The sequence below is a fragment of the Neptunomonas sp. ABH4_499 genome, assembly GCF_056160565.1.
The window spans coordinates 113248-227343 of record NZ_JBSWXK010000006.1 but is presented as its reverse complement, the minus strand read 5'-3'; the positions used below and the strand labels follow the sequence as shown (position 1 = coordinate 227343).

General features: G+C 50.5%; 117 protein-coding genes, 1 other RNA gene and 1 pseudogene (2 of these 119 cut by a window edge). 46 read left to right on the top strand and 73 right to left on the bottom strand.

What is annotated here, in order from left to right:
* Positions 1-269 carry part of the coding region annotated (locus ACXAF9_RS08620; RefSeq protein WP_475072923.1) for a transposase on the top strand (this coding region is incomplete at its 5' end). The annotated region extends 265 nt beyond the left edge of the window, so 269 of the 534 annotated nt are shown.
* Between the two features lie 34 nt (positions 270-303).
* Here the strand turns inward: ACXAF9_RS08620 and ACXAF9_RS08615 are convergent.
* From ACXAF9_RS08615 to ACXAF9_RS08605, 3 genes are all read right to left on the bottom strand, one after another.
* Positions 304-591, bottom strand: a complete 288-nt coding sequence (locus ACXAF9_RS08615; RefSeq protein WP_475072921.1) for a hypothetical protein — start codon at positions 589-591, stop codon at positions 304-306.
* Between the two features lie 502 nt (positions 592-1093).
* Positions 1094-1190, bottom strand: an RNA gene (gene ffs, locus ACXAF9_RS08610) — signal recognition particle sRNA small type.
* 106 nt (positions 1191-1296) lie between these two features.
* Positions 1297-2214: a LysR family transcriptional regulator gene (locus ACXAF9_RS08605; RefSeq protein WP_475072919.1), complete on the bottom strand. Its 918-nt coding sequence runs from the start codon at positions 2212-2214 to the stop codon at positions 1297-1299.
* Positions 2215-2296: 82 nt separating this feature from the next.
* Between ACXAF9_RS08605 and ACXAF9_RS08600 the strand changes: the two genes are divergently transcribed.
* The gene (locus tag ACXAF9_RS08600; protein WP_475072917.1) at positions 2297-2866 is read left to right on the top strand and encodes a cytochrome b; all 570 of its coding nucleotides are present in this window, start codon (positions 2297-2299) and stop codon (positions 2864-2866) included.
* Positions 2863-3435: a YceI family protein gene (locus ACXAF9_RS08595; RefSeq protein ID WP_475072915.1), complete on the top strand. Its 573-nt coding sequence runs from the start codon at positions 2863-2865 to the stop codon at positions 3433-3435. The genes ACXAF9_RS08600 and ACXAF9_RS08595 overlap by 4 nt, the downstream gene beginning before the upstream one ends.
* 65 nt (positions 3436-3500) lie before the next feature.
* Here ACXAF9_RS08595 and ACXAF9_RS08590 read toward each other — a convergent pair whose 3' ends face one another.
* The 4 genes from ACXAF9_RS08590 to ACXAF9_RS08575 form a co-directional block, all read right to left on the bottom strand.
* The gene (locus tag ACXAF9_RS08590) at positions 3501-3971 is read right to left on the bottom strand and encodes a hypothetical protein (protein WP_475072913.1); all 471 of its coding nucleotides are present in this window, start codon (positions 3969-3971) and stop codon (positions 3501-3503) included.
* The gene (locus ACXAF9_RS08585) at positions 3964-4485 is read right to left on the bottom strand and encodes a DUF5675 family protein (RefSeq protein WP_475072911.1); all 522 of its coding nucleotides are present in this window, start codon (positions 4483-4485) and stop codon (positions 3964-3966) included. Before ACXAF9_RS08585 ends, ACXAF9_RS08590 begins: the two co-directional genes overlap by 8 nt.
* Positions 4486-4662: 177 nt before the next feature.
* The gene (locus tag ACXAF9_RS08580; protein WP_475072910.1) at positions 4663-5136 is read right to left on the bottom strand and encodes a redoxin family protein; all 474 of its coding nucleotides are present in this window, start codon (positions 5134-5136) and stop codon (positions 4663-4665) included.
* 96 nt (positions 5137-5232) lie between these two features.
* A complete protein-coding gene (locus ACXAF9_RS08575) occupies positions 5233-5712 on the bottom strand; it encodes a DUF3465 domain-containing protein (RefSeq protein WP_475072908.1) in 480 nt (159 codons plus the stop codon).
* An 83-nt stretch (positions 5713-5795) separates the two neighbouring features.
* Here ACXAF9_RS08575 and ACXAF9_RS08570 point away from each other — a divergent pair, with 83 nt between their 5' ends.
* The 6 genes from ACXAF9_RS08570 to ACXAF9_RS08545 all read left to right on the top strand — a co-directional run bounded on the left by ACXAF9_RS08570 (position 5796) and on the right by ACXAF9_RS08545 (position 10407).
* Entirely contained in the window at positions 5796-6380 is a 585-nt protein-coding gene (locus tag ACXAF9_RS08570; RefSeq protein WP_475072906.1) for a DNA-J related domain-containing protein, read from the top strand.
* A gap of 107 nt (positions 6381-6487) precedes the next feature.
* Positions 6488-7324, top strand: coding sequence for a MurR/RpiR family transcriptional regulator (locus ACXAF9_RS08565; RefSeq protein WP_475072904.1), 837 nt, complete (start codon positions 6488-6490; stop codon positions 7322-7324).
* Between the two features lie 239 nt (positions 7325-7563).
* Positions 7564-8358: a transporter substrate-binding domain-containing protein gene (locus tag ACXAF9_RS08560; RefSeq protein WP_475072902.1), complete on the top strand. Its 795-nt coding sequence runs from the start codon at positions 7564-7566 to the stop codon at positions 8356-8358.
* A gap of 12 nt (positions 8359-8370) precedes the next feature.
* Positions 8371-9045, top strand: a complete 675-nt coding sequence (locus ACXAF9_RS08555) for an amino acid ABC transporter permease (protein ID WP_475072900.1) — start codon at positions 8371-8373, stop codon at positions 9043-9045.
* On the top strand, positions 9042-9692 hold the full coding sequence (locus ACXAF9_RS08550; protein WP_475072898.1) for an amino acid ABC transporter permease: 651 nt from the start codon (positions 9042-9044) through the stop codon (positions 9690-9692). The genes ACXAF9_RS08555 and ACXAF9_RS08550 overlap by 4 nt, the downstream gene beginning before the upstream one ends.
* Complete coding sequence (locus ACXAF9_RS08545; RefSeq protein WP_475072896.1) at positions 9679-10407, top strand: amino acid ABC transporter ATP-binding protein; 729 nt, start codon at positions 9679-9681, stop codon at positions 10405-10407. The genes ACXAF9_RS08550 and ACXAF9_RS08545 overlap by 14 nt, the downstream gene beginning before the upstream one ends.
* A 10-nt stretch (positions 10408-10417) precedes the next feature.
* Here ACXAF9_RS08545 and ACXAF9_RS08540 read toward each other — a convergent pair whose 3' ends face one another.
* From ACXAF9_RS08540 to ACXAF9_RS08530, 3 genes are all read right to left on the bottom strand, one after another.
* Positions 10418-11308: a DNA ligase gene (locus ACXAF9_RS08540; protein ID WP_475072893.1), complete on the bottom strand. Its 891-nt coding sequence runs from the start codon at positions 11306-11308 to the stop codon at positions 10418-10420.
* Between the two features lie 61 nt (positions 11309-11369).
* On the bottom strand, positions 11370-14429 hold the full coding sequence (locus ACXAF9_RS08535; RefSeq protein ID WP_475072891.1) for an efflux RND transporter permease subunit: 3060 nt from the start codon (positions 14427-14429) through the stop codon (positions 11370-11372).
* A gap of 10 nt (positions 14430-14439) precedes the next feature.
* Positions 14440-15519 (bottom strand): efflux RND transporter periplasmic adaptor subunit, encoded by a 1080-nt coding sequence (locus ACXAF9_RS08530; RefSeq protein ID WP_475072889.1) that lies wholly within the window; start codon positions 15517-15519, stop codon positions 14440-14442.
* A gap of 77 nt (positions 15520-15596) precedes the next feature.
* On the opposite strand from ACXAF9_RS08530, the gene ACXAF9_RS08525 reads away from it, so the two are divergent.
* The gene (locus ACXAF9_RS08525) at positions 15597-16217 is read left to right on the top strand and encodes a TetR/AcrR family transcriptional regulator (protein ID WP_475072887.1); all 621 of its coding nucleotides are present in this window, start codon (positions 15597-15599) and stop codon (positions 16215-16217) included.
* A 54-nt stretch (positions 16218-16271) separates the two neighbouring features.
* Positions 16272-16643: a SpoIIAA family protein gene (locus ACXAF9_RS08520; protein ID WP_475072885.1), complete on the top strand. Its 372-nt coding sequence runs from the start codon at positions 16272-16274 to the stop codon at positions 16641-16643.
* Here the strand turns inward: ACXAF9_RS08520 and ACXAF9_RS08515 are convergent.
* Positions 16640-17137, bottom strand: a complete 498-nt coding sequence (locus ACXAF9_RS08515) for a DUF2947 domain-containing protein (protein ID WP_475072883.1) — start codon at positions 17135-17137, stop codon at positions 16640-16642. The two genes, ACXAF9_RS08520 and ACXAF9_RS08515, sit on opposite strands and share 4 nt — an antisense overlap.
* A 71-nt stretch (positions 17138-17208) precedes the next feature.
* On the opposite strand from ACXAF9_RS08515, the gene ACXAF9_RS08510 reads away from it, so the two are divergent.
* From ACXAF9_RS08510 to ACXAF9_RS08500, 3 genes are all read left to right on the top strand, one after another.
* A complete protein-coding gene (locus ACXAF9_RS08510; protein WP_475072882.1) occupies positions 17209-17529 on the top strand; it encodes a hypothetical protein in 321 nt (106 codons plus the stop codon).
* A 241-nt stretch (positions 17530-17770) separates the two neighbouring features.
* Entirely contained in the window at positions 17771-18172 is a 402-nt protein-coding gene (gene hpf, locus ACXAF9_RS08505; protein WP_475072879.1) for a ribosome hibernation-promoting factor, HPF/YfiA family, read from the top strand.
* Positions 18173-18242: 70 nt separating this feature from the next.
* Positions 18243-19199 carry a ChaN family lipoprotein gene (locus ACXAF9_RS08500; protein ID WP_475072875.1) on the top strand — a complete coding sequence of 319 codons (957 nt, stop codon included), beginning with the start codon at positions 18243-18245 and terminating at the stop codon, positions 19197-19199.
* Here the strand turns inward: ACXAF9_RS08500 and ACXAF9_RS08495 are convergent.
* From ACXAF9_RS08495 to ACXAF9_RS08455, 9 genes and pseudogenes are all read right to left on the bottom strand, one after another.
* Entirely contained in the window at positions 19178-20005 is an 828-nt protein-coding gene (locus tag ACXAF9_RS08495; RefSeq protein ID WP_475072873.1) for an amidohydrolase, read from the bottom strand. The two genes, ACXAF9_RS08500 and ACXAF9_RS08495, sit on opposite strands and share 22 nt — an antisense overlap.
* 36 nt (positions 20006-20041) lie before the next feature.
* Positions 20042-21190, bottom strand: a complete 1149-nt coding sequence (locus tag ACXAF9_RS08490; protein ID WP_475072870.1) for a pyridoxal phosphate-dependent aminotransferase — start codon at positions 21188-21190, stop codon at positions 20042-20044.
* Between the two features lie 12 nt (positions 21191-21202).
* Complete coding sequence (gene rimK, locus ACXAF9_RS08485; protein ID WP_475072936.1) at positions 21203-22147, bottom strand: 30S ribosomal protein S6--L-glutamate ligase; 945 nt, start codon at positions 22145-22147, stop codon at positions 21203-21205.
* A gap of 45 nt (positions 22148-22192) precedes the next feature.
* Positions 22193-22594, bottom strand: a pseudogene (locus tag ACXAF9_RS08480) (ATP-dependent zinc protease family protein); the annotation flags it as partial.
* A gap of 166 nt (positions 22595-22760) precedes the next feature.
* The gene (locus tag ACXAF9_RS08475) at positions 22761-23306 is read right to left on the bottom strand and encodes a DUF3299 domain-containing protein (protein WP_475072866.1); all 546 of its coding nucleotides are present in this window, start codon (positions 23304-23306) and stop codon (positions 22761-22763) included.
* A 24-nt stretch (positions 23307-23330) separates the two neighbouring features.
* A complete protein-coding gene (locus ACXAF9_RS08470; RefSeq protein WP_475072864.1) occupies positions 23331-24596 on the bottom strand; it encodes an ABC transporter permease in 1266 nt (421 codons plus the stop codon).
* The gene (locus ACXAF9_RS08465; protein ID WP_475072862.1) at positions 24586-25332 is read right to left on the bottom strand and encodes an ATP-binding cassette domain-containing protein; all 747 of its coding nucleotides are present in this window, start codon (positions 25330-25332) and stop codon (positions 24586-24588) included. Before ACXAF9_RS08465 ends, ACXAF9_RS08470 begins: the two co-directional genes overlap by 11 nt.
* Positions 25333-25406: 74 nt before the next feature.
* On the bottom strand, positions 25407-26093 hold the full coding sequence (locus ACXAF9_RS08460; protein ID WP_475072860.1) for a DUF2796 domain-containing protein: 687 nt from the start codon (positions 26091-26093) through the stop codon (positions 25407-25409).
* A gap of 68 nt (positions 26094-26161) precedes the next feature.
* Entirely contained in the window at positions 26162-26440 is a 279-nt protein-coding gene (locus tag ACXAF9_RS08455) for a GIY-YIG nuclease family protein (RefSeq protein WP_475072858.1), read from the bottom strand.
* A gap of 102 nt (positions 26441-26542) precedes the next feature.
* Here ACXAF9_RS08455 and nhaD point away from each other — a divergent pair, with 102 nt between their 5' ends.
* Complete coding sequence (gene nhaD / locus ACXAF9_RS08450; RefSeq protein ID WP_475072856.1) at positions 26543-27787, top strand: sodium:proton antiporter NhaD; 1245 nt, start codon at positions 26543-26545, stop codon at positions 27785-27787.
* An 84-nt stretch (positions 27788-27871) separates the two neighbouring features.
* Here nhaD and ACXAF9_RS08445 read toward each other — a convergent pair whose 3' ends face one another.
* From ACXAF9_RS08445 to ACXAF9_RS08390, 12 genes are all read right to left on the bottom strand, one after another.
* The gene (locus ACXAF9_RS08445; protein WP_475072854.1) at positions 27872-29194 is read right to left on the bottom strand and encodes a hypothetical protein; all 1323 of its coding nucleotides are present in this window, start codon (positions 29192-29194) and stop codon (positions 27872-27874) included.
* Between the two features lie 160 nt (positions 29195-29354).
* On the bottom strand, positions 29355-31766 hold the full coding sequence (locus tag ACXAF9_RS08440; RefSeq protein WP_475072852.1) for a DNA polymerase II: 2412 nt from the start codon (positions 31764-31766) through the stop codon (positions 29355-29357).
* Positions 31767-31782: 16 nt separating this feature from the next.
* The gene (mvaD, locus tag ACXAF9_RS08435; RefSeq protein WP_475072851.1) at positions 31783-32784 is read right to left on the bottom strand and encodes a diphosphomevalonate decarboxylase; all 1002 of its coding nucleotides are present in this window, start codon (positions 32782-32784) and stop codon (positions 31783-31785) included.
* The gene (gene mvk / locus ACXAF9_RS08430) at positions 32768-33718 is read right to left on the bottom strand and encodes a mevalonate kinase (protein WP_475072849.1); all 951 of its coding nucleotides are present in this window, start codon (positions 33716-33718) and stop codon (positions 32768-32770) included. The genes mvaD and mvk overlap by 17 nt, the downstream gene beginning before the upstream one ends.
* Complete coding sequence (locus ACXAF9_RS08425; RefSeq protein WP_475072847.1) at positions 33696-34754, bottom strand: mevalonate kinase family protein; 1059 nt, start codon at positions 34752-34754, stop codon at positions 33696-33698. The genes mvk and ACXAF9_RS08425 overlap by 23 nt, the downstream gene beginning before the upstream one ends.
* Complete coding sequence (locus ACXAF9_RS08420) at positions 34751-35929, bottom strand: hydroxymethylglutaryl-CoA synthase (protein WP_475072844.1); 1179 nt, start codon at positions 35927-35929, stop codon at positions 34751-34753. The genes ACXAF9_RS08425 and ACXAF9_RS08420 overlap by 4 nt, the downstream gene beginning before the upstream one ends.
* 15 nt (positions 35930-35944) lie before the next feature.
* A complete protein-coding gene (gene fni / locus ACXAF9_RS08415; RefSeq protein ID WP_475072840.1) occupies positions 35945-36976 on the bottom strand; it encodes a type 2 isopentenyl-diphosphate Delta-isomerase in 1032 nt (343 codons plus the stop codon).
* Positions 36976-38010 (bottom strand): hydroxymethylglutaryl-CoA reductase, encoded by a 1035-nt coding sequence (locus tag ACXAF9_RS08410; protein ID WP_475072838.1) that lies wholly within the window; start codon positions 38008-38010, stop codon positions 36976-36978. The genes fni and ACXAF9_RS08410 overlap by 1 nt, the downstream gene beginning before the upstream one ends.
* A gap of 106 nt (positions 38011-38116) precedes the next feature.
* Positions 38117-39442 carry a TolC family outer membrane protein gene (locus tag ACXAF9_RS08405; RefSeq protein WP_475072834.1) on the bottom strand — a complete coding sequence of 442 codons (1326 nt, stop codon included), beginning with the start codon at positions 39440-39442 and terminating at the stop codon, positions 38117-38119.
* A gap of 28 nt (positions 39443-39470) precedes the next feature.
* The gene (locus ACXAF9_RS08400; RefSeq protein WP_475072831.1) at positions 39471-40106 is read right to left on the bottom strand and encodes a response regulator transcription factor; all 636 of its coding nucleotides are present in this window, start codon (positions 40104-40106) and stop codon (positions 39471-39473) included.
* Positions 40107-40284: 178 nt separating this feature from the next.
* Positions 40285-41610, bottom strand: a complete 1326-nt coding sequence (locus ACXAF9_RS08395; protein ID WP_475072827.1) for an HlyD family type I secretion periplasmic adaptor subunit — start codon at positions 41608-41610, stop codon at positions 40285-40287.
* A gap of 18 nt (positions 41611-41628) precedes the next feature.
* Positions 41629-43749 carry a type I secretion system permease/ATPase gene (locus ACXAF9_RS08390; protein ID WP_475072824.1) on the bottom strand — a complete coding sequence of 707 codons (2121 nt, stop codon included), beginning with the start codon at positions 43747-43749 and terminating at the stop codon, positions 41629-41631.
* Between the two features lie 69 nt (positions 43750-43818).
* Between ACXAF9_RS08390 and ACXAF9_RS08385 the strand changes: the two genes are divergently transcribed.
* Positions 43819-44187, top strand: a complete 369-nt coding sequence (locus ACXAF9_RS08385; protein WP_475072820.1) for a hypothetical protein — start codon at positions 43819-43821, stop codon at positions 44185-44187.
* On the opposite strand, the gene ACXAF9_RS08380 is transcribed toward ACXAF9_RS08385, so the two are convergent.
* From ACXAF9_RS08380 to ACXAF9_RS08370, 3 genes are all read right to left on the bottom strand, one after another.
* The gene (locus ACXAF9_RS08380) at positions 44109-45725 is read right to left on the bottom strand and encodes a hypothetical protein (RefSeq protein WP_475072816.1); all 1617 of its coding nucleotides are present in this window, start codon (positions 45723-45725) and stop codon (positions 44109-44111) included. The two genes, ACXAF9_RS08385 and ACXAF9_RS08380, sit on opposite strands and share 79 nt — an antisense overlap.
* 127 nt (positions 45726-45852) lie before the next feature.
* On the bottom strand, positions 45853-47079 hold the full coding sequence (locus ACXAF9_RS08375; RefSeq protein ID WP_475072812.1) for an argininosuccinate synthase: 1227 nt from the start codon (positions 47077-47079) through the stop codon (positions 45853-45855).
* 86 nt (positions 47080-47165) lie between these two features.
* Positions 47166-48062 carry a flagellar protein MotY gene (locus ACXAF9_RS08370; RefSeq protein ID WP_475072810.1) on the bottom strand — a complete coding sequence of 299 codons (897 nt, stop codon included), beginning with the start codon at positions 48060-48062 and terminating at the stop codon, positions 47166-47168.
* A gap of 194 nt (positions 48063-48256) precedes the next feature.
* Here ACXAF9_RS08370 and rnt point away from each other — a divergent pair, with 194 nt between their 5' ends.
* Positions 48257-48883, top strand: a complete 627-nt coding sequence (rnt, locus tag ACXAF9_RS08365) for a ribonuclease T (protein WP_475072808.1) — start codon at positions 48257-48259, stop codon at positions 48881-48883.
* 92 nt (positions 48884-48975) lie between these two features.
* Here the strand turns inward: rnt and ACXAF9_RS08360 are convergent, their stop codons facing one another.
* The 3 genes from ACXAF9_RS08360 to grxD form a co-directional block, all read right to left on the bottom strand.
* Positions 48976-49848 (bottom strand): OmpA family protein, encoded by an 873-nt coding sequence (locus ACXAF9_RS08360; RefSeq protein ID WP_475072804.1) that lies wholly within the window; start codon positions 49846-49848, stop codon positions 48976-48978.
* 120 nt (positions 49849-49968) lie between these two features.
* Positions 49969-50571, bottom strand: a complete 603-nt coding sequence (locus ACXAF9_RS08355) for a peroxiredoxin (RefSeq protein WP_475072802.1) — start codon at positions 50569-50571, stop codon at positions 49969-49971.
* A gap of 157 nt (positions 50572-50728) precedes the next feature.
* Complete coding sequence (gene grxD, locus ACXAF9_RS08350; RefSeq protein ID WP_475072799.1) at positions 50729-51064, bottom strand: Grx4 family monothiol glutaredoxin; 336 nt, start codon at positions 51062-51064, stop codon at positions 50729-50731.
* 387 nt (positions 51065-51451) lie between these two features.
* Between grxD and ACXAF9_RS08345 the strand changes: the two genes are divergently transcribed.
* From ACXAF9_RS08345 to ACXAF9_RS08335, 3 genes are all read left to right on the top strand, one after another.
* Positions 51452-52654 carry an acetylornithine transaminase gene (locus tag ACXAF9_RS08345; RefSeq protein WP_475072796.1) on the top strand — a complete coding sequence of 401 codons (1203 nt, stop codon included), beginning with the start codon at positions 51452-51454 and terminating at the stop codon, positions 52652-52654.
* A gap of 66 nt (positions 52655-52720) precedes the next feature.
* A complete protein-coding gene (gene argF, locus ACXAF9_RS08340) occupies positions 52721-53626 on the top strand; it encodes an ornithine carbamoyltransferase (RefSeq protein WP_475072794.1) in 906 nt (301 codons plus the stop codon).
* Between the two features lie 98 nt (positions 53627-53724).
* Complete coding sequence (locus tag ACXAF9_RS08335) at positions 53725-54639, top strand: LysR family transcriptional regulator (RefSeq protein ID WP_475072792.1); 915 nt, start codon at positions 53725-53727, stop codon at positions 54637-54639.
* A gap of 106 nt (positions 54640-54745) precedes the next feature.
* Here the strand turns inward: ACXAF9_RS08335 and ACXAF9_RS08330 are convergent, their stop codons facing one another.
* Positions 54746-55132: a carboxymuconolactone decarboxylase family protein gene (locus ACXAF9_RS08330; protein ID WP_475072790.1), complete on the bottom strand. Its 387-nt coding sequence runs from the start codon at positions 55130-55132 to the stop codon at positions 54746-54748.
* A gap of 181 nt (positions 55133-55313) precedes the next feature.
* Between ACXAF9_RS08330 and ACXAF9_RS08325 the strand changes: the two genes are divergently transcribed.
* From ACXAF9_RS08325 to ACXAF9_RS08315, 3 genes are all read left to right on the top strand, one after another.
* Complete coding sequence (locus ACXAF9_RS08325) at positions 55314-56663, top strand: class II 3-deoxy-7-phosphoheptulonate synthase (RefSeq protein ID WP_475072788.1); 1350 nt, start codon at positions 55314-55316, stop codon at positions 56661-56663.
* 10 nt (positions 56664-56673) lie between these two features.
* On the top strand, positions 56674-57003 hold the full coding sequence (locus ACXAF9_RS08320) for a YqcC family protein (RefSeq protein WP_475072786.1): 330 nt from the start codon (positions 56674-56676) through the stop codon (positions 57001-57003).
* Between the two features lie 108 nt (positions 57004-57111).
* A complete protein-coding gene (locus ACXAF9_RS08315) occupies positions 57112-58158 on the top strand; it encodes a DUF3549 family protein (RefSeq protein WP_475072784.1) in 1047 nt (348 codons plus the stop codon).
* Positions 58159-58192: 34 nt separating this feature from the next.
* Here ACXAF9_RS08315 and ACXAF9_RS08310 read toward each other — a convergent pair whose 3' ends face one another.
* From ACXAF9_RS08310 to purU, 4 genes are all read right to left on the bottom strand, one after another.
* Positions 58193-59011, bottom strand: a complete 819-nt coding sequence (locus ACXAF9_RS08310; protein ID WP_475072782.1) for a replication protein P — start codon at positions 59009-59011, stop codon at positions 58193-58195.
* A complete protein-coding gene (locus tag ACXAF9_RS08305; RefSeq protein WP_475072779.1) occupies positions 58929-59822 on the bottom strand; it encodes a DnaT-like ssDNA-binding domain-containing protein in 894 nt (297 codons plus the stop codon). The genes ACXAF9_RS08310 and ACXAF9_RS08305 overlap by 83 nt, the downstream gene beginning before the upstream one ends.
* A gap of 34 nt (positions 59823-59856) precedes the next feature.
* Positions 59857-60264 (bottom strand): CBS domain-containing protein, encoded by a 408-nt coding sequence (locus ACXAF9_RS08300; RefSeq protein ID WP_475072778.1) that lies wholly within the window; start codon positions 60262-60264, stop codon positions 59857-59859.
* Positions 60265-60390: 126 nt separating this feature from the next.
* Complete coding sequence (gene purU / locus ACXAF9_RS08295) at positions 60391-61245, bottom strand: formyltetrahydrofolate deformylase (RefSeq protein ID WP_475072776.1); 855 nt, start codon at positions 61243-61245, stop codon at positions 60391-60393.
* A gap of 201 nt (positions 61246-61446) precedes the next feature.
* Here purU and nfsA point away from each other — a divergent pair, with 201 nt between their 5' ends.
* Together nfsA and ACXAF9_RS08285 are read left to right on the top strand one after the other, a co-directional pair.
* Positions 61447-62184, top strand: coding sequence for an oxygen-insensitive NADPH nitroreductase (gene nfsA / locus ACXAF9_RS08290; protein ID WP_475072774.1), 738 nt, complete (start codon positions 61447-61449; stop codon positions 62182-62184).
* 53 nt (positions 62185-62237) lie between these two features.
* The gene (locus tag ACXAF9_RS08285; RefSeq protein WP_475072772.1) at positions 62238-64877 is read left to right on the top strand and encodes a putative bifunctional diguanylate cyclase/phosphodiesterase; all 2640 of its coding nucleotides are present in this window, start codon (positions 62238-62240) and stop codon (positions 64875-64877) included.
* Positions 64878-64892: 15 nt separating this feature from the next.
* Here ACXAF9_RS08285 and ACXAF9_RS08280 read toward each other — a convergent pair whose 3' ends face one another.
* Positions 64893-65339: a flavodoxin domain-containing protein gene (locus ACXAF9_RS08280; protein WP_475072770.1), complete on the bottom strand. Its 447-nt coding sequence runs from the start codon at positions 65337-65339 to the stop codon at positions 64893-64895.
* Positions 65340-65483: 144 nt separating this feature from the next.
* Here ACXAF9_RS08280 and ACXAF9_RS08275 point away from each other — a divergent pair, with 144 nt between their 5' ends.
* From ACXAF9_RS08275 to ACXAF9_RS08260, 4 genes are all read left to right on the top strand, one after another.
* Complete coding sequence (locus ACXAF9_RS08275) at positions 65484-65816, top strand: hypothetical protein (protein ID WP_475072768.1); 333 nt, start codon at positions 65484-65486, stop codon at positions 65814-65816.
* A gap of 77 nt (positions 65817-65893) precedes the next feature.
* Positions 65894-66922, top strand: a complete 1029-nt coding sequence (locus tag ACXAF9_RS08270; RefSeq protein WP_475072766.1) for a CobW family GTP-binding protein — start codon at positions 65894-65896, stop codon at positions 66920-66922.
* A gap of 103 nt (positions 66923-67025) precedes the next feature.
* A complete protein-coding gene (locus ACXAF9_RS08265; RefSeq protein ID WP_475072764.1) occupies positions 67026-68684 on the top strand; it encodes a FecR family protein in 1659 nt (552 codons plus the stop codon).
* Between the two features lie 3 nt (positions 68685-68687).
* Positions 68688-70355, top strand: a complete 1668-nt coding sequence (locus ACXAF9_RS08260; protein WP_475072762.1) for a CHASE2 domain-containing protein — start codon at positions 68688-68690, stop codon at positions 70353-70355.
* Between the two features lie 107 nt (positions 70356-70462).
* Here the strand turns inward: ACXAF9_RS08260 and ACXAF9_RS08255 are convergent, their stop codons facing one another.
* Positions 70463-71971, bottom strand: a complete 1509-nt coding sequence (locus ACXAF9_RS08255) for a fumarate hydratase (protein WP_475072759.1) — start codon at positions 71969-71971, stop codon at positions 70463-70465.
* A 322-nt stretch (positions 71972-72293) separates the two neighbouring features.
* On the opposite strand from ACXAF9_RS08255, the gene ACXAF9_RS08250 reads away from it, so the two are divergent.
* Positions 72294-73469 carry a GAK system CofD-like protein gene (locus ACXAF9_RS08250; RefSeq protein WP_475072757.1) on the top strand — a complete coding sequence of 392 codons (1176 nt, stop codon included), beginning with the start codon at positions 72294-72296 and terminating at the stop codon, positions 73467-73469.
* 91 nt (positions 73470-73560) lie between these two features.
* Here the strand turns inward: ACXAF9_RS08250 and trhP are convergent, their stop codons facing one another.
* The 14 genes from trhP to ACXAF9_RS08180 all read right to left on the bottom strand — a co-directional run bounded on the left by trhP (position 73561) and on the right by ACXAF9_RS08180 (position 88655).
* Complete coding sequence (gene trhP / locus ACXAF9_RS08245; RefSeq protein WP_475072934.1) at positions 73561-74910, bottom strand: prephenate-dependent tRNA uridine(34) hydroxylase TrhP; 1350 nt, start codon at positions 74908-74910, stop codon at positions 73561-73563.
* 26 nt (positions 74911-74936) lie between these two features.
* Positions 74937-75497, bottom strand: coding sequence for an RNA 2',3'-cyclic phosphodiesterase (gene thpR / locus ACXAF9_RS08240; RefSeq protein WP_475072755.1), 561 nt, complete (start codon positions 75495-75497; stop codon positions 74937-74939).
* A 78-nt stretch (positions 75498-75575) separates the two neighbouring features.
* Positions 75576-76622: a hypothetical protein gene (locus ACXAF9_RS08235; protein WP_475072753.1), complete on the bottom strand. Its 1047-nt coding sequence runs from the start codon at positions 76620-76622 to the stop codon at positions 75576-75578.
* Positions 76623-76698: 76 nt separating this feature from the next.
* Complete coding sequence (gene pepQ, locus ACXAF9_RS08230) at positions 76699-78090, bottom strand: Xaa-Pro dipeptidase (RefSeq protein ID WP_475072751.1); 1392 nt, start codon at positions 78088-78090, stop codon at positions 76699-76701.
* Entirely contained in the window at positions 78074-79024 is a 951-nt protein-coding gene (locus tag ACXAF9_RS08225; RefSeq protein WP_475072749.1) for a LysR family transcriptional regulator, read from the bottom strand. Before ACXAF9_RS08225 ends, pepQ begins: the two co-directional genes overlap by 17 nt.
* 2 nt (positions 79025-79026) lie before the next feature.
* On the bottom strand, positions 79027-80163 hold the full coding sequence (locus tag ACXAF9_RS08220) for a M14 family metallopeptidase (protein ID WP_475072747.1): 1137 nt from the start codon (positions 80161-80163) through the stop codon (positions 79027-79029).
* A gap of 18 nt (positions 80164-80181) precedes the next feature.
* Complete coding sequence (locus tag ACXAF9_RS08215) at positions 80182-81249, bottom strand: ABC transporter ATP-binding protein (protein ID WP_475072743.1); 1068 nt, start codon at positions 81247-81249, stop codon at positions 80182-80184.
* A complete protein-coding gene (locus ACXAF9_RS08210; RefSeq protein WP_475072739.1) occupies positions 81249-82241 on the bottom strand; it encodes an ABC transporter ATP-binding protein in 993 nt (330 codons plus the stop codon). The genes ACXAF9_RS08215 and ACXAF9_RS08210 overlap by 1 nt, the downstream gene beginning before the upstream one ends.
* Positions 82242-82246: 5 nt before the next feature.
* Positions 82247-83197, bottom strand: a complete 951-nt coding sequence (locus ACXAF9_RS08205; protein WP_475072735.1) for an ABC transporter permease — start codon at positions 83195-83197, stop codon at positions 82247-82249.
* Positions 83190-84173 (bottom strand): ABC transporter permease, encoded by a 984-nt coding sequence (locus tag ACXAF9_RS08200; protein ID WP_475072732.1) that lies wholly within the window; start codon positions 84171-84173, stop codon positions 83190-83192. Before ACXAF9_RS08200 ends, ACXAF9_RS08205 begins: the two co-directional genes overlap by 8 nt.
* 85 nt (positions 84174-84258) lie before the next feature.
* A complete protein-coding gene (locus tag ACXAF9_RS08195; protein WP_475072730.1) occupies positions 84259-85809 on the bottom strand; it encodes an ABC transporter substrate-binding protein in 1551 nt (516 codons plus the stop codon).
* A 186-nt stretch (positions 85810-85995) separates the two neighbouring features.
* Positions 85996-87642: a chaperonin GroEL gene (groL, locus tag ACXAF9_RS08190; protein WP_475072728.1), complete on the bottom strand. Its 1647-nt coding sequence runs from the start codon at positions 87640-87642 to the stop codon at positions 85996-85998.
* Positions 87643-87708: 66 nt separating this feature from the next.
* On the bottom strand, positions 87709-88002 hold the full coding sequence (locus ACXAF9_RS08185; protein ID WP_475072726.1) for a co-chaperone GroES: 294 nt from the start codon (positions 88000-88002) through the stop codon (positions 87709-87711).
* 143 nt (positions 88003-88145) lie between these two features.
* Complete coding sequence (locus ACXAF9_RS08180) at positions 88146-88655, bottom strand: FxsA family protein (protein WP_475072724.1); 510 nt, start codon at positions 88653-88655, stop codon at positions 88146-88148.
* A 208-nt stretch (positions 88656-88863) separates the two neighbouring features.
* On the opposite strand from ACXAF9_RS08180, the gene ACXAF9_RS08175 reads away from it, so the two are divergent.
* The 5 genes from ACXAF9_RS08175 (at position 88864) to ACXAF9_RS08155 (ending at position 93432) form a co-directional block, all read left to right on the top strand.
* The gene (locus ACXAF9_RS08175) at positions 88864-89763 is read left to right on the top strand and encodes a Fe(3+) dicitrate ABC transporter substrate-binding protein (RefSeq protein WP_475072722.1); all 900 of its coding nucleotides are present in this window, start codon (positions 88864-88866) and stop codon (positions 89761-89763) included.
* The gene (locus ACXAF9_RS08170) at positions 89760-90740 is read left to right on the top strand and encodes an iron chelate uptake ABC transporter family permease subunit (RefSeq protein ID WP_475072720.1); all 981 of its coding nucleotides are present in this window, start codon (positions 89760-89762) and stop codon (positions 90738-90740) included. The genes ACXAF9_RS08175 and ACXAF9_RS08170 overlap by 4 nt, the downstream gene beginning before the upstream one ends.
* Positions 90741-90778: 38 nt before the next feature.
* Entirely contained in the window at positions 90779-91696 is a 918-nt protein-coding gene (locus ACXAF9_RS08165; RefSeq protein WP_475072718.1) for an iron chelate uptake ABC transporter family permease subunit, read from the top strand.
* A 1-nt stretch (position 91697) separates the two neighbouring features.
* Positions 91698-92465, top strand: coding sequence for a Fe(3+) dicitrate ABC transporter ATP-binding protein FecE (gene fecE, locus ACXAF9_RS08160; protein ID WP_475072716.1), 768 nt, complete (start codon positions 91698-91700; stop codon positions 92463-92465).
* Between the two features lie 205 nt (positions 92466-92670).
* The gene (locus ACXAF9_RS08155; protein ID WP_475072715.1) at positions 92671-93432 is read left to right on the top strand and encodes an SDR family oxidoreductase; all 762 of its coding nucleotides are present in this window, start codon (positions 92671-92673) and stop codon (positions 93430-93432) included.
* 71 nt (positions 93433-93503) lie between these two features.
* Here ACXAF9_RS08155 and ACXAF9_RS08150 read toward each other — a convergent pair whose 3' ends face one another.
* Both ACXAF9_RS08150 and ACXAF9_RS08145 read right to left on the bottom strand, forming a co-directional pair.
* Positions 93504-94760 carry an AmpG family muropeptide MFS transporter gene (locus ACXAF9_RS08150; RefSeq protein ID WP_475072713.1) on the bottom strand — a complete coding sequence of 419 codons (1257 nt, stop codon included), beginning with the start codon at positions 94758-94760 and terminating at the stop codon, positions 93504-93506.
* A gap of 427 nt (positions 94761-95187) precedes the next feature.
* The gene (locus tag ACXAF9_RS08145) at positions 95188-95670 is read right to left on the bottom strand and encodes a YajQ family cyclic di-GMP-binding protein (protein ID WP_475072711.1); all 483 of its coding nucleotides are present in this window, start codon (positions 95668-95670) and stop codon (positions 95188-95190) included.
* A gap of 107 nt (positions 95671-95777) precedes the next feature.
* On the opposite strand from ACXAF9_RS08145, the gene ACXAF9_RS08140 reads away from it, so the two are divergent.
* Together ACXAF9_RS08140 and ACXAF9_RS08135 are read left to right on the top strand one after the other, a co-directional pair.
* Positions 95778-96689: a ketopantoate reductase family protein gene (locus ACXAF9_RS08140; protein ID WP_475072708.1), complete on the top strand. Its 912-nt coding sequence runs from the start codon at positions 95778-95780 to the stop codon at positions 96687-96689.
* A gap of 18 nt (positions 96690-96707) precedes the next feature.
* Entirely contained in the window at positions 96708-97280 is a 573-nt protein-coding gene (locus ACXAF9_RS08135; protein WP_475072706.1) for a cob(I)yrinic acid a,c-diamide adenosyltransferase, read from the top strand.
* A gap of 74 nt (positions 97281-97354) precedes the next feature.
* On the opposite strand, the gene ACXAF9_RS08130 is transcribed toward ACXAF9_RS08135, so the two are convergent.
* Both ACXAF9_RS08130 and ACXAF9_RS08125 read right to left on the bottom strand, forming a co-directional pair.
* On the bottom strand, positions 97355-98050 hold the full coding sequence (locus ACXAF9_RS08130) for a choice-of-anchor E domain-containing protein (protein WP_475072704.1): 696 nt from the start codon (positions 98048-98050) through the stop codon (positions 97355-97357).
* 539 nt (positions 98051-98589) lie between these two features.
* Complete coding sequence (locus tag ACXAF9_RS08125) at positions 98590-99576, bottom strand: MDR family oxidoreductase (RefSeq protein ID WP_475072701.1); 987 nt, start codon at positions 99574-99576, stop codon at positions 98590-98592.
* Between the two features lie 133 nt (positions 99577-99709).
* On the opposite strand from ACXAF9_RS08125, the gene ACXAF9_RS08120 reads away from it, so the two are divergent.
* Both ACXAF9_RS08120 and ACXAF9_RS08115 read left to right on the top strand, forming a co-directional pair.
* Positions 99710-100435 (top strand): FadR/GntR family transcriptional regulator, encoded by a 726-nt coding sequence (locus ACXAF9_RS08120; protein WP_475072698.1) that lies wholly within the window; start codon positions 99710-99712, stop codon positions 100433-100435.
* Positions 100436-100556: 121 nt separating this feature from the next.
* A complete protein-coding gene (locus tag ACXAF9_RS08115) occupies positions 100557-101093 on the top strand; it encodes a Z-ring associated ZapG family protein (protein ID WP_475072694.1) in 537 nt (178 codons plus the stop codon).
* A gap of 44 nt (positions 101094-101137) precedes the next feature.
* Here ACXAF9_RS08115 and ACXAF9_RS08110 read toward each other — a convergent pair whose 3' ends face one another.
* Positions 101138-101902, bottom strand: coding sequence for a Nif3-like dinuclear metal center hexameric protein (locus ACXAF9_RS08110; RefSeq protein ID WP_475072690.1), 765 nt, complete (start codon positions 101900-101902; stop codon positions 101138-101140).
* Between the two features lie 88 nt (positions 101903-101990).
* Between ACXAF9_RS08110 and ACXAF9_RS08105 the strand changes: the two genes are divergently transcribed.
* Positions 101991-103151 carry a S1C family serine protease gene (locus tag ACXAF9_RS08105; protein ID WP_475072687.1) on the top strand — a complete coding sequence of 387 codons (1161 nt, stop codon included), beginning with the start codon at positions 101991-101993 and terminating at the stop codon, positions 103149-103151.
* 54 nt (positions 103152-103205) lie between these two features.
* Here the strand turns inward: ACXAF9_RS08105 and hisD are convergent, their stop codons facing one another.
* From hisD to ACXAF9_RS08060, 9 genes are all read right to left on the bottom strand, one after another.
* Positions 103206-104510 (bottom strand): histidinol dehydrogenase, encoded by a 1305-nt coding sequence (gene hisD, locus ACXAF9_RS08100; RefSeq protein ID WP_475072683.1) that lies wholly within the window; start codon positions 104508-104510, stop codon positions 103206-103208.
* Positions 104511-104512: 2 nt separating this feature from the next.
* Positions 104513-105160, bottom strand: coding sequence for an ATP phosphoribosyltransferase (gene hisG / locus ACXAF9_RS08095; protein WP_475072932.1), 648 nt, complete (start codon positions 105158-105160; stop codon positions 104513-104515).
* Positions 105161-105193: 33 nt separating this feature from the next.
* A complete protein-coding gene (gene murA / locus ACXAF9_RS08090) occupies positions 105194-106456 on the bottom strand; it encodes a UDP-N-acetylglucosamine 1-carboxyvinyltransferase (protein WP_475072681.1) in 1263 nt (420 codons plus the stop codon).
* 21 nt (positions 106457-106477) lie between these two features.
* A complete protein-coding gene (locus ACXAF9_RS08085; RefSeq protein ID WP_475072677.1) occupies positions 106478-106720 on the bottom strand; it encodes a BolA family protein in 243 nt (80 codons plus the stop codon).
* A 103-nt stretch (positions 106721-106823) separates the two neighbouring features.
* Complete coding sequence (locus tag ACXAF9_RS08080) at positions 106824-107138, bottom strand: STAS domain-containing protein (protein WP_475072674.1); 315 nt, start codon at positions 107136-107138, stop codon at positions 106824-106826.
* A 9-nt stretch (positions 107139-107147) separates the two neighbouring features.
* Positions 107148-107777: an MlaC/ttg2D family ABC transporter substrate-binding protein gene (locus ACXAF9_RS08075; RefSeq protein WP_475072672.1), complete on the bottom strand. Its 630-nt coding sequence runs from the start codon at positions 107775-107777 to the stop codon at positions 107148-107150.
* A 15-nt stretch (positions 107778-107792) separates the two neighbouring features.
* Positions 107793-108251 carry an outer membrane lipid asymmetry maintenance protein MlaD gene (gene mlaD / locus ACXAF9_RS08070; protein WP_475072670.1) on the bottom strand — a complete coding sequence of 153 codons (459 nt, stop codon included), beginning with the start codon at positions 108249-108251 and terminating at the stop codon, positions 107793-107795.
* Positions 108252-108253: 2 nt separating this feature from the next.
* Positions 108254-109045 (bottom strand): lipid asymmetry maintenance ABC transporter permease subunit MlaE, encoded by a 792-nt coding sequence (gene mlaE, locus ACXAF9_RS08065; RefSeq protein WP_475072930.1) that lies wholly within the window; start codon positions 109043-109045, stop codon positions 108254-108256.
* A 5-nt stretch (positions 109046-109050) separates the two neighbouring features.
* Positions 109051-109881, bottom strand: a complete 831-nt coding sequence (locus ACXAF9_RS08060; RefSeq protein WP_475072667.1) for an ABC transporter ATP-binding protein — start codon at positions 109879-109881, stop codon at positions 109051-109053.
* Between the two features lie 176 nt (positions 109882-110057).
* Here ACXAF9_RS08060 and ACXAF9_RS08055 point away from each other — a divergent pair, with 176 nt between their 5' ends.
* From ACXAF9_RS08055 to lptB, 6 genes are all read left to right on the top strand, one after another.
* On the top strand, positions 110058-111002 hold the full coding sequence (locus tag ACXAF9_RS08055; RefSeq protein WP_475072665.1) for a calcium/sodium antiporter: 945 nt from the start codon (positions 110058-110060) through the stop codon (positions 111000-111002).
* A gap of 113 nt (positions 111003-111115) precedes the next feature.
* Positions 111116-112090 carry a KpsF/GutQ family sugar-phosphate isomerase gene (locus tag ACXAF9_RS08050; RefSeq protein WP_475072662.1) on the top strand — a complete coding sequence of 325 codons (975 nt, stop codon included), beginning with the start codon at positions 111116-111118 and terminating at the stop codon, positions 112088-112090.
* A complete protein-coding gene (locus tag ACXAF9_RS08045) occupies positions 112090-112635 on the top strand; it encodes a KdsC family phosphatase (RefSeq protein ID WP_475072659.1) in 546 nt (181 codons plus the stop codon). The genes ACXAF9_RS08050 and ACXAF9_RS08045 overlap by 1 nt, the downstream gene beginning before the upstream one ends.
* On the top strand, positions 112632-113207 hold the full coding sequence (gene lptC / locus ACXAF9_RS08040) for an LPS export ABC transporter periplasmic protein LptC (protein ID WP_475072656.1): 576 nt from the start codon (positions 112632-112634) through the stop codon (positions 113205-113207). The genes ACXAF9_RS08045 and lptC overlap by 4 nt, the downstream gene beginning before the upstream one ends.
* Complete coding sequence (gene lptA / locus ACXAF9_RS08035; protein WP_475072654.1) at positions 113194-113694, top strand: lipopolysaccharide transport periplasmic protein LptA; 501 nt, start codon at positions 113194-113196, stop codon at positions 113692-113694. The genes lptC and lptA overlap by 14 nt, the downstream gene beginning before the upstream one ends.
* Positions 113695-113699: 5 nt before the next feature.
* Positions 113700-114096 carry the 5' portion of an LPS export ABC transporter ATP-binding protein gene (gene lptB / locus ACXAF9_RS08030; protein ID WP_475072650.1) on the top strand. 332 nt of this gene lie beyond the right edge of the window, so the window shows 397 of its 729 coding nt (coding positions 1-397); it begins with the start codon at positions 113700-113702; its stop codon lies beyond the right edge, outside the window.

Below are 114096 nucleotides of genomic sequence, written 5' to 3'. Positions count from 1 at the left end.
TTGTTGGTGTCGCACCAATGAATCGTGAAAGTGGAAGCTACAGTGGCAAGCGAAGAATACGTGGTGGCCGCCATAGAATTCGTACGGTTATGTTTATGGCCATGCTGTCTTCAATTCAATGCAACTCCGTATTTAAGCAACAATACGAGCACCTTAAAGCGAGCGGAAAACTTCCAAAAGTTGCGCTTATCGCGTGCATGCGAAAGATGATCGTCATCCTAAATACCATGATTAAGAACGAGGAGCTGTGGCGTGAGAAAACAGCTTAAAACTATTGACTAAGCACCACAGTCACTTGTTATATTAATCCCACCTACAGAAAACAACATTTACCTGATCGGTTAAAGGGCTAATTACAAAAAAGTAACCAACATTCGCTTCTAAATAGTGGACTAGCGAAGTGTCATGGTTTTCACTGATATGTTTTTTGAAATAATTTTTAAATTTAATTTCGTCAGCTGAAAAAATTAAGTCTGAACTAGCTTGTTCTACTGCTTGAATCACAGCTCTCTTTGCAAGAGCTTCATCTAACTCGCCCTCTAAATAATCATCGATATCATCGTATAAAGTTATAGCTAAGGTATCTGACATTTTCTCATTCCTTCGTTAGTTTAAATAAACCTGCCAATAGGCTTGTGAATCAAGCTACTGATTAATATAACAGTTTCTTCATGCGCATGCGCGATATCATTCCTTACCCAAAAGTCAGAAAATGACATAACACATTGTTTTTAATAACTAAACAGAGACTCGCGAGAAAGTGCAAAGTAGAAAAACGCGCATGCGCAATATTCTTCCATAGGTGGCACGATATCTTCCCTGTGCAAAACTCTATCATCTTGATTTTACATGCTAACCTAGGGTTGTCCAGTACAGATATCGAGCGCAGCTTAACGACAAATCGCGCCTGTTTCATCGGATAGCAAAAATATACTGTTTAAACAGCATTACGCCAAATTTTGTCCACATGCTTACTGGCTAAACTCGAGCCAGCAAAAACCATAGATGAGCGCTGTATTGGTTAAGACGTAAGGGGTCAAAAGAGCTTAAAAGAGATGAAGCAGATAAGGAGCTTGAAGATAACTGGTGATAGCTCCACCAGCCACATCCCGGCACATGAGTCGACCGCTGTGGCTGCTCCCTTCCGGGCCTGACCAGGTTCACGGTGTATCATTGCGGGAGGACCGGCAGAGCTACCATAAAGGACTCTGGGTGATCACCCGAAAGTTGGCGCGAAGTATACCAAGACTTAGCAAGATTTCAACGTAAACGATCAAATCCTTGTTAAATAACAGGTTAGGCCTGTACCAGCTGGCTGATTTGTTGGCGTATCCAACGGTGCATGGGGTCTTTATGGAAGCGCTCGTGCCAATACAGATAAAAGCCAAAGCGCGGTGCTGCCAACTCCTCAGGTAAGGGACGCATCACAAGGTTTCGGCCTACGGAGATACGCTCTAGCAAACTGGTGGGCAGCATAAAGACCACATCGGAGCTTTCGCAAAAATCCGCGATCCCCATAAAGCTGGTTAAACGCAGCACGGTTTTGCGACGTTTGCGCAGCTCTTTTAAACGCCCATCAATAATAGAAGGGCCTTGGCCCGTTAACGAGACAAACCCGTGCCGGGCCGATAGATAACGCTCAAACGTGATCTCCCCTTCGGCCAGCGGGTTATGTTTACCCATCAATAAGGCCACCGAGGTATAGTCGAGCACCACGCGGTGAAACTGATCCTCCCCGCTGCTGGGTTCAATGCCGGAGATGGCAAAGTGGATCTCCCCTTTGGCGAGCTTCTCGAAGTAATCCGCTGGGCGCGAATCCAAGCTGAACACCATATTGGGGGCCTTGTGCTCCATAAGACCTAAAAGCTTGGGCAGGTATAACGCCAGCTCCAAATCAGGTCCTGCAAAGGACACCGTTTGTCGGGAGCTGTGCGGGTCAAACTCGGGCTCGGCTATCATCTGTTGGATGTGGCCTAGCACCAGCTTTAACTCAAGCTTTAAACTGGCGGCCCGCTCCGACAGATCAAACCCTTCATTAGAGCGCACCAAAAGCGGGTCAGAGAAGGTCTGGCGTAGTCGCTGCAACGCCCGTGATACCGCCGGTTGACTCATGTGCAGTTTCTCGGCAGCGCGTGTCACTTGGCGCTCTTCGAGTAGCGCATCTAGGATGACCAGTAGGTTGAGGTCAACCGACCTTAAATTCACTTCCTGCATACAAACATTCACCATAATGCATTATCTGAATCCATTATGTTCGTTTAGGATACATACATCAATTCAGTATTCAGGACGTTGTATGGCGTTTGTAAAATCGCTTAAAAATACCCCCTCCAACTACGGTTGGGGCGCTATCTCACTGCACTGGATCGTAGCCCTTGGTGTTATCGGCATGTACCCATTAGGTTTGTACATTGTTGAGCTAACCTACTACGACCCAGAGTACCGCACCATTCCGCACATTCACAAAAGCATTGGTTTAATTCTGGTCGCCATTTTGGTGGCTCGTCTTTTGTGGCGTTGGATCAATACCACCCCTTCTGCGATCCCGGGTCACAGCACTTTAGTGCGTGTCGGTGCACATGCGGCTCATATGGCACTTTATCTGCTTTTGGCCGTCGTACTCTTTAGCGGTTATTTGATTTCGACCGCTGACGGACGCGGAATTGAGGTTTTTAACTGGTTTACCGTACCGGCCATCCCGGAGTTGATCGAGCATCAAGAGGATGTCGCAGGTGAGGTTCACTTTTACAGCGCGACCACATTAGTTGTACTGGCGGCCCTTCACGCATTAGCCGCCATCAAACATCACTTTTTTGATAAAGACCAAACCCTCAACCGTATGTTGGGACGAAAGGAGACACCATGAAATTTAACAAGACACATCTGATTGCAGCGGGCGCTATGGCTCTGGCTTCTGGCCCACTGTTTGCCGCTGACTACAAGATCGACGAAACCCACGCGGCGGTAGAGTTTAAAATCAGCCACTTGGGTATCAGCTGGTTGCACGGCCGTTTCAACGATTTCTCGGGTGACTTCTCGTACGATGCAGCGGCCCCTGCTGACTCTAAAATCAATGTAGAGATCAACACAGAAAGCTTGGACTCTAACCACGCTGAGCGTGACAAACACTTGCGCAGCGCTGACTTCCTGAACGTGGGTGAATTCCCGAAAGCAACGTTCGTAAGCACCTCTTTCGAGCCAGGTGAAGGCGACAAAGCAACACTGACCGGCGACCTGACACTGCACGGTGTGACTAAGCCAGTAACTCTGGATGTGACTAAAACCGGCGAAGGCGAAGACCCATGGGGCGGCTACCGCGTAGGTTTTGAAGGTACAACCGAATTCAAACTGAAAGACTTCGGTATCGACTACAACCTAGGCCCAGCGTCCGAAACGGTTTATATGGAACTGTACCTAGAAGGTATCCGTAAGTAATCACGGCGGATACTAGATATGAAAAAGCCCCAATATTGGGGCTTTTTTCGTTTTGAAGGCTCTCTTCAGTTGGTGAGTGAATCTTGTAATTCGAGCGCTTGTTCTGGTGATCCTAAAAAGACTCGAGTGCTACCAGCCGAGGAGAAGACCCATTGGGCCATATAACCACCCGCCCCATCAGAAAACCGTACAGTGAGTTTTTTAAGATCGCCCCAATAAGGCGTAATGCTCGCGCGGCTTACTAATTCATCTTCATTGAGAAACGGATCGTACATCCCGGAAACATCCAAAGAGACTTCTTGTCCATCGACCAAAACCGTTAAGTCTTTCAATTGAGTAGACGGGGTTTTGCCATCTGTACCATGCACCATATGACCATCAATGAAACATAGGTAATCGCCGCAGTAGCTCAGTTGGGCATTTTTTTCAGCGAACGGGATTACCTCCGGCTGTAATTGAAAGCCATCGACTAAGGTTTCCGCTTGTGATGAAAAGGGCAATGTCAGAAAGGCTATGCAAAATAAATACTTAAGCATAAGATGCAAAATCCTTATCAAAGATTTGTGCGGGTAATACAGCGGAAATATTCAGGACCGGATTTCCTTCTTTATCAGGGCTTAATTCATCATATCTAGCTTTGATGTCCTCCATCAGAGCCACTGATTTTGTTTGTATGCCCATATCATATTTTTCCAAAGCATCATCCGATCTGTCATTAAAATGAACAGGTAAAATACAACCTTGAATAAACATACTACGATGCGCACGATGGATCTGAATGTTAGACCTGTGCCCAGTATTCTGGAGCTCTAAACGCCAGCCTTTTGGGCCATCTGATCTTGGAACAAGCTCATATTGTCCAAACTTAACCCGACTGAGGTTATTTTGTGACTTTCCAGCATTTAGACCATGTTGAAACACCTTCCAAGGCAGTTCATATGAATAACAGAGCCACTCCCATTTATCGGAGCTATTTCTGATATACATTTTTCCCCAGCCGCGCTGCCCTTTGTATTCATCTCTAACAACGCAAATGAAATCCCAACTCATTTTTATCACTCCTTGATATATTTGACTTGTCGATAGTACAACAGCTTAGAACTGCTATCAAAAGCCATAAAAAAATCCATTGCCATCAAAATGACAATGGATTTTTCGTAACGCTAAACGTCACTGGTTAGCTAAAACAGCTGCCTTTAGACGTTAGGTTTTATTTATTCAATCAGCTTACAGCGCTGCCAGAATCGTTTCGGCTTTGCTTGCTTCAAACTGCTTAGGTTGTTCTACGTTCAGCAGTTCAACTTTGCCATCATTTACGATCATGGCGTAACGCTGGGAACGGATGCCGCCAAAATCGCCGGTTTCCATCTCGAGACCCATCGCTTTGGTCAGTGCGGCACCGCCATCGGCAACCAGAGTGATGTGTTCGGCGTTTTGTTGCTCGCCCCATGCTTTCATCACGAACGCATCGTTCACGGACAGGCACGCGATAAAATCAACGCCCTTCGCTTTGATGTCGTCGGCTAAAACGACAAAGCCCGGTAAGTGGTGGGCAGAGCACGTTGGGGTAAAGGCACCCGGTACCGCAAACAGAACCGCTTTTTTACCCGCAAACAAGGTTTTTGCAGAAACCGTGTCCTGCCCTTCGGACGTAACAACCGTTACATTTACATCAGGAATTTCGCTACCAACTGTAATCATGGAATTCTCCTCATTTTTGTCCAGTGTATACGCCCAACTGAGTCTTAAACACAGATAAAGTTTACGGATTTACGTGTAAAGCGGTGCAATAGATTGTTACTCGAATCGCTCCCCATGCCATTCTATCCAACCGCCCTCGTGACGGCCTTTCGGGTCGTGGTGCGTCCAATGGATAACGCCGCCTTTATCGTTCCACTCGTATTCGCCTTTAATGCGAATCTCATCGCCGGACGATAAACCGTTTAAACGCTTTGCCAAGTCGATGTTATGCGCCACCAGCACACTCTGCCCCTGGGAGGTTTCAATAATAAAGCGTTGATGGCGTGAGCCTTCGTTATCATCACTGAGCGTGCGAATCACTCGGGCGGTTAGGGTAACAATCAAGTCACTTTGACGATTCTCGAACGCCCTTTGTAGGCGCATCGCATCGTCCATGTAATCTTGCGGGTTACTGAGGTTGGTATTGACTGCTGCAGAACCCGTTTTCTGGTTGTCCTGATATTGCGTCCAAAACCCCGCCGCTAAGATCAATACCACCAGAACCAAACGGATGGGTTTGTTTAAACGCACTTTCATTCTGTTCTCCCGCTTTCAGATAACGATTTAGCTATTGCCCTATGTGGCCGATAGTGTAACCAATGTGTCAAAGAAGATCTGCTATGCAAAACCCTGTTACCCCCGTTGTTTATCAGATGCTAGAGCACGCCCCAACGAGCTTTTCGCTGTTGGAGCTGATCAAAGCGTGCGATGAGCGCTGCTTATTCGATGATCTTAAAATCGACTCCAACGAGATGCTGCTCTTTTACAAAAACTTCTTTGCGATGAACGCACTGTTCACCGTGCAGGATCAACTGTACGAGGATAAGATCGCCCTATTATCCATCGAGTCGATCCGTTGCACCTTAACGCCGATCACCGAATCCGACACAACCGCCCTCGCCCACCCGACTCAGGATGCGAAGCTTAAGGCCTATTATCAAGATTGGTCTTCACTCACGGAGATAACGCTTGATGGGGTACATCAACTGCTGAATCAATTTTGGGAAAAATATCTCGCCGTTGATGAAGTAGAACTGAACTGTCAACGCTTAGAGATGACACCCGACCAGTTGTGCCGTGCTCATGTAAAGCGCCAATTCCGAACCCTTGCCCAGACCCATCACCCCGACCGAGGCGGCGACAGTGGCGAGTTCATCAAACTGCGCAAAGCCTACGAATCCCTCATGCGTGTTTGCGACAACTAGCCGCTTGGATGCGCGCCCCTTTGGGCAGACGGGTTACAATCGCGCTCATTCTGGTTAAGATGCCCATCAAAGGATGTCCATCAAAGACAGTAAGCTGACCCGCACCCATGACCACGATTGAAGACCGTATTCGCGAGCATTACACCCAACTGACGCCTCAGGAGCGCAAGCTTGCGGATTTTATCCTCAATAACCCAACGGATCTGGCCATTTTTAACAGTGCGGAGCTTGCAAGGATCTGTAACACCTCCAAGGCGACGGTCAGCCGTTTGTTTAAACGCTTGGGGTTTGCCTCGTTTAAAGAGGGTAAAGACACCCTTCGCCAACAGCGCCAGCTCGGTGTCCCCATTATTGAAGATGGCAGTAAACCGCAAGAGCGCGATTACACCCCGCACTTTGAGCAAGAGATTCAGAACCTTAGACTGTTGCAGCAATCCCTTAACCGCGACACCTTAAACGCCCTGGTCGAGAAGATCGACTCGGCCCGTTCAGTAAAAGTCATCGGCTTTCGAAACAGCTACCCCATCGCCTTACACATTCGCCAACAGTTGATCCAGATGCGCCCAGGGGTCGAGATCGCCCCTATGCCCGGCCAAACCTTAGGCGAAGAGCTGCAAGGCCTTGATGAGCGTGATGTGGTGATCTTCATCGCGTTTCGCCGCCGGCCTAAAATGTACGAGCGGATACTGAAACTTTTGTTTCAAAACAACGCGTCCGTTCTTTTAATTGCCGACCCCTCTTTGCGCCGTTTTTCGAAAAAAGCCTCATGGTGGGTCGAGTGCCCCATCGACAGCGTGTCGGGGTTCAATACGTACTCGGCCGCAATGAGTTTTGCCACACTCTTATGTAACAGCGTGCTGCATCACCGCGCCTCGGCAGGCCAAGCCCGTATTATGGAGATCAGCGATCTGTACACCGAGCTCGATGAGATCGACTATCTATAATCCCCTCTACAAGAAACTGCACGCACACTCCCCAAATGGGTGCACACTCACACCTAAGACCGCACCATTGTGAAGCAAAAATAGAACTTAAGCCCTTAGCCACGCCCTTGATATCGCCCTGAATTCATCTAGCCCACTGATTTATATCAGCTTTTACTAATTGGCACTTTGGTTGCAAACAATAAAACAAATGAAACAAAAGTTTCAAAGCATCCATAACCGACAAAAAGGGCTCTGACATGAAAGGTTTGATTAAACGCAGTTTACAGTTTGCAGGCATCATGGGTTTAGCGGTCGCGGCGACACAAGCGAACGCAAACCGTTTGGAACAGATTCAGGAAAAAGGCGAACTGGTCGTAGCCGTGCCTCAAGATTTTCCACCATTTGGCTCGGTCGGTACGGACCTTCAACCGGTCGGTTATGACGTAGATGTCGCCGCCTTCTTAGCCGAGGGGATGGATGTCAAACTCAAACTTGTTCCTGTGACCAGCGCTAACCGCATCCCTTACTTGCAAACTAACAAGGTCGATTTGGTGATCTCCAGCATGGGTAAAAACCCGGAGCGCGAAAAGGTGATCGACTTCTCTAACGCTTACGCACCGTTCTTCTTAGGCGTGTTTGGTGAGTCCAGCGCAAGCGTCGCTGCAGCAGCGGATCTGTCCGGTAAAACCTTAGGGGTAACGCGTGGCTCCATCGAAGATTTGGAGATCTCCAAAGTGGCGCCATCCGATGCTGAGATTCAACGCTTTGAAGATAACAACACCACGCTGTCGGCTTACTTGTCTGGTCAAACCGAGCTGATCGCCACCGGTAACTTGGTGGCGGCCAAAATCGCAGAACGTGCCAATGCCCGCGAAGTGGAATCTAAATTTGTGATCAAGAACTCCCCTTGCTACATCGGCATGCGCAAAAACGAGCCAGAACTGATGGCTAAGGTAAATGACCTGATCAAAGAGGGCATGAACTCTGGCAAGCTGGATACCCTGTCGCAAACTTGGTTCAAAGCACCACTGCCTGCTGATCTTAAGCAATAAGAGATTGATCGAATGGATTATACGTTTCAGTTTGAAGCACTGCTGCCATACTGGACGACCATTGCAGAGGGGTTGGCCAACACTGTTGGCCTAACCCTACTCACCACCGCATTGGGGTGTGCATTGGGGGTCGCAGGCGCGGCTGGGCGATCCAACAAAAATCTGTGGACATCACGTTTGGTCGGCCTGTATGTAGAGCTGATCCGCAACACCCCGTTTATCGTCCAACTGTTTTTCATCTTCTTCGGTTTACCCAGCATCGGCATTAAGCTATCAGCGTGGGAAGCCGGGTTAATCGCGATGGTGATCAACTTAGGCGCCTACAGCACCGAGATCATCCGCGCAGGCCTTGAGGCCACCCCAAAAGGGCAATATGAAGCGGCGCGTACTCTTGGGTTAACCAAGTCGCAAACCTTTTTCAAAGTGGTACTGCCACCGGCACTGCAGCGCATTTATCCGGCGTTAACCAGCCAGTGCATCATTGTCATGCTGGGCTCGGCGGTGTTGTCGCAGATCTCGGTTCACGACTTAACGTACGCCGCTAACTTTATTCAGTCCCGTAACTTCCTAAGCTTTGAAATCTACTTTGTGATCACCGCGATCTACCTTGTGCTGGCGATACTGATGCGCCAAGGCTTTAAAGCGATTCATTACTTCGTGTTTCCAAACCTTAGGGGGCAACGATGATCGACTTTTCCAATTGGGATATTTTCCGAAACCTTCTAATGGCCGCCCGTTGGACCGTTGTCCTGTCCTTGATTGCTTTCGCAGGCGGTGCCCTTGTCGGACTGGCACTGACCTTTATGCAGATCAGCAAACGCCGTGTGGTTCGCCAGTTGGCTAACATCTATGTCGAGCTGTTCCAAGGGACGCCTTTGTTGATGCAGCTGTTTTTGGTCTTCTTTGGGATCGCCCTTTTCGGGATCGAGATCTCCCCTTGGACCGCCGCGGCCTTGGCACTCACTTTGTTTAGCAGCGCGTTTTTATCCGAGATCTGGCGCGGGTGCATCGAATCGCTGCCCAAAGGTCAGTGGGAAGCGTCCCGCTGCTTAGGCTTAAGCCACTTTGAAATCATGCGCTATGTGATCTTGCCACAAGCCCTTCGCATCGCGATTCCACCGACCGTCGGCTTCTCGGTTCAAATCGTGAAAGGGACAGCACTGGCCTCCATCATTGGGTTTGTCGAACTGACCAAGGCCGGCACCATGCTCAACAATGCCACCTTCGAGCCGTTCAAAGTCTTTGGCATGGTGGCCCTCATCTACTTTGCCTTGTGCTACCCACTTTCTCTGTTCAGTCGTCGTCTGGAGCACCGTTTACATGTCACTCGTTAATATTCAAGACGTCCATAAATACTATGGCGACAACCATGTCCTTAAAGGCATTGACCTCAACATTAAAGCGGGCGAGGTCGTATCGATCATCGGCCGAAGCGGCTCGGGCAAGAGCACCTTGCTAAGATGCATTAACGGACTGGAGACCTACAGCCAGGGAGGCATCATCGTTGATAAAATGGAAGTGACCGACGATGACTTTCAAATTCGTAAGCTCTCTAAAAGTGTGGGGATGGTTTTCCAAAGCTTTAACCTCTTCCCGCATTTAACCGTGGGGCAAAACATCATGCTTGCACCGAAACTTGTGCGCAATGTATCCCCACTGGATGCCGAGACACTGGCGAAAGATATGCTGGAGAAAGTCGGTTTATCCGATAAGTTTGATAGCTATCCGGCCAATCTTTCTGGCGGTCAGCAGCAACGGGTCGCCATTGCGCGCTCGCTGGCGATGAAGCCCAAAGTGCTGCTGTGTGATGAGATTACCTCTGCCCTTGACCCAGAGCTGGTTGGCGAGGTGTTAAAAGTGCTGGAGCAACTGGCCGCCGAGGGGATGACCTTAATTCTGGTAACGCACGAGATGAATTTCGCGCGCGATGTGGGCGATAGAGTGGTGTTTATGCATCAAGGCAAAGTGTGGGAAAGCGGGGATGCCAAAACCGTGTTCGACGCCCCACAAACCCCAGAACTGCAAAAATTCATCAGTGCGGTTCTGTAAAACAGGTGCATCAGCTTTCTGGCTGGTACACCCGCTCAAACCGAGCAAAACGGGGTAGGCCGTTATCGGTCACCCCGTTGTAGCGATAGGTGATAAAGCTGCCGACTTCTGGCGGTCGATTGCGCATTTGATCCGTTAAGCCAGACCCCACACGAAACGATCGACCATCGCGCGTTTGAACAATTAAAGCACCGACTTTCCCTTCGTACTTACCTTTGCCATCGGTATAGCCAATCACCTTGGCCTCGGCATCTTGATAACCTTTTAGTTTTAAAAGGCCATCACTGCGACCGGCTTGGTACAACGCAAGTGGGTGATTCAACATGATGCCCTCACCACCGGCCTCTTGAACGGCTTTGAGCTTTTCCAGCAAGGTCGCAGGGTCGGCCAAGCGCTCGGCCTCAATCATAGCCACATGCGAGAGGCCCGCTTTGTTCACCCAACGGCTAAGGGTGGATCGGCGCTCTTGATAGGTGCCACCGTAGTTAGGTCGATCAAACAGCATAAACTTAACCGCAGGCCATTCTGGGTCTTCGTGACCGGTGCGTACAATGCCAGAGACACGATCAAACGCGCCCCGCTCAATCCAAAGCTCCCCTTCTATTGGGAAATCCGGTAAGCCCTCTGTAAACCATTCAGGCGCATCAATCACCAAACCCGAACGGGTTAACAGCTGCTTACCATCCCAAATACCGCGAACACCATCGAGCTTTTCACTGAACCAGTAACCCGTTAACCAAGAGGTGATCTGATCGGTTTCCAGCACTTTCGCTAATTGAACATCAGGTGCCTTAGGGGCTTCTTCGGCAAATACAGCGGGCGCTGCGGCCATCAATCCGACCACAGGCGTAACGGTGAAAAGGCCCACAGAGAGTGAGCCCCATTTAAGCGGTGTCTTCATTTTCATCTATCCCTGATCAGCAACACACAGCAATCCGGCTGTGACAACGTTGAAGATTACATCAAGCGGTTTCTTTCACCCGATACAATAAAGCGAACAGTACGGGTACGACAAAGAGCGTTAAAACGGTCGCAAAGCCTAAGCCAAACATAATGGTTACGGCCATCGGCTCAAAGAAAACGTCCTCTAAGAGGGGTATCATACCAAGAATCGTCGTAATTGCAGCCATTGTCACTGGACGCACCCGACTGACGGCGGCTTCTTCGATGGCGTTTAGCCAGTCGTAGCCCTCCTCCTCTTGAAGGCGTTTGATCTCCTCCACCAAGACGATACCGTTTTTAATCTGCATGCCCACCAAGCTTAAGATGGCCAGAAGCGCCGTAAAACTGAACGGTGCGCCCATCACAATCAAACCAAAAGTGACGCCAATCAAGGCCAAGGGCACCGTTAGCCAGACGGCTAAGGTTTGCTTCATGGAATTAAACATAAACACCGTGATCACAAACATCGCCAAAATCCCAAGCGGGAACGGCTTAAACACCGCCTGATTGGCTTTTTGTTGGCTCTCGTACTCACCGCCCCACTCAAGCTCGTAGCCGTGCGGCAGCTCGATCGCTTCGACTTTGTCCCGTACTTTGGCGAACAGATCCGTCGCCGTGATGCCCGTTGTCGGATTAGGGTCGGCCAATACGGCTAAGGTACGTTTACGATCCCGACGTTTGATTAAAGGGTCTTCCCAATCGATCTCAACAAAATGCACCAACTGCCCCACACTCACATAAGAGCCCGTGGCTTGGCTGTACACTTGGAGGTTATTGAGCGCCTCGACACCGTTTTGCTCGCTGCTGGGCGATTTTAAAACGATGGGTAACAACTCAGACCCGTTGCGCAACACGCCAATCCGAAGGCCGTTAACGTGCATTTTGAAAGCGTCGCTGATGTCGGCCTCCGAAATACCCAAACGACGCCCCACGGCCTCATCATAAACCGGCTTTAACACCTTGGTTCGGTTGTGCCAATCCTGATCCACGTTGGCCGCTTCCGGCTCGGCTAAAAACACCGCACTCACCTTCTGCGCTAAATAACGCAGTACATCGGGGTCTGGCCCTTTTAAACGCGCTTCAATTTTGGCCTTGGTACTTGGCCCTACGGTGATGCGGGTAAATTTCGTGAACGCATCGGGGTATTCATCGCTTATGGTGACTGTAAGCTTGGCCAACATCGGTTCGATGTCATCGAAATGATCCGCTTCCACAATCAACTGGGCATAGTTTGAGAAGTGCCGCTCAGGCGCGTAGGTCAGCATAAAACGCTCGGCACCTTGGCCAACACTGCTGGTCACCTTGCTGACGCCCTCCATCGACAGAACGCTTTGCTCCAAACGCTTTACGTCGACCTCGGTAGCCCGGATGTCCGTACCCTCCGGCAGCCAGTAGTCCACCAAGAAGATCGGCAACGAGGTGGTTGGAAAAAAGCCCTGTTTCACGTGTTTAAACCCAAACACAGCCGACGCCAGCACCCCCATCATCAAGAGCATGGTCAACCAGCGAAACCGAAGCGTAATGCGCAAAAGCCCACGAAACGTCTGGTAGATCACCCCTTTGTAAGGGTCGCTTTCAGCCTTATCACTGACCACCTTACCCTCTTTAAAGAGCAAGCAGCAGAAAAACGGCGTTAAGGTAATTGCGACTAACCAACTTAGCAGCAGGGAGATCAGCAACACCCAAAACAGGCTGTTGGTAAACTCGCCACTGGCATCCGGCGATAGCCCAATCGGCGCAAACGCAGTGATCGCAATAAAGGTCGCCCCCAGCAACGGCCATTGCGTGTGCTTCACAATCTTAACCGCCGCCTCAAACTTACTCAGCCCTTTTTGAATACCAATGAGCACCCCTTCGGTGATCACAATGGCGTTATCCACCAGCATACCCAGAGCGATGATCAACGCCCCAAGCGAGATACGGTGCAACTCGATGCCCATCACCCGCATCACGATAAAGGTGCCAAAGATGGTCAACAGCAAAACGCCACTCATCAAAATACCAGGGCGCAGCCCCATCGAGATCAACAGCACCACCACAACGATGGCCACCGCTTGGGCTAAGCTGATCAGAAAATCATTAACCGAATGCTCAACACGCTCGGGCTGGTTGTAGATGTAATCCAGCTCAACCCCAATGGGACGTGCGTATTCAAGCTCACTAAGCCTCTGTTGAATGCGTGCACCCACATCCACCACATTCACGTGGCTGGCAAACGACACGTTCAGTGTTAACGCCGATTGGCCATTAAAGCGGTACAGGTGCGAAGGTGGGTCCACAAAGGTTTTCTTTAAGGTGGCGATGTCGGATAAGTAGACCAACTCACCATTGGCTTGCCCAAGCAGCAAACGCCCAAGCCCGCCAAGCAATGATAGATCGTTTCGGGTGGGTTCAATGCGGATGTATTCCCGATCCACCTTGATGTGGCCGGCATCGTTCACTAAGTTGTGACTACTTAAAATCTGCTGCAAAGTCGCCACCGAAAAACCCGAGGCGGCTAAGCGCGCGCGATCGATCTCGATCTGGATCTGCTCGGTACGGGCACCGCCCACAGTGACTTTGCCAACGCCCTCCACCAACACCAGCTCCCGACGGAGAAAGTCGGCGTAATCCGATAAGGTTTGCTCATCAAACCCTTCTCCGGTTACGGCCATAAACACGCCGTACACATCGCCAAAATCATCATAGACGCTGGGCTCGCCAGCCCCTGGCGGTAACTGACCGCTGACATCGCGGACTTTGCGGCGCATCTCATCCCAAATCTGGGCGAGATCATCTTTGCGATAGACGCTTTTCATATCCACTTCAATTTGCGAGAGGCCCGCACTGGATGTGGATTGAATGTGATCCACATAAGGCAGTTGCTGGATCGCGTTTTCCAGCAATAGCGTGACCTCCTCCTCAACCTCTTGAGAGGAGGCACCGGGGTATTGGGTGTTAATTAACGCTTTTTTAATGGTAAAGGCAGGGTCTTCTAATCGCCCTAACTGCAAAAAAGAGATCACCCCACCTACCAGCAAAAGAGCCACCACCAACCAAGTCACCGAACGATGACGCAGTGTGTAATCCACCATATTCATCGTTAGCCCCTTACAGTCCGCGCTCTTTGATCAGTGGTCGGACTTTTTGTCCGGCTTGAACATGATGCACACCAGCGGCGATCACTTGCTCGTCCGGCTCAATACCGGTAATCAGTAACTGATGCTCGTAAATGCGCAGCACCTTGACCTGCGTTTTAAGCGTGCGCATTTGCTCATCTAAGCGCCATACGTAGGTGCTTCCGGCTTCTTCAAAGACGGAGGCCATCGGCACAGCGACGCCTTGATCCTCGACACCGGAGAGCATAATCGGGGAAAGGTCCACTATGACACTGACCGACATGCCCGGTAACACGGAAAATTGCGCATTTTGCGGCATACCAAAAACCACTTGGTAGGTCCGCGTGAGCGGGTCGGGGACGGTTTCATGTTTTTTGTAGCAGGCGTTAAAGCGCTGATCCGGACGGGCATCAAAACGAACCTCGCCACAAATTGAGCGGGCCGTTTCTGGGTTTAACTTGGTCAACAGGGCTTCTGGTACGCTAAAAACAATGTCCACATCCGATGCATCCTGAAGCTCCAAGATGGGGTTCATCGCCTGTACCGACTGGTAATTTTCAACATCCACTCTGGCCACCACGCCATCAAAGGGGGCGGTTAGCGTGGTGTAACGAAGATTATCTTGTGCCATCGACAGGGCCGAGCGCGCCGCTTTGAGTGACGCACGCACCTCGTCTAACCGAGTTTTGCTGGCGTACTGCTTCTCGATTAAGGCTTTGATCTGGTCGTATTGTACTTTGGCTAAATCGTATTTGGCTTGCCGGTCAGAGAGCGCATTTTTGTAATCCGCCTGATCCAACTGCGCCAATATTTGCCCTTTTTTAACGGCATCACCGGCTTTAACGGGTAGCTCAACCAACTCCCCCGACACACGAAAGGCTAACGCCGAATGCTGAGCGGCCTCCACCGTACCCGGAAACTCTCGGCGTGCAGCCGCAAGCACACTAACGGCTGTCGCCAATTTGGCAGGCCTTACGAAGCTATCACTGTTGGCCGGTTGTGCGTCGTCTTCTGCACCACAGCCCAGCAGTAAAAACGGCAATAATCCCAAGAACAGAAATCTGTGTTTCATTGTTGATATCTTCTTCATACATTCGTGTTTGTATGTATAATAATCGCATCATTCACCAATGGACAGCACCCTTTTTCATGGCTCGTAAAACTAAAGAAGAAGCGCTGAAAACGTATCATGCCATTCTCGATGCATCGGCAGAACTCTTCAGTAATCAAGGAATCAGCCACACGACGCTGAACGACATCGCAAAGCACACGGGCATGACTCGTGGCGCCGTTTATTGGCACTTTGAAAACAAAGAAGATGTTATTAAAGCACTTTGGCAACGCGATGCCGCAGACCGTCTTGATAAAACGCTGGGTGAATTGACCAACCTCAATAAACACCCCCCCGTTGAGCATTTCAAGACCATTGTTAAAAACATGGTACGCAATGTGGCCCAGGACACACCGTACAGCATTGCGGTACGCATCGTCATTAATTCTGGCGAGGCCACAACCATCCCGTCGGATCTTCAAGCCTTCTTAGATGAGAAAGGCCGCCGTATTTTTGATGCGTTTTGCCAAGCCACCCAGACCCTTCAGGAGCTTGGCGTGGCCACCAAAGAGATGCCTTCCAACATTTTGGCAGCCAGCCTTTGGAGTTACATTCACGGCTTGGTTGATCTGAATCTTCGCTCCGGCGATGATCGCATTAATCTCAGTGAATCAGGCGATCAACTGCTCGAGTTTTACTTCCAAAACTGGTTCAAGTAACCAGAGTCCGTTAGACTCCCTCCGGATTTATAGACCAAGCCACAGGGGGCTTTCATGTTAACGGTTCTTCCAGATACCGCAGGCGATTTCATCTGCGTTCAAGCATCCGAAACTTTAACCGCCGACGATTACAAAACGGTGCTCGCACCGATGATCGAAGAGAAGGTGAAACAGTTTGGTCCCATTCGCATGGTGATCTACCTAGATGGTACCTTCGGCGGGTGGGAAATCGGGGCCATTTGGGAAGATGCGAAACTGGGCTTCGAACACGCCAACGACTTTGTACGCATTGCGCTGGTCGGCGATTCTGATTGGTTGGATTGGGCGGCCAAACTTGCCAATCATCTTAGCCAAGGTGAAGCGCAGCACTTTGAACCCAATCAATTCCTGCAAGCGCTTCACTGGGTAAACGACGGCGAGGTTTAACCCAGCGCGTCGGTATTGGATGGTCGTGTACCCAAACGGTAGCGGCCATTTTGCTGAAACTGCACCACCTCCTTGCGCTTTTTCCCAATTAAGATGGGGCCGTCGTCCAAAAACAGAAAGTTTTTCCAATGGGCTTTAAATACGGACCAACGGGTTTCGACGACGTGTTCCGATTGGTAGCAAAAATACACGACGGTTTGATCATCCCAAGGGATGTAAGCTTCAATCCCTTCAGGCAATGATGGATCACTGCTGTCCCACGCCGCTTGCCAAGGTAAATCGCCCTCTTCCCATTGTTTACCGTGGGACGCCCAGTCTTTACCGGTAAAGGATTCAGGGTGATCCGCATGCTGGCTGATAAAGGTATTCCACAAGGTTTGGGAGCGTAGCGCCGTCATCGGTTGGATCAAGTCCAGTGCGTCTTGTGGAACAGGCATTTCCTGATGCTGATAGAACCATGCATATCGGTACTTGTCCAAACTCAGGTAATTCATGGAACCTCACGTTGTTGAGTTAAAGTCGCGCCAAAGGAGACGCTAAACGCTATTTTAGGCATAATACCATTATGAATAAACGACCTACCAAAGCAGAAACACGCGAAGAGCTCGAATCCAAGGTTCAGGAATTTCTGGACAAGGGTGGAGCCATCGTCGAAGTTCAACAAGGTGCCTCCGGTTTGCACAACGCAAACTACCAAGCGGGCAGCTTTGTCTTTGGTTTTCCTAAGCAGGAACGCACCCCAGTCCCTGAAGTGATGGCGGCCATCGACTCTCGACGCCACACCAAATCAGCCAAGGTCACTTACAGCTTTTCGAAAAAGCCACGCAAGAAGATCATTTACGATGATTTTGGTGAGCCCGTGCGTGAGGTCTGGGTTACCGAATAACCCCTAACCAACTCATCGATCATCACTCTTTTCTGTTGTACTCCCCTTCCTTGAGCCACATCACATTTTCGAAAAAAACGCTTTTCTTTTCGTCTTAAATGGGTCTATAGTGAAACGGAACCCTGAGGTTAGAATCATTCTCATTTGCGATGCATTCAGTGAATAAGGGGTAAAAACAAAAGCATCGCGTGCTTCCTTACCGAAGGGTAACTTTCGTCATCGATCGTAAGGAAATAATAAGATGATCATTAACATTACACATCGCCAAGACAAAATTTCCCCAGCCGTACGAGACAAAATCGAGCACTGGCTCACTGTTCAGGAATCTCGTTACCACATCCTGACCAGCGCACAAATTACCCTATCCAAAACCGACCAAGAAGATGAGGTCGAAGCCGTTATTCATGCCGCCGGCAAAGAGCTGGTTGCAAAAGCCAAAGCCAACAATCTTTATGCCGCTTTGGACGCTGCCGGACAAAAAATGGAACGTCAGCTACAACGTATTCATGGCAAAATGAGCGCCAAAAAAGGGGCGGCTAAAAAGCACAATGTGTTTGTAAGCTCTGCCCCACTGGCTGACGAGATGGCCTTCGATGCCACCCATGATGACACCGAGTGGGACGATCTCGATCAAGCGGTTTAACGTCATCCCATAAAGATAAAAGGCCCTGTTGGGCCTTTTTTCGTAGAATAGCCTAAGAGCCCAACCCAAGATGCAACGACGCTTTATCCCTGCCCACCTAACCGGTTTACTTTGCTTACTGCTAACCCCAATCGCTATTACTCATGCAACCCCTGTGACATGGGAGAGTCCCAGATATCAGGCACACCCGTTAGTCGGCACCATTTACGATACCCGCACAGAGCAAACACTGACCGAGACCCAGCTTTTAGAGCGACTTAAAAAGCACCCCATTGTGTTAATGGGCGAGAAGCATGATAACCCCGACCATCATCAGCTCGAGCAGCGGATAGCGGCAGCGTACCTTACGGCCCCAACTGACCATATGGTGATGGAGATGATCGCCTACCCAACCTATCTGGGCACGAAGATATCCAATGACTCGACAACGCTTTTTGATGAGGATCAGGCGTTAAAAAGCCTACTTAATTGGGATGCACAAGGATGGCCTTGGGGTGATTATCAAGCGGTTGTTCAAGCCATTAGCGGCCAGTCGATTATCCGCGGCGGTAATGTAGATAAAACAGAGCTTAAGGCGATGTATCAAGGCGGTGTTCCAAACACACCTCGCTTTGCCAGCCTGTCAGACATACCCGACTCGGTTAAGGCTCGCATCACCGACCAGATTTTTATCAGCCATTGTGAAATGATGCCAAAAGAACACCTTGGCCCGTTTGTCGAGATGCAACTGGCCAAAGACGCCAGTATGGCAAGCACATTGAAGGAAGGCGCAACCTTGGGCGCTGAAAGGCAGCTGTTAATTGCAGGCAGTTTTCACACCGATAAAGAGGTTGGTGTGCCTCTGCATTTGAAAACAAAAGGCCTGGAATCCGTGACCCTAACCTTGATAGAGGTCGAGGACGATAAGCCCAAGATATCGGATTATTTAAAGATAAGCAGCAGCGATTTTCTCTGGTTTACCCCAGCCACCAAAGAGGTCGACTACTGCGCTAAGATGCGATCGCATCAATCCAGCAAGTCGAACTGATCAGCATCCATATAGGCTGGAAACTTCTCTTTAAACGACTCCAATTCGCTTTTGACCAGAGTGACGGTTTCGATGGCGGCTTCGTTCTCTGGCGTATCGACCAAGGCGCTGCCTTTGTAATCAATCACCATCGAGTCACCGCTGTACGATAACGACATACCATCACTACCGACGCGATTTACCCCAACGACATAGCACTGGTTTTCAAGCGCGCGCGCTTCTAGCAGGGTACGCCACACTCGACGGCGTGGCGCTGGCCAGTTTGCAACAAAAAGGGCAAGGTCGTAGTCGTTTCGATTACGAATAAACGCGGGGAAGCGCAGGTCATAACAGACCTGAGGTAGGATACGCCATCCACGGTAGTGGATCACCACACGCTCGCGACCCGCCGTGTAGTGGTCAGGCTCCGACCCCATACGAAACAGATGGCGCTTATCATAATGCGCAGTCAGCCCATCGGGTGTGACGAAATAAAAGCGATTGTAGTAGTGCTCTTGATCCTTCACGGCAACCGAGCCACCTATTGCAGCATCCAGAAACGCCGCCATCTCTTGCATCCACTCAAGCGTTGGCCCATCCGAAGGCTCCGCTTGCGTTTCAGGGTGCATCATAAAGGCTGTTGTGAACATCTCGGGTAGGATGATCAGATCCGTTTTGCCCTTTAGCTGTTTGAGCGTATCCGTAAAATAGTCGATGTTAGTTTTGGCATCTTCCCAAGCAAGCTCGCACTGCACCGTGGTCACACGCAGCGCATCTCTCGCCTCCCCTTTTAGATCGACACAGCGATGGGATAAAGACGTAGGCATGGGACTCTCCTTAGTAAAGATGCAACAGGGGTTAGCTTATAGAGCGATTAAACGCTCGGCCGCGGCTTTCAATGTCTCGTCGCCTTTAGCAAAGCAAAAACGCACCAACCTCATGTCGGGCGGGGTTTTACAAAACACGGATACCGGAATGGCGGCAACGCCGGCCTCTTTGACTAACCACTGGCAAAAGCTGACATCGTCACAATCACGAATGGCGCGGTAATCCAGCAGCTGGAAGTAAGTCCCAGCCGACGGTGTGCCGGTGAATCGACTGGTTTTCACCAGCTCATTAAAGAGATCGCGCTTATGTTGATAAAACGCAGGCAAGGCTTTAGCGTGTTCCGCATCCTGACTCATGTAGTCGGCCAACGCATACTGCATCGGCGTACTGGTCGAGAAGGTCAAATACTGATGTACTTTGCGAAACTCGTTGGTTAACGGTGCAGGCGCCACACAGTAGCCGACTTTCCAGCCGGTGGTATGAAAGGTTTTACCAAACGAGGACACAATAAAGCTTCGCTCGTACAAGGCTTGGCGCGTCAACAAACTGCGATGCGGCTCACCATCAAACACGATGTGCTCGTACACCTCGTCACTGAGCAACAGGATAGAGGTGTCCGCCACCAAGGCCTCAAGCTGATCAAGGTCGGCCTCGCTTAGCACCGAGCCCGTCGGGTTGTGCGGCGTATTGATGATGATCATTCGGGTGCGGCCGGTGATCTTGTCACGCACCTCATCCCAAGGAATCTGAAACGCTGGCGGTTGAAGCTGAATGCGAACAGGTTTAGCGCCGTTAAGCTCGATGGCAGGCTCATAACTGTCATACGCCGGATCAAAAATGATCACTTCATCGCCCGCGCATACGGTTGCCGATACCGCCGCAAAAAGCGCTTCGGTTGCACCCGAGGTGACGGTGATCTCTTGATCAAGGTCGACCTTTTGGGAGTACATATCCCGAATTTTCAGCGCGATTTGCGCGCGCAGCTCCGGCACACCCGCCATTGGGGCATACTGGTTTTTCCCTGCCGCGATGTACCTACCTACCGACGCTAACAAATCGCTTGGCCCTTCAAAATCTGGGAAGCCTTGCGATAAGTTGATCGCGTTATGCTCATTCGCCAATTGCGACATGACCGAGAAAATGGTCATGCCCACGTTAGGCAGCTTGGTCGATGGGTAGTGCATGTTCTTACCTTTTTACTCGTCGATGCTGGCGGCAACGTCTGGCTTCCAACCCAGCTTTTGCTCGATGGAAGCGATGATCATACCGGCGACGTTTTTGCCCGTTGCCGTCTCAATCCCTTCAAGGCCCGGTGAGGAGTTTACCTCAAGCAACAAAGGGCCTTTTTTCGAGCGGATGATATCAACACCCGCAATCTGTAGCCCCAGCGCTTTGGCCGCTTTCACCGCCAACTTACGCTCTTCAGGTGTGATCTTAACGATCGAAGCCGTGCCGCCTTTGTGCAGGTTGGCGCGGAATTCGCTCGGTGCCGCGGTACGCTCAATCGATGCCACCACTTTGCCATCAATGACAAAGCAACGCAGATCTTTACCGTCGGCCTCTTTAATAAACTCTTGTACCAACAAGTTAGCGCTGACCGCTTTAAAGGCGTTGATCACACTCTCGGCGGCTTTCTTGGTTTCCGCCAACACCACGCCACTGCCCTGTGTCCCTTCCAAGAGTTTTACGATCAAGGGTGCACCACCGACCATCTCGATCAGATCGTTCGTGTCCATAGGCGAGTTCGCAAACCCCGTCGTTGGGATGCTGATGCCGCTTTTTAGCATCAATTGCAATGCAAACAGCTTATCACGTGATTGGGCAATCGCCTCGGATGAGTTCACCGTGTAGATGCCCATGCTGTCGAACTGACGCGCCATTGCACAGCCGTAAAAGGTTAAGCTTGGCTTGATGCGGGTAATCACCGCATTCAGGTCGCTTAAGGTAGCGCCACCACGGTAATGCACATCTGGGTTTTGATCATCCACCTTCATGTAACATTGCTGAAGGTTAAGGAACACCATCTCGTGGCCACGCTCCGCACCCGCTTCAAGCAAACGCTGGTTGCTGTAGAGGTTCGGGTTCGATGCCAATACGCCGATTTTTAAGCCGCTTTTGGGACGCTCAACCGGGCCATACAGGTTTTGCGCTTGCTCTTCGGTGTAATCGCCCATCGCGTATCGTAGGGATGGATCGACCAACAAACGCCCTTCCATCGCTTCGCGGCCCAGCAACATACGAAACTCCATAGAGTCACGATTAGAGAGGGACAGCTCGATATCCCATTGCTGATCACCAAGCTGAATCGGCGCCAATACGACGTAGCGCTGCTCGGACTCACCGCTGGAGCTTTTGATGCGACGCTTATCGTGAACCGGCAGCTCACAACGGATAATGGTCGTTCGGTTGTTCTGTAATGGGTGAACTTCAAAGCTGACCCAAAGACGCCCTTCACGGCGAAATTCAGAAACATTGAACGCATGAATCGAAGAGATCTTCGCACCCGAATCGACACGCGCTTTAACCGCGTGTACACCCAATGCAGGAAAGCTGAGCCACTCCTCAGCACCGATGATGGTTTTATCCAAGGCAATAACCTATAAAAGCTGGATTAAAAGAAACCCTTAAAAGGACGAAACCCCAAGTACGAAAGGCAAAGATTACAGAATACGCCTTCATCACTTGGGGTTTATTGTGATGGATTATAGGGCGGGTTTTAACCCTCCACCAGCGAAAAAATCGACGTTTAAACAATTATTCGTCGTATGGCTCTATTCGCATCGCCTCTAATGCGTACCCAGAGGTCGCAAGGTCATTTGCAAAGGTTTTGGTGGTTAATTTACCCGAAACCCACACCGCGTCGTACAAGCTGTCGATTTTGACACCCGGTTCGTAATTAACCATGATGATCTGATTAGACGGAGGCGGTGGCGTGTGGATACAAGCACCAAAGTACGGCACTAAAAAGAACGAGTAGATGGTTTGATTCTCGCCTTCAATCGGCACCACAAAACCTGGGATCTTGACCTCTTTACCGTCCATCTCGGGCACGATGGGCGCCGAATTGAGCGCCTCTTGCAATCTGTCCATCAGCTCGGCGGCTCTAGGGTCGAGGTCATCCAGCGCGTTTAACTCCTCTTCGGTGAAAAAGCCATCCAAGGTGTAGTCAGGTGGCATCAAAGCATCCCAATCCGTTTCTTGATACGTGGCTTGATTCGCCATTACTTGGCTGGACAGCACCAGCATCAAAAAGAACCCCATTAAGACGTTATAGAACGAGCGACCTAACTGCACCTGCATAACCTGAACTACCTATTTGACTATCTAGCTTTTAATGATTAATCCATTGTGAGCTGACTGTCGATACGCTTGAACGCCCGGCACCATGCCTAACACTGTGCCTGCTAACGTGACCGCCACGATGATCAACCCACCTTGAATAAGCGCATCATGACCGAATAAGTTCCCAAGATACAAGCCATAGTTTTCAGATAACCAAGGTGAAAGCCCGGTCAGCACCGCCAAACTGGCCACCCATCCAAGCACGGAGCCGATCAATGCCAGCGCCGTGGATTCGACCATCAAAAGCGCCATGATGTGACGCGGTCTGGCCCCAACCGCTCGAAAAATCGCCATCTCCCGCTTACGTGCAGCCAAGGTAGCCAGCAGCACCGCAATCATCCCGACCATACCGCTTAAAATCACACACACGCTTAAAATGAGTAGTGCGTTTTCAACGCTGCGCATCACTTCCCACAGCTGTTGCAACGCCACACCGGGAAGCACGGCTTGCAGAGGCTCACCAGAATAGCGGTTGATGGTCCGCTGGAAACTGAAGGTGCCTAGGCTGGATTTCATCCCCACCAATAAGGCCGTGACTTCTTTGGGGGTCAGATCCATCGCGGCAAGCTCTTGGGCACTGTGATGCTCGCCCGGCATCCGAGTACCGGATTTCCAACCCACATGAATCGCCTCGATGGCCGCTAAACTCACGTACAAGGAGCGATCCACCGGGGTGCCTGTGGGCTTTAAAATACCACTGACTTTAAACGGCAAATCATCGTGTTCTGAAAAGCTGTTTTTCCCAGTACCGTGCGACAAGGTTAACGAATCACCAATCGAGTAGTTGAGTTTTTTTGCCACTTCGGCCCCAATCACCACATCAAAAAGCCCAGAAAACGCCTGACCGTCGGACCAGCCAAGCGCCTCATCGCGCCCAACTTTAAAGTGACTAAAAAAGCTCACGTCGGTCCCGACCACTCGATACCCTTTGTGGGAATCCCCAAGCGCTAGGGGCACCGCCCAGTCCACCGCTTTGTTATTGCTGATCAAATCCACACTTTTCCAGCTGATGGTTTGTGTGGCCTGACCAATGTGGAAAATCGAATAAAGCACCAGAGCCAGATCCCCACCCCGAGCACCCACCACCAGATCAGTGCCAGAAACAGAGCGATCAAAACTGTTGCGAATGTTCTGCTTTAGCTGCAAAACACCGCTCATTAAAAAGACCGAGAGTGCGATGGTCACGACCACCAGCATCAAGATAGAACGACGACGCCAGCTACTGGCCAATGCAATCTTACTCAGCATGGCGAGCCTCCTGTTGCGTCGCGGCTTGGTTTACATCTAAGAGAGACACAACCCGGTCGAAAAACGGCGCCAAGCCTAAATCGTGACTCACCATCAAAAGGGAAATGGGTAAGCCATCCACGGCCTGACCGCACTGTTGAACCAAAAGCTCCATAAACTGGGACTGAGACTGAGGATCCAAAGCCGACGTCGGCTCATCGGCTAATAACACCGCGGGGCTGCCAATAAGGGCTCTGGCGATGGCCACGCGTTGCTGCTGCCCAACCGATAACTGGGATACCGTAAGGCGACGATCCAATGCAGCTTGTAAGCCAAGCTCCGCTAACAGATGCTCAGCGGCTGCATCCACCGTGCCAAACTGCTGAATGGCCTGCTGTTTACGAAGGCTTGAAAACCGGCAAGAGAGCTTCACATTATCGATGAGCGATAAAAACGGCAGCAAATTAAAGGATTGGAAGATAAACCCCATCGCATCCGCGCGCGCCTTATCACGGGCGGCCGCAGAGCGCCCCGACAACATTTGCCCACCAATCGAGATCTCCCCTTTCTGAGGGTCGAGCATCCCCGCTATTAAATTCAACAAAGTGCTTTTTCCACTGCCAGAAGGGCCAATCAGCAGCACCTTTTCACCCGGTGTCACGACAAACTGATCAATTTTTAGATCCGTTTGCTGCGGCAACCAGCCAAACTCTATGTTCGACAGCGCAATTGCACTGCGATTAGGTTCATTGGACATCGTATGATCCTATTCGTGTAACCCAGTCTATGACGGGGTGTTGATCTAATAGCGAAGCGTATTCGCAACCGTGCTTACGGTGTAACCGGCAGCCCTTTAACGGAAGGCGTTAGGGTTAGTGCTCTTTGGGAAGCATCCACCAACTGTACTCGGACTTCTTCAAAGGATGGAAAGTTCTTGAAGAGTGTCATTTCAAGCCCAGAAAGCGCCTCTGGGTTTTCACATTGCCATGCGTAACTCACGCTCATGTCCATGTGGCCTTCGTGCTCGTGATCATGATCATGATCGTCATGATCGTGCTCATCGCCTTCGTGTGCGTGTGCGTCCTCGGCATGATGCTCGTGGTCATGTTCGTGCTTCTCATGGTGATCGGCGTGTCCCTCATGGTCATGGTCATCATGCCCTTCGTGATCATGATCGTGATCCGATTCCATTAAGCCTTGTGCATCCACATCAAGTGCGCTCAGTGTGCAGTTAGCTGCAACCGGCATCGCAAACACCGACTCCACTTTGTTTAACGCCGCAATTGCCGTTGCTACTGCGCTTTTCTCAGCATCAGTTTTAGGCGCATGTTCAAAGCCAACCACATTGGCCGCCGGTGTCGTAAGTTGGGCCTGCAGGGTATTGCCCTCAAGCACCATATCTAAGTGCCCCACACCGTGCTCGTGAGCCTCACCCGCAAAGACCGGCAGCGACGAAACCGCACAGACAACCCCCACACCCATAACAAAACGCATCTGTTTTTTTGACGAAGACATCATTTCTATCCTTAACTTTGATCGACAATTATTTGTTATGACATAACAAAACAGTCACTTTACGACCACGCTTAATCTGCTAAGTTCATCAGCGCTCGCTTTTTTTGAGCCGACAATTTTTTTATTTGATATTCACGACGACTGGCCGAGGCTCGGTCACTATGGGTTTCTTGCCATAACAAACGTACGGGTCGACGTGCGCGTGTATACCGTGCCCCTTTTTTGTTGCAGGTATTGTGCTCTTGAACACGGCGTTCTGGGTCGGTTGTGATACCGGTGTACAGAGTGCTATCCGCACAAAGCAGTATGTAAACATACCAATCAGTGCAATAGTCTTTTGTAGGTTCCACTGCTAGAGTCCGCTCCCGCAAAGGTAATAATAGCCTTGATAAAACGGACATTATGACACCCCGTGCGACTGAATTCCCAGCCGCTCATAAGGAGCCCTGTTCATGCACACCCTTTTGCTGGCGCTTGCTGGCCTCGCGTTTATTTTTATCGTCCTTGAGGACGTGATCCACCTTAACAAAGCCAAGTCCACCCTCTTCCTTGGCACCTTGGCGTGGTTGTTGTTGTTCTTATTCCCTGAAGAGCAACAAACGCCGCACATGATTCAAGAGATGCTCAACGAAAACCTACTTGAGATCGCAAGCCTTTGGCTGTTCTTGATGGCCGCGATGACCTTTGTGGCGTACCTCAACCACCACGGCTTGATCGAAACCTTGATCTACAGGTTTTTACCCTCGCGCGTGGGGGAGAAAACCCTGATCTTTATGGTGGCGCTCTTCTCGTTTGTGTTCTCCTCTCTTTCCGATAACATCACCGCGACTCTTGTATCGATCGCCTTGGTGCTCTCGTTAAAACTGCCCCCTAAAAAGACGCTTAAATTCGCCGTCCTTGTGGTGTTTGCCGTGAACTCTGGGGGCGTATCCCTGATTACTGGTGATGTCACGACCTTGATGATCTTCCTTGAAGATAAGGTCAATATTCTGGATTTGCTCTGGTTGGCACTGCCTTCGTTCCTAAGCGTTATGCTGCTGGCAGGGATGCTCTCGTTCGGTTTAAGCGGCGAGCTTGTCATCGATGGCGGCGAACGCCGCGATGACCCCGTCGGTTTAAACATCGCGTATATTTTCTTGGCGACCATCATCGGCACCATCGTGCTGAACGTGCTGGCGGGCATCCCGCCGGTGTTGACCTTCCTGTTTGGCTTATCGGTGATGTTTTTGGTGGGGCAATTTGCGCACAAAAACGACAACCGAGAGAACATGCTCGATTACATCCGCGCCATCGAGTTTGACACTCTGCTCTTCTTCCTCGGTATTCTCTTATTGGTGGGCATGCTCAAAGAGATTGGGGTATTGGATTCCCTAGTCACGATTTACGAGCAACTACCACCTGTACAAGCCAACTATGTGATGGGCCTGCTCTCATCGTTAGTGGATAACGTGCCGCTCACCGCCGCTTTATTGAAGGCTGATCCTACCATGACCGAAGCCAGCTGGTTGTCTCTGACCTATGCGGTCGGTGTGGGCGGCTCGCTGTTGGTCATTGGCTCTGCGGCCGGTATCGTGGCGATGAGCAAGGTGGCCGAGGTTACCTTCATCAGTTACTTGAAATACACCCTACTCTTGTTGATCGCCTACTCTGTCGGTTTTACCGGCTCGTTGGCGGTCGGTCAGTGGCTGCTCGGTTAAATGAAGTAAGACGGCTAACCGTTTTGATTCCCCAATGTAAAAGGCCTGCTTAAATGTAGGCCTTTTCGTATCGAGTGCTGTTTGCTAGATGCCATCAAACAGGGTATTGATCGACAATTTCACAAGGCTGTTATCCTGCCCTGAACGCGAATCCAGATAGTTAAAGTGGGCTTTAAAGTTGAACATGCGTGGCATATCCCAACTTAAAAATAACCCCGATAAGGTTTTATCACCTTCCACTAGAGTTCGAACGCCCGTTAACACTTCCGAGAAATGATAAGACGCACTGAGTGCCACGCCCGCCGGACGCGTCTCGGCCGAGCCATACAGCAGCTCATCTTCAATCTGCTCGTAGGAGGTGTATAACTGGAACGCGGAGGTCACATTCCCGCCCAGCATAAAGTGCCAACGCTCGCGTGTGGTTTGCAGCTCGTTATCCCAAGCTAGGTGGTTGTACTCACCCAACAGGTACAAGCTGTCAAAATCCCATCGCCCCCCTAAGCTCAGTAACTCAACCGAATCGGTCGGGTCTACATAGCTCGAGATACCCGGCAACTTGCTTAATGGCGCTATGTTGGCGTAGGTCGAGACACCTTCGTACATCGAGATAACATCCGACATTTTAAAATCGGTCTCGCCCTGATGATACGCCAAGCGCAGTTGGTAAGATGACCAACTTGGCTCATAAGAGAACCCCCACGAAGAGGCATTACTCAATCCAAAGGTGCCATCAACAAAGGTGTAATCATCACACGCGCTGCCCATATACGCTTTTAAATCGTGCTGAATATCTCCCACGCGAAGCTTGTAGCGCACATCAAATCCCTGAACGCTTTGCATCGGCGCAAACGAGGTCAAACGTGGGGTAGAGTTGGAGGGATAGATGTAACCAATATCCCGAAAGTCGGAGTACACCTGAATCGGATAGGGGATACGCCCAACCCGCAGTCGTAGATGATCGTCCGGCGTCAACGTCGTGTAGGCGAACGGCAATTCGGTTTTGTGATCGCGTTTGCTACGGCTTAAAAAATAGAGGTCCGCCGAGAGCTGTTCTGTCACCTCGGCCGCGACATTGACACCGCGCTTGCCATCGACGTTATAGCGAAAACCGCTGGTGACACTGGCCTGATCTACTTTAAACGCATCGTCTGTTAAGCTTTCGGAAAATGCAGAAGCACCCACGGGGTAAAATGAGACCTGCCCCATTGAAAAGAAGCCCGTGTCTTGGCCTGCCAGTGTGCGAGCCTGCACAGGTGTTTGCATAGCCCCAACCAATAAAACGGCCGCACACGCCATCCAAAGAGTGGGCTTAAAGCGGTCTGTGCTTAAGTAATAGGTTGTCTGATTCGCCTTCATAAAAACATAATCACTCGTGCTTGATCGCTCTTCCTTTGGGGCGATCGTCATTAAGCCGTCCTGCTGGTTATGTAGTGGCTGGCCGTAAGATAGACCGGTGATTCGTCAAGACAACTGGGAACACTTCCCCTTCGACATCTTAATCTTAGCCTTCAGAATCCATAAGTAAAGGTATTGACCACATTCCCCTAAGACATTGGTTTAGGAATGCTTATTGTGTCTCAAATAGATCACTTTGCGGCTCAATCCAGTCCGCTAAGGTCTCGCCTTTGAAACAGACGATGCCATCCACAACGGGGCGAATTTGCTTATCGATGTAATGCTGATAGTCGATGGGAGACTGACGGTATTCGTAGGGTTCGGCTCCATGGACCGTGATGACATACTCAACGGCACTGCCCGAAGTATAGAACGGCAGTAATCCGGCTTGCTCGCGGCGCTGCTCAGCTTTTAACGCCGCTTGAACGTGTGGCGGCCTCACCTTATCGTACGAGGCCAGAGGGCGTCTTAGCTTGCGTCGATACACGAGTTGATCATCCAAAAGGCCCGCGTTTAGGTCATCAATCAGAGCGATGATCTCCTCTTGATAATCTTGATCATGAAACACCGCGCTGTAGAGTTTGTTTTGTAGCTCTCTGGCAAGCGCCGTCCAATCGGAGCGGACGTTTTCAAGCCCTTTGAATACGATGCTCTCTTCACCACTTGGCCCTTTCAGTAACCCCGCATACCGCTTTTTACTGCCTTTTTCCGAATGACGCATCCTTGGCATCACAAATCGGGAGTAATGAGTTTCGTATTCAATCTCTAAGAAGCTTGGCACGCCATGCTTGTCGTTGATCTCTTTGGCCCACCAGTCATTTAGGTACAGTGCAAGCTTCTGCCCTTCAGCTTGCGCCGATTCATCCGTGAATTGCTCACCTAAAAGTACAAACACCGAGTCCGTATCTCCATAAATGACCGAATAGCCGAACACCGCTTCAATCTGATCGCGCGTGGTTTGCAAAATCTGATGACCACGCAAGGTGATCGAGCCGGATAAGCGCTGATCAAAAAACCGACACACATCCGAACCCAACACCCCGTAAAAAGAGTTCATGATGATCTTAATCGCTTGGGAGAGGGACGCGTTTTTACGCGCTTTGGCTTGGTCACGCGCCGCCCACAGCTCTTCGATGATGGCGGGCAATATCGCGCTCTCGATGTGGTATCGAGCCCCGTGATAGCCCATCACGCAGGCCTCAACATCGGCCCCTTCTTTGAGTCCTTCGGCAAGCCCACAAGGGTCCACTTTAAAGGTGCGAATAATGCTTGGGTACAGGCTTTTAAAATCCAGAACCAATACGTGTTCATAGAGGCCCGGTTGGGACTCCATCACAAACCCACCTGGGGCATTTAAGCCACTCTGCCCTGAGGCGTACTGCGGGGCAACATAGCCGCTTCGGTGCAGCCGAGGCAGATACTGGAAATCAAACGACGCCGCCGAACCACCCACTTTATCGAGCGGCAACCCCGTTAGGCGAGTGCGCTCTGTCAGGTATTCGAGCAGTTTGGTCTCTTGGAAAATCGCCCACACCAATCGGCAGTCTTCCAAGTTGTATCGGGCTAGGGCTTCTTTATCTTCCCGGTATAAGCGCTGAATCTCGGCGCCTCGATCATCGGGGTTATGAATCAACTTACCTTGGCCAAACAGACTTTGAGATACCGACTCTAGCGAGTAACTTTCAAAGTGGTAGGTGGCGTTTTTAAGCACATCGATACCATCCAGCACCGCCCGCCCTTCGATGCGCGCGTACCACTTCCCTTGGCCAGATTGGATCACCTGCATCGATTGTTGATCGCGCCCAATCGCCAAAGGGACTTTTAAGGCTTCGGCTCGCTGGGCAAGGACTTTGCAGTCAAACCCAACCACATTCCACCCCATTAAGAGATCAGGGTCATGCAGCGTTACCCAAGCCACCCACGCCTTTAACAGGCTGCGCTCATCGGGGAAATAAGCGATTTGATCGGTGTTTCGTCCCTCCCCTCGCATGAACACAAGCCCAATGGGATCAACCTCTTGTTCAAGACCCTCTTCCGGGCTGAAATCCGTTAGGTAGCAACCGATGGAGTGGATCTGATCCGCCCGCATCGTGGTTTCAAGGTCAAACGACAATACCCGAAACGATGGTTTGTAACTGGCCGATTTTAATCGTGGGGCAAGCCCTGGGTAGAGCCATACACTGACGGCACCAAAGATGAAGCGCTCCATCAAGTAGCGATCAACCGGGCGGATATCCTCCTCCATCACCGGGATTTGATGACGAGTGAGTGTATCGATGATGGAGCGTTGCACCTGCAAAGAGTGCGAATAGACCGCTGTCACAGGGCGATATTCTAGATCGGTCAAACTCAGCTCGGCCGAGCGCCAACCGGATACCGATTCAATCAGAGGATGAATACGAGGCCAATCTTCGGTACGAACAAACAGAACCGCTTCTTGGTGATCCAGCGTGATGAGGGAAACACCGTCGTCGTGTTTTACCCAATAGCGCAGTTGCAGGCGGTTGTTCTGATCTTGTTGATGGCGCGCAACAATAAACCCCGTCAACGTCGGTGGCGGGGTCTTATGTTCGGGCACGCTCACAGCAAGGCTCAGCGGCTTAACCGATCACAGGTGGGTTATCAAAAGGCGCGACCACTTCAAGGTCTGGGAACGCGGCTTCAATGTCGGCTTGCTGATCGGCCAAGAAGAGTAGCTTTAAGTTAGGGCCTGCATCCATCGTTAGGTACACCGGCACCCCATCACCTCGCAACGCCCACACGGTTTGCATCGCGGCCAATGATTCTGGCTGCCAATAGACTAAGGGCGGCCAAGAGGCGATCATGGTGGCGTGCATCGACATCGCGTTGTGCTCTGCGGTGGCACCTAAGCCTTCAAAGTCACGCGCGGCGATCGCTTGATGGAGTTTTTGTAAATCGCTGCTCGCTTGAATGGGCCAACTTTGATACAGATGCGCCGTTTCAATCGTGCGCTTCATTCCAGAGCGCGAATCAACCGATTTCTGGCCAGTGGCCACCTTTACAAGGCCGACACGCAAGTCTGGCCACTGTGCCTCAAGCGGAACCGCGCAGCTGTCCATGCCATCGGCTTGGCAGCCCATCTCCCATTCCACAAAACCATGGAACAAAGAACGACACGCACTGCCACTGCCCATTCGGGCAAAAGCCGAGAGCACTTGCGAGGGCAGTTCAAGGCCAAACGCTTTATCAATTGCCAATGTCAGCGCAGCAAACCCGGAAGCCGACGAGGCCAAACCCGCCGCCGTGGGGATGTTGTTCTCGGTCACAACGTGGATCGGGGTAGTATCGCCACCGCGAAAATAATCCACAAACTCAAACACTTTTTTCGCAAACGCAGAGTCTTCGGCCAATACCTGACCGTTTAAGCTCACTTGGTTGGCATCTGCGGCTTTCAGTGTGGTTGTTGTGCCCAAGTGATTCAGTGAAACCGACAAACTCGAATTGATCGGGAGGTTTAGCTCCTTTTCGCGTTTCCCCCAATATTTGCACAAGGCGATGTTACTGGGGGCAAAACTGCTGGCTTCTTTAAACTGAATGTTGGCGGGCAGATACCGTTCGATGACTTCACGCTTCGTCAACATGGGTCGATGTTCCTTCTTCACTGACACAGATGGGGATCGCTTCGTATTGAGAGTGCGGCCAAACAGGTTCCGGGTGACCCAAGGTGATGACGCAGTCCCCTAAGCCTGAGCCGGATATTTTCGCACCATAGGTGCCCTCCGTCTGGCGAAGGGTGTAGATGATCTCCGAGAGGACCGCATCGTTCACACCTAAGGCATCCATCAAACCTTGATACAGGTTCATTAAACGCCCCAGCTTGGAAAGATCCGCTTCGGCAATCGCCGACTTAGCCGCTTCGCTGCTCTCGTGCATTAACTGGTATAACGGACTGAGTAAAGATTCAAACCCCACTGACTCCTGCTCTACTCGCTCCAGCACCACGGGGGTTTTGGTTTTGTAACCTGCATAAAATAAACGTAGCGGTAACTCAGGAGCCAAGCGCTCGACCGTACGTGGGTTTACCTGATACGCAATGACTCCGCCGTAGACGCTCGCCGCTAAATCCGTCCCTGAACCACGCCCATTTTGAACCTGATGCACCACCGCTAAGCTGTCTTCGAATAATGCGCTTGGCGTGTTATCTCGCTTGCAAAACGCATTCAGCGCCGCAACCGTAGCCGCGGTTACCGCAGCCGATGAGCCAAGACCAACCGTATGGGAAAACTCCGACTCGATGGAGAGATCAAACCCCGAAGGCAGTTGTAACTTAACCTGCTGGATGGCGGCCAGAACAAAGCTTAATGAACTGGATTCTGCAATCTGATCGATCGTCGACTCATACGTACCTAAGGCCGAATCGATCTTAATCAGGCGGTCGCCCCTTGCGCGCAATTGAACATGAATCCATTTATCCACTGCACTGGCAATGGCGGTGTGACCAAACAGCACCGCGTGTTCACCCATCAGCATGACGCTTCCGGGGGCTTTGGCATTAATCGTTAACGTAGCGGGCACCGAATGGGTCCTCTATTAAAGCGCCCCACTGTAGCTCTGGGCAGCGCTCAGACAGTTCTGTTAAGACGTTCGTGATTCTTTCTGCATCAGGTTGATACACAACCACCAAACCGCCGTTTGCACCTTTGTGGGCACCGGCACCACTGAGTTTTGCCCCCGCTCCAGTTTGTTGAAGCGCATCAACCACCGCTTGGGTACGTGTCGGAACCACCCCAATGTGTTGTAACAAAGCGTGATTCTCATTGAGGGACTCGATGGGCGAGCTTTGCGCTTCAAGCGCATCGGCAAATGCACAGGTAACGGTACTGAATTGATCCCACAGGGGCTGGTCATGACCGTGATGCTCACGCACATTTTGCACGCATTCGCCGGTTGAGACCTCAGGACTGCCGGTAAACACCCAGTACCAGTGATCGCCCAATGCAAAAGTTTGGCGTATGGCTTCGCCGTTTTCGATTCGATTAAGCCCACCAAACGTCACTGGTGCGGCATCAATCAAACTTCCGCGCCCATGCTGCAAACGCTCGCAAAAACGTACCATCTCCAGACGTTGATGATCACTCAACGGCTTTTCAAGTAGGTGCTCAAACAGAACCAAGGTCGCGGCAATCGCTGAGGCGCTCGAGCCCATACCTGCCCCAACGGGTAACTCGGTTTCGCTGAGTAATCGGCCCGGCATCGGCAGATAACTGGTTTCGGTCGCACGCCCTGGCATGGGCAAGTGATGCATTAAGGCCGTGACGGCGTAAATCAGCAAATCATCCGGTTGCTGCAAAATGCGCTTGATCGGAAGGTCGCCCTGCAAGAATTGATCGAAACGATGATCCAATCGCTGCTTAAGCTGCCCTAAGGCGTTCAGCGGGTACTGAAAACCACTCGAAATACCCGAAAACAGGGTATTGAGTGTTCGGCTTTGAGTGATGGGGCGAAAGGTAACGGTGGTGTGTTTTTGCAACGCCACCGACAGCGCTGGGGCACCGTAAACAACGGAGTGATCCCCAGAGAGGATCACCTTGCCCGGTGCCATGCTTTTCATGCGATAACTTCGTACAGTCGCTTATGTTGGCTAAAGCCTGACAAACGGAAGCGGCCTTGTACCGTGCGCTCAATCTCATGATCACCGCCATCCACTGGGTTTGGCGCGTCATACAGGCGGCGGTACTCGTCGTAGGAAACTTCCTGACGATTATCGAGCATCGCTTTGTGATCAGCGGTGTACAGGTGCTCTTGATAGCCCTCGACCACTTGGCCGGAGAAAAACTCAGCCACACAGCCCGAGCCATAACTGAACAAACCTATGCGCTGACGAGATAAGTCGCCACCGGCGTTTTCTAACAAGGACGCTAAGCCGATGTACATGGAGGCGGTATAGCTATTACCAATGATGCGGTTGTAGCTCAGCGTATCTTCAATCTGTGCTTCTAGTGCTTCAGGCGATAACGCAGTTTTATTCACTTTGGCCAGATGCTGATGCGCTTTTTGCGCCATACGACTGAACGGCAAGTGATAGCAAAAGTGACTGAAATCCCCAAAGGTCAGCGGGCTGACTTCGCGGAAGTGCTCCCACGCTTTTTTCAGGGATTTAAGATAAATCTTGGTCGAGTACTTACCATCCACCAGCGCGGTGCGACGGTAGTTGGGACGCCAAAAATCCATCACATCTTCGGTGTGGTTACCGACTTCTGGGTCGATACTGACAAGACGAGGATTTGCACTGATCAACATCGCAACCGCACCACACCCTTGAGTGGCTTCACCCGGTGTTTCTAGGTCGTAGCGGGCGATGTCGGAGGCAATCACCAATACTCGTTTATTGGGCTGGCGCGCCACAAGAGCGCAGGCCATTTGCACCGCAGCGGTGGCGCTGTAACAGGCTTGCTTCAACTCAACAACGCGACAGTTGTCCGGCAACTCCAGTAAGCGGTGCACATAGATACCAGCCGCTTTGGATTGATCAATCCCGGTTTCGGTCGCGAACAGCAGCGTCGAGATGGATTCGGCAACGCCCTCTTCTTGAACAATCGGATACGCCGCTTCAGCCGCCATGGTCACGATGTCTTCATCGTGTGCAGCCATCCCCATTTTTTCTTGCCCGATCCCTTCGTAAAACTTGTTTGGATCGGTGTGCTGTATCTCAGCTAAGGTTCTTAGATCGAAGAAAAAATTAGAGGTATAGAAACGGATCTTATCGATACCAACTGCTGATGTCATATATACACTTGTTCCTTAACGCTCGCCCAGAATCAGATCACGATTACCGAGCAGCGATGCGACATTAGGCGCACCCAGTAAAAACATGGCTGTAACAAATTCTTTACGTAGCCGCTCAATCTCATGGATCACTGACTCTGCCGACTCCATGGCAGGCTTTAACAGAGGCGCCGCGACGCCACATAACGAAGCGCCGAGTATAACAGATTTCGCCATATCAATCCCATCTCTGATCCCACCGCTGGCGATCAAAGTGGCTCTATCCTGATACGGTGTTGCTAATTCCAATGCTAAAGGAGTGGGTATTCCCCAATCCTGAAATCGCTGCCCGAGCTGATCAGTTGGGTCTTTGCGACGGTGATGCTCAATGCGGCTCCACGATGTCCCACCGGTACCAGCTACATCGAAGTAGTGAACGCCCGCTTTAAGGCCGATTTCGATGTCAGCAGGTGATAATCCACTGCCGACCTCTTTTAGGAAAACCGGCACCGACAGTTGGGCGTTGATATCGGCAATGGCCTCGCCTAAGCCTTTAAACTGGATATCCCCTTCTGGCTGAATCGCCTCTTGAAGAGGGTTAAGGTGCAGATACAAAGCATCGGCTTCAAGAATATCCACCGCCGCTTGGCACTGCTCAACCCCAAATCCGCAATTCAGTTGAACAGCCCCGATGTTGCCAATCAACACCGTACTCGGCGCAAACTGACGCAGCTCAAAACTGTGCTTAGCTTCGTGGTCGGTAAACATCACTCGCTGCGAACCCACCGCCATCGCCACTTGGCAATGCTCTGCTGCAATCGCCAAATTCTGATTAATGGTGCGCACTAATTCGTGGTTGCCGCCCGTCATCGACGAGATCAATAACGGAAAGCTCAGCGACTTTCCTAACAGCTCAACGCGGCTGTCGATCTCATCCAGGTTTAGCTCAGGTAAGGCGCGGTGTAACAGGTTAATACGATCAAAATAGCGACCATTGCGTTCGATATTAGGGTCGATATCAAACGCTTTGATGTGCTCAATCTTCCGATCGTTTGTCGGGTCGTACATTAACGCTCCAGCTTGATATGCGCTTCCATCAGCTCACCAGGGTTGGTTTGCGCCGCCAACAGCGATAACTCACCACACAATACGGTGGCAGCACAGATAGCGGCTAATCGACGCGCATTGGCACCGGGCTCGCGCTCTTCTTTACACCCTAGTTTACTGAGATTCTCTTCTACAAAATCCAGACCTTTACCATTACCGACGCTACCAACAATCAAGTTAGGCAAAGTACAAGAGAAGTACAGATCGCCATCGCGCACTTCGGCATGTACGACCCCTTGAGAGCCTTCGATAATGTTGGCGGCATCTTGCCCTGTGGCCAGATAAAACGCCAATAGCATGTTGGCATAGTGCGCATTCGCACTGCGCAAACCGCCGGCGATCATGGTTCCGATCAAGTTTTTCTTGATGTTCAGATCCACAATTTTTTCTGGCGTGGTCAGTAATCTACGTTCACACAGGTCTCTTGGGATCACAATTTCAGCGATGACATTTTTACCGCGTCCCAAAATACCGTTGACGGCGGTCGCTTTCTTGTCAGAGCAGTAATTACCGGAAATTGAGGAGTAGCGCAGCTGCGGGTATTCACTCAAGACCCAAGGGATGATGCGGTCCGCCGCATTAGTCACCATGTTGTGACCCGACGCATCCCCTGTGGTGAACTCCAAACGCAGGTAGATCAGATTACCGACGATCTGGCTGTGCATATCCAGCAGCTTTGCAAATCGGCTCGACTCAGCAACGACCGTTTGAAGATCATCTTTACGCGCTTTAATCGACTCAAGCGCCTTGTACGCTTCGTAGGCATCGTCCGCTTCTAGCAAAATAGAGCGGGACATACGCTCATCCACCACCGTGGTTTTAATGCCATCGGTCAGCGTTGATACACGAGCACCGCGCCCTACCGAGTGCCATAACGGCGTTTCGTACGTCGCCAGCGGCACACTGATTTTTTCATCCAGGACCGAACCTGAAATCTTGATAGGGCCCACCCAACGCATCGGTATGGGTGCTCGCTGTATTTTATGCTCTTTCATGGTATCCCTTAAAACGAAAAAGGGCTGCTTTCCCAGCAACCCTTTTCTTTGGTTCAAGCTCGCGCGATTTTATCGGCGGGCCAACCTGAATGCAAACGAGCTGAGTTTACTCAGACTTAGGTTGATCGCTGAATTCGGTTGACGCCAAAGGTGCAACATCCACCTCAAGCACATCCAAAATTTCACCAGTACCGTTCAATAAGCGGTACTGGGCAATCAACATATCGTACTTCGCTTCGATGTACGCGTTTTTGGAAGAGAACACTTCGTTCTCGGTATCCAACAAGTCCAGCAAAGAACGTTGACCGATCGAGAACTGCTTAAAATAAGCATCGCGTGTCTCTTCGGTTGAGTTCACGTGCTGTTCCAAATGGCCTAATTGGCGTTTCAGAATCTCGTGCGCGTTCCAAGACAACTCGATGCTTTCCAATGTTTGGCGATGCGCATCGTTTTGGATTTCACGCGCTTCGTTGATTTGGTGATGCGTTTGGCGAATACGCGCTTTATCTGCCCCGCCGTTGTAGAGGTTATAACGCATACGGAACATCGCCGTAAGGTCTTCGTTATCGCCTTCAACGCCATCAATGTTGTGGTTCCAGTTACGGTCCACTTCAAAGTTTAGGGTTGGGTACATCAAGCTGCGTGCTGACTCATATTGAGCGCGCGCCGCTTCCACGTCGGCCGCCGCTAACAACATGGTCGGGTGGTTTTCCAGTGCACGCTGAGCAGCCGCATCCGAGGTTGGCGGTAACACGCCATCGGCCAGTACCGGATACTCCATAATCTCTGGCGCTTTTTCGCCCGTGACACGTTGGAAATTCGCTTCTGCATCCAACACGTTGTTTTCCGCGGTCAGCACGTTCACTTCAGCTAACGCTAATCGACCGGTTGCCTGATCGCTGGAGGCACGAGAGCCCAAACCGGATTCCGTACGGCGTTTAATCTGATCGTAAACACGCACGTGGTTATACAGGGTTTCTTTGGCTTGATTCAGCAGTTCGCGACGTTTTAGAACTTCTAGGTAAGCGCGTGCGGTCTCTAAGGCGACTTCCTCAGACACTTCGCGTAGGCGGTGATTACGTGATTCTAAACGGGCGGATTGGCGATCTACTTCACTGTCGGTCAAAAAACCGTCAAACAGCATTTGATCTAGGCTGATGCTGGCTTCGCGACGTTTTAATTCAACGTCGTCGATGGACACAGTGTCGGTCCACTCGTAACCAATGCCCGCCGCAATATCGATACGAGGATAAAAACCCGCTTTCGCTTGGTTGATTTCCTCGTAGATCGCATTACGAGCATTCATTACAGATTTAATTTCAGGGTTAGACAGCACCGCCTGAGCAACCACTTGACCTAACTCGACAGCGTGAGCACCCGACTGGAGGCCAAAGCCAACCGCCATCGCCAATAACGTCCTTTTTAAAATCACTTCTCTTCCTCCAGATGCTTCCTCGTCGTTATGCGACGTTCGAAAGCTTTAAAAGCAGGGATATTCGATCTTTACTGCCCGTTTTTCGAAGAATGGAAGCAACATGCGCCTTTACAGTACGCTCCGTAATCTCCAATTTTCGGGCAATCTCTTTGTTTGTAAATCCGGATTTTAGACAATCGAGAACATCCGTTTCTCTTTCCGTCAGCTGGAATTGAGTTTCCGGTCTTGTCAGGTTCAGTGTTTCAACGGAGGCGGGTTGCTTTGCTGTTAAATACTGTTGAAGCAACAGCCGTGTGATGGATGGGCCAGCCCAAATATCACCGCCTTGCACAACATTAAGCAACTCTTGCCAGATTGAATCTGTCACGTAAGTATTAATGTACCCTTTGATGCCGGCTTCCAAGCAACGAAGTCCTTCCAGATCGTTAGGTACATCCGAGAATGCGATCCATTTAACATTGGGATACACATCCAGCACGCGACTTACATCTCCCGCCTCAATAGAGGACAGGTGCATAAGCCCAATGCCTTCAACGCTCGTCTCTGTGGACGATTTTTTGACGTTGATCGAGATACGCTCATGATTTAATTGACGACTGGCCGCAAACGCAGACCATCGCTCAACCACTGAACAGTTGTCGCCAATTATATACAGGTTCATTCTAACATTCCATCAAACAGAGACACTCTGGCCTCACAAAAACCGAATTTTTCTGAGAGTGATTCACAAATAAGTTTAGAACAACTTCTTGTTTTTGCTAGCACAACTCAAAAAAAACGGTCGATCATCTCAATAAAGCGCACTATACCGACTACTTTATGAAACCAAGATGAACGCATTAACGCTCTGTCATCGCATTTTGCTTAGCTTTAAGTATCGGTTTTAGCAGGTAATCCATAACGGTTTTCTCGCCAGTGATGATATCAACAGCAACCGTCATACCCGTCATTAACGGTAGTTCTTGTCCATCACGCTCGATAAACGGACTTTGTGTTTTTAAGCGCACGATATAATGCGGTTGTTGTTCCTCATCGAGTATTGTACTAGGGGATACAAATACAACCGTCGCATCCACACCACCGTAAATACTAAAGTCATAGGCCGATACTTTGACGACCGCAGGCTGACCTACACGAACCCGAGCAATGTCGGATGGCAAAATTTTAGCTTCCACCAGCAGCTCATCTTCCCACGGAACAATGGTGATAATGTCATCACCGGGCTGCACAACCCCTTCAACCGTGTTTACTAACAGCTGCTTGATGGTGCCTTTAACCGGCGCACGCACTTCGCTTCGAGTGATGCGATCTTGCATACCTTCAAGCGACTCTTTGATCCGTGCCGCCTCCGAAGAGGCTTCGTTTAGCTCTTGACGCGCAAGACTAACGAACTGCAACTCGGCTTCCGAGAGCTTTCGCTCGGTTTCGGTAATAGAAGATTCAATCCTTGGAATACTGAGGCGAATACCATCCAGCTCACCCGCTAAGTCGTTTACCTGGCGTTGCAGCCGCAGGAACTCAACCTCCGAGATAACCCCCTCACCTACCAGCGGCTGAGTGATACGAAGCTCTTTATTCAGCAGGTTATAACTGCGCTGCAGCTGCGTTCGTTTTGCTTGGGCTTCACGCAGCTCTTGTCTTCGCTGGGTAATTTGCTGTTCTAAAATCGCTTTGTTGTTAGACAACTCCTGCTTACGGGCTAGGAATAAGGTTTTCTCTTGCTCGATTAAGCTTCGGTATTGCTCGGGAAAATTAGACGGCTCAACAAATTCGGTCTGTTCAGCTTCAGAGCGTAAACGCGCCGCTTTTGCAATTAACTCCAACTGGCGCACATAGCTCTCTTTAAAGGTACTGGCATAGCGCGTGTCATCGATGCGCAACAGCAACTGGCCTTTTTCGACAACATCACCCTCATGAACCAGAATCTCAGAGACCACACCGCCCTCTAAGTTTTGCACACGCTGCAGCTGCAGTGACGGGATGATCTCACCCTCCCCTCGACTGATCTCATCCAGCGTTGCCCAGTTTGCCCATACAATCGCGATGATAACGAAGGCAAAGATCGCCCAAAGCAGCACACGTGCACCTTTAGGCGTTTGTTCGAGCATGGCTTCACTCACACTCGACATAAATTTAAGGTCTTGCTTATCCACTTTGTCACTCATTGAGCTGACGCCTTACCTTTAACGCTGAATGTGTAAACGCCCTTGTTTTAGGGCATCCAATACCACGGCTTTTGGACCATCGGCGACTACGAATCCGTTATCGATCACGACGACTCGGTCAACCAGCGACAACAAAGACATTTTGTGTGTGATCAGCACCAAGGTTTTATCTTTGGTGTAGGTTTCCAACTGCTTACGGATGGACTCTTCCGAGGTGTTATCCATCGAATTGGTCGGCTCATCCAAAATCATGATGCTTGGCTCATGAATCAGCGCACGCGCGATGGCCACGGCTTGACGCTGACCACCAGAAAGAGACGAACCGCGTTCCCCCACCTGCATGTCGTAACCGTGAGGATGTCGGTTCACGAAGTGATCCACACCGGCCAGCTCAGATGCTTTGATTAAACGCGCATCCTCGGCCTCCGGCGACCCCATCACGATGTTATCTCGAAGCGTACCGTTAAACAGCATGATGTCTTGCGGCACGTAACCTATGTTTCGGCGAAGATCCACTGGGTCAATCTGATTGATATCGATGTCATCAATGCGCACCGAACCCTCTTCAGGTTTGTACAGCCCCATCAATAACTTTTCGACGGTCGATTTACCCGAGCCAATACGTCCAATTAAAGCGACCTTCTCGCCCGCTTGAATGCGGAAAGAAACACGCTCAAGGGACGCGTGCTCAGCGCCTGGGTATTTGAACTTAACGTCTTTAAATTCAAGCTTACCTTTAAGTTCTGGACGATGAACAAACTGACGCCCGGCGTCGCGCTCATCTGGCAAGCTCATGATATTTTCTAACGCTTCAAGTGCCGCTTTGGACTGGTGGAAGCTGGTCACCAAACCTGCCACTTGCGCCATCGGTTGCAAAACACGTCCCGATAAGATCACACAGGCGATCAGCGCACCCATAGTGATCTCTCGCTCTGCAATCAGATAAACACCGGTAATCACCAGAGCGACCGAACACACCTGTGTGACAAAACCGGCAAAGTTGGTCACCGATGCTGACAGCATCTTAGCCTTCAAGCCCCACTGAGCAATATAGCCTACGGCTTGCTCCCACTGAAGCTGTAAGGCCGAAGACGAGCGTTGGGTCTTGACCGTTTCCATTGCGGTTAAGGTTTCAACCAAGGTGGCGTTTTTCTTCGCGCTGGCGGCAAAGGTTTTCTCAACCGTCGCTTTCAATTTGCGAGCCGTGATCAAGGAGAAGATCACAATTAAGGGGATCCCCACCAGCGGCACAACCACTAACGGGCCGCCAATGATGCCCATCACAATCAAGAAGATGATCGCAAACGGAATATCAATAATGATGGTGTTGGTCGTCGAGCTTAAGAAGGTGCGGATGCTCTCAAACTCTCGTAAGTTACTGCTAAAGCCACCGACCGAATTGGGGATTGACCCGTACTGCAGCGACAATACTTTTTCAAACAGAATGGACGACAACAAAATGTCGGCTTTCTTACCGGCAATTTCGATAAAGTACGCCCGCAGCATCTTTAATCCAAAATCAAAGATGTATACGGTAATAACACCGATGGCTAACACCCACAGGGTGTCTATCGCCGCATTGGGCACCACCCGGTCGTAGACGTTCATGACAAACAACGGGTTTGCCAATACAAAGAGGTTAATCAGAAAAGACGCGATCAACACATCACGATAGATACGGGAGGAGCGCCAAATCGTCCCCCAAAACCAATGCCCCTCTTTTTGATCTAGCACTCGGGATACCTGCTCGGCAAAGCGGTATTCCAAACGGCAAAAAATAGCATAGCCCGTGTAATGGGATTCAAGCTCTTCACGGCTAAGCGTATGCGCACCGCCGCTGTCTGGCTGAATGATGGTGACCTCGTCAGTGTCTGGGTGCCACTCTTGCAAGATGCAAGCGTCGTCATTTTCCAGCAGCAAGACCGCGGGCAACGTCAAAGAAGAGATATCTTGTAACGATCGCTGAACAATACGCGCACTGAAACCAGCGCGCTTCGCCGCGCGAACAAACAATTTAGGCGTCAGGCGATTATTTTCCAGCGGTAACCCATCCCTGAGTGCAGCCGCCGACAGTGGTCGATGATTTTGTTGAGTCAAATGAACCAAACAATTCAATAAAGCGTCGTGCGTTACTTCCATTTTCTTGACCAAAAGAAAGATTGGGCTACATACTAACATGTAAATACTGAACGAAAAGATATCACTTCAATGCTTTACGCCATTCGTAACTCCGAAGGCCGCATCGTCGGACTTTCCGAAACCGCTCAAGCTGGCAGCGAACCGGTGGATCTCTACCACCCGGAAGTTCGTGCGTTTTTATCCGTTGAAGATGAAAACTTTTCCCCAGACAGCTACCTTGATCAATCCGACCAAGCGATCACGCGAATCATTGAGGACTTGATCGAAGTTTTGATCGATAAAAATCTGATCATCTTTACCGACTTACCGAACGGCGCGCAGCGTAAGTTACTGACTCGTAAGCTTGCTCGCCGAATGATTCAGGGCGATTCCATCAGCGAAGTGACCTCATCCCCTGAAGACCCTTCTATTTTATCGGACGAAGACGACTTAATCTGAGCCTCCTGTGCCACTAACGCACTGAACTGCTTGAGTAATAGGCGCACACGAATCTCCTGCCGGGCGGTTAGGCAGCCGTAAGGCACCGAATGCAAGGCACACATCATCGGTGCCAACTCGGATACAGAGAGAGTCTCACCTTGTCGTATGCAGGTTTCACCGTAGGCCAGCAAAACCGATAAGTTATCAGGCACCAATGCATTGGCTTTTTTGAGGTAAGCCAGTGACAGCACATTCTCCTGCTGTGAAGAGGAGTCGACCCCTTTCCGATATAAGGTTAACCAAGCGGGGGGCTCCTCTTTTTTCGAGGGGCCAGGCAAGGCTAATTCAATCCCATTTACCTCGATGGCTTCCTGTAACCAAGACGACCAGATTAAGTGCTCATCTTGATCCATCTTGGATAACAGTGTGGCGGCTTTTTGAAGATGATCCTTAGCCATGGCGCTTTGACGCAATTTATAGCGCATCATGGCCCGATACACCTGGACAGCAAACCGAGCATCCAACCCTTTGAATTCATATTCTACTTGATCAATTGCAGCTAATACCGCGTCTATCTCGGCATCACTGATGTTCTTTGGATCAAGCGCGGCGATGCGAATTTTAATGAGTCCAAGGTAAGCCGACACATCCAACAGCGTTGAATGCTTCCCTAGGCGTATCGCCTCCTCGTAGGCTTTGATCGCGTCTTGAAACTCCCCCAAAAAAGCAGCTTCCTCCGCTAAGCGAAGTTGCACGGTAACCGCTCCAGGCTGCAGTAAGGCGGCACGCTGGAGCAACATAAAAGCCGCAAAGGCGTCCCCGCAAAGGCTATGGCACAGCGCCAACTCCTCAAAGGCATCGGCACTGTAGTGTGTTTTATCCAACACATCGCTCAGGTACGTCTTGGCCTCATCAAAGCGTCCCATCCGATTGAGGACAACACCCTTGCCCAGTGCCGACCAAACAGCCCCTTTTTGTTGATACACCTCATCAAAGCAGGCCAATGCCTCGGCCAACCGATTAAGCGATAAAAGAGCATACCCCCGTAAACGGTTTAAGTAGGTGTACAGCGCAGGATACAGGGTTTGTAATTTAGCGATAAACAAGAGGGCTGACTCCCACTCTTGCTCGTTTAAGGCGTGTTCAACAGGCGCAACGGCTCGCTTAATGCGGCTGAGTTTTTCGATCAGCCTTGAAACATCTGCGGCGTGAAGTGGTTTTTTGATCAACAGGTCGGGGGCGTTAATGAGGGCAGCGTACTTCAACTCAGGTTGATCATTCACAGCCACGACAATGGCCGATTTATGGATAGCCAGTCTTTCGCGGCGCGCCTCTTCGATCAGTTGCAGACCCGTTTTTTGTCGTGCGCCCATATCATAGCTGATCACGATCAGATCATACGGCATAAGACGGAGCATCATCATCGCCATATCGACCGAAATAGCGACATCAACAACCGTCGCCCCCATTGATTGAATTAGGCGGCGTTGTTGCTCGACGGCTTTGGTGTCGTGATCCACGATTAAAATCGATCGTTTCGATAACTGCTGCGACATCGGTTACTACTGATTAAGGGCCTTACTTCAGCCTATGCAAAAAAGTGTCGTTTTACAAAAACAACTCTGTTTTCTGCCATAAAAAAACCCGCCTAAAGCGGGTTTTCTTGATGCGTAGCAGGCAGGATTAATCTTTTAACAGATCACGACCTTTGCTTGCAGCGATACGCATACGCAGAGAGTTCAGCTTGATAAAGCCTTCTGCATCTTTCTGGTTGTAAGAACCCGCATCGTCTTCGAACGTCGCAATGCTCTCATCGAACAAGCTGTCTTCTGAGCGACGGCCGACAACAATCACGTTACCTTTATACAGTTTCAGGCGAACATCACCGTTCACATGACGCTGGCTGTAATCGATCATCTCTTGCAGCATTTTACGCTCTTCAGCCCACCAGAAACCGTTGTAAACCAACTCGGCGTAACGAGGCATCAGCTCATCTTTCAAGTGTGCCGCTTCACGGTCCAGAGTAATGGACTCGATCGCACGGTGCGCACGCATCATGATGGTGCCGCCTGGTGTTTCGTAGCAACCACGAGACTTCATGCCGACAAAGCGGTTTTCTACGATGTCCAAACGGCCAATGCCGTTAGCGCCACCGATTTTGTTCAGAGTTTCAAGCACGGTCGCAGGAGACATGGCTTCGCCATTAATGGCAACGATGTCACCGTTTTTGTAGCTCAACTCAAGGTAAGTCGCTTCATCTGGCGCTTCCTCTGGGGAAACCGACCAGCGCCACATATCATCTTCAGCTTCGGCCCAAGGATCTTCCAAAATGCCGCCTTCGTAAGAGATGTGCAGCAAGTTAGCGTCCATTGAGTAAGGTGACTTTTTCTTCTTGTTCGAGAAATCGACAGGGATGTCATGCTTCTCGCAGTAAGCCATTAACGTTTCACGGGATGTCAGTTCCCACTCACGCCAAGGTGCGATGACTTTAACACCCGGCTTCAGAGCGTAAGCGCCCATTTCGAAACGTACTTGGTCGTTACCTTTACCCGTAGCACCGTGAGAGATAGCATCAGCACCGGTTTCGTTGGCAATTTCAACCAGGCGTTTTGCAATCAATGGGCGAGCAATAGACGTACCCAACAGGTATTCGCCTTCATAGATTGCGTTTGCACGGAACATTGGGAATACGAAGTCGCGAACAAACTCTTCGCGCAGATCTTCGATATAGATCTCTTTCACACCCAAAGCTTGCGCTTTTGCACGAGCAGGCTCAACTTCTTCGCCCTGCCCCAAATCGGCTGTGAACGTTACGACTTCACAGTTGTAGGTTTCTTGCAACCAACGAACAATAACGGATGTATCCAGACCACCGGAGTAGGCCAGAACAACCTTTTTAACATCAGACATTCATCTGCTCCAAAGAATCAACGGCTAACGCCACTCAAACGGAATTAAGCGCCCAATCATATCACTTACAAAGAGAAAATGCCGCATCAGTCTCGCTCAAGGCGAATTGTGGTTCTTCGGTTTCGAGCTCGGTTATCGGCCGTATTGTTTGGAACAACGGGGTAACGCTCACCGTGAAAGCGCGTTGTGATCAGATCTTCCGATATGCCTTGGGCCACTAAATAGCGGGTGACCTCTTCGGCTCGTTGCTTAGACAGATCTCGGTTAAGCAAGCGACGACCGGCATTGTCGGAGTGACCATCGACAAAGACCGAGCGAACTTTATCGTCTTCTTTTAGATATTCGACGATTAAATCCAGACGATCCTTAGTCGCATCGGATAAACGCCACTGCGCAGGAGGATACAGCACCGCCGTCCGCGCCACTTGGCGGTAATTCACCGGCAATAAGTTATCCACGCACTTGGCATAATCAAGATAGGTTTTTTGGAAATTAACCGAGGAGAGCGCCACATTCACGCTTTGACTTGAACCCAACCAGTTTGGGATTCGAAACGTTGGGAACATGCCGCCATAAAGAGAAGCGAGCATTTCACCGGCGTAGCGCTCATCAGCCACGACTTTTCGATCGTTGATCGTCACCGGGATATTACCAATCGCTTTAGGTGCACTGCCCGGCTGCCAAGGTGATGCCGCAGCCACTAAACGAATACTGCCCGAAAAACTCCCTTTTTGGGTGGGCACCAGCTCAAAAACGGCGCGCTCCCCTGCTTCGTGCACAAATGTACCCGCTCCAAAGGACGGTATAGGCTGACTTAACTTACAGTAGAAGCGGGATTCTTCCAGATCCCACTGGGACTCATCGATCGGTGCAACAAAGCTTACGGCATCGGCACTTGAGACGAGACAAACACCCAAAAGCCCCGTAAACACGAGGCTACGGCCATGCATCAAACACTGTTTAGGTAAGAGTCTTGCTCGCATTCAGAGTGCACCAACGATTAACAAATCATATCCACTTAAAGGTATCGGCGGAGTTGGTCTGTGCTTAAGGGGGAGGTTTGGCCTAATCTATGCAGCCTGATAGAATGGGATTACGTGTGTTTGACCACTTTTTAAACATTGTCCGTTATAAGCGGTAAGGATCCCTTTTGAACAATCACTCAGCAGCTCACCTCATGGCTGAGCGCTTTCGCGGATATCTTCCAGTGGTCGTGGATGTAGAAACAGCCGGATTTAACGCGAAAACCGATGCGCTTTTAGAGATTGCCGCCGTTACTCTGACGATGGATGAGCAAGGGTATTTGATCCCTGATCAGTCCTTCTCAGCGCAAGTGGACCCTTTTGAAGGTGCCAACCTAGAACGCGCCGCTCTGGATTTTACGGGGATTGACCCGTTTGACCCAGACCGCGAAGCCGTACCCGAACTTGAAGCACTTGAGATCATCTTTAAACCGATCCGCAAAGCGGTTAAAGCACATGGGTGCAAACGCGCTATCTTAGTGGGCCACAACGCTTCGTTCGATCACGGCTTTGTGTCGCAAGCTGCATTACGTACCGACATTAAGCGCAATCCATTCCACCCCTTCTCAACGTTCGATACCGCAACCTTAGCAGGCTTGGCTTACGGTCAAACCGTGTTAGCGAAAGCCTGTGATGTTGCCGGAATCCCCTTTGATGGGAAGCAAGCCCACTCAGCGCTTTATGACACCGAAAAAACGGCCGAGCTTTTCTGCGGCATTGTTAACCGCTGGAAAGACTTAGGTGGCTGGGACATGGTGTTAGCGCTGCAGGACTCTGACTGATACGCTCGAAAACGCGTTTACGAATCCAAATAAAAATAGCGGCATAGGCCGCTATTTTTGTGTACTTTTTAAAGCGCTCACTTCTTAAAGACTTACTTCAAAACCAATACCACTCGACGATTTTGCGCACGCCCAGTTTCTGTGGCATTGCTCGCAATCGGTTTTGCTTCTCCCAAACCAACGGCGGTCAAACGAGAGGCATCAATACCTTGAGATACCACGTAGCTCTTAACCGATTCTGCACGGGACTTGGATAAACGGCGGTTGTACTCATCGGATGCCACAGAGTCGGTATGACCTTGAACCTCATAGGAGAAGCTATTGGCCTTAAGGGTCTGCACCGTATCGTTAAGACGAAGTTTTGCCTGCGCTGTCAGATCAGAGGATTTATACTCAAACTCAACCCCATTTAAGGTTATCTCTTTTTCTGGCTCACATCCGTTCTGATCAACCGCACGCCCTACAACGGAGTTAGGGCACAAGTCCATCTCATTCGGGACACCGTCTTTATCTTCATCGTTCGCACAACCAAAGGCGTTAACCATAGCACCTTCGACGGTATCTGGACATTGATCTAAGCGATTCACAACACCGTCGTTATCCGAATCTAACTCACACCCTTGAGCATTTACTTTGGCGTATGGGACCGTTGATGGGCATTGATCATCCGCATTGATAATACCGTCACGGTCGGAATCCAGCTCGCACGATTGACCGACACGAACCTCATCAGCTTTACACACCGCCTCTTTATGGCAGAAAAGATACGCAATACCTGCACCGACCAACGCACCTGCTGCCGCTTCACTGTCGGCGGCTGCCGCACCTGCGCCACCTGCAACTGCACCGGCCGCCACGCACAAAGGCGTGCTCTGTTGCCATTTTGCTTTGGGTACTTCAGCACAGCCTGCCAGACCAATAACCCCACTTAACGCCAAAACACCCAAAAGTTTGGTTGATTGCATATCGCTTCTTTTCCTTTACATTAAATCGGATCAATACGTACGAAATGTATTATATCTTAACTCGAATGAACAAAAAAAAACCCACGTCAGAACGTGGGTTTTCTTAAAAAAGCGTATTAATTACAGTTTGTCAGAAGACTCTGACAGGTATTTTGCAACGCCTTCTGGAGATGCATTCATACCTTCGTCGCCTTTGTTCCAACCCGCTGGGCAAACTTCGCCGTGCTCTTCGTGGAATTGCAGAGCGTCAACCAGACGGATCAGCTCGTCCATGTTACGACCCAGTGGCAAGTCGTTAACGATCTGAGAACGTACGTTGCCTTCTTTGTCGATCAGGAACGCGCCACGGAATGCAACACCCGCATCTGCTTCAACGTCGTACGCTTGGCAGATTTCGTGCTTAGTGTCAGCAACCAGAGTGTACTTAACCGGACCGATACCACCTTGGTTAACCGGTGTGTTTCGCCATGCGTTGTGAGTGAATTGAGAGTCGATAGATACGCCGATCACTTCAACGCCACGCTCAGTGAATGCATCCATACGCTTGTCCAGAGCGATCAGCTCAGAAGGACATACGAATGTGAAGTCCAGAGGGTAGAAAAAGACCAGACCGTATTTACCTTTGATCGCTTCTTTCAGGTTGTACGTGTCAACGATTTCGCCAGTGCCCAATACCGCTGCAGCGGTGAAATCTGGAGCCTGTTTTCCTACTAATACACCCATTGTATTCTCCGTTAAGTTCCAAGTGTTAATCAGATATCTGTAGAGTTACAGACATCCATGAACAAATAATGTCAGTGCAGAAAGCTCAAAACAACCCTTTGTGATCACTTACATTGTAACGCGCATTTTAACGGCGTATCACAAAGAGTTTGGTTGTTTATTCAGCAGCCGAATCGTCGTTTTGAGCAGCTTCTTTGATCAGGGTTTGCAACTCACCTGATGTGTGCATCTCGGTGATGATGTCACAACCGCCCACCAACTCACCATTGACCCACAACTGTGGGAACGTTGGCCAGTTTGCATAAACCGGTAACTCTTGACGAATGTCTGGATTCTCCAGAATGTTGACGAACGCAAAGCGCTCACCACAAGACATCAAAGCTTCAACCGCACGAGATGAGAAACCACACTGTGGGAAGCGCGGTGTGCCTTTCATGTACAAAAGAATGGCATTATTTTCGATCTGGTCTTTAATGGTCTCAAGCGTACTCATGAGTCTACCTTCTATAACACGGGTTTTAACGATCCACCGGAGTTGCTCTCTACTTACTCGGAAACGGGTTTGCTCGAGTAATCACGATTCTGTCGATCCGGTCCTTATTGTTAGGCGCCAAGCGAACTCAACGTCTGTTTGAGCGTAATGCTAACACAAAACCCAACCCTTTAACTCGGTTATTATTGGGTTTCAAAGAGAAAGATTACGCTTGCAAAAAAGCAGAAAAAGGCATCGCAAATGCCTGATTTACTGCTAATATGGGGTCAAATGCGTCTTAATTAAAGAGAAACGGACGCGAATTTGCGAAAATTCGACACTGACAATAAAATGTTTTGCTCAAACGGCAGCTCTGGCTGCCTTTTTGCGTTGTAAGGGAGACTTACTATGACGTATCCGTCCTTGATGAACACATACAACCGCTTGTCCGTCAGCTTTGAGTCTGGCGAAGGAGCATGGCTGTTCGATACCGACGGTAACCGTTACCTGGATGCTTTGTCGGGTATTGCTGTGTGTGGCCTTGGCCATTCTCACCCAGCTGTGACTCGTGCGATTACAGAACAGGCCGGTAAACTGATGCACACCTCCAACATCTACCGCATTCCATTGCAGGAAGAACTGGGCGATCGACTGTGTGATATATCGGGTATGGATAAAGTCTTCTTCGCCAACTCAGGCGCAGAAGCGAATGAAGCGGCCATCAAACTGGCGCGTAAATTCGGTCATAGTAAAGGCATCGACACCCCTACCATCATCGTTATGGACGGTGCGTTTCACGGTCGTACATTAGCAACATTAACGGCCACCGGTAATCGCTCTGCACAAGCAGGCTTTGAGCCATTGGTCAGCGGATTCATTCGCGCACCTTACGATGATATCGACGCCATCAAAGCCATTGCCGCCAACAACAAGAACGTGGTTGCAATCTTTGTTGAGCCTATTCAAGGTGAAGCCGGTGTTCGTATCCCAGCAAAAGAATACCTTGGCGAGCTGCGTGACATCTGCGACGAGAATGACTGGCTCCTGATGCTGGATGAAGTCCAAACTGGCAATGGTCGAACCGGTCGCTACTTTGCGTATCAACATACCCACATCGTGCCTGACGTTGTTACTACCGCAAAAGGTCTAGGTAACGGCTTCCCGATTGGTGCCTGCATTGCCCGCGGTCGCGCCGCAGAAGTTTTTGCACCTGGCGCTCACGGCTCTACGTTTGGCGGAACGCCATTAGCCTGCGCAGTCGGCCTTGCCGTAACAGAGACCATCATGAGTGAAGGCCTGTGTGAACGAGCTAACGAATTGGGTAAGCGCATCTTGGCGGGCATCAAAGATGTCCTTGAAGGCATGAACTACATCAAAGAGATTCGTGGCCAAGGCCTTATGATCGCTATTGAGCTGAACGAAGCCGGCTCCGAGCTTGCCGTTTTAGCGAAAGTAAAGGGCTTATTGATCAACGTGACTGGGGGCGGAAAAGTGGTACGTTTATTACCGCCTCTGATCATGAACGACACTGAGGCCGATTTGCTGGTGAACACACTGTGCAAGCTGATCAAAATTTATGCAGCTGACGAGCGCTCTAAACCACGCGCGTAATTCGTTCGCTTCCCTTAATAAAGAAAGCCGTATTGCAAGGAGTTCCGCGACGTGCGGTTCTGATTTATGACTACCAGACATTTTTTAACGCTGAATGATTTAACACCCGACGAATTAAGACACATCTTAGGTCGCGCTTCGACTTTAAAAGCGATGCGCAACCGCGGTGAAGTGTATGAGCCATTATCCAATAAAGTGATGGCCATGATCTTCGAGAAAGCCTCGACCCGAACCCGCGTTTCCTTTGAAGCGGGTATGGCTCAACTGGGTGGCCACGCTATGTTCTTATCATCGCGTGATACCCAACTTGGCCGTGGTGAGCCTATCGAAGATTCGTCCCGTGTGATCTCAAGCATGGTCGATGTGGTCATGATCCGTACCTTTAGCCATGACATCGTGGAGCGTTTTGCAGAGTTTTCACGCGTGCCAGTGATCAATGCGCTGACCGATGATTACCATCCGTGCCAACTGTTGGCCGACATGCAAACGTTTTTCGAGCACCGTGGCGACATTAAGGGCAAAACGGTTGCGTGGATTGGCGATGGCAACAACATGTGCCAATCCTACATGAACGCGGCGGCCATGCTGGACTTCAAACTGAACATCGCTTGTCCGAAAGGGTTTGAACCCAAAGCCGAGCTGATCGAGCAATACAAAGACCGCTTGATGATCACCCACTCGCCAGAAGAGGCGGTCGCCGGTGCTCACTTGGTGACGACTGACGTATGGGCGTCCATGGGGCAAGAGGATGAACAAGAAGCGCGTTTGAAACGATTTGATGGTTTCCAGGTCAATACGACTTTGATGGATAAAGCTGCGCCAGACGCTCTGTTTATGCACTGCCTACCAGCCCACCGTGGCGAGGAAGTCAGTGCAGAAATGATGGACGACCCACGTTCTGTTGTGTTCGATGAAGCCGAAAACCGCCTTCACGCACAAAAAGCGCTGCTTGAATTCCTACTGGTTCAATAAGCTGATATAACGGTCAATATGACTTTATTGACCGTTTTTCATAGACTGGGTCTAAACTGTTCTTATTGATATGTGCACAGCCAACCTGGGATTGAAGCATGATTGAACTCCGACATCTTAAAACGTTATCCGCGCTGCGCGACGCAGGCAGTCTGGTTGAAGCCGCTGAACGTGTCCACCTGACACAATCGGCCCTCTCACACCAGATCAAGGATCTCGAAGATCGTCTCAACTGCTCTTTGTTCATTCGTAAAACCAAGCCCATCTGCTTTACATCCGCAGGGCAGCGCCTGCTCACGTTAGCCGACGAAGTCCTGCCGATGATCCGCAATACCGAGCGGGACATCGCTCGCTTGGCAGGCGGTGAAGCGGGCCGATTGAACATCTCCATTGATTGTCACAGCTGCTTTGACTGGTTGATGCCGACCATTGATCACTTTCGCCAACACTGGCCCGAAGTTGAAATGGATCTCTCCAGTGGTTTCACCTTCCACCCACTGCCTGCCCTTGCGCGCGGTGATCTGGACTTGGTGATCACCTCTGACCCTGAACCTAAAACAGGGATTATGTACATCCCTTTGTTCAGCTATGAGTCTTTACTGGCCGTCTCCAAACGTCATCGTTTAGCGTCGAAGAAATACATCCAACCGTTTGACCTTGAGCAAGAAACGGTGATCACCTACCCGGTGGATCAAAACCGATTGGATCTCTTTACTCGCTTTTTAGAACCTGCTGGGGCCGAACCCAAAGAGGTGCGAACCGCAGAGCTTACGCTGATGATGCTGCAGTTGGTGGCCAGCGGTCGCGGTGTAGCCGCCCTACCCAATTGGGCTTTGCACGAATATCTTCAAAAAGATTATGTACTGGCCAAATCACTGGGCGAGAAAGGGGTATGGTGCACGCTGTACGCCGCCATTCGTGAAGACCAGAAGAACGCCGAGTTTATGGTCGACTTCCTAGATACAGCTAAAGAGGTGTCGTTCAGCACCTTGACGGGCATCCGCTCTGCCTAATTATGTAATGAGCGAGTTGATTTAAGAGTTACGCGATTAGCCTGTTACTGACGTGAGAACGCTTGTGCCACAGCCTCAACACTGAGGCAGCGGTTTAGAGTACTCATCAATCCTGCGCTTCTTCCCACTGTTCAATCACTTCTTTTGCGGCACGAAACGCTTCTTGCCCTGCCGGTGCGCCGCAATACACAAATGAATGCAGTAGCACTTCTTGTATCTCTTGCGCAGTGCATCCGTTGCGTAACGCGCCGCGGACATGACCTTTAAGCTCAGTAGGCGCTTTCAAGGCCGCCAACATGGCAATGGTTACAAGGCTTCGTGTCTGGCGAGGCAAGCCTTCGCGCTGCCAAGTTGATCCCCAGGCATGTTCGTTAATCCACGCCTGCATTGGCTCGGTTAGCTCAGTCACCTGACTAAGCGCACGATCGACAAACTCATCGCCCATTACTTCACGGCGGACGGCTTCTCCCTTCCGACGGTCTTCATGTGACATGGTGATCTTCCCTCTTGTGATAGCGACTGATCAAAGGCACCGCAAAAGTGCGTTGATAAAATACGCATTAGGCTAATGGATGATTAGGTGTACCATGATTCATGGCAGGCGATCTCTTGTATATTCGTAGTGATTGCTTAAACTGAACGATCCTTTTTTAAAGACAAACAACGATAAGACAATGACTCACTGGACACCAGAGAGCTGGAGATCACACCCGATCGTCCAGCAACCGGAATACACGGATCAGGCTCACCTAAAGGCCGTTGAAGCAGACCTTGCAGCGCTTCCCCCTTTAGTCTTTGCCGGCGAGATCCGATCTCTCAAAGCCGACCTTGCCAAAGTGGCTAACGGTCAGGCCTTTCTGCTGCAAGGCGGAGACTGTGCTGAGAGCTTTTCCGAGTTCAGTGCGAACAAAATTCGTGACACCTTTAAAGTCTTGTTGCAGATGGCCGTCGTTATGACGTTTTCGGCGCGCGTGCCTGTGGTTAAGGTCAGCCGTATGGCCGGCCAGTTTGCTAAACCACGCTCTTCCGATTTTGAAACAAGGGATGGCATCGCCCTACCCAGCTATCGCGGCGACATTGTAAATGCCTTTGAATTTACAGAAGCGGCTCGCTCACCCGACCCAGAGCGCCTGCTAAAGGCCTATCACCAGTCGGCAGCCACTCTGAACCTTTTGCGGGCGTTTGCGCAAGGCGGCTATGCCGACCTTCACGAAGTGCACCGTTGGAACCAAAGCTTTGTGGCAGCAAGCCCACTGGGTGAGCGTTACCAGCACCTAGCGGATCAGATCGACCAAACCTTGGCGTTCATGGAAGCCTGTGGCATTCATTCTGCCAACACACCGCAAATCCGCGAAACCAGCTTATACACTTCGCACGAGGCGTTACTGCTGGGTTACGAGCAAGCGATGACTCGCCAAGACAGTTTGTCGAATGATTGGTACGACTGCTCGGCTCACATGCTGTGGATTGGCGATCGTACTCGCCAGCCAGATCATGCCCACGTCGAATTTTTACGCGGTGTGAAAAACCCCGTCGGCGTCAAAGTGGGCCCGACCACCTCTGAAGATGACATGATCCGCCTGTTGGATATCCTAAACCCAGAGAACGAAGCCGGTCGCATTACCCTGATTGCTCGCATGGGCGCGGGTAAAGTGGGTGAGCTGTTACCGCCTCTGGTTAAGCGGATTCAGGCCGAAGGCCGCTCAGTCGTTTGGAGCTCCGACCCGATGCACGGCAACACAAAAACCGCGCATAACGGCTACAAAACTCGAAATGTCGATGACATTTTGACCGAGCTTACAACCTTCTTTGCGGTACACAAAGCCGAAGGCAGCTACGCGGGCGGTGTGCATTTTGAGATGACAGGCCATAACGTGACCGAATGCACAGGTGGCGCGTATCAAATCACCGAAGAAGGCTTGGCCGATCAATACGACACCCAGTGCGACCCTCGCTTAAATGGCGAACAAGCGCTGGAGCTGGCGTTCTTGATCAGCGAATCACTTAAAGCATCTCAGAGGTAAGCACGCACCCATGACCAAAAAAGCACAACAACTGCTGTTCCTTTTGGACGCGATTGAAACCGAAATGAACAACCAAGGCTTATGGGCCGAGACGCCTCCCAGCGACAAAGCCCTAAACAGCCCTGAACCGTTTTGTGTCGATACTCTTGAGTTTCATGAGTGGGTTCAATGGATCATGGTGCCGCGCTTTCGCCACATGGTCCAAGTGCGCCATCCTTTGCCAAGTAACAGCGATATTCACCCAATGGCAGAAGAAGCCTTCAAACTCAATAGCGCCGACACCAAAGCGTTATTGCACTTAATCCAGCAGGTGGATGCCTGTTTACGCATCACCCACTAAATGCTTTTTAAAGGCCCGTTTTTTAGCGGGCTTTTTTGCATCCAAGGTGCAGGTGCATACCCGGATCGAGATTGCTAAAATGCCCCGCTGATTGAAGAGGGGAATCCAATGTCACTTACCAGCCTGACCGAACTATTGAGCACCAGTGGAACCCAGTACCGCATTTTGGATATGGGTCGGCGCATCAGTAAACTGAGTAAAGATCAGTTCGATAAGTTTGAACAGGGACTTATCCCCTACCCAGCCCCATACCTGCATCAAGCTTGGATGGCGTTGTTCATCTGGAACCCCAAAACGCCCGAGCAAAACGTGGTTTGGTTCTTGAAGTTTCCACTCGATGAACAAGGCTTTTTGGTGCAAGCCGTGCGCGATGATTTCTTGGGCCGTTTGATGCAAAACATCCAGCAAATGCTGGATAACCAAACACTGGATGAGCAGCACGACGCACTGAAAGACAACCCCTTCTCGTTTACGCCAGACCAAGAAAAGATGGCCATGTTCCACGCGATGGCCTCAAAGCTCACTCACCAAGCACCAAGCAGTTTTTTTAATGGTGCCAAAGCGTACTTTTCCGGCGACCTAGGCTGGGAGCACTGGCAAGGTGTGGGTTACCAAGGCATTGCCGATCTCGTCTCACGTATCGAAGAAGGTAACCACAGCGCGTATGTGCTCAATGCCATTCATAACCTACCAAACGAGCCACTCAGCGCCCTGTGTACCTGTCTTGAGCACACCAAGCTATCCCACACACTGCTTGCAGCGCTTGCCGACCGCATCGAGGATGAGCTCAGCAAAGCCGCTCCAAGCCCTGCTTTAGTGGCGGCTATGCTGCGAGGTGTCTCACAGGGGCACGATCAGCAAACGTTGCGAAAACTATTGCTGCTGAGCTTTGATAATCCGGTCAGTGAATCGGCCGAAGTGATGGTGGCCATCGCCACACGCTGTCACGAGACTTTAAACTTCCCGGATGTGCTGCATGCCTTCTTGGAAGCACTGGCGGTTTCGGAAGCCGGGCAATCGGGCTTTTCGCGCATTTTGGCCGATTTGATGTTTATCCCAACGCTTCGGGTATTGATTCTGCAAGATTTGCGCAACCCAGAGCGAAGCGAAGCCCTATCAAAAGCCATTGGGGAGATGTTTGGCCAAAGTTTCTAACAATGGCCAAACTTAAGCACTGAAGATCGACAACTTACAAAGAAGACTCGACTGAATCGGGCAGTTGAATATCCAACCCCAAACGCGCGACCTCTTCTTCAGCCTTTTGACGGAACAGCGCACGCGCACGTGTACCTTCGAGCTTAGTCAGGTAATAGAGTAGCGAGCTGGCTTGCTCCTCAGAGACAGGCTGAGTTTTAGACCAGCTTTGAATAAACTCAAACAAAGTCGCATCACGATTATCCGTGATGCCTTTGGGCGATGGGATATCGAGTGACTCACCGTTTCGAAAGCGACGCGCAACCGCATTAAAGTGGTATCGAAACAGCGGCCAAGTGTCCTTTTCTTCCTCACTTTTTAGCATAAACCAACCGGTTTCTTTACCCGCATGGTAAACGGTTGGGTGGCTCCAAGCGTGTTGCGAAGGTCGATGTGCTTGCTGGCACGCTTCAAGGTAAGCGGCCCGAACGGCAGGTACACCATCACCGGCACCTAAATCTTCCAATATGGATAAAAACTCCGAGATAGTTGGCATCCACGCCAACGTCTCTTTGCATCGGTCCACCGCTTTGACCAGCTGAGCTTCTGTGTAGCTATCGATGCTTAACGCCCACTCTCGCTTTGCGATCACGATCTCTTCTTGGGTTTCGAAGCAGCTTTTGAAACGATGCCCATATATCGCCATAAAACGCGCGAAGATCATATTGACCATCGCTTTCGTTTCTACCGATAAACCACGCGGCTTTGACTGCTGGGCGCTGTCCTGCGGGTTACCAGTCGGTGTCTTTGATGTCGAGTATGGCTGCGGTAACCCGTTTTCGTTTTTCGCGAGTATCTGTGCGGGAGTCTTCATATTTCGTACCGTTAAAACCCTCTTGGCGCTGTTCGCGTGCTTGTTGAGTTTGCTTCTTGACCCATTCACGCTTAACCCAGGCTAAGAATTTTTGATCCCAATTGCTCTCTTTCCGGTCTTTATCGATGTAGTACAGAACAAACTCATCAAGACAGGTTTCCGCAAACTCTTTTGGGATTTGATGGCGCGGCAGCATCGAGAAAAACATCTCGGATGGCGTCCAGCCCATCGCCATCGGGTGAAGCTTTTGGTTGCGCTCTTCATGCTGTTCAAACAACTGCTGAAGTCGATCTTGTTGCGCCTCTGTGTTGCCGCGTTTTTTCCAACCGATACTGCCCCCAAATACAGGCGCAGGCCCGCGCTCACGAACCGAAGCATTTTTCGAGGGCAAGGGCCGCCTTGGCATCGGTGGCGGTGTGTCGTAAACCGGTAGCTCAGTAAGCTCAACCTCTGGCGAGGGCGCTTGATGAATAGGCTGCACATCCGCCGTCTGCATTGGTTGCGGCTCGACCGCCTTACGCGCTTCGCGGATATGAACTCGACCGTCACTGGCAAAACTTACAGTGAGGTATTGTGCATCAGCGATGCGGCGAATGAGGGTTTCCGCTGTGCTCGCATCCCACCACTGAGTGACATGCGCCCATTGTTCACGCGAGAGCAGTAGTTCGCGGCCCTGCTCTGAGTGGTGCGCGATCATAGGGTTGGTCAGCAACTCGTAGCATTGACCAAGCAAAAGGGCCGCATCAATACCCAACTCCCTCATCAAAGAGGGATAAATAAGCATCGGCTTTTCAGGTACCGTAAACGACATGTAATAACTACCACTTAGGAAAGAAGGCGCTGGCTCAGCCAGACTTCGCAAAGGTCTCTACGGCCCTTAGGATATCTCGGCGGCTGATCTGCCCTACCAACTTGCCCTGCTTAACCACGGGGAGTCGGCGTCGGCCTTTATCAATGAAAATTTTTGCGACATCTACAATGTCGGCGTCATAACTGACCGTCTCTACATCTTTGGCCATGTAGTCACCTACTTTACCACCACGCTCTTCTTCGTGATACGTCAAAGTCAGGATGGCCTTAAGACAATCAACTTCGGAAATAAGTCCCACCAGCTCACCTTTTGGAGTGATGACTGGTGCACCGGAGATACGGTACTCAAGTAAGGTCGAAATGGCTTCGAACAGATCCGTTTCTGGCGAAAATGTAATAAGCCCTGTCGCCATATAGTCATGTACGCTGACTGATTTTAGCATGATACCGCTCCTTCTTGTCATGAGGACCGGTGCCCACCGGCCCAGTTTTATTATCGACGATACTCTCATTGTAGAGTATCTGGGAGCCAGTGCCACTCCCATTAAGTGGCACTTGCTAAAAATCAATCAGTTAAACACAACCGTTTTGTTGCCGTGTACCAAAATACGATCTTCTAGATGCCAACGAAGGCCTCGTGAGAGTACGTTTTTCTCGACATCTCGACCGAGACGCACCATGTCTTCAGGGTGGTCGCGGTGACTGATGCGGATCACGTCTTGATCGATAATCGGCCCAGCATCGAGGTCTTCGGTCACATAGTGACACGTTGCGCCGATCAGCTTAACCCCGCGCTCATGCGCTTGATGATAAGGACGAGCACCTGCAAAGGAAGGTAAGAAGCTATGATGGATGTTAATAATCCGGCCAGGGTAATCCGAACAAAGAGTGGGCGGCAAAATCTGCATGTAGCGCGCCAGGACAATGACATCCGCATCGTGCTCTTCGATCAGGGATTTCACCTTTTCAAAGTGCGGCTCTTTGTCGTCCTTATTCACCGGTACATGGTAGTAAGGGATATCATGCCACTCGACCATGCTGCGAAGATCATCGTGGTTAGAAATCACACATGGGATAACGCAGTCCAGTTCTTTGGCGTGATAGCGGTACAGAAGATCCGCCAAACAGTGCGCATCGCGACTGGCCATCAAGACCACACGCTTTGGCTTTGAGGAATCGTTGATGTCCCAACGCATATTGAAAGACTGCGCGATCGGCGCAAAGCCCTCTTTCAACGCTTCTAATGAGAACGGCAAAGATTCGGCACGGATCTCGACACGCATAAAAAACCAACCGGTGATCGGGTCAGTGTGTTGATTCGCATCAAGAATGGATCCACCGTGGCTGGAGATAAAGTTACTGACCATTGCCACAATACCCACTCGGTCTGGGCAAGCTAATACAAGACGATAACGTCGATCCATGGGTAACGCGTTCCTAAGTCAAAATGCTACGAAAGGCCAACATCATATCAGCCAATCCCCTTGGTGGCACGTGTGTTACGGCGTCGCTGTGAGTTTCTTTTAGGTCGTTTAGCCACAACAGGCTGTTGCCTTCACGTTGTCGCTAAAAAGAGGTATTTTCGAGGTATCTCGATCACTAAAAATGAATAACGGATCACCACTATGAACGACACTCTTGCCTTACTGAAAAGCCACCGCTCTATTCGCGCCTTTAAGGACACCGCCATTGCCCCATCGGTATTGGTGGAACTGATACAAGCCGGGCAAGCTGCGGCCACATCGAGCTTTATTCAGGCATGTACGGTGATCAATGTGACAGACAGCAAGCTTCGCGAAGAGTTGATGGCCTGTGCAGGCGGCCAGCCCTACGTCAAAAGCGCCCCTACGTTTCTCGTGTTTTGTGCCGATATGAAACGCCATCAATTGGCTTGCCAAATGCATGATGCGGATATGCAGAGCGGCTTTACAGAGCAATTTATAACCGCCACAGTGGATTGCGGTTTGTTTGCCCAAAACGTAGCCGTCGCGGCGGAATCGATGGGGCTTGGCTTGGTTTATATTGGCGGCTTGCGCAATCAAATCCAACGCGCCAGCGAGGCGTTAAATCTGCCTGAGTTGGTTTACCCCGTGTTTGGTATGTGTCTTGGTTACCCGGATCAAGACCCAGAGGTCAAGCCACGCCTTCCTTTGGAGGTCATCTTTAAGGAAAATCAGTACGACGACACTCAAGATACCCAGAAACTGGCCGATTACGATCAACAGATAGAGGCGTATTACCAAAGCCGCACCGGCAACAACAAGGTGTCGGGCTGGACTGATCAAATCTCCGGCATGTTGGCGAAAGAAGCACGACCTCATATGTTAGGTTATTTGCAGGACCGCGGTTTTATTAAGCGTTAATGTAGCGGTCGTTTCATGCCGGTCACATAGGCAGGCATTAAGGTATGTTGTAAATGAATTCAGCGCTCGAGCAGATTACATCATTAACACCGCTAACCCATCGCGCCGAGCGCCACCCCCCAGGACCAACAGAGCTTAAACAGCTGCTGTCGTTTCAGCGTGACTTAATGAGCCGTATTGCGCTGGGCGATGACTTATCGGATGTTTTGGACACGCTGAGCAAACAGACCCAGGTTCTCTTGGATGGGGTCTTCCTGATCTATCGCTTTGACCCCACTTACGAGCGGCTAGAGCTGCTAGGTAAACCCAGCGTCCCCGCGCTTCTTAAAGAAGTTTTGCACCAACAAGCCCCCATGGCAGATGGTGCCGCGTGGAATCGTTGCGCGTTTAACCGCGAGCCGCAGTACGACCTCCTGAAAGGGATAACCCCCTCCAATGAAGCATCGATGTTACAACAGCTCGGATTTCAAGGTGGATGGGCCTACCCGTTACTCAATGCCGAGCAGCAGCTTCTGGGGTGCTGCGCGATTCTTCGCGAGGTCAGTGGCAGCCCTTCCCCATTTGAGGCTCAGATTCTAGAAAACGCGGCCCACATCGTTAGCATCGCTTTAGCAAAAGACCTGAACGAGCAAAGCTTGCGCTTATCGGAAGATCGATTTACCCAGCTGACCGATGCTATACCAGGCGTGGTGCTGCAGATCGAGTTGGATGATCAACAAGCCCCCTTGCTGAGTTTTGTCAGTCGACGCGCTAAGTCCCTGATGACCGAACCCGACACCCAACCGCACGCGTTGAGTGGCCTTTTGGATTCGATGCACCCAAAAGATCGCACCACATTAGAAGCATTATTGAAAACCGAGCGTCACGAGAATGTACTATGGACGCATGCATTTCGATTCATCAATGAAGATTCAGCTAGGTGGCTCTTGTTTAGTTTTACCCCTGAATGGCAATCTGATGGCAAGCTCACTAAGTTGAACGCCATCGCATTAGATGTCACGGATCAGGCACGAACCCGCATGGAGCTGGAGTTGGCAGGCGTTGCATTTGAAGCCACCAACGAGGGAATTTTAATCACCGATACCCACAATCAAATTGTGCGGGTCAATCGCGCGTATTGCGAGATGTCTGGCTACGCCCAAGATGAACTGTTGGGCCAGACACCGCAGCTGCTCAATGCAGGCCTAGTGGACCGGCGACAGCTTCAAGAGATTGAGCACGCCCTGCACCTAGAGGGCAAGTGGCAAGGCGAGGTATGGAGCCGTCGTAAAGACGGGGCTCGTTATCCACAATGGGTGCATATCACCTTAGTCCGCGACCAAGATGGGCAAATAACCCATGTGGTTAACGTCGCCGCCGACCTAAGTAACCAAAAAGAGTCCGAAGCCAGACTTAAATACTTAGCGCAAAACGACCCTTTGACCGACCTTCCTAACCGGGAGATGCTGCGCGCACGCGTGCACGATGCTATTCAAGAAGGGACTGACCGCTTCGCTATCCTAATGCTTGATTTGGATCGCTTTAAATACATTAACGAAACCTTTGGCCATGCCACAGGCGACCTGCTACTGAAGCAGATTGCACACCGCTTACAACTGGTCTTAAAACGTGGTGAACTCTTAGCCCGAATAGGCGCCGATGAGTTTATGATTCTTAAAACCCCGTGTGCCATTCAGGGAGACGCCACCCAGCGCGCTGCCGCCATCTTTAAAGCCCTAGAAGCGCCCTTTCGACTGAATGGACAGCACATTTATGTCGGTGCCTGCATCGGCATCGCGTGTTACCCAGAGCACGGGAACGACAGCAGTACCCTTTTGAAAAACACCGAAACCGCCTTGCACAAAGCCAAAGAGGAAGGTCGCAATAACTTTGCCTGTTATCGTAAAGAACACTCAACCGTGGTGGAAGAGTGGATTCGACTTGAATACGAGCTTCGAAGAGCGCTGCAACAGCAAGAATTTCGGGTCTTCTTCCAACCACAGATCGATGCCGTTACAGGCCAGCTCTCTGGTATGGAAGCCCTGCTGCGCTGGCAACACCCTGAACGCGGTCTGCTCGCGCCTAACGCGTTTTTAGATGTGCTTGAAGAGATCGGTCTGATGACCCAGGTCGGCGACTGGGTCATTGAACAAGTCTGCCAACAGCTGGTTCAGTGGCGCGGTACCGCGCTTGAACACACCCGCATTGCGGTCAATTTGGCCGCACGACAAATCCTAAACCACAACTTAGTGGGTTGGGTCGAAACCATGCAAAAGCGCTACGCTATTACGCCCGAGCAACTGGAGTTTGAGATCGTCGAAAATCTGGTCGTGAAGCACCAAGATGAGGTGACTCCTGTCTTAAATGCGCTGCGTGCGCTGGGGTTCAAACTGGCGCTGGATGATTTTGGTACAGGTTACTCATCGCTCAGTTATTTAAAAATGCTGCCCGTGCATAAAGTTAAGATCGATCAATCACTGGTGCGAGATATTCCTAACAATCAGAACGATGAGGCCATCGCCAAAGCGGTTATCTTGTTAGGCCACAGTATGGATCTATTGGTGTGCGCCGAAGGGGTAGAGTCTTCAGCACACCAACAGTTTCTTAGAAAAGAAGGGTGCGATCAGTTACAGGGATATCTGTTCAGTAAACCGATCCCCTCCTCTGATTGTTTACACTGGTTTGACGAGCACTTTCGACGGGTGAATCGCTAAGACAGCAGCTTTGCCTTAAAGCTTGCCCTTTAGCTGATCAATCCACGCGGCAATCGGCTCTTCTGGGTCTGGCGTTTCAATCGCATCAATGGTCAGCATTGGCATGATCGGTTTCGCTTGTAGATCGTACATTAACTCTTGTAGCTGATAACCGGCCCCTGCAAACTCTTCATACGAGCTATCGCCCAAAGCAATGATGCCGTACTGACGGCTCGCAAGATACGGTGCCTGATCGTGCAGCGCCTCGTAACAGGCCAGCAGATTATCCGGGATATCCCCTTGGCCGATGGTTGCCGTACAGAAAAGAAGGATGGTCTCTTCGTCCTGTGTGACATCATCAAGGGTCGGTTTTTTAATCACTTCAGTGGTATGACCGGCCTCGGTTAACAGGTCGGCTGCGTCTTCTGCAGCTTGCTCCGCGTTACCGTATGTAGACCCGACTAAAAACTTCACTAAAGCCATTATTTACTCTCCCGTTTTCGAAGCGCCCAGTCTATAGTGAAACTGATACGGTTTAAATGCCTCTATTTACTTAATAGCGATGGAAACCTGACGTTAGACAGAACACGGTCTAGACTGAAGTTAACACCCAAAAGGAGTTTTCGTATGGGAAAAGAGAGCCTTGCCAAGTTACTGAAATCTTGGGAAAACCATGCACAAACCGCTAACTTAAAAAGCCAAGTGCCTGTTCAGCTGTTCCAAACCGATCAAGTCCGCATTAAAGCCTTAGCTCATACGTACAAAATGAGCGAAGAGGATGTTTTATGCTCGCTGATCCACGAAGCGTTGAACGAGCTTGAGGCTAAAATGCCCTACATTCCGGGTGATAAAGTGATCCGGGTCGAAGATGGCGAGGAGATCTACGAAGACGTAGGCCCAATGCCAGACTACCTAGAAGCACAAAAGAAGATGCAAACTCACCTCGAAAAAGCCAGCTAACTCCAAACTCTAGGGTGGATTGAGGATGACGCACACCCACTTAAGTGTTACTTTGTAACATTTACAAGACAATCCCGATGCGCATCCCCACTCACATCGTCACAGGCTTCCTTGGCGTGGGTAAAACCACCGCCCTTAATCATCTTATCCGCCAAAAACCCGAACACGAAAAATGGGCTTTGGTGATTAATGAATTTGGCCACATCGGCGTCGACCAAACGCTGTTTGAGGCCGATGACACTCTTAGTGTCCGTGAAATCCCAGGTGGCTGCGTGTGCTGCACCATGGGTCCTGCCCTAACGATTCAGTTGGCGATGATGATTCGCCGCGTTCAGCCAGATCGAATATTGATCGAACCCACAGGTCTTGGCCACCCCACGGCCTTAATCGACCTTATTCTGGGCGAGAGTTTTAACGAATCACTCGAACTTAAAAGTGTGATCACGTTAATGGACCCTCGAGCGCTGGACGATGAGAAAACCAGCACCTTTCCAACCTTTATTGATCAATTGCAGATGGCCGATACCGTCGTATTGAACAAAACCGACGTGTGCGACAGTGCCCACATAACCATAGCCCATGAGTTCTTATCCCGCTTTTATCCGCCCAAAACACACATTTTTGAAACCCAACACGGTGCGTTAACGCTCGATCAATTAGTCGAGCCGCATCAAGTGCGGAGTGCGGTGCACCCTGACTTTCATAAAGGCAACGAGCCGCAAGCAGCTGTTTTACCGGAATCCTTGCTACGACCGCAAAGTACAGGAAATGCCATCAGCCTGCCCTCAATGAACTTTACGCCCTTAGGCCAACCCCATATCGAGTTTTATCATGACGCTGACGCCTTTGGCGTCTCGGTTCAATTCCACCCTGATGAGCTGATTGATCTTGAGCGCCTTGATAATCTACTGTCCGAGTACGCCAGCAGCCTGCGGGTTAAAGCCCTGATTCGAGGACGATCCAAATCCGTTATGTACAATCAGGTCCAAGGTCAGTGTGATCATTCTGAATCGGCTTGGCGACGAGACAGTCGAATCGAGATCATCCAATTATCACCTTTTGATCCAGAACGAGTGAGCACACAGATAATGGGATTAATTAGTTAACACTAATACGATTTTCGCGATGGCTCACATCCCCGCTAAAAGCTTGATATACTCGGCGATTAACTCGACACATGTGACCCTTACCCATTAGGTACTTTTGCCAATGATACGCTCGCCTTTTCTTAAAAAAGCGTTAGCTGCCCTGCTGTTAAGTAGTGGCCTAACGGCACCACTCTCGTTTGCTCAAACAACGAATTCTGAGTACTGGGTTTACGAGTTACAACCGGGTGAACACGTATGGAAAGTGGCTCACGAGCTGCTAACCGATTGGCGCAAATGGCAGGAGATTGTCGAGCTTAACGACATCCGGAATGACCGCCTGATGGCCGCAGGTACAACCATACGGATCCCGAAAGCCTTCATTGAAGAGCGCGATAGCACGATTGAAGTGCTGGATGCCGCAGGGCCAGTCACCCTTAAAGGGCAAAGCGGTGAAGCCCAGATTAAATCACATGAGTCGAATTTGGCCGTTAACGTTGGGGATGTCATCACTACGGGCGATAACGGCAGCGTCTTAATTCGTTTTGAAGACAACACCGAGCTGATGCTCACCCCAAACAGCACACTGCACATTGAGCGTGCCAGCGTGGTTGGCAGTCAACGTAAAGTCTTTGACGTCAATGTCACTCTGCAAAACGGTGAGGCCGAGATCAAAGCCAACCCGAACAAACGCAAAGGCACACACTTTGTGATCGAAACCCCGGCCGCTTTTGCGACGACTCGCGGCACGGTCTATCGCGTTCGTGCCGACGGTAACATTACTCAGGCTGAAGTGACCCAGGGTAAAATTGACGTTGCTAACACCCAAGGCACCACCCGTGTATCGCAGCGTTTTGGTACCGTGACCGAAAAGGACAAAGCGCCCTCTAAGCCAAAACAACTTCTGAAAGCGCCCTTGATTGAGCCGCTCAAAACCGTCCGGTATTTACCGGCACGCTTAGAATGGCCAACCCAAAAAGGGGCCGCTGCTTACCGTGCTCAAATCTCGGATAAGGCGGACTTCTCGCGTTTGGTTTACGACTACACAGGCCCTGTGCCAAAACTGAACATCCCGGTTGAGTTTTCTGACGGTGAGTACTGGCTTCGGATACGCGGTATTGACCAAGATGGGTTGCAAGGGCTGGAAACGCTGGAAGCGTTCAGTATCGATGCACGTCCATTCCCGCCAGTTGTTCAAGCACCCTTGCCAAGCAAACCCAGCTATACAGGTGATCTTACCTTCCAGTGGACACAACCACAGGACGTAACCTCGTTTGTATTCGAGCTTTCAAAAGATATCTCGTTTGAGCAGTCGGTCATCACTTTAGAAACCGATCAAACTCTGTTAATTCAGCCGATTGATGAGGCGGGGCAGTACTACTGGCGTGTTACGAGCATCAATAACGAGGGAAAAAAGGGACCGGTTGGCTTCACGAATGAGTTAGAGGTCAAACCCACTCCGCAAACTCCGGAGCTGGCAGAACCCGAAGCCACCGAGGAGTCGTTAAACTTTGCGTGGCAGAAAGACCCGACCTCTTCCCAATACCAAGTTCAGCTGGCATTGGACGCTCAGTTTGAAAAAATGGTCGAAGATGTGTACGCCACCGAAGCGTTTACCAGCGTTCCTCGACCTGAGATGGGCACTTACTACTTCCGAGTACGTGGTATTGATGCCGATCAGTACCCAGGCGGCTGGTCAGCGGTTCAGAAGCTGGAAGTCCCTTTGGAGTCATATAAACCCCTGATGATTTGGACGGTCTTTACCGCGATACTCTTCCTATAAGTTATGGACATTATTAAACACAAGGATGCGGGATTTATCTTAAGCTTAGTGCTGGTTTTCGTAACCGCACTTTCGCCCATTCCGACGCACATTGATGATCTCTTATTTGATCAACTCCCCCCCGTTGAAAGTGAAACGGGTGCCTTACCGATCCTGATCGATATCGATGACAAGAGCCTTCAAGCACTAGGTCGCTGGCCTTGGCCTCGTGATGTTCACGCTGAGATGATCAATACCTTGATTGATGCGAACGCAAAAACGCTCGGCTATAACATCGCCTTTATTGATCCTGACCTTGAGCACCCGGAAAATGACACTGCTCTAAAAGAGGCGATGGAACAACACGGTAGAATTGTGCTGCCCGTGCTGAGCGAATCCGGAAAAACCCTCTTTCCGTTTCGTTCTGAAACCCTTCCTGAAGGCAGTTTATTGGGGCATGTAGAGGTTGATGTCAGTAATGACGGGCATGTCCGAAGCGCCTTTCTAAAAGGGGGGATCGACAGCCCAAGATGGCCCGCCTATGGACTGGCGATGTATCAATTGCACACAGGCGATTTTGGTTACGAGCCCGGCACTCGGGCGCCGGTTCGCGAGCTTGGTATCAATCAAAAATGGAGCCGCGACCAAGAGGTCATGATGCCTCCCTCCTCCGTCAGTGGGCAGTTTAAGCACTACAGCTTTATTGATGTTTTGGATAAGAAGATCGATTTTTCCCCGTTGTCAGGGGCACCAGTCTTCGTAGGGATTCAAGCGGCAGGGCTTGAACCACGCTTTTTACTGCCCAGTAACGAGCGGCCCTACATGGTGTCAGGCACAACACTGCATGCCACTTTGTTTTACGCGCTGAGCCACAAAACACTGCTGACGCCGATTTTACCGATTTGGGGCACCTGTTATGCGATATTGTTAACCGCATTACTCTACGCAAGCCTCATTTGGCTGCAACACAATAAAGCGCTGCGCTTTTTGTTTGGCTGCGTCACGTTAGCCGGTCTTACCCTGCCCTTTTTCGCATTAACACAAGGTTATTGGCTAAGTCTGGGCGCGGCCATTGTTGGCATTATCGCCGTACTGGCTTTGTATTTAGGGGCGCTGATTTCTCGATTTTCGGCCCGACATCGCTCCGATTCAGTGACGGCGCTGGCTAATAAGCGGATGTGGGAAGAGACGCTGATTTTAGAGTGGGAACAAGCGGTTCGTAAGAAAACGCCTTTAAGCCTGATCATGATCGAGATGGATCATTTTAAGCGCTTTTACGATACGTTCGGTCCAGAGCGAGCCAACTGGGTTCAAGCCCGTGTCGCTCAAATTTTATTGCACCACCAACGCCGCACACGGGATCTGTGTGCAAGAACGGGGAATGCTCAGTTTGGGGTACTTTTGCCCGTTACAACCAACTCGGTAGCCGCGTCATTGGCTGAGAAAATCCGCGCCGATATTCAAGCGCTTCACATTGAGCATGTAAAATCCAGCCAAGTAGTGACCGTATCGGCCGCTGTCATGACATGGCATCAAACGGAGCAAAGCGATCAATTACTGACGCTGAGCGAATGGTTAAAAATGGGCTTTAATCGCTTGGATCAGAAACCCGCCGATCAGATCAACCAGGTCATCAACTTGGATGAAAGCCAAGAAGCAAATCCTGCACCTACAAGAACCAGCTCCTTGTAGAACCTAAACCTCGAGCCCATCTCAATCACCGGGTTTCCTTAGCTAATATTGCTTTAACGTGAGCACAAAAAAAGCGGCATACGCCGCTTTTTCTTTGTACCACTCGCTTAGCCGATCTGCTTAGCGATGATGTCCTTCCATTTGGCAGGGCCTGTGGTGTGAACCGATTCACCTTTCACGTCTACGGCAACCGTGACTGGCATATCCTTCACTTCAAACTCGTAGATCGCTTCCATACCCATTTCTGGGAAGGCCACGACCTCTGCACCAGTGATGGCTTTAGAGACTAAGTAAGCGGCACCGCCAACGGCCATTAAGTAAACCGCTTCATGATCGCGGATCGCTTCAATAGCAACAGGGCCACGCTCAGACTTACCGATCATACCCAGAAGACCTGTGCTCTCTAGGATTTGACGCGTGAACTTATCCATACGGGTCGAGGTAGTTGGGCCCGCAGGACCAACGACTTCTTCACGGACCGGATCAACCGGGCCTACGTAGTAAATGAAGCGGCCTTTAAGATCCACCGGAAGCTCTTCACCGTTGTTGAGCATTTCGATCATGCGCTTGTGCGCAGCGTCACGACCGGTCAGCATTTTACCGTTCAGAAGAACGGTCTCGCCAACTTTCCACTCTTTAACATCTTCAGGTTTAAGCGTATCCAGATCCACACGGCGAGTATTAGCACCGACTTCAAAGGTGACCTCCGGCCAGTCATCCAAGCTTGGTGGCGTCAACACAGCAGGGCCGTTACCGTTTAGCTTAAAGTGCGCGTGGCGTGTAGCGGCGCAGTTCGGGATCATACACACAGGCAGAGAAGCCGCGTGTGTTGGGTAATCTTTGATTTTAACATCCAGTACTGTGGTCAAACCGCCCAGACCTTGTGCACCGATACCCAGCGCGTTTACCGCATCCATGATCTCAAGACGCAGCTCTTCAACTCGGTTTTGCGGGCCGCGCTCGCGCAGCTCGTGAATATCGATTGGGTCCATCAAGGACTCTTTAGCCAGTACAGCGGCTTTTTCGGCCGTACCACCGATACCTAAGCCCAGCATACCCGGTGGACACCAGCCCGCCCCCATGGTCGGTACGGTTTTCACAACCCAATCAACAATGCTGTCGGATGGGTTCAGCATCACCATTTTGGATTTGTTTTCAGAACCGCCGCCTTTCGCTGCAACGTGCACTTCAACCTCATCACCATCAACGATTTCGTAGTGAATGACCGCAGGTGTGTTGTCCTTCGTGTTTTGGCGCTTACCGGCTGGGTCTGCCAAGATAGAGGCACGCAGTACGTTGTCTGGGTGGTTGTAAGCGCGACGCACACCTTCGTTGACCATATCGGTCACGTTCATTTTGGCATCCCACTGAACATTCATACCCACTTTCAGGAAGACGGTAACGATACCGGTATCCTGACAGATTGGACGATGACCTTCTGCCGACATGCGAGAGTTGATCAGGATCTGCGCCATGGCGTCTTTCGCCGCAGGGTTTTGCTCTTTTTGATAGGCTTCGTGAACGCCTTGAACAAAGTCGATTGGGTGGTAATAAGAGATGAACTGCAGTGCATCAGCGATGCTGCTGATGAAGTCATCTTGGCGAATAACGCTCATGAGAGGCTCTCCACTCGTTTCTGGTGATTGTCAGCGGTCTTACGACCGGGTCCGTGTCATGTAGGCTCAAGGCCTTGTGTTATCGTGTAATGGGGCAAGATTATACACCAATAATTATGGCCTTTGGGGTTCGGCATTAGTCGAAGCGTGCAAAACAGATAACTTTTACCCTTTTGTGAATTTCAAACGGGAATACGGCGCTTTTTGGTTGCCAAATGGTTCCGTTCGGCAAATAATTTAGCCTTTCAGTTGGCACTCATGCATTAACGCGCAGGATGGAGTCCGTTAGCACCCGCCGATCGATCACGTACAGGACGTACTCATGGCTACCCATGCACGCAAAAACGACTTTCGCCAAGAAGAGACTGTGTCACAACACACCCAGATAAACATGCCGGCTCCGATGCCAGATACAGGTCCGGTTTTGACCTTCTTTACCGGCGGCTCTGCAATGAAGCAGACCAGTCGTGCTCTAAAACAGTGGACGCATCGCTCTCAGCATATTATGTCGCCGTTTGATTCTGGCGGCAGCTCGGCACAGTTGCGAAAGGCGTTTAACATGCCTGCCATTGGGGATCTTCGCAGCCGTTTATTGGCCTTAACGGATGAAACCTACGACGGCCAATCCGCAGCCTATCAACTTCTGAATTACCGATTGCCCCAAAAGGCGCAACAGACCAGCCTTCAACAAGAGCTGGATGCGATGATTATGGCAGCGCACCCGCTGGTCAGAGCACTGCCAGCGCATTGGCAACCCCCAATCTGCCATGACCTGCATGTCTTTAACACCCGAAAGCCAAGTGACTTTGACCTTCAAGGCGCAAGTATTGGTAACTTGGTGCTGGCTGGCAGCTATTTAGAACACCAAGGCTCCATTGGGGATGTGCTTACGCACGTGAAATCCATGGTGCACTTGCTGGGTGATGTGGAGCTTGCCAGCTACGAAGTGATGGATTTGGTCGCACGTCTTGATGATGGCACGCAGGTGGTTGGCCAGCACCGTATGACCGGGAAAGAGCACGCCCCGTTAAGCCACAAAATCGAGCAGATCTATCTTGCGAAACAAGGTCATGCTGCTAGCTGCCAAGCTTCTGCCGAAGCACTGGAGGCCATACGCACCAGCGAATTGATCTGCTATGCGCCGGGCAGTTTTTACAGCAGTCTTATCGCAAGCTTGCTGCCAGAGGGCATCTGCGATCAAATCGCGGTCACTCAATGCCCAAAAGTGTTCGTACCCTCCACCGGATATGACCCAGAAGCCCCGAATCTATCCCTGTATGATCGCACCCTTATTTTGATGCGCTACCTTTCTAGCGCGCCAACCAGTGATGCCTTAAATTGCGTTTTGTTCGATCCAAGGCACAGCCCGCTGGCACCTAAAGAGTCAGAGCACCTCCAACAATTGGGTGTGTGCTTAGTCGCGAAGGAACTCACGATAGGTGGTCATACGACCTATCACCCAGAGCGCTTGGCCAACGCCTTAATCCAGCTGATATAATCCCAAAATACAAAAAAACAAAGAAACAAAGAAACAAAGAAACAAAAAAGCACGCCATTAAGCGTGCTTTTTAGTCACAGTATCCTTTGGGTTAACGCGTTGGTGCGTTTGGCAAATCACGCATTAACAGAGCGTATTCAAGGTCGGCATCCAAGTTAATCGGGATCTGCATCACGTGCCCGGAACCGGGTGCCACATCCACACTGTGCCCTTTTTTGTTGATCAACTCAGACAGCTTAAATTTGTGGTTGCCTTGTGGCGTCATCAGCTCCAGCCTGTCACCGACTTTGAAATGGTTTTTAACATCCACTTCCATCATGCCAGTTTGCGCATTACGCCCCATAATCTCGCCTACAAACTGCTGGTGAACACCCACCGAGTTACCGTTTTCATAGTTCTGATATTCATCATGAACATGGCGGCGGTAGAAGCCTTCGGTGTAGCCACGACTGGCTAGGTTTTCCAGCTCGTCCATCAAGGCCATATCAAAAGGACGTCCAGCAACCGCATCATCAATCGCTTTTCGGTACGCTTGTGCAGTACGCGCTACATAGTAGTGGGATTTGGTGCGCCCTTCGATTTTTAAAGAGTCCACCCCCATCTCGGCCAGCTTATGAACGTGCTGGATGGCACGCAAGTCTTTCGAGTTCATGATGTAGGTGCCGTGCTCATCTTCAAACGCTGGCATGTACTCACCTGGACGGGTTTCTTCTTGCAGCAGGAAGATCTTTTCAGACGGCTCGCCCACACCCAAGTCAGGGCTTACAGGCTCGTTCGGATCAAACGCCTGAACTGGGACGATATCGCCCGACTCATTTTGTTTGGCTTCGTGCGCATCGTATTTCCAACGGCAGGTATTGGTGCAAGTGCCTTGGTTCGGATCACGCTTGTTGATGTAACCCGAAAGTAAGCAACGGCCAGAGTACGCGATGCACAACGCGCCATGAACAAAGACTTCAATCTCCATCTCCGGACAGCGCTCACGAATCTCCGCAACCTCTTCCAGGGAGAGCTCACGCGATAAGATAACACGCTCGATGCCCGCTTGATGCCAGAATTTAACCGCCGCCCAGTTCATTGTATTGGCCTGCACGGACAGATGAATTGGTACATCCGGGAAGTGCTCTTTGACCAGCATGATCAAACCAGGGTCAGACATGATCAGCGCATCGGGGCCCATCTCGATCACTGGCGCAAGGTCTTTAATGTAAGTCGTAAGCTTACTGTTGTGCGGCAAGATGTTACTGGCTAAGAAAAACTTTTTACCCAGTTTATGGGCGATGTCGATCCCTTCCCCAAGGTTATCCATATTAAAGTCGTTATTACGTACTCGCAGGCTGTAACGCGGCTGTCCGGCGTATACCGCATCGGCACCGTACGCAAACGCATACTTCATATTTTTCAGCGTACCCGCTGGGGATAGCAGCTCTGGATTCTTCATGGATGTAAAACTCAAGAGGTTAAACGTTAGGAAAGATCTCGAAGATCAACTTCGAAAAGGGGCGTGTACACCGAGCCATGCTCGCCTTGCTTACTTTGAAACAGCACCACCGAATCGGCCAAGCTGGTTAAGTTTAGCTCAGGCCATTGTTCAGGGACTTGAAATTGATTCTCGCGCGGTAATCGCCCAAGGGTCACGTGGGGTTTAAAGTCAGCAGGGTCGCTTTCGATGCCGGCTTTTTCGACCACCTCGGCCACTTTTTTCTGGAAATCCAACAAAGCGGGGTTTTCTGGGGTCAAAGCGGCAATCAAAGAGTAGCGCGTGTTGATCGGGTAGTACTCGATTCGGTCAAGGCAGACCTGAAACGACGTTTCCTCAGTTAGGTACTCTTTGGCCAAAGACTCAAGCTGATCAACAACGTCTAATGGGGTTTCGCCAATGAAGCACAAGGTCAGATGATAGTTGTCAGAATCGACCCAATCCACTTCCAGATTGCGATCAAACTCACACATGCCATCCGCTTGGCTGGACAGTTGCCTTACGACAGGCTCTGCCAGACGTAACGCGAAAAATGTTCGAATCCTCATTAGGGGTGTAGCTTACCTTTTTACGAAAACCTCGTATTCTGCCGATTGAGTCGACAACCCGCAATCCTTTTGCGCCGATCAGTTCAATTTAAGCGACAATGCATTGAGCTGATCCCGTATAGTGAGCAATTCGGAGTTCACTTGACGACGCGTTCCATCGATCGCATTGATCGCTTGCTCATGTACCCGAACCTGTTTGCCTAGCGCACTGGCTTGCTGTGAAGATCGCCCTGCAACACTTTCGGCCTGACGGGCCAGCTCATTCACCTTACTGATCGATGCCTCCAAGGATGCAAAGCGACGCTCCCAATCCCCTTTGGACTGCTCCGACGAAAAAGCCGTGCTCTCTTTAAGCTCCAATAGCTGTGATTGAAGCGTTCGAGTCGAGTCTTCCAGCGTGGTCATTTGAGCTTTTAACTGATCCAGAACCGCTTGGTTCGTAGCCACCTGCTCTTGAGCAACCTCAAGTGTGGCCGCGGATGAGCGCTCCAAATCGTTTAAGCGTCCGGTTAACCCTTCAAAGCTTGTGAGCGTTGACTGCATTAGAGTCACTTGCGCCTTAAGCGGAGTGATCAAAGCTTGCTGCGTATTGGACGCCTCACCAAGACTGGTCAAGGTTTTCGCGTGTTCACTCAGCTGACCTTCTACACCTTGCTGCGCTTGTTGTTGTGCGTTCAGTGATTCATTCAAACGCGCTACGTCTTTACTTAGGGTGTTTTGCTGATCCAACCCTTGATCTAGGGCCTGATCCAGATCGCTGACGTGCGAGGATAAGCTGGTAATCTGCTCTTGGAGGGTTTTACCCGAGGCGGCGGAATTGTTCTGAGCTTCGGCTAAACGAGCCTCAAGCGCCTCTAGCTGCGCCCCTGATTCAGTCAGCAGCTTTCGCTGATCCATCAAGGTGGACTGAAGATCAAACGCCAAATACCCCAACACCGCACAGCCTGTGGTCAACAAAGCTAAAATGAGCGTGGTTACCCAGCTATCGCCCCCGCGATACACCACCTCGACCGAGCGGTTAGCGCTTGTTTGTGTGTCGGCCTCGGCTTGCTCGGCTGGGCCAAAATCCGGTACATCAATATCGTTTTCGTCGGATCGATCTGTATGTATTGCCTTTTGATTCATTCTACCTGCCCCGAATCACGCTTACGCTCACGTTATCAGGTTTCGTGTGTGCGCTAAAGATCTGATAGACCACAGCTTAGAGCGCTTGTTCAAATGCCTCACGGGTTAGGTTTCGAGGCTCCGCCTCTGTGATGACCAAGTTGTCCTCGATACGGATTCCACCAAAGGGGATCAACGACTCGATGATTGTCCAATTAACACAATCCGATAAGGCACTGTTGTGCAGCTCTCGCAACAGGGTTGGAATAAAATAAAGCCCAGGCTCCAACGTGATCACCATACTCGGCTGTAGTACGCCCGCCATACGAAGGAAAGGATGCGTTTTAGGCGGTAGCTCTGGGTGGGGTGGCACGTGTTCTCGTATTTCACTTGGTATTTGCCAAGCACCGACATCGTGCGTCTGAATCCCTAAATGATGCCCCAGTCCATGCGGGAAAAAAGTTTTAGAGAGGGTTAGCTCGTCCTCTTTTTGCTCTGGGCGTTTCAAAAGCACACCGGTTTCCAGCATCAAGTCCAGCAACCTTGCGTGCATAACTTGGTGGTATTCAAGGTAGGTGTGACCGGCGCGTATCTCTTGGGCCATCTGGGTTTGCAAGCGCTCTACCCCATCAAGCAGCGCGTTAAAACACTCAAAACCGGCGTATTCAGACGCACTTGGGTGTAAAAACGTACGGGTAATGTCCGAGGCATAGCCCATATGCGTGTTACCGGCATCAATCAGCAAGGTCAGCGGAGTTTGGGTGGGCGCTCGCTCTTTACTTGGGTAGTGCAAAACCGCGGCATGTTCATTCAACGCCACAATCGCATTGTAGGGTAGCTCATGATCCAGCGCTTCGGTCGCGCGCAAGTAGGCTTGGTGAATGGTGCGCTCGGCCCCGTTATTCATAAACGCCTCGTAGGCGGCGCGATGCCCTTTGGCTGACAGACGATTAGCCACAGCGATTTGCTCGATCTCCCAAGGGGATTTGATCAAGCGCGTTTGATGCAATGCATTGATCAGATGCGGTGGGTTCAGCGCTAGCTGATCAAAAGCACTTACATCGCACACCGCCTCGTTGGGCAGCACAGCGACCACCGCTAGATCTGCCGTACGCGACAGCAAAAAGCGCATCAATGCATTGGTGTTTGCAAAGGTGTGGATCTCATAATCCAAACACCAGGTACCCTCAGGCGGTGTTGGTTGGCCGTACCAAAAGTCCTCGGGTTGGTATAAACACAACACAGGGCGCTGACCGGCTACCAGCATTAACCAAGCGTTTTCCGCTGTATCCAGATTAGGCACCAGATGGGTAAAGATCGGGTTGGCGCGAAACGGCGCGTGGTTATCATCCAAAAAGAACCCCGCTGATACGCCAGCATGGACCAGCAAGGCGTCCAACCCCTGATCGTCCAGCACAGAACAATACTGCTCAATCACATGATTGAGATGATCTTGCCAAAGGGCATCGGAATTAGAGCTCGGGTTCATGCTGACGCTGTGTTCCTTGTACTTGAGTTAAGCCATCCCAAAAATGATCTAAATGGCTGCGGTGATTATCTTTGCGACGATACAAACGGATCTGAAGCGGGATCTGCCACCGATGCCCGCCCACCACGGCCAATTGACCGTAATGCACATTATCGGTCACCAACCCTCGTGGTAACCAACCAACACCAAAGCCCTCTTTGATCATCGCTTTGGCACTGACCGAAAGCATGTTCTCGTGCACGGTGGTTAGGTGTGGCGGATCAAGATCATTACTCAACGTGTGATCGATCAAAGTCCGCAAAAAGGAGCTTGGGTGGTAACTGATGTACGGAAGCGGCTGGCGTTTGGTGCCCGGTAGCTCAAATAACGGTTTACCCGTGACCGGGTCCATCGCTGACACCGGCACCAAAGCCTCCTCACAGACCACAAGGTGCTCAAAGCGCTCATCATCCAGAGCCTTGGTAAACGTGATTTGCGGGTGCCAATAACACAGTAGCAGATCGCATTGCCCCATGGTTAAGGCATTTACAAAATCACTGGCCGCCCACGTGGTGGAGGACAAATCGATATCGATGTCGGTATCAAACTCATCGGCCGCCGGTTGCAGCCAGCTGCGATAGAACATCAGATACAGAGTTTGTGTGGTGGCAAAGCGCAAGCGGTTTTCTTGTTGTTTGCGAATCTCGCGGCACTGAGTGCGGGTATCGCGCGCTAATCGGGCGATCTCTCTGGCATTGCTTAAGAACAGCTCCCCCGCCGGGGTGAGGCTTAGTGGCAGGGTGTTACGATCGATCAGCGTAACCCCCATCTCCTCTTCCAGCAGCTTGATCCTTCGGCTTAACGTAGGCTGGGTGATGTTGCGCTCATCCGCCGCCCGTGAAAAGTGAAGTGTCCTTGCTAATGCAATGAAATCGTCTAACCAGCGCGTTTCCATGATCAGTCTCGGGCGAGGGTCCGAGCTGTCCAATCCAGTAACGGAGAAAACAAGCTATGGCCTAACAACTTCGATCGCTCTGGCGACCAGCCACGTAACGCATCCGGCATTAAATCGTGATCTTTAAACGGCATCTCTAAGGTCATCGATGGGCAATCAAAGGTTTTCCCCACCCAGAACGACCCAATGGTCAGTGTTTCATCACCAAATAACCCAGGTGGGTAGCCTCGTTTGGTCTGGAAATCGGGTGTACAGCGGGCAAGATCGGCCTTAAATTGCGCCTCATCCGCCAAGGTTTGCTCGCTGGCAAACGGTGATCCATCTTGGCCTGCGATAAAGTTACACGGCAGGGTTTCATCCCCGTGCATGTCCAAGAAAAGATCCACCCCCGTGTGTTTCATCTGATGCGTAACGGCGTAGACCTCTGGGCTTCGCTCAAGGCTTGGGGCATGCCACTCACGATTCAAGTTGACGCCAGCGGCATTGGTGCGCAGGTGGCCACGCACACTGCCATCCGGGTTCATGTTCGGCACAATCCAGAAGGTGCACATATCAAGCAAGGCTTTGGAGATCGGGTCATGCGGATTTAACAAGCGCTCCAAAAAGCCCTCCACCAACCACTCGGCCATGGTTTCACCTGGGTGCTGGCGCGCGGTGATCCAGACATTCAGTTTGGCCGACTCATTGGCCTGTACCTTAAGGAGCTCAAGGTCTCGACCGTCTAGGGTTTGGCCCAAATCCAGCACTTCAACAAACGGGGAGATCTGCGCTTTGGCGATTAAGTCCAGATGCTGCTCGTGGCTGTAGGGTGCAAAATAGGCGTAATACACCACCGAATGCTCGGGCGTGTGCTCGATGATCAGCTCGCCTTTTTCATAGCGGGTCGGTACGCGAAACCAATGCTGTCGATCGTAACTGGCCACGGCGTTGTAATCGTCCCAACCACCCGGGTAAGCCGCACCTTCGGCGTTGAGCAAACGCATGGTCAGAGGTGTAGCTTCAACACCCTGTACGCGGTAGTAAAACCACTGATAAAACTCAGATTGATGATCTTTTTCGATGCGAAGCTGGGTATCCGATGGGGTCGTTGCCGACACTACATGAATATTACCGCCATCAAATTGACTGCTGATTTTCACTGGGAATCCTTATGCTGATTAAAGTCGGCCTTCTTCGACACCATGACATGCCACCCGCGTTCCATCGGGTTGGCCTAACAAAGCAGGTACTTCGACTTTACATCGCTCATTGGCTTGGGGGCAACGGGCATGAAACACACAACCGCTTGGAAGATTGACCGGAGTCGGTACTTCACCTTGCAAACGGATAAACTCTGGGCGGTCATCTTCTAAACGCGGAATCGCCGAGATTAAGGCTTGAGTGTAAGGGTGCTTTGGCTGATCAAACAGGGCTTTTGTCGGCGCAAGCTCACACACGGTGCCCAAGTACATGACCGCCACACGCGTCCCAAAATGCTCCACAACCGACAGATCATGCGTGATGAACAGATAGGTTAAATTGCGCGTTTGCTGCGCTTCCATCATCAAATTCAGCACTTGCGCTTGAATCGATACATCCAGCGCCGAGATAGGCTCATCCGCCACGATAAACTCAGGGTCGACTGCCAAGGCACGGGCGATACTGATCCGCTGGCGCTGACCGCCTGAAAACTCATGCGGATAACGCTCACCCCACAAAGGATCGACACCGACCGAGCGCATCACCTCTTCAACCTTATCGTTCAGCTCTGCCGCTTTAATGCCCGGCTGATGAAACCGGATCGGCTCTTTGAGCGTTTCTAGGATGGTCATCCGAGGGTTCAACGATGCGTATGGGTTTTGAAAGATCATCTGCATCTTTTTACGATACGGGATCAATGCGCGATCGGCTAAATGATCAATCCGCTCCCCCTGATAGAGAATCTCGCCCTGGCTGGGTTTTAGTAATCCCATGACCGTACGAGCCACGGTCGATTTACCGCAACCAGACTCCCCGACAACGCACAACGCCTCGCCCTGCTGCACCTCAAGATTGACGCCGTTGATGGCGTGCACGGCTTGTTGCTCGCGTACCAGCTTGCCCTTCTTAAATTTAAGTTGCTCTAACCAGTCGCCCGACAAAGAGAAGCGCTTATAGAGGTTGCGCACTTCAACCAAAGGCGCTTCGCTGATGCTTGGGTTAGGTACCTGTGTGTTCGCTTGAGGGGTTTCGATCTGAACCGACATTATTGAGCCTCCGCGAGTATCAACTCTTGCTTCATCTGGCTGACCATATGACACGCCACCTTGCAGTTACCAGACTCCGTAAACAGCGGCAAGGTATCCATACAGCGATCACTCACGTAATCACAACGGGGATTAAACGCACACCCTTTGGGAATCGCTTGTAGCGATGGCATCGCACCCCGAATTTGGTTTAACCTCTGTCCAGGAATGGCCATTTGCGGAAGCGCGTTCATCAAGCCTTGCGTGTAGGGGTGCTGAGCATCGTTGATGATCTCTTTGGTCGGGCCTTGTTCAATAACGCGCCCTGCGTACATCACCAACATGTCTTGGGTGACCTGCGACACCACCCCCAAATCGTGAGTGATCAACATCAGCGCCACGTTATGCTGCTCACAAAGGCTCAGCATCAGATCCATAATCTCGGCCTGAATGGTCACATCCAAGGCGGTGGTGGGCTCATCGGCAATGATGATCTCTGGGTCGAGCAACAAGGCGATTGCGATCACCACACGCTGGCGCATACCGCCGGATAACTCGTGCGGGTATTGGCTTAACCGCTTTTCGGGCGACGGAATCTGCACCAATTTAAGCTTGTGCAAAGCGATGCGTTTGGCATCGTGTTGACTGATTTTGCGATGAGCGCGCAAACACTCGGTCATCTGATCGCCAATGGTTAACACAGGGTTTAGCGTCATCATCGGGTCTTGGAAAATCATCGAGATGCGATTGCCACGAATATGACGCAGCTCACTCGGCTTTACCTTGGCCAAGTCACGTCCTTCAAACAGAATCTGCCCGCCAGAGATGTAACCGGGTTTCGCAATCAAGCTCAGTATCGAAAAGCCCAATACCGATTTGCCCGCGCCCGACTCCCCAACGATGCCTAAACGCTGACCGCGCTCCAGCTTAAAGGAGATATCGCGAAGCGCCGTCACATCACCTTGGCGCAAGCCAAAGCGCACTTCTAGGTTATTCACTTCCAGAATCGCCATGGCCGTTATCCTTTGTAGAGTCGTGGGTTAAGAACATCGCGCAGCCAATCTCCTAACAGGTTCATGACCAACACCAGCACAATCAATACCGCACCCGGTATGACCGTAATCCACCACACGCCCGAGAAGATGTATTCAAACCCGCTGGCAATCAAAGAACCTAACGAGGGCTGGGTCACCGGCATGCCTAAGCCCAAAAACGAGAGCGACGCTTCGGAGATGATCGCATTCGCGACCTGCACCGTTGAGATCACCAAAATCGGCGAAAGTGTATTGGGCAGTATGTGTCGGAACATGATTCGACCACCGCCAAATCCCATCACCCGTGCTGCATCCACATACTCTTTTCGCTTTTCGGCCAGCACGGATGCACGAATGGTACGCGCGTATTGCGGCCACTCGGCAATGCCGATCACCAAAATCAGCATCAACATGGCGAGCTGTTGATAAAGCTCCGTGCCAAAGGAGGCCTGAAACACGGCCAGCACAATGATCGCAACCATCATGGTCGAAAATGAGAGCTGGATATCGGCCATACGCATTAAAAAGCTATCGATGCGATCACCTAAATACCCGGCCAACAGACCGATCACAATGCCTAAGAAGGCCTGCAGAGCAACCGCACACAAACCGATGATCAGGGAGATTCGAGTCCCGTACAAAATGGTCGAGAGCATGTCACGTCCTTGAGCATCAGTGCCCAGTAAAAAACGCTCATCAGCATCCGCCTGCCATGCCGGTGGAAGCTCGGCATCCAAAATATCCATACTGGCTGGATCGTACGGATCATAAGGGGCGATCAAGGGCGCAAATAAGGCCGCTAGTGCAAACAGCAGGAACACGCATAAGCTGAACTGGGCAATGCGGTCTTTCGCAAAGCTGTGAAACAGATGGGATTGTTTGAATTGCTGCCAGCGGCTGGCTGGCGGGGATGATAAAGAGATCGAATCAGCCATGCGCTTTACCTGCCAATTTTACCGTTGGGTTAACTAAGCCATAGATCAAATCCACAAGCGTATTGGTGATCACAAAGATGGCACCGACCACAATCAAGTAGGCCACGATGAGGGGGGTATCAACCCGGTTAACCGCCTCTAAAAACAGGAACCCCATACCAGGCCACTGGAACACGGTTTCGGTCAAAATGGTGTACGCCACCATGGTACCAATCTGGACACCACCGACAGTGATGACCGGCAGCATGGTGTTTTTCAGAGCATGAACAAAGTAGATACGCCACGGTGAGATCCCTTTCGCCCACGCAAATTTCACGTACTCAGATTGGAGCACCTCCATCATTTCGGAGCGAATCAGCCTGATGAACAGCGGCAGCATGATGGAGGCTAAAGTAAAGCTTGGAAGAATCAAATGATGCCAGCCATCGGCCGTCAAAAGACCCGTGTCCCAAACGCCCAGCACACTGACCACATCACCGCGCCCATAGGAGGGCATCCAACCCAGCTCGATCGCAAAGAGGTAGATCAAGCCAATGGCGGTTAAGAACACCGGCACGGATATCCCGATGATACTGAGCGCCATCACCACCCTTGAAAACCAGGCCTGCGGTCGAATGGCCGCATACACCCCAAGCGGCACCGAGAGCACAACGATGATCAGGGTTGCCCCCAAGACCAACTCAAAGGTTGCGGGAAATTTTTTAAGTATGACCTCAAGGGCTGGCTCTTTAAAAAAGTAGGACTCGCCTAGATCCCCATGAAGCGCGTTTTTTGCAAAACGCATGTATTGGACCAGAAACGGGTCATTTAACCCCATCTCATCACGAAGGGCTTGTCGTTGCTCTTCGCTGACCCGTTGGCCGACCAGTTCACGAAGCGGATCACCTAAGTTTTCCTGTATCGAGAAGCTGATCAAGCTGATGACAAACATCACCACTATGGCTTGAAACAAGCGCTTTACAAAAAAGGCTATCATGACGTGAGAATCACCCTTAACCGAACACGTTCAAACGGATGGAGGCAGAGCGCTTACCCCTTCAATAGCGCCCTGCCCGCATCTATTACTCGATGACCAGATCGCCCATGTAAGGGAAATCAAACACGTTGACGATCTTCTCAGCATGAACACCTTTACGAGCACCCCAGCTTAGATCCTGCCAGTGAAGCGGTACAAAGCCTGCGTCGTCATACACGGCCTTCTCCATCGACTGGAGAATCTCAGTACGTTTAGCCATATCGGTTTCGGCGTTGGCTTGCTCCATCAACTTATCCACCTCAGCGTTACAGTACTGACCGCTGTTGTACTGGCCCATACCGGTGTCGGCATCTGGGCAAGCGGATAAGAACTCAAAGAAGTTGTTGGAGTCTTCGGTATCGGAGTGCCAACCGATCATCATCATGTCAGCCGCACGCTTATCAAACTCAGGCCAGTATTGCGCTTTTGGCATGGTTTTAAGATCAACCTTGATGTTGATACGAGACAACATAGACGCCACCGCTTGGGCGATTTTATCGTCGTTCACATAGCGGTTATTGGGCGCCATCATGGTGATGGTAAAGCCATCTTCGTAACCCGCTTCTTTCATCAGCGCTTTGGCTTTATCCAGATCGTAACGTGGCGTTAGGCTGTCATTGTGGCCAAGATAGCCCTTTGGTGAGAACTGCGCCGCTGGGGTCGCAAAACCCTTCATGATCTTCTTCACGATCCCCTCTTGGTTGATCGCGTAGTTGATGGCTAAGCGCACCTTCGGGTCTTTAAACGCTTCGACACGCTCTTGGTTCATTTGGAACGTGATGATGCGCGTGCCGCTCATGGTGATCAGATCCACCTTGTCGCTTTTATCGATGCGATCAAGATCGGTAGGCGGGACAGGCGCGATAAAGTCCACATCGCCCGACAACAATGCGGCTACCCGGGTCGGGTCTTCTTTGATGGGCGTTAACGTGATGGTGTCAGCGTTACCCGGTGAGTTGGTATCCCAGTAGTTCGGGTTACGGGTAAACTCAACGCGAACGCCCTGTTCACGGTAGCTGACCGTATAGGGGCCGGTGCCAGAGATATTACGGGAAGCAAAGCTGTCACCGTGTTTGACCATCGCATCTTTAGCGTTACCGTTTTCATCCGTTCCGGTAAAGAAGGCGCTGTCCATCGGGAACAGATACGTCATGTTGTTCAGAACCAGCGGGAATGGCTCCTTGGTTTTGAATTCGACGGTGTAATCATCGATGACATTGATCGACTCGAAAGGAGCAAAAATACCTTTAAAGTCGGGAGAGTCTTGTAAGCGCTTAAACGTGAACGCGACGTCTTTGGCAGTAAAGTCGTTTCCAGAATGGAACTTCACACCTTTTCTTAAGAAAAAACGCATGGTTCGATCATCAACGCGCTCCCACTTCTCGGCCAAACGAGGTTCGAACTCCAACTCTTGAGTCCAACGTACCAGCGGGTCGTACGTCATGTGTGACAGCTGCAGCGTACCGCCCGACAACTGCTCGTAAGGGTCCAACGAGACCGGGTCTGCATCATAGGCCATCTTCAATGAGGCCGCTTGGGCAGACATGACTCCTAACGCCAGTACAGCACTGCTCAGTAACGACAATGTTCTTTTCATACGATCCGTCCTTTCGACATGCTTTGGTTTTCAAATGAGTAGAGATCCATTCGAGAGTAACCAGAGCCCAAAAGACACTCAATTGAGATTACGAGTGACCTTATGCACGAAACGTATGCTCGATTTTAGGGCACAAAAAAACCGGCCGAAGCCGGTTTTCTTAACGCTAGGCGTTTGGGGGGATGATTACATCATGCCGCCCATACCGCCCATGCCACCCATGCCGCCCATATCAGGCATTGCAGGGCCACCTTCTTGAGGCTTATCAGCAACCATCGCTTCTGTTGTGATCATCAGACCCGCAACCGATGCAGCTGCTTGCAGCGCAGAACGAGTTACTTTAGCTGGGTCTAGGATACCCATCTCCAGCATGTCACCGTAAGTGTCGTTGCCAGCGTTGTAGCCGAAAGAGCCTTCGCCTTCACGTACTTTAGAAACAACAACCGAACCTTCGCCACCTGCGTTAGAAACGATTTGACGCAGAGGCGCTTCCATCGCACGCAGTGCTAGTTGAATACCGATGGTTTGATCGTGGTTTTCACCTTCCAGACCTTCTACTTTTTGCAGAGCGCGGATCAGTGCAACACCACCACCAGCAACAACGCCTTCTTCAACGGCCGCACGTGTTGCGTGCAGAGCGTCTTCAACGCGTGCTTTTTTCTCTTTCATTTCAACTTCAGTCGCCGCGCCAACCTTGATGACAGCAACGCCGCCAGCCAGTTTAGCAACACGCTCTTGCAGTTTTTCACGGTCGTAATCAGAAGACGTTTCTTCGATCTGAACACGGATCTGCTGAACACGCGCTTCAATTGCAGACGCATCGCCAGCACCATCAACAATAGTAGTGTTGTCTTTGGTTACGGTTACACGCTTCGCTTGACCTAGGTGTTCCAGAGTCGCTGTTTCCAGGCTCAGGCCCACTTCTTCAGAGATCACAGTACCGCCAGACAGGATAGCGATATCTTCCAGCATGGCTTTACGACGGTCGCCAAAACCAGGTGCTTTAACTGCAGCTACTTTAACGATGCCGCGCATGTTGTTCACAACCAGAGTCGCCAGCGCTTCGCCTTCTACGTCTTCAGCGATGATCAGCAATGGACGTGAAGATTTAGCAACTTGCTCCAGAGTTGGCAGCAATTCGCGGATGTTAGAAACTTTTTTGTCAACCAACAGGATGAAAGGCTGTTCCAGCTCTACCGCCATGTTGTCTTGGTTGTTGATGAAGTAAGGAGACAGGTAACCGCGGTCAAACTGCATACCCTCTACCACAGACAGTTCGTTCTCAAGGCCTGAACCTTCTTCGACTGTGATAACGCCTTCTTTGCCAACTTTTTCCATCGCTTCAGCGATCAGATCACCAACCACTTTGTCGGAGTTCGCAGAGATAGTACCTACCTGAGCAATCGACTTAGTGTTGTCACAAGGAACCGACATCTGGTGCAGTTGTTCAACAACAGCCGCAGCTGCTTTGTCGATACCGCGCTTCAGATCCATTGGGTTCATGCCCGCTGCAACGGATTTCAGACCTTCGTTAACGATGGCTTGAGCCAAAACAGTCGCGGTTGTAGTACCGTCACCCGCTACATCGTTAGCTTGTGAAGCCACTTCTTTAACCATCTGAGCGCCCATGTTCTCGAACTTGTCTTCCAGTTCGATCTCTTTCGCTACAGATACACCATCTTTAGTTACGTTTGGCGCACCGAATGACTTATCCAGTACAACGTTACGACCTTTAGGGCCCAGAGTTGTTTTTACCGCGTTTGCCAGAACGTTAACGCCGGTAAGCATACGTTGACGAGCGTCATCACCAAACAATACGTCTTTAGCTGCCATAATCTTAAATCCTGTTATCTTTACTTATTTCGTTTAAAAAACTGAAAGGGTTAACAACGATGGCGCTTAGCCTTCCAGAACAGCGAAGATTTCGTTTTCGCTCATGATCAGCAGTTCTTCACCGTCGATTTTGACAACGTTAGAACCTGCATACTGACCGAACAGTACTTTATCACCCACCTTTACAGACACAGGGTGAACTTCACCGTTGTTCAGTACACGGCCGTTACCAACTGCAACTACCTCACCTTGGTTCGGTTTTTCTGCTGCCGAACCTGGCAGTACGATACCGCCTGCGCTGGTTTTTTCTTCTTCACCGCGGCGAACTACTACACGATCGTGAAGTGGACGAATATTCATCTGATCTATCTCCTGATGGTTTGATCAAAAGTCATAGGCTAATGATTTTTATAAGACCGTAACCATCCGGTTACCGGTTCGTTTGCTTGATGGGGGCAGCTGATCTCTTTTCAACACCCCCAAGTGAAAAAAATTGAAAATTTTTAGTCTTCGCGGCGGTACTCACCGTCGATCACATCGCCATTACCAGGGCGCTTTTCGGTTTTAGGGCGCTCACCTTGGATAAATACGCTTTGCGTGTGTTCCGAATAGGTTTCATGGCCTTCTGAATCGTACACATTGCCCTGCATGTTGGTTGCGCGGACGGTAAAGTTGGACAACAAACGACGCACAATGGCTTTGCGAATAAAAGGAACAAGACAACTAAAGCCCATGATGTCCGTTACGAATCCAGGGGTAATCAGAAGCGCACCACCGACGGCCAGCACAATGCCTTCGACCATCTCTTGGCCGGGAATTTGACCGGCGTTCATTTTGCTTTGCGCACGCGACAAAGTGGACAAGCCTTGCATACGCAACATGTTCACACCAATAAAAGCGGAAAGCAGAACAAGCCCGACTGTCGGCCAGACACCAATGAGGCCACCGACATTAATGAGCACAGTAATCTCGATAATCGGGATCACAATAAACAGTAAAAATAGAATGGGCATAACACACCAATCGTCTATTAAATGGGAAGCCCATCAGAGCAAAACCACTCCCGCAGCACAATACTTGGGCGCTCGATTTGCTGATGGTTCTTTAATATCTGGTTACAAATTTCAAAATCTCAAGGGGGTATCGAATTCTTCTTGGACTTTGGTCTTATGAAGCTAATACAATAATTATTCTTATTTGTATTTTTGTTAAGGATAAAGCATGACACGTTTGGGGTCGATCAAAGCGGCACTGCTGGCGTTTTGTATGATGTGTGTTACCAGCGTAAGCTCAGCGGTGACGGTTATTGACAGCCAAGGCGAATTCACCATCGACACGACACCAAAGCGTATTGTGGTGCTGGAGTTTTCATTTGCGGATGCACTGGCGGCCGTCGATGTAAGCCCTGTTGGCATAGCCGATGATAATGACCCAGAGCGGGTATTGAGTGATGTTCGAGAGATCATCGGCACATGGCAATCGGTAGGCACTCGCTCGCAACCCAGCTTAGAAGTGATCGCTTCGTTGATGCCGGATTTGATCATTGCGGATATCTCTCGCCATGCGGGTGTTTATGAAGATCTCAAAAAAATTGCGCCGACCTTGATCCTACCCTCGCGACGCGAAACCTACGCAGATAACCTTAAAGCCGCGTCCATCATTGGCAAGGTGGTCGGCAAAGAGGCACAGATGCAAGCACGCCTGGCCAAACATGAAACCCTGATGGATCAGTTCAAACACTCGCTGCCCGAAGGCGAACAAGTTCAATTTGCCGTTGCACGCGAAAAATCCCTCTTTTTGCACACCGAAGACTCTTACGCTGGCGGTGTACTGACGCGCCTAGGCATGCAAGTGCCTGAGTTTAACCGCGATGACAGTGCATCCCGTGAGGTCAGTCTGGAGCAGATGCTGACCGTGAACCCTAATTACCTCATTGTGGGCAAATACACTTCACCCAACGTGCTGGACAACTGGGCTCAAGAACCCCTTTGGCAGATGACCAAAGCGGTTCAGCAAAAGCATCTGTACTTTGTGAATGCCAATGTATGGGCTCGCTGCCGAGGCATCTTAGCCGCTGAACGTATGGCACAGGATTTGATCGACGTTTTAGCCCAGTCATGAAATGGCGCTTTTCCCTCTTGATCACCGGTTTGTTGCTGGTGATCTGGATAGGCCTGTTTGCGTGGTCAAGCATCCCGATCACACCGAAAGATGCCCTCACCGCCCTTATCGCACCCAGCCAAGACCAGCTCGGCCAACAGGTGGTTTTACAGCTAAAACTCCCTCGTATTTTGGTCGCTGGCGCGTGTGGTATGGCCTTGGCACTGGCAGGCGTACTGATTCAGACCATTACTCAGAACCCGCTCGCCTCGCCCGGGATTTTAGGCATCAATGCCGGTGCCTCGTTAGGACTTGCGTTGGTTTCCTCTTTTCCGGCTTGGATGGGTGTGCTTGATGGCACCTTTGCCGCAATACTCGGCGGCACGGCTACTTGGTGCTTGGTCATGTTGGTTGGACAAGGCTGGAAGCCGCAGACGGTGCCCACTCGATTAATTTTAACCGGTGTTGCTGTCTCGGCCCTTTGTGCAGCCTTAACACGCGCAGCCGTGGTGCTGGAAGAAGAACAAACCGCCGCCATCATGAGTTGGATGGCAGGTACCTTTGCCAACGCCCGATGGGATACGGCGCACTGGTATCTGCCCGTGGCGCTCATTACCTCGGCTGCGGCACTGACACTCTCGGCCAAACTGAACCTACTGCACTTAGGTCATGATCAAGCCAAAACCTTAGGTTTACATTTAACCCAACTACGTGTGATCGCCAGCGTGTTGACTCTCGTCTTGGTGGCTGCATCGGTCGCAGCGGTCGGCAGCATTGGTTTTATCGGGTTGATTGTTCCGCACATGGCAAGGGTCATCGTAGGACACGATCACCGTTTTTATATGCCGTTTGCTGCCTTAGGTGGCGCTGTACTGGTAATCGGTGCTGATATCGTCAGTCGCGCGTTAAATTTCCCGCTTGAAACGCCCGCAGGTGCTGTGGTCGCTTTATTGGGAGCCCCTTTCTTTTTGTATCTGATCAAGGCGAAACGAGTATGAAGCCAACGCTCTTTTTCCCTTGTGCAATGATATCGCTCGTGGGATTGGTTCTGCTCAGCTTATGCGTTGGCGCTGTAACGCTCACGCCGAAGGAGGTTTGGCACGGGCTTGAAAGCGATAACACCCATTACTTTACCGTTCATGAGTATCGGTTGCCGCGGGTCATCATTGCTTGCCTGGTGGGTGCAGTACTTGGCCTTAGCGGTGCTTTGGTGCAGGGCATTATTCGCAACCCTTTGGCCTCTCCGGATATTTTAGGCGTCAGCCAAGGGGCGGGCTGTGCGGCGGTTATCTTTTTGTCCCTTTGGCCAGCGGCGTCCATTCTCTGGCTACCTTATGTAGCCACATTGGGAGGACTGTCAGCGGCCGTCGTGCTTTGGTTTTTAGCGGGACGACACAGCGGGGCGTTACGTTTGGCCATGACCGGCGTCGCGGTGAGTGTATTTTTCACCAGCATCACCGACTTTGTGCTGTTGGTGTTCCCGATGGAGATCAATAACGCCACCCTTTGGCTAACCGGCAGCCTGTGGGGACGAAACTGGTCGCATCTGCACTTACTGCTGCCATTACTGTTATTGGTTCCCTTTACCCTGTTGCTCGCCAAACCCTTTAATTTATTAAGCCTTGGGGACGCTTCGGCTAAAACCTTAGGGGTATCGATTCATCGTGTCCGTGCTATCGGCTTGGGGTTAGCTATTATCATGACCTCAGTGAGTGTCGCCGTCTGTGGCCCTTTAAGCTTTATTGGGTTTATCGCACCGCATTTGGCCCGACACCTTGTTGGACAATCCCACCTCAAATCCATTCCTGCGGCCATGTGTTTAGGGGCTATTTTGCTGGTGATCGCCGATGGATTAGCACGCGCGATTGCGCCACCGCTGGAACTCCCCACCGGATTATTAACCGCCATTTTGGGCGCACCCTACTTCCTTTGGCTGATGATTAGGATCAAATAAGATGAGTTTATCTGTCCAACAACTGTCGGTCCGATTCGATAAAAAAACCGTGTTAAACGATCTCAGCTTTCAGCTTCCAACTGGTCAATTCACGGCACTTATAGGCCCCAATGGTTGTGGCAAGACAACCCTTTTGCGTACGTTGGCCGGTTTACTGGCACCCGACTCTGGTCAAGTGAGCTTGGATAATCAAGCGATCGATCGCCTCTCTGCTGCGTCACTGGCTAAACAGCTAGCCTTCTTGCCGCAAATCCAGCCGATTCCTGAAGGGGTAAGAGTACGCGATCTTGTAGCGTACGGACGTAGCCCCTACACCGGGTTGTTTGGTCGATTATCGGAGCACGATTGGCAGATTGTGGATCAGATGCTGGCCAAAACCGGTACGACTGAGCTGTCAGACCAAGCCGTTAGCGAACTCTCGGGAGGGCAACGTCAACGTGTTTGGCTTGCAATGATTCTGGCGCAAGATACGCCTTACCTGTTGCTGGATGAACCCACCACCTACATGGACATCAATCACCAAGTCGAGCTGATGCGTTTAATCCATCAGCTGACACAAGAGGGAAAAACCATCATCGCGGTCCTGCACGACATCAATCAGGCGGCTCGTTGCTGCGATCACTTGATTGCTCTGCATGATGGCAAGATCCATCAACAAGGATCACCCGAAACCGTGATGAACCAGGCGTTGTTCAAAACTGTTTTTCAGGTCGATGCCCAAATATTCCCAGACCCAATCAGCGGTGACCCTATGGGCATCCTTCAATAATTTGGCGCTGCACAATACAGGTCTTACTCATTTAAGGCCTGTAAAGCGTATCTTCAACTCGTCTAAAGCACCTTTATTCTTAGCCCTGATCAAAATTGGCACTTAAGTTGGATGGAAAAATCCCAAACTTAGACCTATTTTTTGTTGCAGTGCAAAAAAATGCGAGCAACAATTAACCATCGTTAACCAAATTAGGTGCAGGACAATGGATCTAAAAGATAAAGTCATCGTGATTACCGGAGGCGGCCGCGGTCTAGGTCGTTCTATGGCATTGGAACTGGCCGAAAAAGGCGCGCAATTGGCCTTAGTCGATCTGAACGCAGAAGACCTCGACACCACCGTCGGCATGTGTGTGGAGAAAGGAACAACCGCCAAAGGATACACCGCAAACGTCGCTGACGAGCCAGCGGTAGAAGCGCTGTTTGATAGCATTGTCGCCGATTTCGGCACAGTTCACGGCCTTGTGAACAATGCAGGCATTACGCGCGATGGCCTGTTTGTGAAAGCCAAAGAGGGCCAAGTCGTCAGCAAAATGAGCATGGATCAATGGAATCTGGTGATGGACGTTAACCTCACCGGTACTTTCTTGTGCGCTCGTGAAGCGGCAGTGAAAATGATCGAAACCAAAACCGCGGGTTGCATCATCAATATCTCGTCCATCTCCCGCGCAGGTAATATGGGTCAAACCAACTACTCCGCCACCAAAGCAGGTGTCGAAGCCATGGCGGTAACTTGGGCAAAAGAGCTGTCCCGTTACGGTATTCGTGCCGCCTCCATTGCACCAGGCTTCATCGGTACAGAAATGGTCATGAGCATGAAACCTGAAGCGCTGGAAAAAGTGGAAGCCAGCATCCCAGCTAAACGCTTAGGCAAGCCTGAAGAGATCGCCCATACAGTCACTTTCATTTTAGAAAACGACTATGTCAGCGGCCGCTGCTTTGAGATTGACGGCGCTCTGCGGATCTAATCAGTCCACCGTTATCAACCAAAAGAGCGCTTTTTAGCGCTCTTTTACGTTTAGATCTCCGTCAAACACAGCTAAACAGCTTTCTCGACTCGATCGCCATTCCAAGGCGCAAGCCAGATCAGCAATACCATTCCGGGAATGGACAAGGCCGCACACAGTAAGAAGAAGCTGGTCCAGCCCAAATCTTCCACCAAAAAGCCAGTCGTTGCGTTTGCAAAGGTGCGTGGTAAAGCAGCAAGCGCTGTAAACAAGGCAAACTGAGTGGCCGCAAAAGCCACACTGGTGGATCGTGCGATGTAAGCGGTAAAGGCGGCTGTGCCAAGACCAACACCCAGATACTCCAACGAAATCACGACACCCAAGACCCAGAGGTTATCCCCCACTTCAGCTAAGCCTGCAAAGCCTAAGATGGTGATCACTTGCACCACACCAAAGATCCAAAGCGCACGGTTGATCCCAAGCTTGATCATCCACAGTCCACCAAGAATCCCGCCAACAATGGAGGCCCACAGCGCCGAAGATTTCGCCACCACCCCGATCTCGGTCAACTCAAATCCAAGATCAATGTAAAACGGTGTGGATAAGGCCGTCGCCATGTTATCGCCAAGCTTATACAAAAACATAAAGGCCAGTGCCGTAAGCGCTGGCTTCCACCCAAAGCGGGCCAGAAAATCCTGAAACGGCGCAAGCACCATCTCTTTAAAGTTGTGCGGCATCGGCTGCGTGTTTTGTGGCTCTTTGATGCACAGAGTCATACCTATCCCAAGCACCATGAAGGCTGCAACCACCGTGAATACGGAGCTCCAAGGTAAGTAATCCGCCAACACCAAACCAAGCGCCCCAGGCACTAAGCCAGAAATCCGATAGGCCTGCACATGCACCGAGTTACCCCACCCCAGCTCTTCATCCGGTAGAAGCTCTCGGCGATAGGCATCCAATACAATGTCTTGGCTGGCACTGAAAAAAGCCACCAGCAAGGCCATCGTCACAATAACACTGAGCTCAGTGGTAGGGTTGAAATAACCTAAGAGCGCAATGGATGCGAGCAAGAAAAGCTGCATCAGTAGCATCCAACCTCGCCGCCTTCCCAGAAACGGCAGCTGAAGACTGTCCATGAAGGGTGCCCAAAGAAACTTCCAGGTATAGGGAAACGTCACCAAGGCAAATAGGCCGATCTCTTTAAGCCCAACCCCTTCGGTTCGTAGGAACGCAGGCAGTAACTGGAATAACACGTACAAAGGCATGCCAGAGGCGAAGCCTGTAAAGATGCAGATCAGGGTTCTGCGGTTGAAAATTGATTCAATCAAAGGACGATTATCGTCTGACATTCCATGCTTCTCGATAAAAACTTAGCGCCAGTGTACCCCAGTGATGATCAGCAAAATACCCACCTAGAAACTAATGATAATGATTATCATTTACTTATCGTTTTTTTTGGCGTACATTACAACCTCTGATAGGGAGGATAGACAAATGACCTATACAATTGATGCGTGGCTAGAAAGGACCGATCCCTATATTCGAGTTGTCCATAAGGATCGGCAGATTTCGGTTATCGAGTGGCACGGCAAGCAAGTTAAAGAGTTAATTGATTCGGGAGCCTTATGCCCTTGCGATTTTTCAAGCCCCGAGCGCAACACGCGAGAGTTGGTAAAAGAGTTGTTTATTTTATCGTGTTTAGACCAAATACATTGAAGACCGGAGCTTCAGATGCAAAAAAGCCGACACAATGTCGGCTTTTTACTGTGTGGGATGTTAGTCCCTAAAGTTATTAAACTGCAGCGGCATATCGATATCGGAATCTTTCAACAAAGCGATGGCCCCTTGTAGGTCGTCACGTTTTTTGCCGGTCACACGTACTTTCTCACCCTGAATCTGAGCTTGAACTTTCATTTTGCTCTCTTTGATCAGTTTGGTGATCTGCTTACACAACGGCTGGTCTAGCCCTTGGCGCAGTAGAACTTCTTGGCGTGCACGTACACCGGATAGATCAGGGTCTTTCTCTTCAAGACATTTAATGTCGATGCCACGCGCAATCAGACGCGCACGTAACAGATCCATCATCTGTTTCAGCTGAAAATCAACTTCCGCTTCCAATAAAACAGAATCGCCCGATTGCTCAAACGAAGCGGTTACCCCTTTAAAATCATATCGTGTCGATAGTTCGCGGTTCGCTTGGTCGATAGCGTTGGTGATCTCGTGCTTATCAAGCTCAGACACAATATCAAACGATGGCATGTTGCTCTCCTTATACGTTAAGCGCACAGTTTATCGAACTGCGTGTGCCATTTCATCTGTTGTCATAAACCGCTAGCATGCACATTTTTATTCAAGGTTCTTTTACGATGAGATGGCATATCCTTGGTGCAGGCGCATTGGGTTGCAGCTGGGCGGCGAATTTAAGTCGCAGTGATGATCCCGTCACCTTAATTTTACGAACCCCAGCCCGCCTTGAAGCCTTTAATCAGCACTCTGTAATTCACTATCAATCAGTAGGTGACGCCTCGTTTAAAGCCAAGTGTGATGCCGAGCTTGCGAGCGAAGAAACCCCGATCCATCGACTGATTATTGCCACCAAAGCCTTTGACTGCATCAGTGCCTTTAACAGCATTCAACATCGATTATCTGATCAAGCATCTATCGTGCTCTTGCAAAACGGCATGGGACAGCAAACGGACCTACTTCACTTCCTTAAAGATCGCCCCGCCGTTCAGGTATGGTCTTGCGTTTCAACCGATGGCGCTTACTTAACCGCCCCTTTTCATGTGGTTCAAGCAGGGCTTGGCATCAATAAACTGGGCTGTCTATCGCATGATTCGACAGGGGCGCTAGAGATCCCGCTGTCGTTATTGAAACTCGAGCATTCCAATCACCCCTGGCAGGATCTATGGGGCAAACTGGCCATTAACGCCGCCATCAATCCTATGACCGCGCTTAACAACGTACTCAATGGTCAGCTCATCACAGAATCTCATTTAAACGCCCAGCTTCAAGCGCTGTGTAACGAGATCGAAGCCATTGCAGAAAGCGCTCAGCAACCGCTTTTTGAAGAGCCGTTGTATGAAAGAGTCAAAACCGTCGCGATGGACACCTGTGAAAACATCTCCTCTATGTTGCAGGATGTTAGAGGAGGCAGGCCAACCGAGATTGAATACATCACAGGCTTTATCCTAAACAGCGCGCGAGAAAAAAACGTACCAGCGCCGCTGAATCAAGCTCTGTTTAACGCACTGACGCGTACACTTCAAACCCATTAATTAAATAAGGGCATCCTTATGGCTGACCGCTTAACACGTATTTACACCCGTACCGGAGATAAAGGCACGACGTCCTTAGCCAACGGAAATACGGTTTCAAAAAGTTCGGAACGTATCGAAACCCTTGGCGACATTGACGAGCTTAATTCATCGATTGGGGTGTTGATCGCTCATCTTGAGCACCGCCCATTTCAAAACTCACTCTCACTGTTACAACACGAGCTATTTGACCTTGGGGGCGAGCTTGCGATGGTAGACCCAAACTACAAAGCCATTACTCACGATCAAATCAGCCGACTTGAGAGCGAAATCGATCAGATGAACGACGCTCTTCCGACGTTAAAAGAGTTTATTTTACCCGGTGGATCACAGCCGGTTGCCTTTGCGCATGTGGCAAGAAGCATCTGCCGAAGGGCTGAGCGAAGCTGGATTCGATTAAGCGGTGTCGATGACGAGGTAAAAGAGAGCCTTGGTGGGCAATATCTCAATCGTTTGTCGGACTATCTGTTTGTTTTGGCCCGCTCGATTGCAAAAGAGTCTCAAACCGAGGAAGTGTTCTGGAGACCGGTTCAGTCTCGGACAGAAGATTAAATTTGCTTGGGCCATTTAAAAGCCACTGGATAGAAATGAAAGCAGCAAGCAAGCTTGCTGCTGATGACAAAAACTTACGCTTTTGCTTTCTTACGTGCTGCAACCGCAATCAGGCCTAAGCCCATCAACGCCAAGGTACCTGGTACAGGTACACCCGTTGTTGGAGGAGTTACAATTGAAGCATCATCAACTAGATAGCTTACAGTGTAGGTTCCCACTGCGGTCGTCGCTTGGCTGTAGTCAGCATTACCGTTACGGAAAACTAAGTTTGTATCGGCTTCAGCTAACAGATCAACTGTAAACGTACCAGGACCTGAGAAGAAAACTAAAGAGTCCGCATCGCTCAGCTCCAAAGAAGCCAACTCAGAACCGTTTAGGTTTTCTGCAGAGTAAGTTTCGCCAGTGTCCAATTGGATAGAATCATTACGGGTTGCAAAATCAACCGTGCTAACCAAATTGATGTCGTAATCTTGGCCAGCAATGGCAGCGTCTAGATAAACAATAGATGAGCCGTAAAACTCAGTACCGTCCGTTAACGCCGTGAAGAACAAATCTGTAGAGGTTTCACCTTCATACGTTAAACGTACACCCAATAGGTCAGCACCGCCCGTTAGGCTCGAATCATATAGATCGAAAACCAGGGAAGTAGTCCAGCTAGTGTAGTTATCGTAAGCCAACGTTTGCGTCTGAACTTCTGTCAAAGCAGCAGAAGCTGACATTGCAGTAGCTGATAAAATAGCCGCTGCCAGTGTCTTTTTAAACAGGGACATAATTTACTCCTTTATATGTTAAAACTTCCTGTTACTAAGAAAGCTCAACCCATTTTGCAAATTAAGTACCAACCCTTAATAAAATAATAAAAACCACTAAAAAGGCTCTATTTTTTTACACAAAACTTAACTCAAAATTAATATTAAAAGTCCATTTACGTCGTGTGTTAATTTAACTGACACATCAGTGACTTGACCAGAAAAAATGTTGCTATTCAGATACATCAAGCTTAACGCAATATAAACATTACAGCGAAAAGCGTCTCGGTTGATGGCAATTGATTACAGATTGTTCAGATTAAGTGAAATACCCCTCTTTGGTTCTGTAAAAATTTTAAAACAGTCGTATAAAACATTCGATAAACTGTATCTAATCATCCACACCCTAAATACAAATATCGAATAATTAACAAACAATATAAATTTAAATTCCCTTTTTCCGTTGTAAATAACTCGACCAACGCTTAAAGGAAAACACATCGAATACGCTACCGCCTAAATAAAAAACCGACAGTAGCGCTCGCTAATCCATCACTTATTTAACGATTAACGTCGACGACCACACGTCCTTGCACCTGCCCCGCTAAGATCTGCTCTGAGACAGAGGATACCTCACCTAAAGAAATGACCTGATAAAGAGATGATAAGGTATCCCGATTCATCAGATCCGATAAACGATGCCACGCCTGAACCCGCTTCTGTAGGGGCGCGCTGACCGAATCCACGCCTTGCAAACGTACATTGCGAAGGATAAATGGCATAACCGTTGTTGGAAGATCATGCGTGGCGGCAAGACCACATGCTGCAACACACCCGCCGTACTCGGTCTCAGCTAATAGCCGAGCCAATATAGGCCCACCCACGGTATCCACCGCTCCCGAAAATCGTTGCTTTTCAAGAGGACGGCAAGGCTCTGCCATGTGTGCTCGAGGGATAACCTCTGATGCCCCGAGCTGCTTAAGATATGCTTCTGTTTCGGGACGTCCTGTGATCCCTGCTACGCGATACCCTAACTGAGAAAGCAAATGCACAGCCACCGAGCCCACGCCACCCGCCGCACCGGAGACCACCACCGGATTCTCTGACGGTTTAACACCGGCCTCTTCCAGCGCCATCACACAAAGCATCGCGGTTAACCCCGCGGTACCCAACGCCATCACTTCCTCATTGCGTAAATCCTCTGGGCACTTAACACACCACTCTGGACGTACTTTGGCTCGCTGCGAAAGCCCGCCAAAATAGCGCTCCCCCACCGCCCAACCCGTAACAATCACCCGATCACCCACGACAAATTGATCGGGTACTTTTGATTCAATCACCTCCCCTACAAGATCAATCCCTGGGATCATCGGAAATTGATGAACGATCTTGCCTTTACCGGTCACCGCTAACCCATCTTTAAAATTGATGGATGAATAACGAATCGCCACCGTTATTGACTCATCAGGAAGATCTCGCTCTGTCATCTCTTTTACACTTGACTGAGTCTTGCCTTCCAATTGATCTAACACCAAGGCTTTGAACATGACGCTTCTCCTGCTGAGTTATTTTTCTATTTATTTGTTTGTCTTACAAATATAAAATAATGTCAATCCATGAAGAGACTAGACCTTGGACTAAGCCCTCTCTTTTGCACCCTCTAACCGATCGAGGCCCACTTTGAAAAAGCTCGACTTTGAACCGGTCAGCGCGACCAGCTTATCGAAACAAATTGCCGACCAAATTCGACAAGCCATTATGGAAGGCAGCTTAAAAGCGAATGATCGCTTACCCACAGAGGGGGAGCTATCGGATCGTTTTGGCGTATCGCGTCCCACGATCCGTGAAGCACTTAAGCGTTTAGCCGCTCAAAACTTAATTCGATCCAAACGCGGCCCGACCGGCGGCACCTTTATCCAAGCACCGGATGTCGACGAGGCTTGCCAGTCCTTAGCCAGCCAATCGACGCTCTTGATGGGGTTTAACTTTTTCTCGCTGGATGAGGTGTTTGAAACTCGGCTTGAACTCGAAAGTGTGTGCACCCGGCTCGCGGCTCTTAACCGAACAGATGACGACCTTAAACAGTTGCATGAGATCTTAGAACAGCAGGCCGAACCCAACCTTGATGGAGAACGACTGTGCTCTTTAGATGTTCAGTTTCATCGCGCCATTGCTAATGCCAGCAAAAACAAAATGCTGTCCTACCTGATGCATGGGATCATTGAAGCCTTACAACCTGCTACTAATATGGCGGCGTTCAGGCACCGTTCTCATGAGGTGATCTATCATCAGCATACCGTCATTCTTAAGCATATAGAGGCACAAGAGAGCGCTTCTGCTGTTACCGCGATGCACGATCAGATTCTCTATATGAAAGAACGACTCGCCGAGGCACAAAAGCCATAAACTAAATGCGTCACTTGCAGTCCTATAGTCGTATAGGCTCGCAAAGCAAGTGGGCATTATTGGCAATTTGCTTTATCCTAGGCACATCATTTTTGTGGTTTAAAAGCAGTGAGGAGATACTGTGGACGATAATTCTCTCGTATACGTTTTGTTCATCGGCATTTTTGCGGGTGCTCTGGTCGGGTTCTGGATTGGACAATGGTCAGGCGGACGCTCTACAGGTAACAGCGGCGCATTGAAAAAAGCCCAACAAGACCTGACCGATTACAAAAAAGAAGTCGAGACACACTTCGAAACAACCGCTGAGCTGGTTAACAAAATGACCGAGTCTTATCGCGATGTGTACAAACACTTAGCGAGCGGCGCTAAAACGCTGTGCGCAGATGAGGCAAAAGCGATTGCGATCGCAGCAAACATGGCGCCTCAGCTTGAAGCGAAAGAAGTTCAGGAAGAGGTACGTGAAGAAGCTCAACCAACTGATGAGCAAAACACACAAGCGCCTGAAGAAGCGCCAGCGGCTGAACAGCCGGATGCCGTTGAGCCTCGCGATTACGCGCCAAAAAAGCCTGATGAAGAAGGCACTCTGTCAGAGACGTACAGCCTGAAAAAAGAGCCTACGCTGTCTGAAGAAGCCGATAAAAAACCAGAAACAAAATAACGTTTCTAGGTGAATAAGAGGGATCCTGATGGATCCCTTTTTTGTTAGATCGGATTATCAATATCGATGAAGTGATGCTCGAGCCCAAACTGTTGAGCCAAATGCGCCCCTAGGCCTTTCGCGCCGTAGCGCTCCGTCGCATGGTGACCGGCGGCAAAAAAATGAATGCCCATCTCTTTGGCGATATGAAACGTTTGCTCTGATGCTTCACCGGTAATAAAAGCATCACAACCCTCCATCACCGCTTGCTCAATATAACCTTGCGCCCCACCCGTGCACCAAGCCACCTTTTGAATAGGTCCAATTCCGCCATCCACATGAAGAGGTACACGCCCTAAGGCTGATTCAATGTGCTTAGCAAACTCATGGGCGGCTACGGGCGACTCAGTATGCCCAATAAATCCGATCGCCTTACCTATAGCGTCCCCGCCTAACCCTGCATCAATGCTAAGGTTTAAACGCTCTCCCAATTGGGCATTATTGCCCAACGTTGGGTGGGCATCTAACGGTAAATGATACGCCAATAGGTTAATCTCATGATTGATCAGGCTCTTGAGCCGCTGATACTTCATCCCCGTAATGGGTTGAGATTCACCTCGCCAAAAATAACCATGATGCACTAGGATTAAATCAGCCTTGTGCTCGATAGCCGCATCAATCAACGCCTTAGACGCCGTAACACCGCTGATGATTCGCTGAACCTCTTTTTTACCTTCCACTTGTAACCCATTTGGGCAGTAATCTTTAAACTGACCAACGGTTAACAACTCTTCACAATAATTAACCAATGTCGATGTCAAAACTGACATAAAATGTACTCCGTATTAGCCACAGCCTCTGAGCAAACGTATAATCCGTGTTTAACCGTTTCAGTCACTCGTAATTCTGGATGATTTAATGCGCAATTTCAGTTTTCTTGGCTGGCCAATTGTAACCGGGGTTTTGATTGCAATCATCTTGCTTCAGTTCTTCCCCAACCTTCTGGCTCCGCCAGTCACCACCGTTGAGATAAAAGAAACTCAGGTACCAACGGCGATGACAACGACGTATGCAGGCAATGGCCCTGTGTCGTACGCTGACGCTGTAGCAAAAGCGGCACCGGCCGTTGTGAACATCTATTCCAGTAAAGTGGTTAAAACCAACGAAGAATTATCCAACAACCCTCTGTACCGTCGTTTTTTTGAGAACGGCGATGTGCCTCAGCGTCAACGTATTCGATCAAGCTTGGGTTCTGGCGTCATCATCAACGCCAACGGCTATATCGTCACCAACAACCATGTCATTGAAGGCGCTGATAGCATTGTGGTTGCGTTACACGATGGACGCGAAGCACAGGCAACGGTTGTAGGTTTAGACCCAGAGACAGACCTTGCGGTCTTAAAAATAACCTTGCCGAAACTACCAAGCATTACTCTGTCGCCTTCTGAAAAATTGCGTGTTGGCGATGTCGTTCTTGCGATTGGTAACCCATTCGGGGTTGGGCAAACAGTGACAATGGGTATCGTCAGTGCCACCGGTCGAAACCGACTTGGCTTGAGCACTTACGAGGACTTTTTACAAACCGACGCGGCCATTAACCCTGGTAACTCTGGTGGCGCCTTAATTGATGCTAACGGTAACCTGATCGGCATTAATACGGCTATCTTCTCGAAATCAGGCGGTAGCCAAGGTATCGGCTTTGCGATCCCATCCTCTTTGACCAAAGCCGTGATGGCGGACTTGATTGAGCATGGTCGAGTCATTCGTGGCTGGCTAGGCATTGAAGGTCAAGAACTGACACCGAGCCTTGCTGAATCCTTCGGTGTGAGCGAGACCTCGGGGCTAGTCATTGCAGGTGTTTATCGGGACAGCCCAGCCCATAAAGCCGGCTTACAACCAGGTGACATTATGCTGCGTTTAAACGGTGAGCCGGTGGATGCGTATCAATCGATGTTGAGTGTCGCGGACTTAAAACCTGGCGCTAAGCTAACGGTCGATTTTATGCGAAACGGCGAGTCTATGACCGCATCTGTTGAAGTCGGAGAACGCCCACCAACAAGGTCAACCTCTCACGAGTAAGCGCTTCTCTAACGGCTTTACGCTTTCCTAAAGATATTAAAAATGACACGCATTTTAATCTTTGATGCGGTACTCAGCGGAACGTGCGTGAGCGGTTAAGCTTTCACCACGTGCAAGTACAGATGCGATTTTACCCGTTTCACTTGCGCCATCCTCCGAGAACATGATCAAAGAGGAGCGTTTCTGGAAGTCATACACGCCCAGCGGGGAAGAGAATCTAGCAGTACCCGATGTCGGCAACACGTGGTTAGGCCCAGCACAGTAATCGCCCAAAGCTTCCGCCGTAAAGCGTCCCATAAAGATAGCGCCAGCATGGCGAATCTTAGGCAACATGGACTCAGGATCTGCAACAGACAGCTCTAAGTGCTCGGGAGCGATGCGGTTACTGACCTCAATCGCTTCATCCATATCGGCCACTTGAATCAGAGCAGCTCGATTACGCAAAGAGACTTCAATGATCTCTTTACGTTCCATGGTCGGTAAAAGCGCTTGGATGCTTTTCTCAACCTGATCGAGGTAATCAGCATTCGGGCAAATTAAAATCGGCTGGGCATCTTCATCATGTTCAGCTTGTGAGAACAGATCCATCGCGACCCAATCTGGGTTGGTTTCACCGTCGCACACAACCAAAATTTCCGAAGGCCCTGCAATCATATCGATACCCACCGTACCGAAGACGGCACGTTTTGCCGTCGCCACAAAAATGTTGCCCGGGCCGACAATTTTATCGACGTTCGGGACGGTCTGCGTACCATACGCCAAAGCCGCAACAGCTTGGGCACCACCTATGGTGAACACGGTATCAACACCTGCAAGACACGCTGCCGCTAACACCAGCTCATTAAGCTCACCACGCGGGGTCGGCACGACCATCACGATTTCAGCAACACCCGCCACCTTAGCAGGCAGAGCGTTCATCAATACAGATGATGGATAAGCGGCCTTACCACCTGGGACATACAAACCAACACGATCTAAAGGCGTTACTTTCTGACCCAGCATCGTGCCGTCGTCTTCAGTGTACTGCCAGCTGTCACCACGTTGTTTTTCATGGTAACGACGAATGCGCTCAGCGGCTTTTTCTAGTGCGCTTTTTTGATCGGCCGGTAGGCCATCCAGTGCTTGTTGCAGGCGTTCTTTTGACAGAACCAAGTCCTGCATGGATTTCGCTTGGGTCTGATCAAAACGATTGGTGTACTCAACAACCGCGTCATCACCCCGCGCTTTCACATCCGCCAAAATATCGTCAACGATCTGGTTGACCTTGGCATCGGAGACAGACTCCCAAGCCAATAGGTGATCCAATCGGGATGCGAAATCACTCTCTTGCGTATTTAAACGAGCAATAGGAAAACTCATGCTTACACCTCACGACGCTGCTTAACCGCTTCGGACATCATATCGACAATTGGCTGAATCTGACGATGTTTCATCTTCATCGCGGCCTGACCAACCACCAAGCGCGAGCTGATGTTGGCGATAAAATCCATCGGTTCAAGGCCATTGGCACGCAAGGTATTACCGGTATCGACGATATCAACGATTCGATCCGCCAAGCCCATGATCGGGGCAAGCTCCATAGCGCCGTACAGTTTGACGATGTCGACCTGACGACCTTGCTGAGCAAAATACTGGCGTGCCACGTTCACAAACTTAGTCGCTACGCGCATACGACCCTCAACGGGTGCGGCGTTCTTCATACCGGCAACCATCAGTTTGCATTTGCTGATCTCAAGATCCAGCGGCTCGTAAAGTCCTGCGCCGCCATGCTCCATTAAGACATCTTTACCAGCAATGCCCATATCCGCACCGCCGTACTCAACATACGTCGGTACGTCGGTCGCGCGAATCACAACCAACTTGATGTTGTCATGATTGGTGTCGAAGATCAGTTTGCGGCTTTTGAAGATATCTTCTGCCGGCGTAATGTTGGCCGCTTCCAACAATGGAAGCGTTTCCTCTAGGATTCGGCCTTTTGAAAGCGCGATCGTGAGTTGTTGCTTTTTCATCATACTGTCTTCAACTTCTTTGCGTTATCAAGCTTAACTACTGATACGTCGGATGTCGGCACCCAGACCTTGCAGTTTTTCTTCAATGCACTCATAACCGCGATCGATGTGGTAAATACGATCAATCAAGGTCTCACCCTCAGCAACCAACGCGGCAATCACAAGACTGGCCGAAGCACGAAGGTCGGTTGCCATCACAGGCGCACCGCGCAATGACTCCACCCCTTCAATGGTAGCTGCATTGCCATCAATCAAGATGTCCGCCCCAAGACGAATCATCTCTTGCATGTGCATAAAACGGTTTTCAAAGATGGTCTCTTTGATATGCCCCACCCCTTCGGCAACCGTGTTCAAGGCCGCAAACTGCGCTTGCATGTCGGTTGGGAACGCAGGGTAAGGCGCCGTAGTAATGTTGATCGCTTTTGGACGCTTGCCTTGCATATCCAAAGAGATCCAATCATCACCCGTTTCGATAACCGCACCGGCTTCTTTTAGCTTCAGTAGCACTGAATCTAAAATATCGCTGCGGGTATTTAAGGTTTTTACGTAACCGCGCGTAGCCGCCGCCGCTACCAAGAAAGTACCGGTTTCAATTCGGTCAGGCATCACGTCGTAATGAGCGCTGTGAAGCTTCTCTTTACCGTTTACGATGATGGTGTCAGTACCCGCACCTTTGATGTCAGCTCCCATGGCGATTAGGCACTCGGCCAAATCCACCACTTCAGGCTCACGTGCAGCGTTCTCGATGATCGTTTGACCATCCGCCAGTGTTGCGGCCATCAAAATATTTTCAGTACCGGTTACCGTCACAACGTCAAACAGTACCTGGGCGCCTTTTAAGCGGCCATTTGACTTAGCACGGATGTAACCCTCTTCAACCACAATCTCAGCACCCATCGCCTCTAAGCCACGGATGTGCTGATCCACTGGACGACTGCCAATCGCGCAACCACCCGGCAAAGAAACTTGGGCTTCGCCAAAGTGAGCCAACAAAGGCCCCAGTACCAAAATTGACGCACGCATGGTCTTCACCAAATCGTACGGTGCATCACAACTTTTAATCGACGTTGGATCAATTTCAACGTTGAGTTTTTCATCAACGGTAATTTCAACCCCCATGCGGCGCAGAAGCTCCAACATGGTCGTAATATCGTTCAGATGCGGCAGGTTACCAAAGGTAACCGGTTCACTGGCGAGTAAACCTGCTGCAAGAATAGGCAGCGCTGCGTTTTTCGCGCCAGAAATACGGACTTCGCCGTTTAAGCGAGCGCCGCCCGCAATGAGTAACTTATCCATTCAAGAATCCAACTTCGTCAATCAGGACTGCTGCGCTTGCCACTGTTCCGGCGTAAAGGTTTTAATCGTGAGCGCATGGATTGTGCCGTTTGCGATGTATTCGTTTAAGCACTGGTAAACCAGTTGCTGTTTTTTAACGGGCATCAGGCCGGCGAATTGAGGACTAACTACGGTGACCTGAAAGTCGCAGCCTTCTCCAGCGGTAATCACCTCAGCACCGTCTAGGTGTGATTCAATGATCTGCTTTACTTCATCAGCGTGCATGACAGGGACTCCAATCGTTAGAAATTTACAAAATCAGGGGCGGAATGATACCGAAAACTGGTGCAAAAGGCGAAAAAAACAGCGGCGTGATCGCCGCCCTGTATCAACTGAGTGTATTTGTTACACCCACAAGATCGGCGATCGCCATCAATTCACTGGGATGATCAATAAAGCGAACGGATTTTTGATGCTGCTTTGCCAAGCGAAGGGCACACAAACACAGCGATAATGCAGAGCTATCCACGCGCTTAACCGTCTTCAACGAGATGGTAATAGGCGTATCAGAGACTTTGAACAGCGTAAGGAGCTCACGTTCAAGCTCAGCCCGAGCCTCTTTGATGTTCGAGAACAGCAGATCACCCTTTAAGGAGACCTGCTCATTCTCAAAAGAGGCATATTGCACGGTTGATTTAGCCATGACGAAAGATCACTCACCTTGTGTCGAAGGCGGTTTAATTTGGGTTTCCCACGCACTGATCACTTTATCGAGGTCATAGCCGTTGCGCTGCATCAGATCAGCGAATTGGTTTTTGAAGGTGATGCGAAAGTTGATGCCATTCATGATCACGTTAACCAATTTCCAATGATCTTCGCTGTTGACCACATAATTAACCAAAGAGTAGGTTTGGCCATTTTCGGCAGTAACATCAACGGTAACGATCTGCTTATCCGCTTCAGGACTTTCGCTGGTCGGCGCCATAATGTTGTAGGTTTTGATATCAAACTCCAACATGGACTTAGCGTACGTCTTGATCAGCGTGTGCTTAAACACTTGAGCAAAGCGCTCTTTTTGATCATCCGACGCTTGACGGTAATATTTTCCCATCACCCAAGCTGAGATGTAACGAAAATCCACATCGCGATCAACGATCTTATCCAGATCAGTAATCAGCGCACCTTCATCCGGCGTCGCTTGCGCTTTATAGCCGTTAACGACCTCCAGCATCTCCTTAATGGATTGATCCACCGCCGTACTGGCGCTTTCCCACGAAGCAAACGAGACCGCAGACCATGCCATTAGCATGACCGCTGCGCTCTTTTTCAACAACTGTTTCATTGTGAGAGGTTCTCCTTACTCACTGACTTTGTTAAACAGGAATTTACCGATCAGGTCTTCAAGCACCATCGCTGACTGCGTATCGGCAATCGTATCGCCCTCTTTGAGGTTGTCGGACTCAAACCCGACCGATAGCCCGATGTATTGCTCCCCTAAAAGACCTGAGGTCAAAATCTGCGCTGATGTATCTTTAGAAAGATAATCAACATCTGTACGAATTTTTAGTGCTACCAGTGCAACTAAGCGTTTTTTATCAATGGTGATGCTATCGACTTCCCCCACCTGAACACCCGAAAGAGTCACTTTCGAGCGCGGGGTGAGCCCACCAATGTTTTCAAAACGGGCATAAACCGTGTAGTTGTCTTTTGTATCATTCAGGTTCAAACCACTGACCTTCAATGCCAACCCGATAATGGCCAAAGCACCGATAATGATAAAGAAGCCTACACTGATTTCGATCCAACGAGTGCGCATTGTTAGAAATCTCCAAACATCAATGCGGTTAAAATAAAGTCCATTCCAAGTACAGCTAAAGAGCCATACACAACGGTTCGAGTCGTCGCTTGACTGATCCCCTCAGAAGTTGGGACACAGTCGTATCCTTGGTAAACCGCGATCCAAGTCACGGCGATACCGAAAACAACGGCTTTGATCAAACCGTTTACAATGTCATCTTGAAAGCTAACGGCGTTTTGCATGTTGGCCCAAAACGACCCTTCAAAAATGCCCAACCATTCAACGCTGACCAGCGCGCCGCCCCAGATGCCGACCATGGCAAACACCATGGACAATAAAGGCATTGAAATAAAGCCGGCCCATAGGCGAGGTGCCACAACCCGGCGAAGCGGATCCACGCCGATCATTTCGAGGCTGGTTAGCTGCTCGGTGGCTTTCATCAAACCGATTTCGGCGGTCAGCGCGGAACCTGCACGTCCTGCAAACAAAAGCGCTGTCACCACAGGCGCCAACTCGCGCACTAAGCTCAATGCCACCATTTGGCCGACCGCCTGTTCAGAGCCATAATCCACCAAAATGGTGTAACCCTGAAGACCAAGCACCATACCGATAAACAAGCCCGATACGACGATGATCAGCAGGGACAGCACGCCCACAAAATAGAGCTGCTTTACTAACAAGGGGAACATCGTAAAGGGCGCAGGCTTAGCAATTAATGCTTGTGCCAAAATTTGTCCCGAACGCCCTACGGCAGCAACTCGGTTGAGGCCACCCCGTCCGATGCCCGCTACCCAATCCAACAATTTTGACATCACACTCACGCGGTTTTCTCCCGAGCATTAAGACCCAGTGCCGCTTCTAGCGATTCGCCCGGAAAATGGAAAGGAACAGGACCATCTGGCTGGCCATGGATAAACTGAGCCACTTGCGGATCATTATTCGCTTTAAGAGATTCAGGACTGCCCGTAGAAATCACTTTTCCGCCCGATAAAATCACGATGTGATCCGCGATGCTCAAGGTTTCCTGAATATCATGCGAAACAATCACACTTGTGTGTCCAAGCGCTTTGTTGATTTTAGAGATCAGGTTCACCAAGACGCCCATGGCAATCGGGTCTTGCCCTGCGAATGGCTCGTCATACATGACGATATCGGGGTCCAGCGCAATGGCTCGCGCTAACGCTACACGACGGGCCATACCGCCCGACAACTCGCTTGGCATCAAATCATGTGCACCACGAAGCCCAACGGCATTCAGCTTCAGCATGACTACATCCTGAACCATGTCATCCGGCAAATCGGTATGCACCCGAATGGGAAAGGCCACGTTTTCAAACACGCTCATGTCGGTGAACAGCGCGCCACTTTGAAACAACATCCCCATGCGCTCACGCAGTAAGAACAGATCGTCGCGGCTTAGGGCATGAACATTTTGATCGTTTACGGTAATCGTGCCCTTATGAGGGCTAAGCTGTCCGCCGATCAGTTTAAGTAACGTGGTTTTACCGGTACCGGATGGCCCCATGATGGCGGTAATCTTGCCCTTTGGGATCTCCATGCTGACACCATCAAAGATAGCGCGCTGACCTCGGTAGAAATGTAAATCACTGATGCGAATGGTGCACACATCCGCTGAATCAATTGACATGTATCGGGCTTATCCTCTGCCTTAAGAAAATCCGAACTGAATCTGAACGGCAAGAAACAACGGGCAAATATACCACCTGCACATTCAAACGTGAATGTATGTTAGGCACTTGCTTCGCAAAATGGTTCTGTTTTAATACGCCGCATCCTTTAATTATTTCGGGGCAAGCGCATTATATGCTGTATCCAATATTAGCCATCCTAGGTGGACTCGTTCTTTTGGTGTGGAGCGCCGACCGCTTCGTTGAAGGCGCAGCAGCGTCCGCAAAGAACTTTGGTATGTCGCCACTGTTGATCGGCTTAACGATCGTCTCGTTTGGCACATCGGCACCGGAAATGCTGGTCTCCTTCATGGCCTCCATCACTGATTCAGGTGACTTGGCTGTAGGTAACGCGGTTGGCTCTAACATCGCAAACATTGCCTTGGTGCTGGGTATCACCGCCATCATTGCTCCGCTTCCGGTCAAGTCCGGTGTTCTGAAAAAAGAGATCCCTCTTTTGATCGGTATCACCTTGTTGGCCGGCGCAACGCTGTACGACCGCCAGCTCAGCATGCTGGACGGTATTTTACTGCTGGCAGGCCTACTCGTCTGTCTTTATATGTTTGCCAAATTCCCAGGCGATGGCGACGCTGTCAGCGATGATGAGGAGATCCCAAACTTCAGCACCGGCAAAGCCATTTTTTGGTTGATTGTTGGCCTTGCGGTATTGGTCGCAAGCTCCCGTCTTCTTGTTTGGGGTGCGGTTGAAGTGGCCACACAACTGGGCGTATCTGAGCTGGTCATCGGCCTAACCATCGTTGCCATAGGCACCAGTCTGCCAGAACTTGCAGCAACCGTAGCAAGTGCCTTGAAAAACCACCACGACATTGCCCTTGGTAACATCGTGGGTTCCAACATTTTCAACTTGGGCGCGGTGATGGCCATCCCTGGCTTTGTTCAAACGATCACCATCGACCCAGAAGCCTTTAGTCGCGACTACGTAGCGATGTTGATCGCCACCCTTGCCTTGCTGGCCTTCTGCTTAATTCAAAAGCCACCTCGCATATCTCGCATTGAAGGCGGCGCCTTGTTCGCGGGTTACGCGGGCTACTTATACATCCTGTACTTAAGCGCGGCCTAACGGCACACACCTTCGAAACGAACACGCTGTTTCGAGGTCACACGGGGATCATGCTATGATCCCCGCATCGTTTTTAAACGGGCATAGCCCCAGTCACAGTTTCAGAGAGCTCTATGGATCAGACTAAATCTTTTCGTGAATCCGGCATTCGTACCATCCAACTGGAAGCGGAGGCCATTCTTGAGCTGATCTCCCATTTAGATCAATCCTTCGATCAAGCCTGCGAGTTGATGATGGGCTGTAAAGGCCGCATCGTTGTAACCGGCATGGGTAAATCAGGTCACATCGGCCGTAAAATCGCAGCCACCTTGGCCAGCACCGGCACACCGGCCTTTTTTGTACACCCAGGTGAAGCGAGCCACGGCGATATGGGGATGTTCACAAAAGATGATGTCATTATCGCGCTATCAAACTCAGGCGAAACGTCCGAGATTGTAACGATCCTGCCTTTGATCAAGCGTATGGGCGCCCCCTTGATCAGCATCACAGGCAACCAAAACTCGACCTTATCGCAAGAGGCTGATGCTAACTTGCACATCGGCGTTGAAAAAGAAGCCTGCCCTCTGAACTTAGCACCGACCTCCAGCACCACAGCACAACTGGTGTTAGGTGATGCGTTGGCGATTGCTCTTTTGGAAGCCAAAGGTTTCAGCGCTGAAGATTTCGCGTTCTCGCACCCGGGTGGAAGCTTAGGTCGCAAACTGCTGCTGAAAGTCAAAAACATCATGCACGCCGAGCAAGAAGTACCTGTCGTTGCGCTGGGTACGTCGATTAAAGAGGCCCTTCTAGAAGTGACCAACAAACGCTTGGGGATGACCACCGTGGTCAACCAAGAAGGTCAGCTGGCAGGCATTTTCACCGACGGTGACCTTCGTCGTACGTTGGATCAGAACTTAGATTTGGCAAGCACCGCCATCGAGCAGGTCATGACACGCCAATCAACCACCGTATCCGAAGAGATGCTAGCAGCAGAAGCACTTAAAGTTATGCAGGATAAAAAGATCAATGCGTTGATCATCTGCGATAACGATCAAAAACCGGTCGGTGCTCTTAACATGCACGACATGCTAAAAGCGGGGGTCATCTAATGAAATTTCACTTTATCGAATCAGGTGAGCTTCGCAAACGCGCTAAAAACATCACCCTGGCCGTGTTTGATGTCGACGGCATCCTAACCGACGGCAGCCTGTACTTCTTACCCGACGGCCAAGAGGTCAAGATGTTCAACACATTGGATGGTCTTGGCTTTAAGCTGCTGCAAAAAGCGGGCGTTGAGATTGCCATCATCACAGGCCGCCAATCACCGCAGGTGATTCAACGGGCCAAAGCACTCGGCGTGGATCACCTCTTCCAAGGCCGTGACGATAAACTAACGGCCTTAAACGAGTTACTTTCGAATACTGAACACTCGTTAGAGACCACAGCGTACATCGGTGATGACTTACCGGATTTATCCGCAATCAACGCCGTTGCCTTCGGTGCATCTGTGCCTAACGGCCATCCAGTTGTGCGCTCTGATGCGGATTGGATCACACAACGCACCGGCGGCTACGGCGCGGCTCGCGAGTTTTGTGAAGTCATTTTAGAGGCCAAAGGCGCTCTAGAATCCGTGTATCAGGACTTTCGTGCATGATCCTGAGTCGTAGCGGTGTTCGACTGGCCACAGCCGTCGTGCTATTGGTTCCGTTGTTTGCTTATTGGATCATCAATCCGGAACAAAACAACGAGCCAACAAGCCAAGACTCACCGCTTGATGCGGGAGCCGATTACTATTTGTCGAACGCTAACGTGAAGCGCTTTAACGAATCGGGCACCCTGAGCACCGAACTCAACGTGGAAAAATGGGAGCATTTCCCAAGCGATAAGCGCTCGCTGCTGAGACGCCCATCCGTTCAAGGTGTCACAGATCAGCTGCAAACATACACATTAAAAAGCAAAGTTGGCACACTCTTTGACGGGCAGACGCAGTTGACGCTTGATGAAGAGGTAGTGCTCACGCATAATCCCAACTCCGACTCCCCCTCTCGCATCGAGACGGATCGGCTAATTTACACACCGGAAACGTCGATGGTCACTTCCGACTCGACGGTTCGGATTATCAATTCTGATTGGACGGTCAGCGCGAAAGGCATCTCTGTCGATCTGAACTCACACACTTCAGAGCTGAGCACTGACGTTGAAGGGACTTTTTATGTCGACCCTTAATTGGAAAGTTTGGTTGAGCGCCGCACTTTTAACCGCATCCAGTATGGTTAATGCGCTTCCAGAAGACCGTAAGCAACCGATTCACATTTCGGCTGATTCGGCGCAAATTGACGAGAAAGCCGGTGTGACGACTTACACGGGTAATGTGTCTATTACTCAAGGCACTATGAAGATCCGCGCCGCTAAAGTCAGTCTTTACCAAAAAGACCGCGCCGTTGATCGTATTGTGGCTACAGGCTCTCCGGCCAAATTCAGCCAGCAGGCAGCGGCCAATCAGGCCATTACAGATGCCTATGGTAATTCACTTGAATACCTAGTGAAAAAACAAACCATCACTCTATCTGGAAACGCAAAAGTTGAGCAGGAGAAAAACCAGTTCAGCGGCGAGCGAATCGTATACCAGATGGACAAAGCACGTGTGAACGCTTACGGCGGCAAAGACTCAGGTCAGCGTGTTCAGATGATTATTCAACCGAACGGCAACTGAGCATTATGTCACTTGAGTTAAAAGCCACCCATTTGGCGAAGTCGTACAAAAAACGCCACGTGGTACGTGACGTATCAATGACGGTCAAAGCCGGCGAGATCGTCGGTTTACTGGGCCCAAACGGCGCCGGTAAAACCACCTGTTTTTACATGATTGTTGGCTTGGTTAAAGCCGACAAAGGCCAGATCTTCATCAATGATCAAGACATTACGGCCTTCGCCATGCACGATCGTGCTCGTCAAGGTATTGGGTATCTGCCGCAAGAGGCGTCGATCTTTCGAAAGCTGAGTGTCGAAGACAACCTGATGTCGATTCTTGAGCTTAGAAAAGATCTGTCCCCAAGTGATCGTAAAGCCACTCTTGAAAACCTGTTACAAGAGTTCCACATTACGCACATCCGCG

Bases quoted from the DNA above. Each gene is read 5' to 3' on its own strand.
- ACXAF9_RS08145 (WP_475072711.1), bottom strand. From the start codon at position 95,670: ATGCCATCGTTTGATATTGTGTCTGAGCTTGATAAGCACGAGATCACC.
- ACXAF9_RS08520 (WP_475072885.1), top strand. From the start codon at position 16,272: ATGTTAACGGTTCTTCCAGATACCGCAGGCGATTTCATCTGCGTTCAA.
- ACXAF9_RS08265 (WP_475072764.1), top strand. From the start codon at position 67,026: ATGATACGCTCGCCTTTTCTTAAAAAAGCGTTAGCTGCCCTGCTGTTA.
- ACXAF9_RS08525 (WP_475072887.1), top strand. From the start codon at position 15,597: ATGGCTCGTAAAACTAAAGAAGAAGCGCTGAAAACGTATCATGCCATT.
- lptA (WP_475072654.1), top strand. From the start codon at position 113,194: ATGTCGACCCTTAATTGGAAAGTTTGGTTGAGCGCCGCACTTTTAACC.
- ACXAF9_RS08345 (WP_475072796.1), top strand. From the start codon at position 51,452: ATGACGTATCCGTCCTTGATGAACACATACAACCGCTTGTCCGTCAGC.
- ACXAF9_RS08225 (WP_475072749.1), bottom strand. From the start codon at position 79,024: ATGGAAACGCGCTGGTTAGACGATTTCATTGCATTAGCAAGGACACTT.
- ACXAF9_RS08575 (WP_475072908.1), bottom strand. From the start codon at position 5,712: ATGAAAGTGCGTTTAAACAAACCCATCCGTTTGGTTCTGGTGGTATTG.
- ACXAF9_RS08390 (WP_475072824.1), bottom strand. From the start codon at position 43,749: ATGGAAGTAACGCACGACGCTTTATTGAATTGTTTGGTTCATTTGACT.
- ACXAF9_RS08565 (WP_475072904.1), top strand. From the start codon at position 6,488: ATGACCACGATTGAAGACCGTATTCGCGAGCATTACACCCAACTGACG.
- ACXAF9_RS08330 (WP_475072790.1), bottom strand. From the start codon at position 55,132: ATGTCACATGAAGACCGTCGGAAGGGAGAAGCCGTCCGCCGTGAAGTA.
- hisD (WP_475072683.1), bottom strand. From the start codon at position 104,510: ATGAGTTTTCCTATTGCTCGTTTAAATACGCAAGAGAGTGATTTCGCA.
- fni (WP_475072840.1), bottom strand. From the start codon at position 36,976: ATGTACGACCCGACAAACGATCGGAAGATTGAGCACATCAAAGCGTTT.
- ACXAF9_RS08515 (WP_475072883.1), bottom strand. From the start codon at position 17,137: ATGAATTACCTGAGTTTGGACAAGTACCGATATGCATGGTTCTATCAG.
- ACXAF9_RS08395 (WP_475072827.1), bottom strand. From the start codon at position 41,610: ATGAGTGACAAAGTGGATAAGCAAGACCTTAAATTTATGTCGAGTGTG.
- groL (WP_475072728.1), bottom strand. From the start codon at position 87,642: ATGGCAGCTAAAGACGTATTGTTTGGTGATGACGCTCGTCAACGTATG.
- ACXAF9_RS08500 (WP_475072875.1), top strand. From the start codon at position 18,243: ATGCAACGACGCTTTATCCCTGCCCACCTAACCGGTTTACTTTGCTTA.
- ACXAF9_RS08580 (WP_475072910.1), bottom strand. From the start codon at position 5,136: ATGATTACAGTTGGTAGCGAAATTCCTGATGTAAATGTAACGGTTGTT.
- ACXAF9_RS08110 (WP_475072690.1), bottom strand. From the start codon at position 101,902: ATGTCAGTTTTGACATCGACATTGGTTAATTATTGTGAAGAGTTGTTA.
- ACXAF9_RS08150 (WP_475072713.1), bottom strand. From the start codon at position 94,760: ATGTCAGACGATAATCGTCCTTTGATTGAATCAATTTTCAACCGCAGA.
- ACXAF9_RS08470 (WP_475072864.1), bottom strand. From the start codon at position 24,596: ATGCTGAGTAAGATTGCATTGGCCAGTAGCTGGCGTCGTCGTTCTATC.
- lptC (WP_475072656.1), top strand. From the start codon at position 112,632: ATGATCCTGAGTCGTAGCGGTGTTCGACTGGCCACAGCCGTCGTGCTA.
- ACXAF9_RS08425 (WP_475072847.1), bottom strand. From the start codon at position 34,754: ATGAAAAGCATGGCACCGGGCAAGGTGATCCTCTCTGGGGATCACTCC.
- ACXAF9_RS08555 (WP_475072900.1), top strand. From the start codon at position 8,371: ATGGATTATACGTTTCAGTTTGAAGCACTGCTGCCATACTGGACGACC.
- ACXAF9_RS08600 (WP_475072917.1), top strand. From the start codon at position 2,297: ATGGCGTTTGTAAAATCGCTTAAAAATACCCCCTCCAACTACGGTTGG.
- ACXAF9_RS08420 (WP_475072844.1), bottom strand. From the start codon at position 35,929: ATGACATCAGCAGTTGGTATCGATAAGATCCGTTTCTATACCTCTAAT.
- ACXAF9_RS08475 (WP_475072866.1), bottom strand. From the start codon at position 23,306: ATGCAGGTGCAGTTAGGTCGCTCGTTCTATAACGTCTTAATGGGGTTC.
- trhP (WP_475072934.1), bottom strand. From the start codon at position 74,910: ATGAAGAATCCAGAGCTGCTATCCCCAGCGGGTACGCTGAAAAATATG.
- ACXAF9_RS08540 (WP_475072893.1), bottom strand. From the start codon at position 11,308: ATGAAGACACCGCTTAAATGGGGCTCACTCTCTGTGGGCCTTTTCACC.
- murA (WP_475072681.1), bottom strand. From the start codon at position 106,456: ATGGATAAGTTACTCATTGCGGGCGGCGCTCGCTTAAACGGCGAAGTC.
- ACXAF9_RS08170 (WP_475072720.1), top strand. From the start codon at position 89,760: ATGAAATGGCGCTTTTCCCTCTTGATCACCGGTTTGTTGCTGGTGATC.
- ACXAF9_RS08355 (WP_475072802.1), bottom strand. From the start codon at position 50,571: ATGGGTGTATTAGTAGGAAAACAGGCTCCAGATTTCACCGCTGCAGCG.
- ACXAF9_RS08255 (WP_475072759.1), bottom strand. From the start codon at position 71,971: ATGAGCGTTATTCGCCAAGATGACTTCATCAGCAGCATCGCTGATGCA.
- nhaD (WP_475072856.1), top strand. From the start codon at position 26,543: ATGCACACCCTTTTGCTGGCGCTTGCTGGCCTCGCGTTTATTTTTATC.
- ACXAF9_RS08360 (WP_475072804.1), bottom strand. From the start codon at position 49,848: ATGCAATCAACCAAACTTTTGGGTGTTTTGGCGTTAAGTGGGGTTATT.
- ACXAF9_RS08320 (WP_475072786.1), top strand. From the start codon at position 56,674: ATGACCAAAAAAGCACAACAACTGCTGTTCCTTTTGGACGCGATTGAA.
- ACXAF9_RS08280 (WP_475072770.1), bottom strand. From the start codon at position 65,339: ATGGCTTTAGTGAAGTTTTTAGTCGGGTCTACATACGGTAACGCGGAG.
- ACXAF9_RS08380 (WP_475072816.1), bottom strand. From the start codon at position 45,725: ATGTCGCAGCAGTTATCGAAACGATCGATTTTAATCGTGGATCACGAC.
- ACXAF9_RS08175 (WP_475072722.1), top strand. From the start codon at position 88,864: ATGACACGTTTGGGGTCGATCAAAGCGGCACTGCTGGCGTTTTGTATG.
- ACXAF9_RS08125 (WP_475072701.1), bottom strand. From the start codon at position 99,576: ATGTTCAAAGCCTTGGTGTTAGATCAATTGGAAGGCAAGACTCAGTCA.
- ACXAF9_RS08140 (WP_475072708.1), top strand. From the start codon at position 95,778: ATGAGATGGCATATCCTTGGTGCAGGCGCATTGGGTTGCAGCTGGGCG.
- ACXAF9_RS08325 (WP_475072788.1), top strand. From the start codon at position 55,314: ATGACTCACTGGACACCAGAGAGCTGGAGATCACACCCGATCGTCCAG.
- ACXAF9_RS08585 (WP_475072911.1), bottom strand. From the start codon at position 4,485: ATGAGTTGGGATTTCATTTGCGTTGTTAGAGATGAATACAAAGGGCAG.
- ACXAF9_RS08550 (WP_475072898.1), top strand. From the start codon at position 9,042: ATGATCGACTTTTCCAATTGGGATATTTTCCGAAACCTTCTAATGGCC.
- ACXAF9_RS08050 (WP_475072662.1), top strand. From the start codon at position 111,116: ATGGATCAGACTAAATCTTTTCGTGAATCCGGCATTCGTACCATCCAA.
- ACXAF9_RS08495 (WP_475072873.1), bottom strand. From the start codon at position 20,005: ATGCCTACGTCTTTATCCCATCGCTGTGTCGATCTAAAAGGGGAGGCG.
- ACXAF9_RS08235 (WP_475072753.1), bottom strand. From the start codon at position 76,622: ATGAATCAAAAGGCAATACATACAGATCGATCCGACGAAAACGATATT.
- ACXAF9_RS08105 (WP_475072687.1), top strand. From the start codon at position 101,991: ATGCGCAATTTCAGTTTTCTTGGCTGGCCAATTGTAACCGGGGTTTTG.
- ACXAF9_RS08385 (WP_475072820.1), top strand. From the start codon at position 43,819: ATGCTTTACGCCATTCGTAACTCCGAAGGCCGCATCGTCGGACTTTCC.
- ACXAF9_RS08300 (WP_475072778.1), bottom strand. From the start codon at position 60,264: ATGCTAAAATCAGTCAGCGTACATGACTATATGGCGACAGGGCTTATT.
- hpf (WP_475072879.1), top strand. From the start codon at position 17,771: ATGATCATTAACATTACACATCGCCAAGACAAAATTTCCCCAGCCGTA.
- rnt (WP_475072808.1), top strand. From the start codon at position 48,257: ATGGCTGAGCGCTTTCGCGGATATCTTCCAGTGGTCGTGGATGTAGAA.
- ACXAF9_RS08185 (WP_475072726.1), bottom strand. From the start codon at position 88,002: ATGAATATTCGTCCACTTCACGATCGTGTAGTAGTTCGCCGCGGTGAA.
- ACXAF9_RS08530 (WP_475072889.1), bottom strand. From the start codon at position 15,519: ATGAAACACAGATTTCTGTTCTTGGGATTATTGCCGTTTTTACTGCTG.
- ACXAF9_RS08560 (WP_475072902.1), top strand. From the start codon at position 7,564: ATGAAAGGTTTGATTAAACGCAGTTTACAGTTTGCAGGCATCATGGGT.
- thpR (WP_475072755.1), bottom strand. From the start codon at position 75,497: ATGAGGATTCGAACATTTTTCGCGTTACGTCTGGCAGAGCCTGTCGTA.
- ACXAF9_RS08465 (WP_475072862.1), bottom strand. From the start codon at position 25,332: ATGTCCAATGAACCTAATCGCAGTGCAATTGCGCTGTCGAACATAGAG.
- mvaD (WP_475072851.1), bottom strand. From the start codon at position 32,784: ATGTTGACGAAGCGTGAAGTCATCGAACGGTATCTGCCCGCCAACATT.
- ACXAF9_RS08410 (WP_475072838.1), bottom strand. From the start codon at position 38,010: ATGAAAGAGCATAAAATACAGCGAGCACCCATACCGATGCGTTGGGTG.
- ACXAF9_RS08460 (WP_475072860.1), bottom strand. From the start codon at position 26,093: ATGATGTCTTCGTCAAAAAAACAGATGCGTTTTGTTATGGGTGTGGGG.
- pepQ (WP_475072751.1), bottom strand. From the start codon at position 78,090: ATGAACCCGAGCTCTAATTCCGATGCCCTTTGGCAAGATCATCTCAAT.
- ACXAF9_RS08250 (WP_475072757.1), top strand. From the start codon at position 72,294: ATGGCTACCCATGCACGCAAAAACGACTTTCGCCAAGAAGAGACTGTG.
- ACXAF9_RS08535 (WP_475072891.1), bottom strand. From the start codon at position 14,429: ATGAATATGGTGGATTACACACTGCGTCATCGTTCGGTGACTTGGTTG.
- ACXAF9_RS08210 (WP_475072739.1), bottom strand. From the start codon at position 82,241: ATGGCGATTCTGGAAGTGAATAACCTAGAAGTGCGCTTTGGCTTGCGC.
- grxD (WP_475072799.1), bottom strand. From the start codon at position 51,064: ATGAGTACGCTTGAGACCATTAAAGACCAGATCGAAAATAATGCCATT.
- ACXAF9_RS08335 (WP_475072792.1), top strand. From the start codon at position 53,725: ATGATTGAACTCCGACATCTTAAAACGTTATCCGCGCTGCGCGACGCA.
- ACXAF9_RS08490 (WP_475072870.1), bottom strand. From the start codon at position 21,190: ATGCACTACCCATCGACCAAGCTGCCTAACGTGGGCATGACCATTTTC.
- ACXAF9_RS08045 (WP_475072659.1), top strand. From the start codon at position 112,090: ATGAAATTTCACTTTATCGAATCAGGTGAGCTTCGCAAACGCGCTAAA.
- hisG (WP_475072932.1), bottom strand. From the start codon at position 105,160: ATGAAAAAGCAACAACTCACGATCGCGCTTTCAAAAGGCCGAATCCTA.
- ACXAF9_RS08605 (WP_475072919.1), bottom strand. From the start codon at position 2,214: ATGCAGGAAGTGAATTTAAGGTCGGTTGACCTCAACCTACTGGTCATC.
- argF (WP_475072794.1), top strand. From the start codon at position 52,721: ATGACTACCAGACATTTTTTAACGCTGAATGATTTAACACCCGACGAA.
- ACXAF9_RS08305 (WP_475072779.1), bottom strand. From the start codon at position 59,822: ATGTCGTTTACGGTACCTGAAAAGCCGATGCTTATTTATCCCTCTTTG.
- ACXAF9_RS08130 (WP_475072704.1), bottom strand. From the start codon at position 98,050: ATGTCCCTGTTTAAAAAGACACTGGCAGCGGCTATTTTATCAGCTACT.
- ACXAF9_RS08285 (WP_475072772.1), top strand. From the start codon at position 62,238: ATGAATTCAGCGCTCGAGCAGATTACATCATTAACACCGCTAACCCAT.
- ACXAF9_RS08075 (WP_475072672.1), bottom strand. From the start codon at position 107,777: ATGAAACAGTTGTTGAAAAAGAGCGCAGCGGTCATGCTAATGGCATGG.
- ACXAF9_RS08310 (WP_475072782.1), bottom strand. From the start codon at position 59,011: ATGAAGACTCCCGCACAGATACTCGCGAAAAACGAAAACGGGTTACCG.
- ACXAF9_RS08275 (WP_475072768.1), top strand. From the start codon at position 65,484: ATGGGAAAAGAGAGCCTTGCCAAGTTACTGAAATCTTGGGAAAACCAT.
- ACXAF9_RS08200 (WP_475072732.1), bottom strand. From the start codon at position 84,173: ATGATAGCCTTTTTTGTAAAGCGCTTGTTTCAAGCCATAGTGGTGATG.
- ACXAF9_RS08215 (WP_475072743.1), bottom strand. From the start codon at position 81,249: ATGTCGGTTCAGATCGAAACCCCTCAAGCGAACACACAGGTACCTAAC.
- ACXAF9_RS08270 (WP_475072766.1), top strand. From the start codon at position 65,894: ATGCGCATCCCCACTCACATCGTCACAGGCTTCCTTGGCGTGGGTAAA.
- ACXAF9_RS08545 (WP_475072896.1), top strand. From the start codon at position 9,679: ATGTCACTCGTTAATATTCAAGACGTCCATAAATACTATGGCGACAAC.
- ACXAF9_RS08135 (WP_475072706.1), top strand. From the start codon at position 96,708: ATGGCTGACCGCTTAACACGTATTTACACCCGTACCGGAGATAAAGGC.
- ACXAF9_RS08400 (WP_475072831.1), bottom strand. From the start codon at position 40,106: ATGAACCTGTATATAATTGGCGACAACTGTTCAGTGGTTGAGCGATGG.
- nfsA (WP_475072774.1), top strand. From the start codon at position 61,447: ATGAACGACACTCTTGCCTTACTGAAAAGCCACCGCTCTATTCGCGCC.
- ACXAF9_RS08370 (WP_475072810.1), bottom strand. From the start codon at position 48,062: ATGCGAGCAAGACTCTTACCTAAACAGTGTTTGATGCATGGCCGTAGC.
- ACXAF9_RS08055 (WP_475072665.1), top strand. From the start codon at position 110,058: ATGCTGTATCCAATATTAGCCATCCTAGGTGGACTCGTTCTTTTGGTG.
- ACXAF9_RS08260 (WP_475072762.1), top strand. From the start codon at position 68,688: ATGGACATTATTAAACACAAGGATGCGGGATTTATCTTAAGCTTAGTG.
- ACXAF9_RS08060 (WP_475072667.1), bottom strand. From the start codon at position 109,881: ATGTCAATTGATTCAGCGGATGTGTGCACCATTCGCATCAGTGATTTA.
- ACXAF9_RS08375 (WP_475072812.1), bottom strand. From the start codon at position 47,079: ATGTCTGATGTTAAAAAGGTTGTTCTGGCCTACTCCGGTGGTCTGGAT.
- ACXAF9_RS08155 (WP_475072715.1), top strand. From the start codon at position 92,671: ATGGATCTAAAAGATAAAGTCATCGTGATTACCGGAGGCGGCCGCGGT.
- ACXAF9_RS08445 (WP_475072854.1), bottom strand. From the start codon at position 29,194: ATGACGATCGCCCCAAAGGAAGAGCGATCAAGCACGAGTGATTATGTT.
- ACXAF9_RS08510 (WP_475072882.1), top strand. From the start codon at position 17,209: ATGAATAAACGACCTACCAAAGCAGAAACACGCGAAGAGCTCGAATCC.
- mlaE (WP_475072930.1), bottom strand. From the start codon at position 109,045: ATGTCAAAATTGTTGGATTGGGTAGCGGGCATCGGACGGGGTGGCCTC.
- ACXAF9_RS08205 (WP_475072735.1), bottom strand. From the start codon at position 83,197: ATGGCTGATTCGATCTCTTTATCATCCCCGCCAGCCAGCCGCTGGCAG.
- ACXAF9_RS08080 (WP_475072674.1), bottom strand. From the start codon at position 107,138: ATGGCTAAATCAACCGTGCAATATGCCTCTTTTGAGAATGAGCAGGTC.
- fecE (WP_475072716.1), top strand. From the start codon at position 91,698: ATGAGTTTATCTGTCCAACAACTGTCGGTCCGATTCGATAAAAAAACC.
- ACXAF9_RS08615 (WP_475072921.1), bottom strand. From the start codon at position 591: ATGTCAGATACCTTAGCTATAACTTTATACGATGATATCGATGATTAT.
- ACXAF9_RS08570 (WP_475072906.1), top strand. From the start codon at position 5,796: ATGCAAAACCCTGTTACCCCCGTTGTTTATCAGATGCTAGAGCACGCC.
- ACXAF9_RS08085 (WP_475072677.1), bottom strand. From the start codon at position 106,720: ATGCACGCTGATGAAGTAAAGCAGATCATTGAATCACACCTAGACGGT.
- purU (WP_475072776.1), bottom strand. From the start codon at position 61,245: ATGGATCGACGTTATCGTCTTGTATTAGCTTGCCCAGACCGAGTGGGT.
- mlaD (WP_475072670.1), bottom strand. From the start codon at position 108,251: ATGCGCACTCGTTGGATCGAAATCAGTGTAGGCTTCTTTATCATTATC.
- ACXAF9_RS08315 (WP_475072784.1), top strand. From the start codon at position 57,112: ATGTCACTTACCAGCCTGACCGAACTATTGAGCACCAGTGGAACCCAG.
- ACXAF9_RS08195 (WP_475072730.1), bottom strand. From the start codon at position 85,809: ATGAAAAGAACATTGTCGTTACTGAGCAGTGCTGTACTGGCGTTAGGA.
- ACXAF9_RS08590 (WP_475072913.1), bottom strand. From the start codon at position 3,971: ATGCTTAAGTATTTATTTTGCATAGCCTTTCTGACATTGCCCTTTTCA.
- ACXAF9_RS08595 (WP_475072915.1), top strand. From the start codon at position 2,863: ATGAAATTTAACAAGACACATCTGATTGCAGCGGGCGCTATGGCTCTG.
- ACXAF9_RS08180 (WP_475072724.1), bottom strand. From the start codon at position 88,655: ATGCCCATTCTATTTTTACTGTTTATTGTGATCCCGATTATCGAGATT.